Origin of the sequence: Streptomyces ziwulingensis (assembly GCF_039542605.1) — a bacterium.
Taxonomy (GTDB): Bacteria; Actinomycetota; Actinomycetes; order Streptomycetales; family Streptomycetaceae; genus Streptomyces; species Streptomyces ziwulingensis.
In genome coordinates this window covers 171363-284035 of sequence record NZ_BAABIG010000052.1, presented here as the reverse complement: position 1 = coordinate 284035, position 112673 = coordinate 171363, and the positions used below count along the sequence as shown (strand labels likewise).

The window sequence follows — 112673 nt, the reverse complement described above, 5'->3', positions numbered from 1 at the left end:
TCCGCCGGGGATGTGTGGATCTTCGCCGTGCGAGCACGCGTTCAGGAGCGGGGCCCGGGCGAGGAGACAGGAGACGGCGAGTGAGCGAGCGGCACGGTCGCGACTGGACGCGCATGACCCCTGACGACTTCGACCGGCAGGCGCCGCTGCGGCTGGACGTGTCCGGTGAGCCGGCCGCCGTACCGGCGGTGCCCGACGAGTGCGGCACGGCCCCGCTGTTCGGCGACGAGACACCACGTCCGCCGGCCGGGCGTACCGGCCGGGCGGCGGCCAGTCAGGGCGAGTTGTTCTGAGGGGCGCTCGCCGGCCGGGCGGTGGCGAGGAGTGCCGGGGGCGTCAGGTGTGGGGCCCGCGCTCCAGTTCGCGCTTGAGGTTGCGCAGCGTCTTCTCGATGTTCCGGGCCTGGAACCGGGCGAACGTACTGCCCCCGGTGGCGATCCGGTCGAAGGCGTCGGCGGCGAACGTCGGCCAGCGGCGCCGGTCGTCCGTCCAGGTCTCGGTGACCCGCGTGCCGCCGGCCGCGGGCTCGAAGCGGTACTCCCAGGTGGCGATGGGGCCGCGCAGGCGTGGCCGGGAGCGGCCGATCGCGTGCACGCGGAAGGCGAAGCGGTGTCCGGGGTCGGCCGCGGTGACCGTGCACCGCGTCACCCAGCGGAACCTGCCGCGCTTGTTGCGGCCGACGAAGGTGGTGCCCACCACCGCCGGACCGCTCTGCGGAGCCGGAGCGGTGGCCGTCCCGAGGTTCTCCGGACTCCAGCGCCCCATGTCCTCGGGACGGCTCACGGCCCGGTAGGCGTCCTCGGGGGACACGTCCACGACGACGCTGCCGCTCACGGTGAACACACGGGCCATCGGACTGCCTTCCGCCGGGACCAGGAGCTACTGTCGAGTAGCAATCATGGCACGGCTCAGGCCCGTGGATCCGGTGCGGAACCTGTGCGGATGCGCGGGGTACACGCCGAGGAGGCGGACCTCGCTGGAGAAGAACCGCAGTTCCTGGAGGGCGAGCGCGACGTGCGGCTGGTCGGGGTGGCCCTCGATCTCGACGTAGAAGCAGCTCGGGTTGAGGCCCGCGCCCATCTGGTAGCTCTCGATCTTGGTGAGGTTGACCGCGCTGCTGGCGAAGCCGCCCAGGGCCTTGTAGAGCGCGCTGGGGATGTTCCGGACGGCGAAGAACAGGCTTGTCATCGTCGGTTCGCCGGTGGCCGGCGGGACGGAGCGGTCGCGGGAGAGGACGACGAACCGGGTGGTGTTGTCCGGGTCGTCCTCGACCCCGGCCCGCAGCACCTGGAGGCCGTGGTGCCGGGCCGCGCCGGGCGGCGCGAGAGCCGCGTGCCGGGGGTCGCCCAGCTCCGCCACCTCACGGGCGGCGCCCGCGGTGTCGTCGCTCACCCGGGTGCGCCAGCCGCCCTCCCGCAGCAGCTTCCGGCACTGCCCGAGCGCGTGCACGTGGCTGCGGACGATCCGCACGTCGTCGAGGGTCGCGCCGGGGACGCCCATGAGGTCGAAGTGGATGGCGTGGAAGTGCTCCCCGGTCACGAACAGGCCCGACTCGGGCAGCAGGTGGTGCACGTCGGCGACCCGTCCGGCCGCCGAGTTGTCCACCGGGATGACCGCCACGTCGGCGGTGCCGAGCGTGACGGCGTCCAGGGCCTGCTCGAATCCGGTGCACGGCAACTGCGCGGCGGCCGGGAACAGCTCGTCGGTGGCGGCCGCCGAATTGGAACCGTGCTCGCCCTGATACGCGACGGTCGTCACGTGGTACGCCTTCCTCCGGGAGAACTGACGTGGTCGGTCAGTCGGAGGTTCACCGTAGCCCGCGGCCACCCCGGGGCCGCACGGCTGTCCACGGGGAGAGACCGCGAAGCGGGGCCGGGCGGCCCGGAGCGGGACGGGGGGCCGGGCAGGTCACGGGTGCCGGACCGTCATCGCCGGCTGCCGTCCGGTGACGGCGTCGGAGCAGATCAGGCGGTAGAGGCGGGCCTTGAGCCGGGTTCCCGCCTTGGGTGAGGCGGGCGGACGGACCGCCGGGCACCCCGTCCCGGCCCGGGCCCTCGCCTCGTCGAGCGTACGCGTCACGCGCAGGACGCTCTCCAGGCCCTCCGCCCGGAGGGTCTCGGCGAGCCGCGGCTGCCGGGCGATGACGCAGAGGAAGATGCCTCGGCGCTGCGCGAGCAGGCGTGTGCGCACCAGCATCTGCGGGGCCGCGAGCGGCACTTGAGCGGCGTGTATGTCGAGCAGCACGGCGGGCGCCTGGCAGCGCCGCAGCGCGGCGTGCAGTTGCCGTTCCACCTGGCGCAGGCCGTCCGCGCCCGGGACGTCACGTACTTCGATGACCTGGTGAGCCCGATCGGTTCGGTAGCTCTTCACATACAAGGCCCGCTCCAGGTGAGAGGTGAGGTGTCTGATCCGGCCGCCTTCTGACCGCTGCCGCGTCTACCCGCTTCTCCCTGAGTCACACCCCCCGTTCGTGAGGAACGTCACCTCGCCGGCGGCGCCGGGCCGTGGCGAGCGCGGCGAGCGCCGCCCCGACGGCTACGACGATCAGTCCGCGCAGCCATACCTCGCCCTCGATCTGCGTCGCGAGCACCACGCAGGACACGGCGCCCAGGACCGGCAGTGCGGTCGGGGCCCGGAAGTGATCGGCGCGGCCCGGGTCGCGGCGCAGGACCAGTACCGCCGTGTTGACCATCAAGAACACCACGAGGAGCAGGAGGACCAGGGTGGAGGCCAGGGTGGCGACGCTGCCGGTGAGTGCCAGGAGCATCGACAGCAGGGTGGTGACCGCGATCGCGGCCCACGGGGTACGGCGTCCGGGCAGCACGCGGGCGAGCGGGGCGGGCAGGAGTCCGTCCCGGGCCATGCCGTAGGCCAGGCGGGAGGACATGATTCCGGTGAGCAGCGCGCCGTTGGCCACGGCGACCAGCGCGATGGCGCTGAACAGGCGGGGCGGTACGCCGCCCGCCGCCTCGACGACCTCCAGCAGCGGCCCGCTCGACTCGGCGAGCCGGGCGGTGGGCACGGCCGCGGACGCGGCGAGGCCCACCAGCACGTACACCACGCCGGCGGTGGCCAGCGCGCCGAACAGGGCCCGCGGGTAGGAGCGCCGCGGGTCGCGGGTCTCCTCGGCGACGTTCACCGAGGTCTCGAACCCGACGAAGGAGTAGTACGCCAGCACGGAGCCGCTCAGTACGGCCGCGGCGACTCCCTTCTCCGGGGTGCCGAGCTGGACCAGGCGTCCCGGGTCCGCGTCGCCGCGCAGCAGGAGCCAGGCGCCGAGGACGACGATGACGGCCAGGCCGCCCACCTCGATGACGGTGGCGACGACGTTGGCGCGGGTCGACTCCTTGATGCCGCGCGCGTTCACCAGCGCGAGGAGGGCGAGGAAGACGACGGCGACCAGACCCACCGGCAGCGTCACGAAGACGGACAGGTAGTCACCGCCGAAGCCGCGGGCGAGGGCCGCCACCGAGACGATGCCGGCGGCGAGCATGCAGAATCCCGCGACGAACCCGGCGAACGGTCCGAAGGCGCGGGTGGCGTAGTGGGAGGCGCCGCCGGCCTTCGGGTACTTCGTCGCCAGCTCGGCGTAGGAGGCGGCGGTCAGCAGGGCCAGCAGCAGGGCGACAGCCAGCGGCACCCACACCGCTCCCCCGGCGTCGGCGGCCACCTGCCCCACGAGGACGTAGACCCCGGCGCCCAGGACGTCGCCCAGGATGAAGAAGTAGAGCAGCGGGGTGGTGAGCGAACGGCTGAGCGCCGGAGCCTCGTCCGGTGCCTGCGCCGAGCGTCGTGTTTCGTTTCTCGCCATGCCGTCTCAGGTCCCCCGCACATCGAAAACCACGCCAGGTCCTGCCGCGGAGGTGCCTCGGGTGCGCGACGGCGAACCCGTTCGGTCTATGCCTGTCCGCCGTGCCGGTGGTTCTCCTTGGTGTCACCGGCCGAGGTGGGCGGGCTGAAGCAGGCGAGGACCGTCTTGCCGTAGGGGCAGGGGCGGGCCTCCCAACTGTCGGCCACGGCGTCCACGAGGAACATGCCGCGCCCGCCGGTACGGTCCAGGCTCGGTGTGCGGGGAGTCGGCAGGTCCGCCGACGTGTCGTGCACGGCGACATGCAGGCAGTCGTTGTCCCAGGTCATCACGAGCTGTGCGGAGCTGTGGGCGTGCAGGTGCGCGTTGGTGACCAGTTCGGAGACGGTCAGCAGCACCGCGTCCACCGTCTCCGGAGCGCTGGTCTGCCAGCCGAGCGTCTGGAGACGTTCCCGGGTCCAGTCCCGCGCCGCTTTCACATCACTGCTCATCGGCAGGGACCGTGCCCAGCCCACTGCCCGTACCGACGACTCGCCCACGTTCGCATCCTTCCGGTCCGTCTTCGCTGCGTGCCTCCCGTCTACCCCCGGTGCGGGGGTTGACTCGGCCGCACCGGCGGAGGCCCGGAGGGGCCGGAAGGGAGCGGCGGGGGCCCGTTCGGACCCGGTCCGGCGCGCGCCCTGTGCCGGGAGGGGTCGGGCATGGTCAGATCAGTCCGGCGCGGATGGCGTACGACACCGCGTGCACCCTGTTGCGCAGTCCCCAGCGGCCCATGACGGTGGAGACGGTTTTCTTGATGGTGCGTTCGGAGTAGCTCATCTTCTGGGCTATCTCGGACACGTCCATGCCTTCCGACACGAGGCGGAGCACGTCGACCTCCCGGGCGGTGAGGCCGGAGGCGGTCAGCCCCCTGGGCCGCAGGACCTCGCGCTGGACGTGTTCGACCTGGTCGAGCAGCCGTCCCTGGATCGTGGGGGGCAGCCAGGCGTGTCCGTTCGCCACGGAGACCGCCGCGCGCACCAGTGCCGCGGGGTCGGCGTCGGCGCGCCACAGCACGGCCCGTACCCCGCTCTCGACGGCGGCCGTCGGGTCGAGGTACCAGCCGCCGCCCACCACCAGGACGAACCTGGCCCGCTCCGGGGCCGGCAGGTCGCGCAGTGTGTCGAGGGTGGCGGCGTCCGCGGTCTCGACCGCCACGACCACGGCGTCGGCCTCCTCCACCGCCGACGGCAGGAGTTGCGGCCTGCGCTCCAGACAGGCCGCCAGCCCCACCTGGGTGATCGGGTCGGCGGCGTAGACGGCTACGCGGGGCTTGCTCATTTTTTCTTCCTCAGGGGAGACGAACGCGGGGGCCGGCCCGTGGTGGGGCCGACCGCCCTGGTTCGATGCGGCCGGTGAGTGAAAAGTTCGGAAGTGATCGGAAAGTTATGTCGCGGTGGCGGCTCGCGGCTGCCCGCCGGCCTCGCCGGCCGCCCTTTGTGCTCCGAGATCCGTGCAGCTCAGTGCCGTCCGCACTGTTACGATGCGGCCGCCGCCGCGGAAGTTCACAGGCGCCGGGAAGGAGCGGACGACGCGCCCCTGTATGCGGACTCCGGTATTCCGCCAGGTCATCTGCCGGACACCACGCCTTCATCTCCTCATCGCAGGGTGATCTCATGCAGTTGCCGCACCACATCGGCCGCTACCGGCTCGAAGAACCGTTGGGCTCGGGCGCCTTCGGCGTCGTATGGAAGGCCCACGACGACTCGCTGCAGGCGCCCGTCGCCGTCAAGGTCATGGCCGACAACTGGGCCCGGCGACTGGACCTGCGGGAACGTTTCCTCTCCGAGGCCCGGCTGCTGCGGCAGGCCGCCTCGCCCCGGGTGGTCCAGGTCTACGACATCGGCGAACTCTCCGACGAGCGTCCGTACTTCGTCATGGAGTACGCGGACGGCGGCACCCTGGAGGATCTGGTGGCCGAGGGTCCGCTGCCGGTGGCGGAGGGGCTGCGGCTCGCGGCCGAGGCCGCGCGCGCGGTGGCGGTGCTGCACGAGGCGGGCATCGTGCACCGGGACGTCAAACCGTCGAACATGCTGATCCGTTCCGAGTCCGGCGGCCGGCCGGGCCGCCTGCTCGTCGCGGACCTCGGACTCGCCAAGAGCCTCGCCCACGCGTCGGGGCTCACCATGACGGCGGGCTCGGCCGGTTATATGGCGCCCGAACAGGCCGACCCGGTCGAGGGCATCGACGAGCGTGCCGACGTGTACGGGCTGGGCGCGCTCACCTACTACCTGCTGACCGGCGCCGTGCCCGCCGCGCCCGGCAAGGTCGTCCCGCCCGGCCGGGTCCGCGACGGCCTCCCGGACCGGGTCGAGCGGGTGGTGCTGCGCGCCCTGAAGCCGGACCGGGAGCGCCGCTGGCCGACGGCGGCGGCGTTCGCCGACGCGCTGGAGGACGCGGCGGGCCGGACGGCCGCCGACCCGGGCCGGCGCGGGACGCCGCGCCGGACTGCCGTGGGTGCGGCCGCCGGCCGACGGCGGGGGGCGCGCCGGAAACGGATCCTGCTGGGTTCGGCGGCGGCCGTGGTGGCGACCGGTTGTCTGGCCGGATGGTTCGCGCTCGACGACGCCGGACGCGACGTCACCACCGCGCTGCCGCCCGCCGGGCACGGGACGCGCCCGCACGCCGCGGCCACGCCGTCCGCGACCGTCTCCGCCACCGCCGCGGGACCCACGTCCGCGGCGCCGGGCACCTCACCGGCCGCCACCCCCGCGTCGTCGGCCCCCGCCGCCCCGGCGAGCACCGGGACCGGGACCGTGCGGGCGGGGACGGGCGCCGCCTCGGCCTCGCCCAGCACCGCCACGGTGTCCGCCGAGCCGGAGTGGACGACCATGTGCGTCCAGCCCAACGAACGGCTGCGGGCGGGCGGCGTCTGGAGCACCAACCGGACCCGGATGGTGATGGAGGCCGGCGGCGATCTGGTGATCTACGACGAGGACGGCCGGGCCCGCTGGTCGTCCGGCACCACGGGCAGCGGCAACGAGGCCTATCTGCAGGGCGACGGCAACCTCGTCGTCTTCGCGCCCGACGGCCGGTCCCTGTGGCACACGGGGACGCAGGACCACGACGGGGCGATCCTCTGCCTGGGCGCCGACGGCAACGTCAACCTCGTCTACCAGGACCAGGCCATCTGGTCCGCTCACACCGGGCACTGACACCGGTCCCGTTCCGGGTCCCCTTCGGCGACGACTCTAAGGTGCCCGCCCGGCCGGCGGGGTCCCGGGCGCCGGGCGGGGTACGACGGGGCAACGAATCTTCCCGTTCGTGCCTCGTCCGTACCGCACCGTAAGATCATTGTTCTGTCCACCAGTCATCGAGGAGCCGCACGTGGTGCCCCCCGCCGCCGACGCCGAGTATCTCGCCCCGCACGCGGCGGCGGGCGACCAACGGGCTCTGGACGACCTGCTCCAGGCGATCCGGCCGGAGGTGCTGCGGCGCTGCGGGCGGTTCCTGCCCTGCCGTGAGGACGCCGAGGAGGCCGCGCAGGACGTGCTCCTCCAGGTGGCCCGCCACATCACCACCTTCCAGGGGCGCAGCCGGTTCAGTACCTGGCTGCACACCGTGGTCGCCAACTGCGCCCGGCAGAAGTACCGCGAGTTGAAGCGGCGGGCCGTCGAACAGCCGCTGCCGGCCGCCGCCGACCACCGGGCCGATCCGCGGACCACGAGTGTGATCGCGGGCTCGCGCCTCGACCTGCTCGAAGCGCTCGAACGGCTGGAGCGGGAGCATCCCACGCTGGTCGAGCCGCTCGTCTACCGGGACATCTGCCAGATGGAGTACGCCGAGATCGCCGAACGCACCGGGCTGCCGCTCGGCACGGTCAAGTCCCGCCTGCACAGCGCCCGTCAGTACGTACGCCAGTGGCTGCGGCCCGCGTTCTGACCTCCGCGTCCCGACGCTCCCCTTTCGCCGGACTCAGGGCGTCAGGGAGGAGAGCCGGTCGGTGATGAGGTCGATCACGGCACGCTGGTGCTCGGCGAGGTAGAAGTGGCCGCCCTCGAAGGCGCGGAGTTCGAATCCGCCGGTGGTGTGGTCGGCCCAGGCGCCCGCCTCCTCCAGGGAGACCCTCGGGTCGCGGTCCCCGACGAGCGCGACGATCGGGCAGGTGAGCGGGGAGCCGGGCCGGTACCGGTAGGTCTCGGCGGCCGTGTAGTCGCCGCGGATCGCCGGCAGGATCATCCGCAGCATGTCCAGGTCGCCGAGGACCCGGGCGTCGGTGCCGCTCAGCTTCCTCAGCTCGGCGACCAGACCGTCGTCGTCGAGCAGATGCACCGCCTCCTCGCGGTGCCGCGAGGGCGCGCGACGGCCGGAGACGAACAGGGCGACCGGGGCGCCGGCCGACTCGCGCCGCATCCGGGCGGCGACCTCGAAGGCCACGGAGGCGCCCATGCTGTGGCCGAAGAAGGCCAGGGGACGGTCCAGCAGGGGCCGCAGCGCGGCCAGCGCCCCGTCGGCCAGCTCGTCGACCGTGGTCAACGGCCGTTCCCGCAGCCGATCCTGACGGCCCGGGTACTGCACCGCCACCACCTCCAGTTCGGAACGCAGGGCGTCGGAGACCGGGTAGAAGAAGCTCGCCGCACCACCGGCGTGGGGGAAGCAGACCAGGGTGGCGCGGCCCGGCTCGTGGTGGAACCGGCGGATCCAGGGGGTGTCGTAGGGGGGGTTGCTCATCAGGAGGTCTCTTTCGACAGGGGAAGGGGAATCAGCGGTGGTCGCGGGCTCCTCCACCACCGGGACGTGGTCTTCCGGGAGTCTCCACGGCGGTGCGCGGGAATGTCCAGGATGCCGTGGGGGGTGGAGCCGGGCGGGCGTCCCGCCTAGTCTTCCCCCGTGGATGCACCGACGCTGTTCGCGATAAGTGACCTGCACATCGCCTATGCGGAGAACCGTGAGATCGTCGAAGGACTGCGCCCCGCGCACGCCGGTGACTGGTTGATCGTCGCCGGGGACGTCGGTGAGTTCTTCGCCGACGTGGAATGGGCGCTGGGCCTGCTGGCCGAACGGTTCGCCAAGGTGATCTGGACACCCGGCAACCACGAGCTGTGGACGCCCCGGGAGGACCCGGTGCAACTGCGCGGCGAGGCACGCTACCGCCGGCTGGTGGAGCGGTGCCGGGAACTGGGCGTCGTCACCCCGGAGGACGAGTTCCCCGTGTGGACCGGGCCGGGCGGTCCGGTCACGGTCGCGCCGCTGTTCCTGCTGTACGACTACTCGTTCCGGATGCCGGGGCTGGACACCAAGGAGCAGGCGCTCGCGCACGCCTATGACGCGGGTGTGGTGTGCACCGACGAGTTCCTGCTCCATCCCGATCCGTATCCCGGCCGGGAGGACTGGTGCTGGGCCCGCGTGGCGGAGAGCGAGCGGCGGCTGGCCGAGGTGGACGCCGGTCTGCGGACGGTCCTGGTCAACCACTGGCCGCTGGTCCGCGAGCCCACGCGGATCCTGCACCATCCGGAGTTCGCCCAGTGGTGCGGCACCGACCGGACCGCAGACTGGCACGTCCGCCACCGGGCCGCGACGGTCGTCTACGGGCATCTGCACATTCCGCGGACCACCTGGTACGACGGGGTCCGCTTCGAGGAGGTGTCCGTCGGCTATCCGCGCGAGTGGCGCCGGCGCAGCACACCCCCCGGGACGCTGCGCCGGGTGGTGGGCTGAGCGGACGGCCGGGGCCGGTCGGGCGTCGTCCGCCGGGCCGGCCCGGGCTCAGGGCCCCGCGGGGGTGACGCGCCGCCGCGTCCTCGGTGGGAAGAAAAGAGGCGAGGAGAGCTGTGCGCTCCTCGCCACTTTCAACGTATAGCGCACCCCGGGACTTGCGGCAAGCCCCCCGTCATGCCGCAGAATCGCCTCCTCAAGGCCAGGACCTGCGGATACGGGAGAGACACGAAGTGCAAGCGTTGCTGTCAGTACATGGGTTTTTCTCGGGCGGCATCTCGGATCGGAGCCGCTGACATGAGCCGTCTCGGCACCAGCGCGTTCGATCTGCCCGACCGTCTCTCCCCCAAGGCCGACCCGGCACTGATCGCCGCCGACGAGCGGCACTTCGCGGCCATCGCGGAGAGCCTCGCGCGGAACATCGCCGAACTGTCCGACCTGCTCGCCGCCGAGCGCCGGGCGCCCGGCGGCGTGGGCCGCGCGGCGATGGAGCGGGACATCGAGATCCACCGGCTCACCGGGCGGCTGCGCACCATGCGCCGCTTCGGCCTGGACCTGTGCCTGGGGCACATGGTCGGCGCGGACGACCCCGAGCCCGTGTACATCGGCCGGCTCGGACTCACGGACAGCACCGGGCGCCGGCTGCTGGTGGACTGGCGCTCCCCGGCGGCCGAGCCGTTCTTCGCGGCGACCCACGCCCACCCGATGGGGCTGGCGAGCCGCCGCCGGTACCGCTGGACCCGCGGCCGGATCAGCGACTACTGGGACGAGGTGTTCACCGCGGACGGGCTGGACCGGCGCGCCGCGCTGGACGACCAGTCCGCGTTCATCGCCAGCCTGGGCAGCAACCGGTCGCCCCGGATGCGGGACGTGCTCGCCACCATCCAGTCCGACCAGGACGCGATCATCCGCGCGGGTTCGCGCGGCGCCCTCGTCGTCGACGGCGGCCCGGGCACGGGCAAGACCGTGGTCGCGCTGCACCGCGCGGCCTACCTCCTCTACTCCGACCCGCGCCTCGGCCACCGTCGGGGCGGCGTCCTGTTCGTCGGACCGCACCAGCCCTACCTGGCCTACGTCGCCGACGTCCTGCCCAGTCTCGGCGAGGAGGGCGTGCGCACCTGCACCCTGCGGGATCTCGTCGCCGAGGGAGCCGCGGCGGCGGTCGAGTCCGACCCGGAGACGGCCCGCCTGAAGTCCTCCGCCGACATGGTCGGGGCGATCGAGAAGGCCGTCGCGTTCTACGAGGCACCGCCCACCGAGGACATGACGGTCACCACGCCCTGGGGCGACGTCCGGCTGACCGCCGGTGACTGGGTCGAGGCGTTCGAAGCGCCGGAACCCGGCACCCAGCACAACGAGGCGCGCGAACGGATCTGGCAGGAGCTGATCGCGATCCTGCTGGACCGGCTCGAGGGCGACGACCTCTCCCCCGAGCTGCTCCGCAGGGCGCTGTCGCACGACCAGGAGCTGATCGGGGCCCTCGGCCACGCCTGGCCCCTGCTGGAGGCGGCCGACCTGGTCGGCGACCTCTGGTCGGTCCCCGCCTACCTGCGGATGTGCGCGCCCTGGCTCAGCCGCGACGAGGTGCGCCGGCTGCAGCGCGCGGACCCGCAGGCGTGGACCGTGTCCGACCTGCCGCTGCTGGACGCGGCGCGGCAGCGGCTCGGCGACCCGAAGTCCTCGGCGCGCAACCGCCGCCACGAGGCGACCGTCGCCGCCGAGCGCGCGCGGATGGCCGCCGTCATCGACACCGTCCTCGCCTCCGACGACGACGGTGAGGGCGCCGTGACGATGCTGCACGGCCAGGACCTGCGGGACAGCCTGGTCGACGAGAGCGCGCTGCCGGTCGCCGCGCCGGAGCCGCTGGCCGGCCCGTTCGCGCACGTCGTCGTGGACGAGGCGCAGGAGCTGACCGACGCCGAGTGGCAGATGCTGCTGCTGCGCTGTCCGTCCCGGAGCTTCACGGTGGTCGGGGACCGCGCGCAGGCCCGGCACGGGTTCACCGAGTCGTGGCGGGAGCGGCTGGAGCGGGTCGGGCTCAGCCGGATCGACGTGGCCTCGCTGAGCATCAACTACCGGACGCCCGAGGAGGTCATGGCAGAGGCGGAGCCGGTCATCCGGGCCGCGCTGCCCGACGCCAACGTACCGACCTCCATCCGGGCGGGCGGCGTCCCCGTCACCCACGGATCCGTCGCGGACCTGCGCACGGTCCTCGACACCTGGCTGGCCGAGCATGCCGAGGGGACCGCCTGTGTGATCGGCGATCCCGCGTTCCGGGCGACCTCCCGGGTCCGGTCGCTGACGCCGTCGCTGTCGAAGGGGCTGGAGTTCGACCTGGTCGTCCTGGTCGACCCGCAGGCGTTCGGCGAGGGCGTCACGGGGGCCGTGGACCGCTATGTGGCGATGACCCGGGCCACTCAGCGGCTCGTCGTCCTCACCAGCGGCTGACCTCGGCGGGGGCGGCCGGGCGCCGCCCCCGCCGAGCGGCAGGCGGGCGGGTGTCGGTGGCCGGTGTCACGCTGGAAGGGCGAGGAATCCACGGTACGGAGACGCCACCATGATCACCACGGACTTCGCTCCCGGCTCCCCCTGCCGGCTCGATCTCGGCACCCCCGACGTGCGCGCCGGCGCGGCCTTCTACGGGGCCGTACTGGGCTGGCGGTACGAGGCGATGGGCGGTGCGGGCGAGGACGCCGAGGGCGGCATGTTCCGCACGGACGGCAGGATCGTCGCCGGGATCGGCACGCTCACCGAGGACGGCGCCCGCTCCGCCTGGATGCTGTACCACAGCGTCACCGACGCGGACGCCACGACGCGGGCCGTCGAGAGCGCGGGCGGCACCGTGCGGGTCGCGCCGACGGACCTCGACGGGTGGGGCCGGATGGCGCAGGTCAGCGATCCGCAGGGCGGGCAGTTCGCCGTCTGGCAGCCGGGGAGCACGAAGGGCGTCGAGCTGGTCGACGAGCCGGGCTCGCTGTGCCGGACCGAGCTGTACACGAGCGACGCCGCGGCCGCCGAGGAGTTCTACGGCGGTGTCCTCGGCTGGCGGTTCAGCGACATGGAGCTAACGGCGGCAGCCTGGTGACGGGTCCGGCGGACGCGGAGGGCGTCGGGCGGATGGCCGTCTGCCTCGACCCGTCGGACGCGGACTTCGTGCTGCTCACTCCGGACGAGGCTCCGGCCGGCGGCTGACCGGGACCGGGACCGGGGGCGGGGCCGGGGGCGGGGCCAGGGCCGGGGGCGGGGCCGCCGGGAAGAGGCGAAAGGCGTGCCCGCCGTACGGGCGACGCGCCGTGTCCGGTGTTAACGCCGCCCCGCTGCGGGTAACCGGCGGCAGGGAGCCGGCGCGCGCCGGACCCGGTGCGGACCGCCGCCGGGTCACGGAACGGCCGCGGCACGGCCGAGCACAGGTGGCGGTGGGCGGGCGGGACCGTGACACTGAAGCGACGAGCGCTCGTAGACAGGCGGGTCATGGGCACCATCGAAGAGACCATCCAGATCGCGGTGCCCGTGCGCACCGCCTACGACCAGTGGACCCAGTTCGAACTGTTCCCGCGGTTCATGTCGGTGGTGAGGAGCGTCGAGCAGATCCGGCCCTCCCTCGTCCACTGGGCCGTCGGGGCCGGGCCGGTGCGCCACGAGTTCACGGCCGAGATCGTGGAACAGCGACCGGACGCCCTCGTGGCCTGGCGCAGTCTGGACGGCCGTCACCATGGCGAGGTGTCGTTCCTGGAGCTGTCACCGGAGCGGACGTCGGTCACCGTGCGGGTGCACACCCGGGGCAGCGGTCTCAAGGAGGCCCTCGCCGCGGGCCGGGGGCCGGTACGCCGTGCCGTGCGGTCCGGGCTGGCGCACTTCAAGGAGTTCATCGAGGGCCTCGGAGCAGCGTCCGGGGCCTGGCGAGGCACGATCCGGGGCGGACACGTCCAGCCCGACGAGACCGGCCGGCCGGCACACCCCGTCCCCCACTGGCCGCACGGCTGACCCGCCGCCGCCTTCCGGAAAGCGAGAGACCCGCCCGATGCAGAAGAAGTCGCCGCGCGAAGAGCCGCGGGAAGAGCTGACGGTCACCCCGCCGAAGACGTGGGCCACGGGTGCGCCCGCGGTGCTGCACGCGCTCGGGTACTCCCTGGAGGAGACCTCCGTCCGGCGCACCGGCACCACCTTGCTGACCATGAACCAGGTCGACGGGATCGACTGCCCCGGCTGCGCCTGGGCCGACCCCTCCCCCGGGCACCGGCACCGCAACGAGTACTGCGAGAACGGCGCCAAGCACATCAACGACGAGGCGACGACCCGCCGCCTCACCCCCGGCTTCTTCCGCGAGCACTCCGTCTCCGACCTCGCCCGGCGCTCCGACCGGTGGCTGAACCAGCAGGGCCGGCTCACCGAACCGATGGTCAAGCGCCCGGGCTCGGACCACTACGAGCCCCTCGGCTGGCAGGAGGCCATCGGGCTGCTCGCCGAGGAGCTGACCTCGCTCGACTCACCCGACGAGGCGGTCTTCTACACCTCGGGCCGGGTGAGCAACGAGGCCGCGTTCACGCTGCAGCTCTTCGCGCGGGCCTTCGGCACCAACAACCTGCCCGACTGCAGCAACATGTGCCACGAGTCCAGCGGCTTCGCCCTGCACGAGACCCTCGGCACCGGCAAGGGCACGGTCGCTCTGGAGGACTTCCAGCACGCCGACCTGATCTTCGTGGTCGGGCAGAACCCCGGCTCCAACCATCCGCGGCAGCTCTCCGCGCTGGAGGCCGCCAAACGCAACGGCGCCCGTATCGTCGCGGTCAACCCGCTGCCGGAGGCGGGACTGCTGCGGTTCAAGAACCCGCAGAAGGCGCGCGGGATCGTCGGCCGCGGGGTCGACATCGCCGACCGGTTCCTGCACATCCGTATCGGCGGCGACCTGGCCCTGTTCCAGGGACTGAACCGGCTGCTGCTGGAGGCGGAGGACGCCCGCCCGGGGACCGTCCTCGACCACGACTTCATCCGGACCAGCACGTCGGGGCTGGCGGAGTTCTCCCGGCACGCGCGCTCCGTGGCGTGGGAGGACATCCTGAGCGCCACCGGGCTCACCCGCGCGGAGATCGAAGCCGTCGCGGGCGAGGTGCTGCGCAGCGAGCGGGTGATCGTCTGCTGGGCCATGGGGGTGACGCAGCACCGGCACGGAGTCCCCACCATCAGGGAGATCGTCAACTTCCTCCTGTTGCGCGGGAACGTCGGCCGGGCCGGGACCGGCGCCTGTCCGGTGCGCGGGCACAGCAATGTCCAGGGGGACCGCACGGTGGGCATCTGGGAGCAGATGCCCGACTCCTTCCTCGACGCGCTGCGCGACGAGTTCGGCTTCGAACCGCCCCGGGAGCACGGGCTGGACTCGGTGAACTCGATCAGGGCCATGCGCGCCGGGCGGATCAAGGTGTTCCTCGGTGTGGCGGGCAACTTCGTGCGGGCCGCTCCGGACAGCGAGGTCACCGAGGACGCCATGCGCCGGTGCCGTCTCACCGCCCACATCTCCACGAAGCTCAACCGGTCGCACACCGTCTGCGGTGAGACGGCCCTGATCCTGCCGACCCTGGGGCGTACCGAACGCGACATCCAGGCCACGGGTGAGCAGTTCGTCACCGTGGAGGACTCGATGAGCGAGGTGCACACCTCGCGCGGACGGCTCCGGCCCGCCTCCCGGCTGCTCCTCAGCGAGGTGGCCATCCTGTGCCGGCTGGCCCGCCGGACGCTCGGTGACGCCACCACCGTCCCCTGGGAGCACTTCGAGAACGACTACGGGGCGATCCGGGACCGGATCTCCCGCATCGTGCCCGGACTGCACGACTACAACCGGCGGGTGATCCGCCCCGGCGGCATCAGGCTGCCGAACCCGGCCAACGACGGCGCGTTCGGCACCGAGACGGGCAAGGCCCGGTTCACCAGCAACGACTGGCAGATGCCGCGCGCGCCCGAGGGACACCTGCTGCTGCAGACCCTGCGCTCCCACGACCAGTGGAACACGGTCCCCTACACGGACGACGACCGTTACCGGGGCATTCACGGCGGCCGCCGCGTGGTCCTGGTCAATCCGGACGACATCGAGGAACTCGGCCTGTCCGGGGGCCTGCGGGTCGACCTGGTGAGCGTGTGGGAGGACGGCACGGAGCGTCGCGCGGCGGGCTTCCAGGTGGTGCCGTATCCGAGTGCGCGCGGCTGTGCCGCCGCCTACTACCCCGAGACCAATGTGCTGGTCCCGCTGGATCACGTCGCCGAGTCCAGCAACCAGCCCGCGTCGAAGGGGCTGGTGGTCCGCCTCGAACCCGCGGGGGCGGCGGGCACCCCGGATTGACGTGCCGTTTCCGCGTCAACTAGGTTTTCGGCACGGCGGCGGACGCGAGTCCTCTCCGCCGAGAGGCACGCCCAGCCGGTAGCGCGGCCCCCGCGCCGCAAGCCCGGACCGAGTCGCCAGGACCGCCGTCGTGTCCGAGGCGGGGACGTGTCCGCCAGTGGAAGCCCGTCGTTCCATGCGCAGCAGCCGTGTCCCCTCCCGCCGTTCCGCCGTGCTCGCGGTGTCGGCGGCCCTCGCCGCCGTCCTCACCACCGCCTGTTCGAGCGGCGCCCCGGACCGCGCCCCGGACCGCGCCCCGGCGTCGCACGAGGTGACGCTCCCCCCGGTGCACGCCGGGTTCGACTACCAGCTCGGCGGCGCCTACCCCCCGCCCGGCGGAGTCGGGGTGGTCGTCCGCGACCACACGGCGCCCGCCGCGCCGGACGTCTACAACATCTGTTACGTCAACGCCTTCCAGACCCAGCCGGACGCGGAAGGCGACTGGGACACCGACCTGCTGCTGCGGGACGCCGCGGGCGAGGTCGTCATGGACGAGGACTGGGGCGAGGCGCTGCTGGACATCGGCTCCGCCGCCAACCGTGAGCGGATCGCCGAGAAGGTGAACGGCTGGATCGACACCTGTGCGGCCAAGGGCTACCGGGCGGTCGAGCCGGACAACTACGACAGTTTCACCCGGGCCCCCGACGGGCTGCTGGACGCGGACGACGCGAAGGCGTTCCTCTCGCTGCTCGCCGCCCACGCCCACGCCAAGGGGTTGGCCATCGGCCAGAAGAACACCGTGGAGCTGGCCGGCGCCCGCGCGGAGGTGGGTCTCGACTTCGCCGTGGTGGAGGAGTGCGGCAGGTACCGGGAGTGCGGCGGTTATCTCAGCGCCTTCGGCGACCACGTCGTGGTGATCGAGTACAGCGCGGAGGGTCTGCGCCGGGCCTGCGCGGGCTGGGGCGACCGTCTCGGCATCGTCCGCCGCGACCTCGACGTGCTGCCCGCGGGCAGGTCCGGTCATCTGCGCCGGACCTGCGCGCACCCGTGAGCACGGCCTCGCGGGTCCGGCCGTCCCGGTGGCCCGGGGTCTGTCAGGCGGCGAGGTCGACGCGGCTGCCTGCGCCGGAGGCGGTGGCGAGGTCGATCAGGAGGCGGGCCAGGGCCAGGTCCTGCAGCCCGACGCCGACGGAGTTGAACAGGGTGATGTCGCCGGCTCCGGTCCGGCCCTCGGCGAGGCCCTCCAGGACGTGTCCCAGCTCCGTGTCGAAGTCGCCCTCGGCGAGCGCGCCCTCGGCGAGCGGGACGAGGACGTCGCCGGACTTGGCGCGGGCGGTCGGGTAGGAGTCGACGACGAGCCGGGCGCGGACCACCCCGGCGGTGTCGATCTCGCGGTGGTCCGGGCGGGGCGGTGCGCCGACCGCGTTGATGTGCTGTCCGGGCCGGAACCAGGCGCCCCGGACCACGGGTTCGCGTGAGGGGGTGAGGGTGCACAGCACGTCAGCCGCCTCGGTGACCTGGCGCGGACCGTCGAGGAGTACGGCGGGCAGGCCGAAGTCGGCGGTGACGCGGCCGGCGAAGGCCGCGGCGCGGTCGGGCGTGCGGCCCCACACGGCCACCGATGTCCAGTCCCGGACGGTGAGCAGCGCCCGGACGTGGGCGTGGGCCAGCGGGCCGGTGCCGATCAGGCCGAGGACGGTGGCGTCCGCGCGAGCCAGGGCCCGGGTGGCGACCGCCGTCGCCGCGGCCGTACGGAACCGGGTGACCTCGGCTCCGTCGAGCACCGCCTCGACGGAGCCGGTGTGCGCCGAGACGGCGAGTACGGCCGAGCGCTGGGCGGGGAGACCGTGTTCGCGGTTGCCGGGCAGGTCGGAGAGGAGTTTGACCGCGGCGAGTCCGGCGGGAGCGGACGCGGAGGCCATGGCGAGGAAGACGCCGTCCGTGCCGGGGACGCTCATCGCCGGCGGGGCCGGCAGCGCCGCGCGTCCGCGGGCGAGATCGCGGTGGGCCCGCTCCACCGCCGCCTCCACTGCGGCCGTGGCGGGTTCGAGGAGGCTGCGGATCTCGGAGCGGGTGAGGATCAGGGTCATCGTGGATCGTCTCCGGTGGTGGGTCAGGGGGACCGGCGGTCCAGGAACGCGGGCGGGCGGACAGGTGCGGGGGCCGAGCGGCAGGCCCGCTCCTCAGCCTCCGCGCACGAACGGGTCGGTGAGTGCCGACGGGGCCCGGCTCCGGCCCACCAGGCCGCTGACGGCGAGCAGGGCGAGGAGGTAGGGCAGCGTGGTCAGCAGGGGCGCGGAGAGGTGGAGGCCGAGCGCGGGCGCGGTGAACTGCAGTGCCTGGACGACACCGAAGAACAGGCAGGCGAGCACGGTCGGCCAGGCCCGCCAGCGGCCGGCGATGACCGCGACGACGGCGAGGTAGCCGATGCCGGCGGTGATGTTGTCGCTGAAGGCGTGCACCTCGGACAGGGCGAGCTGGGCACCGGCCAGACCGGAGGTGACCCCGGTGAGCAGGACGACGGCCGTGCGGACGCCCCGCACGGGCAGGCCGCAGCGGTCGGCGGTGGTCGGGTCCTCCCCCACGGCGTCGACGGCCAGGCCCCACGCGGTGCGCCGCGCGCAGGCGACGGCGAGCACGGCGGTCAGGGCGAACGCCACATAGCCGAGGGCGCTCTGCTCGAACAGGGTGGGTCCGAGGACGGGCAGTTCGTGCAGGACGGGCACCGGCAGCGGGTCGAAGCCGGGTACGGAGCCGGCCGAGCCGTCCCCGAACAGCAGCCGGGCGCCGTACGTCGTACCGCCGAGGGCGAGTGCGTTGAGGGTGATGCCGGTGACGATCTGGTCGGCGCGCAGGGTGACGCTGAGGACGGCCTGGAGCAGGGCGACGGCGAGTCCGGCGGCCAGCGCGGCCAGTACGCCCACGGTGGCGCTGCCCGAGGCGAGGGCGCCGGCCACGCCCGCGAAGGCGCCGGTGAGCATCATGCCCTCCACCGACAGGTTGAGGACGCCGGCGCGTTCGCTGAGGAGTTCACCGGCGGAGGCGAGCAGCAGGGGGACGGCCAGGCGGACGCCGCCGGCGGCGAGTTCGTCGATCACGGCGCTCATGAGCCGCTCCCGGTGCGGCGGGTGCTCCAGAGCATGGCGGCCGCGATCAGCAGGACGAGGACGCTCTGCACGATCTGCACCGAGGAGGCGGGCACCCCGGCGGCGAGCTGGAGGTTGATGCCGCCGCTGGTGAGGAAGCCGAAGAGCAGGGAGACGGCGGCCACCGCGAGGAGGGAACCGCGCGCGAGCAGGCCCACCACCAGCCCGGAGAAGCCGTATCCGGAGGAGAAGTGCTCGGCGAGGACGTAGGGGGCGGTGGCGACGAGACCGGCGCCCGCGATCCCGGCGAGACCTCCCGCGACGGCGAGGCCGGACTCCCGCAGCCGTGCCACCGGCAGTCCCAGCCGCGCCGACGCGGCGGGCGAGTGACCGACGGACTTGAGCTTGAGTCCGGCGGGCGCGTACCGCAGCACCACGGCGGTGATCACGAGGGCGAGCGCCGCGACGACGACCACGGCGGTCGCGGGCGACTCCGGCCCGGCGATCAGGGGCAGCCGGGCCCCGGCGGGCAGCGCCTCGGACTGCGGGAGGGTCTCCGAGGAGGTCACCGGCTGGCGCAGCAGTCCCTCCTCGTGCACGGCCAGCGACACCGCGCCGACGCCGACGAAGTTGAGCAGGAGGGTGGTGATGACCTCGCTGGTGCCGCGCCGGGTCCTGAGCAGCGCGGCGATCGCCGCCCAGGCGGCTCCGGCGAGGAACCCGGCCAGCAGCGTCAGCGGTACGCCGATCGCGGCGGGCACGGCCGCGGGCAGGGCCAGCCCGGTGGCGGCGGCGGCCAGTCCCCCGGCGCAGAGCTGCCCCTCGCCGCCGACGTTCACCAGGCCGGCCCGGTGGGCGACGGTGAAGCCGGTGGCGATGAGGGCGAGGACGGCGGCGGAGTCGAGGGAGCTGCCCACGGAGTAGGCGGAGCCGAACATGCCCTCGTCGAGGGCGGTCCAGGCGGTGGCGGGATCGGCGCCGGCCGCGACGACGAGCAGGGCGCCCACGCCGGCGGCGAGGATCCCGGCGCCGGCCGCGAGGGTCAGCGGGTGGCGCAGGTGGGTGAGGAGGCGCGGGGGCGCCAGGGACGGGGTCATGACGGTCCTTGCGGGAGAGGACGTGCGGGAGAGAGGTGTTCGCTCGCGTCCGCGCCGAGCATCAGCCGGCCGATCCGTTCGCGGGCGCGGGCGTGGTCGGTGGGTACGGGCTCCGAGAGCCGTCCCCGGTAGGCGACGACGACGCGGTGGCACAGGGCGAGGAGTTCGTCCAGTTCGCTGGAGACGACGAGGACGCCCGCGCCGCGGGACGCGGCCTCCCGCACCCGGGTGTGCACCGCGTCGACCGCGCCGACGTCCAGGCCGCGGGTGGGCTGGACGGCGGCGAGGCAGACCAGCGGGTCCAGGGCGAGTTCGCGGGCCAGTACCACTTTCTGCTGGTTGCCGCCGGAGAGGGCGGAGAGCGGCGTGCCGGGGCCGTCCGCGCGGATGTCGTGGGCGGCGAGGACGGTGTCGGCCGCCCGGCGCATCGCGGCCCGGTCCAGGAAGAGCCGGCCGCGGCGGAAGTCGCCCAGCCGCCCGAGGAACAGGTTCTCCGCGACCGACAACGGGCCGACGCACCCTTCGTGGTGCCGGTCCTCGGGTACGACGCCGAGTCCGGCGGCGGTGCGGCGACGGGGTGTGGCACGGGTGACGTCGGCCGCGCCGACGGTGACCGTTCCCGACCGCGGCGTGAGGGAGCCGCCGAGGACGGCCATCAGCTCGCTCTGCCCGTTGCCCTCCACGCCGGCGATGCCGAGGATCTCGCCGGGCACGACGGTGAGGGTGACGTCGTCGAGGGCGGGCGTGCCGTCGGCGCGGCGCACGCTCACGCCGCGCACGTCCAGCGCGGGAGGCGGGTTCATGTCCCCGGTGCGCGCGGGGACCGGTCGTGGCACGGTGCCGGTGCGGGCGGCGGGTGCGTCCGCGGTGAGGCCGATGGTGCCGGACAGCGCCGGGTCCAGGGAGCCGGCCGGGCGTCCGATCATCAGCGGGACGAGCCGCTCGGGAGGCAGTTCGGCCAGCGGGCCGCCACCGGCGACGGTGCCGCCGCGCAGGACGGTGGCGGTGTCTCCGGCGCCGGCCACCTCGCCGAGCTTGTGGGTGATCAGGACGACCGCGCCGCCGGCGTCGGCGATGCGCCGGCAGGTCGTCAGCAGGGCGTCGACGGCGGCCGGGTCGAGGACACCGGTCGGTTCGTCGAGCAGCAGCAGACGGGGCTCGCGCAGCAACGCCTTGACGATCTCGACACGCTGGCGCAGGCCGACGGGGAGGTCGGCGACGCGGGCGCCGAGGTCGAGGGCGAGACCGTACTCGTCCTCGACCCGGGCGAGCCGCCGGGGGAGGTCGGCCAGCCGGAGCAGCCGCAGGTTCTCGTGGACGGTGAGGGTGGGGACGAGGCTGAAGTGCTGGTGCACCATGGCGATGCCGGCGGCGAGCGCGTCGGCCGGGCGACGGGGTGCGTACGGCTCACCGTAGAGCCGCAGTGCGCCGGTGTCCGGGGTCAGCGAGCCGCCGATCAGGTGGCACAGGGTGGATTTGCCGGCGCCGTTCTCGCCGAGGACGCAGTGCACGCTGCCGGCCTGCACGACGAGGTCGATGCCGTGCAGCGCGCGCACGCCGCCGAAGGACTTGGCGAGGCCGCGGATCTCCAGGGCGGGTGCGGCGGGGGAGGTCGTCGGCGCGCTCATCGGGTGGTGACGTCCCCGGAGGTGATCCGCGCCTTGAGGGCGTCGAGCTTCTTCTGCACGGCCGCGGGCGGGTTGCCGCACAGGACGAGGTCGTTGTGCGGTTCGTCGAAGGTGAGGCCGAAGTGGACGGCCTCGGCCTTCCAGGTGTCGGCGGCGAGGTGGCCGGCGGCGTACTCGATCTCCGCGCCGATGTCCGTCTCGACGTAGCCGGCGTAGGTGCCGTCGGCCGGGCAGGGGTGGGCGAGGGGGCCGCCGATGAGGGCGCCGCCGGTCTGCGCGGCGGCCTGGGCCAGGCCCTTGTGGCCGAGGTTGAGGACCTGGCCCAGGAGGTCGGCGCCCGCCCCGAAGTCGGCGAGGGCGGACTGCTTGGCCTTGGCGGCGTCGTTGAAGTCGCCGACGTACTGGGGGGTGAGGACCCGCACGCCGGGGTCGGCGGCCTTCGCGCCGTTCTCGAACTCCTCGGCCGCGTTGACGATGGCGGGCAGTTCCGCGCCGCCGACGAAGGCGACCGTGTCCTTCTTCGACAGCAGGGCGGACGCGGCGCCGGCGAGGTAGGCGGCCTCGGCCTGCTGGGGGTCGTAGAGGGCGAGGTTGGCGGTGGGCTCGCCGTCGGCGGGGCCGCCGATCTCGGCGAACTTCACGTCGGGGAAACGGGCGGCGACCTTGCGCACGGCGGCGTCCGTCTGGCCGCCCAGGGAGATGACCAGGTCGGAGCCGGTGGCGAAGCGGACGAGGGCCTGCTCGTAGTCGGCGGTGGCGACCTGCTCGACCTTGCTGAAGGCGATCCGGCCGTCGTGGGTCCTGGCGGCCCGCTGGTAGCCGCGGTACGCCGACTCCATGAAGCCGTCGTCGGAGAGGGAGCCGGGGAAGAGCACCCCCACCTTCAGCGCGCCGTCGTCGGCGCTCGCGGCCGGGGAGCCGCCGCAGCCGGTCAGGGCCGTGAGCCCGACGAGGGCGACCGCGCAGGTCAGGGTGGTGCGCAGGGGTGTCGCGACAGGACGCGGACGTGCCATGGAGTGCCTCCGAGGGGCAGGGGCCGTGAGCCGGTTACTGGTATACCGTTAAGTGGCAATCAGTGTCGGAGCCCCTTGTTTCCGCCGTGTTAGCACCGGGTTAGCAGTCCCGGCGCCGTGTGCGGGGCGCCCTAGAGTGGTGCCGTACCGGGACCTGGAGGAACACCGTGGTGAAGAGCGCAGGACCGTCCGCCGAGCCGCGCGGTTCCCTGCGCCAGCGTGCCTACGACGTGCTGCGCCGGCGGATCGTCGAGGGCGAACTCCAGCCCGGCGAGCGGCTGGTGGAGCGGGATCTCGCCGCCGAGCTTGAGGTGTCCCGGATTCCGCTGCGGGAGGCACTGCGGCTGCTGGAGGCCGACGGGCTGGTTCTGCTGGTCCCGCACCGGGGCGCGCTGGTCGCGCCGTTCACCCCCGCCGACGTACGTGATCTGTTCGACGTCCGGGAGTCGCTGGAGTCACTCGCGGCCCGGCTCGCCGCGGCGCGTGCGGGTGCCCCGGGACTGGCGCGGCTGGCCGCGCGCCTCGACAGCGCCCGCGTCGCGACCGGGGCCGGCGACCGTGACGCCATCGCCGCGGCGAACGCCGGTTTCCACACCGACATCGTGGAACTCGCCGACAACCCTCTGCTGACCGGCATGATGCGTCCGCTGGAGGCCCGTACCCACTGGCTGTTCCGGCTCACCGCGCAGCGCGATCCGGCCCGGCAGTGCACCGAGCACGAGCGGTTGTACGAGGCGATCGCGGCCGGTGACACGGACCGCGCCGCCGCCCTCGCCCATGAGCACGTCACCGCCGGCCGGGACGTGAGCGTCGCCCTGGCCGCGCGGTGGACCCGCCCGGAGATCGACCCCGAGGCGGTGGCGGCCCGGCGCCGGCGTCGCAGGTGAAGCCGCCGGAGCCGTACGGCGCGCCTCAGACGGGCAGCCGCGGCACGCTGTCGAGGAGACGGCGGGTGTACGGGTGGGCGGGGGCGCCGAGGACCTGGGAGGTGTCGCCCTGTTCGACGATCCGGCCGCGTTCCAGGACGGCGGTGCGCTCGCACAGGGAGGCGACGACGGACAGGTCGTGGGAGACCATGACCAGGGTGAGTCCCCGTTCCCGCTGGAGTTCGGCCAGCAGGTCGACGACCTTGACGCGGGTGGTGACGTCGAGGGCGCTGACGGGTTCGTCGGCGAGCAGGACCCGGGGGTCGCAGACGGTGGCGCGGGCGATGGCGATGCGCTGGCGCTGGCCGCCGGAGAACTCGTGCGGATAGCGGCCGGCGGCGTCGGCGGGCAGCCCGACGCCTTCGAGGGCGGCGGCCACCTTCGACGCGGCGCCGGCGCGGGACTCCAGGCCCAGTGAGCGCAGTGGTTCGGCGACGACGGCACCGACCCGGCGGCGCGGGTCGAGGGAGGAGTAGGGGTCCTGGAAGACGCACTGGACGCTGCGCCTGAAGCGTCGCACCTGCTGCCGGTCGCGCGGGCTGAGGGCGTCCCCGTCGAAGCGGACCGTGCCCGCGGTGGGGCGGGCCAGGCCCAGGAGCAGGCGGAGCAGAGTGGTCTTGCCGGCGCCGGACTCGCCGACCAGGGCGAGGCTCTCGCCGGGGGTCACGGCGAGGCTGATGTCGCTGACCACGTCGGTGCGGGCGCCGCGGTAGCGGGCGGCCACGCCGGTGAGTTCCAGCACGGGGGTCACTGCGTGCTCCTCAGGTCCAGTGCGGACTCCAGCGTGCGGGCGCTGGCGACCAGGTCGCGGGTGTACTGCTCGCGCGGGGCGCCCACGATGTCCTGGACCCCGCCTTCCTCGACGGCCCGGCCGTCCTTCATGACCAGTACCCGGTCGGTCACCTTGGCGACGACGGCGAGGTCGTGGCTGACGAACAGCACGGCCATCTCCCGCTCCCGTACCAGGGTGTCGATCAGGTCGAGCATCTCGGCCTGTACGGACACGTCGAGGGCGGTGGTGGGTTCGTCGGCGATCAGCAGGGCCGGTTCGCAGGCCAGGGCGGCGGCGAGGGCGACCCGCTGGCGCTGGCCGCCGGAGATCTCGTGCGGGAAGGCCGAGGCGATGCGCTCGGGTTCGGGGAGCCGGACCTGGGCGAGGGCGTCGAAGGTGGCGCGGCGCAGCCTGCTTCCCTTCCACCCCGTGCGGCGGGCCAGCGGGCCGGCGATCTGGCGGCCGACGCGCATCAGCGGGTCGAGGGCGGTCAGCGGCTCCTGGAAGACGACGGCGGCGTCCCGGCCCCGGACGGCCGTCAGGCGCTTCTCCGGGGCGCCGACGATCTCGGTCCCGGCGAGGACGACGCTGCCCGTCACCGTCATGCCCGCGGGCAGCAGTCCCAGTACGGCGAGGGTGGTCAGGGACTTGCCGGAACCCGACTCGCCGATCACGCCGAGGCGTTCGCCGCCGGCGACGGAGAAGGACAGATCGGCGACGAGGGGCCGCCCGTCGGCGGCGCGCACCGACAGACCGGAGACGTCGAGCAGGGTCATGACCGCCTCCCGCGGGTCGCCGGGTCCAGGACGTCGCGCAGTCCGTCCGCGATCAGGTTGACGCCGATGACGAGCAGGACCAGGAGGACGCCGGGGGCGAGGGCGCCGGCCGGTGCGGTGGTGAAGGTGGCCTGCGCCTCCTGGAGCATCCGGCCCCAGGAGGCGTTGGGCGGCGGTGCGCCCAGGCCCAGGTAGGAGAGGCCGGCCTCGGCGAGGACGGCGAGGCCGAACTGCAGGGCCAGGTTGACCACCAGGGTGGGCCAGATGTTCGGCAGGACGTGGGCGGCGACCGTACGGGGCCAGGAGGTCCCGGAGGTGCGGGCGGCGGTGATGTAGTCCTGGGTGAGGACCCGTTTGACCAGGATGCGCACCAGCCGGGCGACGACCGCGCTCTGGGCCAGTCCGATGGCGAGGACCGCCGAGCCGAGGGTGGCCGACCGGGCGGCGACCACGAGCATCGCGAGGAGCAGGGTCGGGAAGGCGATGAGGATGTCGAGGAAGGCCGAGAGGGTGTCGTCGAGCCAGCCCTGCGCGAAGGCGGCGAGCACGCCCAGGGTCACGCCGATCAGCGCGGCGACGGCGACGGAGCCGAGACCGGCCCCGAAGGCGATCCGCGCGCCGGTCATGAGCTGGGTGAACAGGTCGCGGCCCAGCTTGTCGGTGCCGAGCAGGTGCCCCTCCCCCGGTCCGGCGAGCCGTCCGCCGGTGGTGTCGTCGGGGCTGAACGGCAGCCACAGGAACGACACGAGGGCGAGCAGGGCGACGAGGCCGGTGAGGACGCAGCCGACGATCAGCGTGCCGGAGGCGCGGCGGGTACGGCGGCCCGCGCCGGGGCCGGCCGGACGGGGCTCGGCCGGCCGGGCGAGGAGGTCGGTGGGGGCCGTCATCGGGCACCTCCGGAGAGGCGGCCGCGCAGCCGCGGGTCGACGATGCGCTGGACGAGGTCGGCGAGGAAGCCGATCAGCAGCACCGCGAGGGTGGAGACGAACAGGACGCCCTGGATGACCGGGTAGTCGTGCTGGCTGATGCCGGTGGCGAGCAGGGAGCCGAGGCCGGGCAGCGCGTACACCGACTCCACGACGACCGCGCCCAGCAGGGTGGAGGCGAGTTCGATGCCGAGGATGGAGATGACGGGCACGGAGGCGTTGCGCAGGCCGTGGCGCCACATGGCGGTGCCGAAGCTCTCGCCGAGGGCGCGGGCGGTGCGCAGGTAGTCGCTGCCGAGCACGTCGAGGGTGGCGGAGCGGACGTAACGGATCAGGGAGGCGCTCATCACGAGGGCGATGGTGACGACCGGCAGGACGAGGGAGCGGACCGCGTCGGCCGGGGCCGCCCAGCCGTCCTGCGGGAAGCCGCCGGAGGGCAGCCAGCCCGCGTTCAGCGCGAACACCGCGATCAGGATCATGCCGAGCCAGAACACGGGGACGGCGATGCCGAGCTGGGAGACGCCGCTGAGCAGGGCGCCGTACCAGGTGCGCCGCTTGTGGGCGGCGACGAACCCGGCCGGTACGGCGATCAGGACCGCGAGGACGAAGGCGGCCAGGGTGAGCGGCACGGTGACGTTCAGGCGGGCGGTGACCTCGGGGCCGACCGGCAGCGAGCTGACGAAGGAGGTGCCGAGGTCGCCGCCGGCCAACTGCCCGATCCAGTGGGTGAACTGCTCGGGCAGCGGGCGGTCGGAGCCGATGGAGTGCCGGGCCGCGGCGATCTGCTCCGGACTGGCGCCGACCGCGCTGAGGGCGTTGGCCGGGTCGCCGGGCAGCAGGCGCAGCAGGACGAAGAGCACCACGCTCGCCAGGGCCAGCGACACCACCAGGAAGGCGAACCGGCGCAGCAGATAGCGCGCCATCAGCCCTTCTTCTTTATGTCGTAGGCGAAGAACTGCGAGTTCAGGCCGTTGAGCGGGTAGCCGGAGAGCTTGGTGTTCGCGACGACGAGCTGCGGATACAGGTACAGCCAGTCGCTGGCCGCGTCCTCGGCGGTCTTGCGGTTGACCTTCTTCAGCAGCGCGGTCTGCTCGTCGGTGCCGGACGCCTCCTCGGCCTCCTTCACCCACCGGGTGACCTGCTTGTCGTCGTAGCCCCAGTAGAAGTCGGGGTTGCCGTACCAGACGAGGTCGCGGTCGTTGACGTGCTCCTGGAGCGTGGCCGTGAAGTCGTGGTTCTGGTAGACCTTGGTGTACCACTCGTCGGGCGTGATCGTGTTGATCTTGACGGTGATGCCGACCTTGGCGAGTTCGGACTTGATGAACGTCGCGGCGGTGGGGTGCGGGTCGTAGTTGGGGGTGTCGAGGGTGAAGGTGAAGCCCTTGGGGTAACCGGCGTCGGTGAGGAGCTTCTTGGCCTCGGCCACGTCGTGGGCGTTGACGTCGGTGAGGTCCTCGTACCAGGGGTCGGTGGGCGGGACCATCGAGCCGATGAGCTTGCCGTAGCCGCCCCAGACGGACTCCAGGAGCTTCTTGTCGTCGATGGCCGCGGAGACCGCCCGGCGGACCCTGACGTCGGTGAACGGCTTGGCCTTGTCGTTGAAGGCGAGCAGCAGCTTGGTCGTCGAGTCGCCGTCGTTGACCTTGTAGTTCCCGTTGCTCTTGAACTGCTCCAGGGCGTCCGGCGACTGTTCGCCGGTGACCACGTCGACGGCGTTGGTCAGCAGCGCGTTGTTCAGCGCGGTGGCGTCCTTGTAGTAGTGGAAGACGACCTTCTTGTTGGCGGCGGCGTCGCCCCAGTAGCCCGCGAAGCGGTCGAGGCTGAGGGCGGAGCCGCGGGTCCACTTGGCGAGGGTGTAGGGGCCGGTGCCGTCCTCGGCCGTCTTCAGGCCCTTCGCCTCGGAGTTGATGATCCAGACGTAGGAGAGGTTGTAGACGAAGGAGATCGACTTCTGCGACAGCGTGACCTTGACGGTCCTGGTGTCGGGGGTGGCGATGTCCTTGACGACCTCCAGGTTGCTCTTGCGGGCCGACTGGGAGTCGTCCGCGAGCACCTTCTCCAGGCTGTACTTGACGTCGGCGCTGGTGAGTTCCTTGCCGCTGTGGAACGTCACGCCGTCGCGGAGGGTGAAGGTGTAGGTGAGGCCGTCGTCGCTGACCCGGTAGTCCTGGGCGAGGAGCTTGTTCACCTCGCCGTCGTCGGTGAGCCGGAACAGGCCCTCGTAGACGTTGCCGTTGAGTGCCTCGGTGACGCCCTGGCCGCCGCCCGCGGTGTTGTCGAGGTTCTGCGGCTCGTAGAGCGAGCCGATGTCGACGGTGGCGTTCTTGTCCCAGGTGCCGCCGGAGGCGCCGGAGCCGGTGGAGCCGCCGCAGGCGGTGAGGGCGACGGAGAGGGCGGCCGCGGTGGTGATCGCGTACAGGGGGGTCTTGCGCAGAGACATGGTGTGGGTGCCTTCGGGCTGCGGGGAGGGGGAAGCGGGAGGGACGATCAGTGCTGCGCGGAGAAGCCGTCGCGGAAGACGGGCCGCTTCTCGCCGGCCTCGACGGCCAGGTGGAGGCGGTTCTGCCGCGGCGGCATCGGACAGTTGTACTGATCGGAGAACCCGCAGGGCGGTACGAAGGCCCGGTTGAAGTCGAGGACCACCCGGTGTGCGTCGTCCGTGCGCTCCACGAAGAGGAAGCGGCCGGCGCCGTAGGTGGTGTCACCGTTGGTGGGGTCACCGAGGACGAGCAGGAGGGTGCCGTCGTCGTCGAAGGCGCTGAGGGTGTAGTCGCGGCCGTCGATCGTCAGGGCGATGTCACCGGGGACCACCAGGTCACGGGTGCCGCCGTTGTCGCGGATGTGCTCGAAGGCGACACTGCGGGCGCCGGGGACCGGGGTGTAGGTGGCTTCCAGGACCCACGCCGGGTCGTACGGGAAGACGTCCATGTGGTCGAAGGCGGTGAGGGCGGGGGCGGCGGCGTCCCAGAAGCGCAGTCCGTGCTCGGGTTCGCCGGTGACGAGGTCCGTGCGGGACAGGGCGGTGACGGTCACGGTCTCCGGGAGGCCGGCGCGGGCCGCGTCCGGGTCAATGCGCTCGCCCGCGGGCAGCCAGCGGGTCTCCACGAGGGCGAGATTGCCGGTGGGGGCGGTGAGCGCCGTGCGGCGCGCGGCACACCAGGCGTTCCACTCCTCCACGGGGTCGGCGGAGGTCGGAGCGGTGGCGGCGGGCTCGTGCACGGCGTACTCGTCATTCGGCTAGGAGGGAGGCCATCGCTGTCGATGCCGGAGCGTGAGTCGATGGCCAAAGCAGGTTCTTTATCAGCCATAAGGGTATCTAATGTCAAACGCCCGTTTCACCTGGTGAGACGGGCGGGGGGGCCGGACGGGCGCGGACGGGCGCGGGGGAGGTGTGCGGCGGGTCAGGAGTGGAACCAGGGCCTGCCCGCAGGGTCGGGTTGCTCAGGCCGTTCGAGGTCAGCAGGAGATTCATCGGGCGAGCGAATCACGGTCGCCGCCCGCGTGCAACGCGCACCGGGCTCCTGGCAGCGGCAGGGAGCGGGGGGCCGGGAGCGGGGAGCGGAGGGCGGGCGGATCAGCGCGACACCGCCGACTCCACCGCGGCCACGGCCTCCGCCAGGCCCGGCGGGCGCGGCAGGTCCGGCACGGTCCGGCCCGCCCAGCCCGGACCGAGCGTCAGGACGACCGGCTTGCCGCGGGCGCCGCGCACGCCCCACTCCATCGCGGCGACATGCTGGGCGAGGGGGCGGCTGGCGGTGCTGCGGGACTGCGCCCACAGTCCCACCACCGCCGGGCCGGTCCTGCGGACGGCCGCGACGAGCGACTCGGCGGGCAGGGCGGCGCCGAACATCCGCACCGGGAGGCCGCGTTCGGCCAGCGCGGCGGCCAGCACCTCCAGCGGCAGGGTGTGGTTCTCGCCCGGCACACAGGCGAGCAGTGTGGTGGCGCGGGGCCGGCCGGCGGCGGCGGGGGGCGCGCCGCGCCGCAGTGCTCCGGAGACGTGCCAGGACAGGAAGTGCTCCACCTCGACGTATCTGTCCCCCGAGGTCTCCCACTTGCGGCCGACCGCTTGCAGGGTCGGCATGATCACCTCGGTCCAGGCGGCGACCAGGCCGTGCTTCTCCATCGCCGCCTGGAGCAGTGCGTCGAGGGCGGCGGCGTCCAGGCGCAGGGCGGCCCGGGCGACGCCCTTGCACTCCTGGCGGGCATCGCCGAGCCGGAGCCCGCCGGCGGGGCGGGCGGGGCGGCCCGGGCGGGCGGAGCCGGCCCGGGCCTGTGCCACGTCGCCGCGGGCCACGCGGGCGGCTTCGGCCGGGGGCAGGCCGGTCGCCGTCAGCGCGCACATCCGCTCCAGCCGCGCCACGTCCGTGACGGTCCAGCGCCGGTGCGTGCCGCCGGCGCGGTCGTCGGGGCCGAGACCGTAGCGGTGGTCCCAGGTGCGGATCGTGGTGGGCGCGACGCCGAGCCGCCTGGCCACCTCTCCGGTGGTCAGCCCGCCGCCGCGCCGCACGTCCTGGCCCATGACCCCAGCTTACGACGCACAAACGACGCACGTTGTCCGCGTCGTTCCGGCGACCAACACTGGGAGCCGACGCACGGCAGGAGGAACCAGGTCATGAGCGTGAGCACCCGGCCCGCCACCGTTCTCGCCCCGCCGGTGGAGGAAGCGCGGTACGAGGAGGAACTGGCCCATGGCCTCCGGGCCGACGACGAGGTCGTCTTCGCGGTGATCTACCGGCGTTGGGGTTCACTGGTCCACACGATGGCCGCCCGCTCGCTCGGGGACGCCCATGAGGCCGAGGACGTGACCCAGCAGGTCTTCCTCGGTGCCTGGCGCGGACGGCACACCTTCCACCCGGAGCGGGGCACGCTGGGGGCCTGGCTGGTCGGCATCACCCGCCGGAAGATCGTCGACGCGCTGGCCGCCAGGACCAGGCGCCTGCACCTCTCCGAGGCGGCGGCCCACGGCACCGGCGTGCCGCCGCGTCCCGAGGCGGCGGCACCCGACGACGTGCTGGACCGGGTACTGCTGACCGGCGAGCTGTCCCGATTGCCACACCCTCAGCAGCAGGTGCTCTGCCTGACGTTCTACGAGGACCTGACCCAGGCCCAGATCGCGGAGCGGACGGGGATGCCGCTCGGCACGGTCAAGAGCCACGCCCGGCGCGGACTGCACCGGTTGCGCCGGGTGATGGAACAGGTCCCCGCCATGTCGCCTGCCGCCCGACACCGGGCGTGACCGCCCGGGCGGACGGCGGGCCGCCCGGCGAGGGCCGGTGGTCGGCACCGGCGGGGGCCGGCCGGCGGGTCAGTCCGTCACCCGGCTCCGGTTCTGGTAGGCGAGGTCGCGGTACTCGGGGTGGCGGGCCATCCAGGCCGCGATGAACGGGCAGGTGGCCAGCACCGCGAGCCCCCGTTCGCGGGCGTCGTCGAGGACGGCGCGGGCGAGGGCGGAGCCGAGGCCCAGGCCGTTGTGGGCCGGGGCGACCTCCGTGTGGGGGTACACGACCAGCGCGTCCGTGCGCAGATAGTCGGCGAGGCCCACCCGTTCGCCGTCGAGGCGGATCTCGAACCGGGAGGCTTCGGGGACGTCGACGATCTCCACCCTGGCGGCGTCCGGCGGGTTCTGAGCGGGCATGCGTGTCTCCGGTGATCTGGTGGGGGAAAACACCGAGCATAAGGGGTGCCGGCGGGTGTATCGACACGTACGCCTCGTGCCCGTGTTCCCCCTCCCGTTGCCGTCGTTGTCCTCTACGTGCACGTCATCAGACCTATCGACCGGGCCTTCTTCGGCCTGCCCGCGGAGCACGCTCCCGTCACCGGCTTCTTCTTCGACTTCCTCGGCCCGCCGCCGCCGTTCGAGCGGTGGCGGGAACGGGTGTCGCTGCGGGCGGGCCGGCTTCCCGTACTGGCCCGTGCGCGGCCGTCCCCCGGTGCCCGGGTGTGGGCGCGGCGCGGTACGCCCCTCGACATCGACGCCCATGTCCAGCAGGCCGAGCTGCCGCGGGGGGCGGGGAGTCTCGCCGCCGCCTACGAGCGGCTTCGGTACCTGCCGCTGCCGGACGCCGGTGAGCCGCCCTGGGACTGTCAACTGCTGACCGGGCGGGACGGGCCGCCGGGGTTCCGGGTGTGCTACCGGGTCCACCACGGTCTGCAGGACGGGGTCGGCTCGGCGCACAGCGCGCTGGAACTGCTCGCCGACACGCCCGTCCACGGGCCGCGGCTGCACCCGCCCGCCGATCCTGGCCTCGGGGCGCTGCTGCGGGCCGCCTGGTACCTGGCCGCTCCCCTGCCCCGGCTGTTCTCCGCCCGCGCGGCTCCGGCGACCGCCGCCGGGGGTGACGCGAGCCGCCCGTGCCTCGGCCACCGAGACGTTCCGCTGGCGGTACTGCGCGCTCTGGCCGACGGGTACGGCGTGACGGTCAACGACGTCTGCCTGGCGGCGCTCTCCCTGGCGCTGAACGCCGGGAAGCGGGCGGCCGGGAGCGCGGCAGGACCGGCCCGGGACCCGGCCGGCCCGCGGTCGGTGCTGACCATCATGTCCACGCGCCGCCCGCACGAGCGGCACGCTCCCGGCAATCACATCGGTGCGCGGCCCCTGGTGCTGCCCGGCCGGGCGGTCACCCTCGACGCGGCGGTCGCGGCCGTGCGCCGGCAGACGCAGGCGGTCCGCGCCGAAGGGCGCGACGCGGCGCGTGTGCTGCTCGGTCTGCCGTGGCCGCTCGGCCCCGGGCCGCGACTGCTGCGGACGCTGCTCGGCCCCCGGCTGCACCCCCTGGCCACCAGCAGCATCACGTTCCCCGAGGCGTTCACCTGCTTCGGTGCGCGCCTGGAGGCGGCCTCCATGTTCATGGCGGTGGGTGAGGGCAGTCCCGTCTACCTGTCCTTCACCCGCACCCCCGGAACGGTCCGCTGCACCGTCGTCACCGATACCCGCAGACCCGGCGCCGCCGCCCTGCCCGAGGAGTGGGAGCGGGTCCTCGCCGGTTCCGCCGGCCGGTTCGACACCGCGTGACCGGCCCGGCCCGGCCTCATTCGACCCGTACCGGGTGCCGCACGACCGCGTCGAACAGATAGCCCTGGGTGTTGGCGACGGTGGCGTCCGGCTGGGTGCGGCCGGCGCTGTCCGTGGCCCTGGCGAGCAGCGTGTGCGGACCGGTGGCGGCCGGCCGCCACCGGGTGGACCAGCGGACCCAGCCGTCACGGCGGGGTGTGTCGTGCAGGTGGGCCTCGCCCCAGGTGGTGCCGCCGTCGGTGCTGACCTCGACGCGTACGACGCCGCCCGCCCCCGACCAGGACCGGCCGGTGAGCCGGTGGGTGGTGCCGGCGGTCAGGGTCGCCTCCCGGTCCAGCTCCCAGGCGCTCTTGACGGTCTGCCGGGTCAGCGGAGCGCTGCCGCCTGCGGGGTGGGCGTCGCCGAAGAGGCGGTAGAAGTCGGTGTTCCAGGGTGAGTAGAGCGGCTGTGCGGAGACCTCGATGTCGCCGACCCACTTGAGGGAGGCGATGCCGATCCAGGAGGGCACCAGGACGCGCACGGGGTGCCCGTGGTCGGGCGGCAGCGGTTCGCCGTTCATCTCGTGGACGAGCAGCACGTCGTCGAGCGCCTTGGACAGCGGCAGCGGACGGCGGACCCGGCCGAGGTCGGTGCCGTCGGCGAGGACGTAGGGGGCGTCGAGCCCGCGGGGCATGACGTCCACGGCCCGGCGGTCGAGACCCGCCCGCCGCAGCACGTCCGCGAGGCGGACGCCGCGCCAGCGGGCGGCGCCGATCGCGCCGAGGGTCCACGCGGTGCCGCTGACGGTCTGCCCCTGCTGGCTGGTGAAGAGGCTGCGTCCGTTGCCGGCGCACTCCACGAACGCGCTGTGGGAGACCGCCGGGAACTGCTTCAGGTCGTCGAGGGAGAACTCGGCCGGGCGGCCGTTCCTGAGGCCGTCGCCCCAGACGGTGAGGGACCAGTCGGCGGCGGTGAGGACGGGCGTCGTGGTGTGGTTGCGGACGAAGAAGCGGTCGTTGGGGGTGTGGTAGCCGGTGCCGGCGAGCGCGGCGAAGCGTGTCTCGGCGTTGGTGCCGCGGACGGTGAACCACTCGTCGGGCAGCGGTTTGACGATGCCGGGCGCGGTGGCCGCGGCCGCCGGTGCGGCAAGTGCCGCCGGGGCGGCGGCACCGGCGAGTCCGGCCGCCGCGAGGAGCCGGAGCATGTCACGGCGCGAGACACCGTCGGCGCGGGCCTCGCCGGCCAGCCACTGGCGCAGTCTGCGACGGTCGTAGGCGGATTCGGAGGTACGCAAGGCGGCCTGCCTTTCGCGGAGGAGCACGGTGCGTCCGTACAGCACCCGTACGGAGCAGCCGTACAGCGGGGTGAGGGGTGCGCGAGGTGGGGGCAATGTCCGTGGCCGGGGCTTCGCGCAGGTGTGGTGCACGCTTGCGCGGGACGGACGATGGGGTTATGCGGCGAGGATCAACAACAGCCGTGCGGGGCGACGAGCGCGCGGGACCGCGAGGCGGTGGGGCGGCGTCGGCTGAGGATCATGCGGCCATCGTAGGGGAAGGAACCGTGCGCGCGGGCGGGAACCGGCGCAGAGAGGCGGGCCGGGCGTTCGCGGCCCCGGGAAGCCCGGCCGCTGCCGCGCTTCCCGGGGGGAGTCGGGGGCTCGACGCCCCCTGGACCGGCTCTGCGGGCCGGTCAGAAGTCGTAGTTGTCGATGTTCTTCGCGTCGAACACCGCGGGGTCGCCGAGGGTGATGATCCCGTTCTCGCCCAGTTCGAACCAGCCCATGTCGCCGGCGAGGAACATCTGGCCCTCCCGGCCCGTGATCTGGCCGGAGACCAGGGCCACGGCGGCGCGGGCGGCCAGCTCACCGAGCTTGGCCGGGTCCCACAGCACGAACGACTCGACGGTGCCGTCCTTCACGTAGGGACGCATGTCGTTCGGGGCGCCGAGCCCGGTCAGTGCCACGGTGCCCTTGTACGAAGACTGCGACAGGAACTTGGCCGCCGCCTTCACGCCGTTCGTGGTCGGGGAGATGATTCCCTTCAGGTTCGGGTGGTCCTCCAGGAGCCGCTGGGTCTCCTGGTAGGACTTGTCGGCGTCGTCGTCGCCGTAGGCGATCTCGACGAGCGTCATCGCCTTGTACCGGGGGTCGGCCAGCTCGTCCTTCATGTAGTCGATCCAGGTGTTCTGGTTCGACGCCGTCTTCGCGGCGGACAGGATCGCGATCTCACCCTTGTATCCGGTCTGCGTGCCGATCAGTTCGAGCTGCTTCAGCGCGAGGTCCTCGGCGCCGGCCGGGGAGACGAAGGCGTCGCGGCACTCCGGCTGGGTGTCGGAGTCATAGGTGACGATCTTGATGCCGTCGGCCATGGCCTTCTTCAGGGACGTGCACAGCTTCTCGGGGTCCTGCGCGGAGACCGCCATCGCGTCGACGCCCTGCTGGGTGAGGGTGTCGATGTGGGTCACCTGGCCGGCGGTGTCGGCGCCGTCGTTGGTGCCCACCTCCTTGTAGGAGGAGCCGAGTTCGGTGAGGGCCTGCTCGCCGCCCTTGTCGGCGACCGAGAAGTAGGGGGTGTTGACCTGCTTCGGCAGGAAGGTGACGTTCAGACCCTTTTTGAGGGGTGCGTTCGGAGACGCCTCGCCCGCCTTGGCGTTGGTGGTACTGCCGCCACTGCCGGAGTCGTCGGTCGAGCCGCCGCATGCGGTGGTGAGCAGGCTGAGCGAGGAGACCGCGGCGAGCAGCACGGACGTGCGGCGTGTAGTGGTTCTGTGCATGTGCTTCTTTCGGAGAGTGAACATGAGGCGGCCGTGACCCGCCCGTCGGCCCTTCGAGTTCCTTGCCGCAGAGGCGATACGTGCGGCACTCGGACCGGCGATTCACCATCCGGTCGACGAGACACTTTGCGGGTGTTACTTTCTTCCCGCGCAAACTCGGAACTGTGAAGGGGCGTCAACGCGAGAGCGACGGCGAGGGGAGCCCCCCGATCCGTCACCGCTTACGCCACCCGCCGCTGTGCCACGGAAAGTCGGCACCGTCCGCCGTTGCGGCGCCGGAACGGGCGTGGGGCCCAGACCGGGACGGATGGAACATGACGGCTCCTCGACGACGCGGGGGCAGCCCGACGCGTCCTGAAAATTATCAAGGGTGTTGCCCGGGACGTTAGGCAAGTAACACAGCCGCGTCAATGGGTACACAGAAAGTTGTCACTCTTGAGATCAACGCCGGTGTCCGCAAGGGCGTTGGCGGATTCCTCCGGTGTCCCGCCGACCCGCCTCCGGACGCTTCGCCAGTCCTCGTCTACCTCTCGTCGGTGACCGCGTCGAGCAACTCCGGTCCGTTGTTGCGGACGTTGTTGACGGCCGGGGAGACGGGCCGGGCCTCCAGGTGGCCGTAGGCGGGCTGGCCGAGCAGGGCACGCAGGGCGTCCGGGTCCTGGTGGCGGGGGTCGAGCCAGGCGTCGTAATGGTCCGGTGTGAGGGCGAGCGGCATGCGGGGGTGGACACGGCCGGCCGCGTCGGTGGCCTCGGTGGTGATGATCGTGCAGGTCGTCAGCAGCGCGGCCGGGTCGTCCTCCTGCCGGACCCGCGGATCGCGCCAGAACTCGTACAGTCCGGCGAGGGCCATCACCTGTCCGTCCGCCGAGTGGAGGAAGTACGGCTGTTTGCGCGGCTTGCCCGTGACCGGGTCCTCGGTCCGCTGCCACTCGTAGAAACCGTCGGCGGGCAGCAGGCAGCGGCGACGGACGAACGCGCTGCGGAAGGCCGGTTTCTCGGGCACGGTCTCGACCCGGGCGTTGATCATTCTGGCGCCGATCCTGACGTCCTTGGCCCATGAGGGCACCAGGCCCCAGCGCAGCGGCCGCAGCCGGCGCTCCGCCGGCGAGGTGTCCCCGGTGTCGTGCGGGGCGCGCTCCAGGACGGCCCACACGTCGTCGGTCGGGGCGACGTTCCAGTTCGGGGCGAGCGACGTGGCCGGATGCCGGTCGGTGACCTGGAAGAGCTGTACGAGGTCTTCGGGGCCGCGGGTGGAGGCGTAACGACCGCACATACGATCACTCTGCCATCCCCTTCGTGTGAACGCGCGACCGCGCGCGGCGTCCGGGGCGGCCCCGGCGGTGCCGTCGGGCGGCCTCACCCGGTGGCCGGCGCGCCGGTAGCCGCGCTGGTCAGGGGGTGGCGCGGGCGGTGGCGGTGGGCGTGGCGGCGGTCCGTACCCGTCGCCGGGCCGGCGAAACCGGTGGTGTCCTCCGACGAGCGTCCCGGCGGGCCGCGGTGGACAGTGAGAGACATGAACCGTCATCGACGCCCGCCCCGGCGTGCCCCCTGGACAGCGGGCGGCGCCGCCGTGCTCGTCCTCGGCGGCATCGGCGCGTGGGCGTGGGTGGTGACGGACGACGGTTCGACGCCGCGCCCCACTCCGTCGGACTCGGCCGACCTGGCCCTGCCGACCCTGGCTCCCCTGCCGACCGCGACCGGCACGCGCACGCAGTCGCCCACGGCCCGGCCGACGCCGACCCGGACCTCGCAGCGCGCGCCGACGGCGTCGGGCACCACCCGGCGCCCGGAGGCCGGCGACACTCCGTCGGGCGGTGTGCGGACACCGCGGTCGCAGCGCCCGGCGACCCGCCCGGCGACCAGGGGGCCGGCACAGGAACCGTCCCGGGGTACCTCTCCGCGGCCGCCTCAGGAGCCGACGCGAGGGGCCACCCGAGGGACGGCCGGGAGGACGCCCGAGGGGGCGACCGAGGGGGCGACGCGCGAGCCGACCCGGGGAGCGACCCCGCGCCCGCGGCCGACCTGGAAACCTGATCCGGAGCCGACACCGGGCGCGTCCCGGCAACCGTCTCACCGGCCGTCTCCCCAACCGTCCCGTGGGCAGTCCCGTCAGCCTTCTCGGAACCCCGACCCGGAGCAGACGGGGAAGCCGACCCGCAAAGCGACTCCGCGGCCTACGCGGGCGCCGCGGCAGGAACCGACCCGGGAGGCGTCCCGGGAGGCGTCCGGGGAGGCGTCCGGGAAGCGCTCGGCTCCGCCCTCGGACCGTGCCGGCACCCCGAGGCCCGAGCCGTCACCGTCCCGTGCGCCGGCCGACCGGACGACGACGCCGGGCGTCGACACGGCGGGGGCCACGGCCTGGTACACGTCCCCGGCCGCGGTGGCGGCCGCCCGGCGGATGGCCGCCACTGGGGTGGTGGGCGACGCGGCGTGCTCGATGTCGGCCGTCGGCCGGCCGGATCCCGGTCTGGTGCCGCCGCTGGACCGCATCGGCATCGGGCAGAGCGACGGCTACACCTGCCTGGTCTTCTGAGGCAGGCCCGCACCCCTCCCCTCCCCCGGACTCACTCCGCGGTGATACGCAGGACGCCGGTCACCGTGCCCTGCAGGAAGGTGCCGTCGGTGGTGATCGTGCCGGCCATCTGCAAGGTGTCGAAGAGCGAGCCGACCCCGACGGTCTTGCTGCGCACGACCTTGCCGGTCGCCGGGTCGATCTGGGCGTAGCGGAACGGGTCCAGCAGGCTGGTGCCCTTGGTGCCGGGGATCAGGGGGTCGCGGAGCACGGTGTGGAGCAGGCCGTCACCGGTGGAGAGCTTGGGTACGGCCGCGGAGCGCAGGGCGTTGTCCCACACCGGCGCGCATCCGGTGCCGTCGGCGCGGACGTCGACGCGGGTCAGGCCGCCCGCGAAGTCGGCCGAGGCGGGGACGCTGTCACCGGCGCCCTCGGGCACGGCGGGATAGGGGTAGCCGTAGGTGCCGGCGACGAAGACGCTGCGGCCGATGCCCACCGGTGAGTTCTCGCTGGCCGGGCCGGCGGCGGCCCGGAGGACCGGGACCCGGCAGACGTCCGCCCCGTCGGAGGTGCGGTACACCTCCAGGTGGGCGGCGTCGTCCGCGTTGTCGACGATGGCCACGTAGTCCGTGCCCGTGCCGGGGCCGAAGAAGGTGGGGGTGGAGCCGCTGCCCCAGCTCAGCAGGCCCGGCTTGCGGGCGGTGCCCCGGTCGTACGGCTTGCGCCAGGTGATCTTCGGGGTGCCGTCGGCGCCGGCGGTGAGGAGGTAGGTGGCGTGGGTGGTGGTGACGGCGGTGCCCTGCGGTGCCGTGGAGATGCTGTTGGCCACGCGCTCGCCGGCGGGCAGGGTCAGGGTGCGGACGGTGCCGGTGGTGTCGTCCGCCGTGCCGACGACACCGTTGCCGGTGGCGAACCACACCCGGCCCTTCCAGTCGGGGGCGAGGCCGGTGACCGCGTCCCCCTCGGGTATGGCCGACGTCAGGGAGAGTCTCCGGTCGACCGTCAGCCGCCAGGAGCCGTCGGTGTCCTGGTGGTGGCCGACGCGCAGCAGGGCGCGGCTGCCGTCGGCGACGACCAGGCGGTCCTGGTGATCTGTGTAGGCGTACACCCCGCCCAGCAACGATCCCTTGGTGAGGGCGAGTTCGGCGAGGGAGGAACCGTCGTCGGGGTCGAGCAGGCGGACGGTGGGGACCTGGCCGAAGAGCGGGGTGCAGAGCGCGACGGGGTAGCCGTCGGCGCCGACCAGCACGGTGGGGCAGGCCGAGGCGAGAGCGGTCCGCTCGGAGTGCCAAGTGCCCGCGCCGGGTCCGGCCAGCGGGGTGGTGTCGGAGGAACCGGTGTCCCCGTGCATGGTGGCGGTGCCGTCGGGGCCGGCGTAGGGGTTGTGCGGAGGCGCGGGGGCGAACACGCCGGCGGTGGCGGAGGCGTCGGTGGTGGCGGTCGAGGCGGCGGCGGTGGTGGCAGTGGCGCCGCTCGTCGTGGTGGCGGCGAGCGCGAGGGCGGCGAGCAGGGACCGGGCGGTGCGCCGGTGGGTTCCGCGCCGCGTTCCAGGGGTGGGGGCCATGTCGGGTGGGTCCTTCCTTCGGGGGTGGTGTCCGGGCCGGACGGGCACGTGCGGGACTGCCACGCGGCCCGTCGGGTCGTGGTGTACGCCGGGGCCCTGGCCGGGCGTGCGGCGCTACGGGGGCGTGCGGAGGGCCAGCAGGCGGTACGGGGGCTGCTGCTCGGTCGCTATCCAGGACCTGGGGCACGGACTCGGCGCTCGACGCTGGGCACCAGGAGTCCGAAACCCGGACGCGCGTGGTGTCAGGCGTGGGGCGGCGGCCCGCTCCGGAGGGACCCGGGCGGTACGGCCGTGGACCGGGCCGGGCCGTCAGCCGGTGCGGCGACAGAGCGCGCCGGCCGTGCGCGCGAGGTCGACGTGGCGTCGGCGCGTGAAGTCCCGGGGGCGGCTCATGCGTTGATCGAACCAGGGAAGCTGACGCGCGGTCAAGAAGCACCGCGGGGCTTCCCGACTGGTGGACGTGGCGACGGGCGGGGGTGCACGCCGGGTCGGTGGACGGTGCCGGTGCCCTCGGCCACAAGGGTGTCCAGCATCCGTTCGGCCACGGCGACGACGGTCATCGACGGGGTCGCCCCCGGTCGCGTCGGCCCGCGCCGCGGGCGGGCCACCGAGGCCAGGAAGGTGCTCAGCGCCCCGAAGAGGTCCCGGACGGCACGCGGACGCAGCACCGGATGTCCACCGGGCACGTGCGGAGGGGCCGCGTCGAGGACCAAGTGTTCGACGCACCGAAGCCTCGCGGCACGCGGCACGCGGCACGCCAGACGCCGGGACCCGCGTCCGATCGGCGGGACTTCTGTCGGGTGCCGGTCACACCCCGCCCGTTTCCAGGACGACGCGCAGGGCGGACCCACCGGCACCGCCTGCCGCGCGAGGCGGCGTTCGGCACTCAACTCGCGGGCTGTAGCTGCTGTTTGAGCCTCACGACGAGGAGGTTTCGAGTCCGTACGCGGGGACATGTGTGCCGGGTCCGGCGGGTGGGTGTGCCGTCCCGTGACGCCCGCGAACCCACCCACCGACATCCCTCTTTGCAGGGGCGCACACCGTGGACACCGTGGTTGTCCGTAGTATCTCTGCACAAGGAGCTTCCACGGCAACGACGGGCGTTGGCCGGTCGTCGCGGCCGACGAGTCACATCTACTCCACCGGCTGTGCCATGACGCTCCCCTCAACACCCTCGCAAAGAAGGGAACATCCTCATGTCGGAGACACTGAATCAGGCCACGGAGGTGGCGTCGCAGTACGCCTCCCAGGTGGCCGGCGACCTCGGGCGCAACGCCAAGGAGCAGGAGCGCCTCGGCGCGGAGATCGCCGCACTGCAGGACCAGCTCGTCGCGCTCCAGCGGGACCACGGCGTACTGGTCAACCTCCAGCAGGCGCTCGGCACGACGGCGGCGGCGGCCGCGTCGCCGGACGCCGGCAGCGACACCGAGGGCACCGGCTCCGTGCCCCGGCCGCGCGGGAAGGCGGCCGCCGAGCGCACCGCCGGCAAGCGCACCCGCGCGAACACGGCGAGCACGGCGAGCACGGCGAGCACCAAGAAGCCCGCGAAGGGCCAGGAGCGTACGGCCAAGAAGTCGCCGGCGGCCAAGGCCACCGCGAAGACGGCGGCCGAACCCTCCGTCGCGCCGGAGGCGAAGGCGGACACCGAGGCCCCGGCCAAGCCGTCCAGCAAGCCGTCGACCAAGCCGGCCGCCAAGTCGGTGGCCAAGCCCGCCGCCAGGACGACGGCGGCGAAGAAGCCGGCGGTCAAGAAGGACGCGGCGCCCACCCTGGGCGCGCTGATCCACAGCCTGCTCGCCACGCAGGGCGAACCGCGCTCCGCCGCCGAGGTCGCCACCGCGCTCGGCGAGGCGCACCCTGAGCGTCCCGTCAAGACCACGGTGGTGCGCAACACGCTTGAGGGTCTGGTGGCCAAGGGCCAGGTGCAGCGCTCCAAGCAGGGCACCTCCGTCTTCTACACCGCCCCCTCCACGTCGGGAGCGGCGACGGCGGCCGAGGCCGGAACCGAGGCGGCCCCGGCCCCGGCCGAGTGAGTGGCCGGTTCCCCGGCCGCCTTACGGTCCCGGTGGGGTGACCGCCTCGACCACCCCACCCCGGGCACCCGGCCCGAGGGTGCGCACGGGGCACGGTGTCACCGGCCCGCCGCCGGCCTGGTGGAGCAGCGGAGGGCGGCCGTCCTGCCCGGAGCCCCGTACGACACGCTGTGCGGCGGGGCTCGGGCCGTGCGGACGCACCGGACGGCCGGTGGTCTCCAGCGGAGGCGATCCGGCCGGTCCGGTGCCCGTGTCAACTGACGCGCCGATCGGCCACGTTCGGGTGAGAGGTCGCGCGGGGCTGTCTGGGGGCGCGGAGGGTGGGTACTCCTGCAGTCAGGTCAGCCGAGCGAGAGGTGACTCTCATGATCTTCGCGCTGTGCACGGCGGGGCCCCTGCTGCTCGCCCTTCTCCTGGTCCGCCACGACGCGGACCAGCGCTCCGTGCCCCGGCACAAACGCCATGGTCCCAGCACCGAATGACCGTCGCCGCCCCGGTCAGACGAAGGCGCTCTGACCGGTGACGGCCTTGCCCACGATGAGGGTGTTCATCTCCCGGGTCCCCTCGAACGAGTAGATGGCCTCCGCGTCGGCGAAGAAGCGGGCGATGTCGTAGTCCAGCACGATGCCGTTGCCGCCGAAGATCTCGCGCGCCCAGGCGACCACCTCCCGCATCCTCGCGGTCACATGGGCCTTGGCCAGCGACGAGTGCTCGTCCTTGAAGACGCCGTCGTCCTGGAGCCGGGCCAGCCGCAGCAGCATGCCCCAGCAGGCGGTGATGTTGCCCAGGCACTTGACGAGCAGGTCCTGGACGAGTTGGAAACCGGCCAGCGGACGCCCGAACTGCTCACGCTCCTTGGCGTAGGCCAGGGCCAGTTCGTAGGCACCGACCATCACGCCGAGGGCCTGCCAGGCGACGCCGCTGCGGGTGGCCCGCAGTATCTCCGCCACATCGCGGAAGGAGCCGATGTTCTGGAGCCGGTCGCGCTCCGGCACCCGCACACCGGTCAGGGTGATGTCCGCGTTCTCGACGATACGCAAGGACGTCTTGTGCGCGATCCGCTCCGCGGTGAAGCCCGCGGCGCCCTTGCCGACCACGAACCCCTTGACCTGGTCGTCGGCCACGTCCCGGGCCCAGACCACCACCTGGTCGGCGAAGGTGGCGTTGCCGATCCACCGCTTGGCACCGTCGAGTGTCCAGGTGTCGCCGTCACGCCGGGCCGTGGTGCGCATCCCGGCCGCCACGTCGGAGCCGTCGAGCGGTTCGGTCAGGGCGAACGCGCCGATCGTCTCCATCGCGGCCATGCCCGGCAGCCACCTCTCGCGCTGCTCCTGGTCGCCGCCGGCCTGGACGGCGTACATGGCCAGGCCGTTGTGGACGCCGAAGAAGGTGGCGACCGAGGCGTCGACACGGCTCATCTCCATCGCCATCATGCCGCTCAGCAGGTGGCTGACGGCCGGCCGGTGAGCACCGTAACCCTCGTACGGCAGTCCGACCAGACCGCTCTCGCGGAACCGCGTGATCAGTTCCGTCGGGAACCTGCCCCGCGACCAGGCTTCGTTGACCAGGGGCGCGACCTCCTGCCGCATGAACTCCCGGGTGCGCAGGAGGATCTTGTGCTCCTCGTGGGAGAGCGCGCTCTCGAAGTCGTAGAAGTCGGCCGCGGTCCGCTCGTCCAGGTCAGTAGTCATGCCTTGCCTCCTTCCACGGTTCGCTCGCGCAATGCCCGCGGACGCGGGGCGCGATACCCCCGGGGGTGACGCGGCAGGCAGGCATGCCCTTGTCGTCGACGGGCAGATGAACCATCCGCAACGGGAGGACATCATGACCATCGCCATGGAAGCGGCCACGCGTTCGGAGCACGACGACGACCAGGACCCGCCGGAGTCGCCGCGCGAACGCGCCAATCGAAGATGGAACGAGATCATGCAGGAGACCCGGGTCGCGCAGACCGGTGTGCAGATCCTCTTCGGTTTCCTCCTCAGCGTCGCCTTCACGTCGAGGTTCCAGGACCTGGACACCTTCGATCACGTCGTCTACGTCGTCACGGTGGTCTGCGGCGCCGCGGCCACCGGGGCGCTGATCGCACCGGTCTCCCTGCACCGCTTCCTGTCCGGCCAGCGGATGAAGGACGAGATGGTGGAGGCCGCGCACCGGCTCATGATGTGCGGCATGGTGCTGCTGGCCCTGACGATCGGCTGCACGCTGCTGCTCATACTGCACGTCGTCGTCCCCGGACTCCTCGCCGAGTTCCTCGTCGGCGGCGTCATGCTGTGGTTCCTGCTGTCCTGGTACGCCCTGCCGCTGTGGCTGCGCCGCCGCGCCGCCCGACGGACGGCCACGCCGGAAGACGAGTAGGAGCGGCCCGCGGGTACGCCCACCGACTCGGGTGACGAAAGGTTCACCGCAGCGAGGGAGGTTGCCATGGACGGAAACGTGCTGGAGCTGGGAGACCTGCTCGCCGACGCGGAGGACGCCTCACCGGTGGACTCCGTCGACGTCGTCGCGAGCAACTTGCGCAAGCGGTTCGGAGCGGTCAGCGTCTCGTTCCTCTTCGTGGATCTGATCGAGGAGGAACTGGTACGGCTGACCACGGCCGACGAAGCGTGGGAGAGCCATGGGGCGGCCCCCATCGGCCTGCGCGGCAGCGTCTACGAGGACGTACTGCGCTCGCAGCGCCCGCGGGTACGGCCGGACGGTCACGGCGCACACCGGATGATCTCCCCCGTCACCAACCGCGGGGACTGCCTGGGCGTCCTGGAGGTGACGGTCCCCCACAACGACCCGTCGGTGCTGCGGCAGGTGAGCGAGGCGGCCCACGCCCTGGCCTACATCATCGTCACCGACCGGCGCTTCACCGACCTCTACCACTGCTGCCGGCGTACCACACCGACCAGTCTGGCCGCCGAGATCCAGCATCAGTTGCTGCCGTCCGCGTCCGCCTGCGAGGCGCCGCAGTTCGCCGTGGCGGGCGGTCTGGTGCCGGCCGACGACATCGGCGGCGACACCTACGACTACGCCATGGACCGGGACACCCTGCACCTGTCCATCACCGACGCGATGGGGCACGACACCGACTCGGCGCTGCTGGCCACCCTGCTGCTCGGCGCGCTGCGCGGCGCGCGGCGGGCCGGCTGCGACCTCGCCGAGCAGGCCCGTCGCGCCCACCACGCCCTCCTCGACCACCACCGCGGCCTGGCCACCGGGCAGTTGCTCCGCGTCCGCCTCGACACCGGTGCCGTGGAACTGGTCAACGCCGGACACCCGCGGCCGCTGCTGCTGCGCGACGGCACCGTACGGGAACTCGCCTTCGTGGCCAACCTCCCCTTCGGGGTCGTCTCCCCCGTCGCCCACCAGGTCCAGCACCTGGACCTGCGCCCCGGTGACCGGCTCCTCCTGCTGACCGACGGCATGCAGGAGCGGGAGGCCGCCGGTGTGGACCTGCCCGCGCTCCTGCGGGAGAGCCGCGCGCTGCACGCCCGGGAGGCCGTGCGCACCTTCGTCTCCGCCGTCCAGGACACCTGCCGGGGCCGGCTGCGGGACGACGCCACCGTCCTCTGCCTGGACTGGTACGGTCCCCGCCGCCCCGGGTGAGGCGGCGGAGCCGGTCAGGGGGTGTCGACGTGGTGGACGGTGGTCAGGTCGGCCAGTCCGGAGATGCTCAGGACCGGTTCGAGGAGCGGGGTGGCGATGAGTTCGAGCCGCTCGCTGTGGTGGAAGAGGACGCTCAGTCCGGCGCTGTCCAGGTACTCGACTCCGGTGAGGTCGATGACCAGGGGCCCGTCGGTGGTCTCGATGGCCGTGGCGAAGGCGTCGGTGTTGCTCATGTCGATCTCGCCGACGACCGTGAGGACCGGGGCGCCGTCGGGTCGTCGGCCGGGGGTGAGGGACAGCGGGGTGGTCATGAGGCGATCCTCGTGTGCATGTCGACAGTGGTGCCGGCGTCGCCGGAGGTGATGGTGACGTGCTGCATGAGCGCGCGCATCAGGGCGACGCCGCGACCACGGTGGGTGTTGAGTTCCGGCCGGGGTGTCTTCCACCGGCCGGTGTCGGCGATGGTCAGGCGCAGATCGTCGACCAGGGCTTCGGCCCGTAGCCGGACGGTGTCGCCCGGGGCGTCCCGGTGGCCGTGCTCGATGGCGTTGGCGCATGCCTCGCCCGCCGCCACCAGGACGTTCTGCACGGTGTGCGGGGGAAGTTCGCACTGGGCGAGCCAACTGCGCAGCGCCTGGCGGACCGGTGCCAACTGGGAGGACTCCGCGGGGAAGGCCATCTCCAGCGGAGCCGGGTGGCGGTAGAGCAGCAGGGCGACATCGTCGTCGTAGCCGTCGGCGGGCGCGAGCCGGGACATGACCTGGTTGGCCAGCTCGTCGACGGCCGCGGCCCGGCCGGCCTGGACGGCCGCGCTGGCCTGGTCGATACCGGCGGTCAGCGGGCGGCGCCGGCGTTCCACCAGGCCGTCGGTGTAGAGCAGCAGGGTGGCGCGGGCCGGCACGGTGCAGCAGCCTTCGGGCCGGTCCCGGCCGGGACGCACCGCCAACGGGACCGAGCGCCCCTGGTCCAGGAGGCGGGTGGTGCCGTCGGGGTGGGTGAGGATGCCCGGCGGGTGCCCGGCGCTGGAGTAGGTGAGGTCTCCGGTGGCCGGGTCGAGGACACCGCAGAAGACCGTGGTGCACATGGCGCCGTGGACGCCGGCCGCGAAGTGGTCGAGGGCCATCAGCGTCTGGGCGGGTCCGGAGTTCTGCAGCAGCAGGGCCCGGCAGGCGCTGCGCAGTTGCCCCATGACGGTCGCCGCTTCCAGGCCGCGTCCGACGCAGTCCCCGACGACGATGCCGATGCGCCCGTCGCGCAGCCGGACGGTGTCGTACCAGTCGCCGCCGACCTCCAGGGGCCGGGTGGCGGGTTCGTAGCGGACGGCGAACCCCTCGGGGAGGTCGGAGGGGCCGAGGATGGAGCGTTGCAGCGCCAGGGCGGTCTCACGCTGCTGGTCGATCTGGTGGGCCCGGGCGAGCCCCTGGGAGAGCTGGCCGGCCAGCAGGGACAGCAGGAGTTGGTCCTCCTCGGTGAACGGGCGGTGTTCACCGAGGTCTATCCAGAGCGCCATGGTCCCCTCGGGGTGGCCGAGGGTGATACCGGCACCCGCGGGGTCCTCGATCGGGGTGAGCAGGGGCCGGCCGAGCCAGGCGGTCAGCGTGGCCCGCCGTTCGGCGGGCAGGTCCCGCCAGTGTCCGACCTCCTCGGTGGCGGTCACGGACGGCTCCCGGCCGGGCGTCGCGACGACGGCCAGCGCGGACTCGGCGCGCCAGAGCTGACGCAGTTCGGCGAGCGCCCCCGACAGCGCCTCGGGGAGGCTGGTGGCCTGGGTGAGCCGCATACCGAGGGCGGCCTGCGCGCTCTTGCGCTGGATCGCGTAGTGCTCGGTGGTGACGTCGCGGAAGGTGCCGACGGTGACCCGCCGGCCGGTGTCGGGGTCGTGTGCCTGGTTGAAGCTGGCGGTGACCCACATGCGGTGGCCGTCGCGGTGGGTGAGGGGGACGGTGTAGGAGCCCTTGGGGTTGCCGAGCAACTGCGCGAAGGCCGCCTCGACCCGGCGGTGCGCCTCGGGGTCGGCGGCGGCCTCCGGCCACCAGGGGTGGACGGGCCGGTAGGGCAGTCCCTCGGGGCCGTAGCCGAGGGTGTCGGCGAAGGCGGCGTTGATCTCGACGACCGAGCCCTCCTCGTCGCAGACGAAGAACGCCTCCTGCAAGGAGTCGACGAGAGCGGTGCGCCAGCGGGCCTGATGGTTGCGCAGCCGCGCCAGCTCCACGTTGGCCCGTACCCGGGCCAGGAGTTCGGCGGCGGCGAAGGGTTTGACGAGATAGTCGTCGGCGCCGGCCTGGAGGCCCTCGATGGACGCCTCCTGCCCGGCCCGCGCGGAGAGCAGCAGTACGGGGACGAAGGCGGTGCGCGGGTCGGCGCGCAACGCCGCCACCAGGGCGAGCCCGTCGAGGCCGGGCATCATGACGTCGCTGATCACGAGGTCGGGGGCGTCGGCGCGGACGGCGTGCAGGGCCGCCTGCCCGTCGTCGACGGTGTCGGCCTCGTACCCGGCGCCGCGCAGGAGGCGGGTGAGGTACTCGCGCATGTCGGCGTTGTCGTCGGCGACGAGCACGCGCGCGGCGACCGCCGGCCGGGCGGGGAGGCCGGGCGCCTCGCCGTCGGCCGCGCCGGGGTCCCCGGCGGGCGCCTCGGGCAGCCAGCGCAGCGCTTCCTGCACATAGGGGTCGGCCCCGGCGGACAGGGTCCGGTCCGCGCCGGGGGCGAGGGCCTCGGGGGGCAGGTGGTCGGCGCCGAGCGGCAGGCGGACGGTGAAGGAGGTGCCCTCGCCCTCGCGGCTGTCGGCGGTGATCGTGCCGCCGTGCAGTGCGATCAGCTCCCTGACCAGGGCGAGTCCGATGCCGCTGCCCTCGTTGGAGCGGGCGCGGGCGTTCTCGATGCGGTGGAACCGCTCGAAGAGTCGGTCCATCTCGGCGGCGGGCACACCGATGCCCGTGTCGGCGACCACGACGACCGCGTGGGCGCCCTCGGCCCGTACCGACACCCGGATCGATCCGTCGAAGGTGAACTTCAGGGCGTTGCTGAGCAGGTTGAGGATCACCTTCTCCCACATGCCGCGGTCGATGTGGACGTCCTCGGGCAGCGGCGGACACTCGATGACGAAGTCCAGGCCCGCGCGGTCCACGGCGGACCGGAAGACGCTGGCCAGGTCGGCGGTGACGGAGGCCAGGTCGACCGGTTCGAAACGCGCCTGCATCCGGCCCGCCTCCAGCCGGGAGAAGTCCAGCAGCGAGTTGACCAGTTTGCCCAGCCGCAGCCCGTTGCGGTGGACGACGTCCAGTTCCTCGCGGATGCGGGGGTCGCCGTCCGCGAACCGGCCGCGCAGTTCCTCCACCGGGCCCATGATCAGCGTGAGGGGGGTGCGGAACTCGTGGCTGATGTTGGAGAAGAACGTCGTCTTGGCCCGGTCCAGTTCGGCGAGTTCCTCCGCGCGGCGCTGCTGGGCCTCGTAGCTGCGGGCGCTGGCGATCCCCGAGGCGAGGTGGCCGGCGACCAGTTCGACGAAGCCGCGGTAGCCCTCGTCCAGGGCCCGGTACCGGTTGAGGCCGGCCACCAGGAAACCGTAGGGCACCCCGCCCTGCCGGAGCAGCGGCAGCACCAGGGCCCGTTCGGGCGGGTGCGGCCAGTCACCGGTGGGCAGGGCGGTGAACCGGTCCCCGTCCAGCACCACCGGCACGATCTCGCCGCGCGTCAGCGCGGGCAGCGGCCACGGCCCGGCCGAGTCGCCGGCCGGCAGGACCGCGGGCGCGGCGGGGTGCCCGGCGGGCATGCCGCTGGCGCCCGAGAGCTCCGCGGAGCCGTCGGAGGTGAACAGGTAGGTGAGGGTGAAGGGCAGGTCCCGGCGGTTGCGGCTGAGCTGCTGGTCGGCGAAGGACAGCACCTCCCGCTCGGTGCGGACCACGCTGGGGTCGGAGCCGAGGTCGCGCAGGGTCGCCATCCGGCGCTCGCCGATGACCCGCTCGGTCTCCTCGCTGACCACGCAGAGCATGCCCACGACCGTGCCGTCGTCGTCGCGCAGCGGGCTGTAGGAGAAGGTGTGGTAGCTCTCCTCCGTGTACCCGGAGCGCTCCAGGAACAGCAGCAGGCCCTCGTCCCAGGTGGCCCGGCCGGTGGTCATGACGGTGTCGATGCGGGGACCGATGTCGTCCCAGATCTCCGCCCACACCTCGCGGGCCGGCCGGCCCAGCGCCCAGGGGTACTTGCGGCCCAGCGTGTCCCGCCGGTAGGCGGCGTTGCAGAAGAACGTCAGGTCCGGGCCCCACGCCATCCACATCGAGAACCGGGACGACAGCAGGATGCTCACCGCCGTGCGCAAACTCTGCGGCCAGTCGCCCGGCGGACCGAGCGGGGTCGTCTGCCAGTCCACCCGGGCCAGGTCACGGCCCACCTCTTCGTCGGCGGTGAACACGTCGGCCCCGGCCTCCGCCGCGGGCTCGTGCTCAGCCTCTTCCGACCGCGCCACTGCACACTCCTTCGTCCACACCCCGACACACCGCGTCATCGCGCCTGCCCGTCCCCGGCGGAACGGACCGCGTCGGTCCCCGGGCCAGAGCCGGAGACGACCGTCACGGACGCCGCGCGTACGCCGGCCGGAGCCGGACGATCAGGTTCCGCGACCGACGCCGTCGGGACCGCTCTTGCCCACCGAGGCGGATGACTTCGTAGGATAAGCCAGTCGACCCCGGGCATCCGCGCGGTGGCGGCCATCTCATCGGTACGGAGGAACTGGGGATCACCATGACCACGCGTCCCTCGCCGTCCTCCCCGACCCGGCCGGCGGACGAGACGGCCCGGCTGGCCGCGGTCCGCCGCTACCGGATCCTGGACACGCCGCCCGACGGGGCGTTCGACCGGATCGCCGCGCTGGCCGCCCGGATCTTCGACGCGCCCATGGCCACGGTGGCGATCGTGGACAGCGACCGGGTGTGGTTCAAGGCCACGCACGGGCTGGACGGCATCGCCGGGACCGGCCGCGACCCGGGGCTGTGCGCCTCGGCCATCCTGCACGGCGAGCCCTACGTGGTCACGGACGCCGTCGACGACGCCCGTGCCCTGGCCCACTGCCTCGTCCGGGGTGACCCGGGCGTCCGCTTCTACGCCGCCGCCCCGATCACCACCGCCGACGGGCAGCGCCTGGGCACCGTCGACGTCCTGGACACCCGGCCGCGCACGGCGACCGACGACCAGCTCGACGCCCTCCAGGACCTGGCCGCCCTGGTCATGGACGAACTCGAACTGCGTCTGTCGGCCATCCGGACGGTCGCCGCCGAACGCGAGCGGCGGGCCGAGGCCGAGCGGCTCGCCCGCGCCCTGCAGCGCACGCTGCTCCCGCCGGCCCTGCCCGCGGTGCCCGGCCTGCGGACCGCCGCCGCGTACCACACCGCCTCCGCCCACGAGGTGGGCGGCGACTTCTACGACCTGTTCCCCCTCGACGACGGCCGGTGGGCGTTCTTCCTCGGGGACGTCTGCGGCAAGGGCGCGGACGCCGCCGCGCTGACCTCGCTGACCCGCTACACGCTGCGGGCGGCCGCCATCTACGACCCCGACCCGTGCGCCGCCCTGGCCAACCTGGACACCGTCCTCAAGGGCGAGTACCAGGGCAACAGTCCGCGCTACTGCACGGCGGTCTTCGGTGTGCTGCGGCCGCTGCCGGACGGTTCCTTCGCCATCACCCTGGCCGGCGGGGGCCACCCCTCCGCCCTCGCCCTGCGCGCGGACGGGACCGTGCAGGCGATCTCCACCGCGGGCGGCCAGCTCATCGGCATGCTGCCGCACCCGCAGTTCGTCCAGACCACCACCCGCCTCTCCCCCGGCGACAGCCTGCTGATGTACACGGACGGTCTGACCGAGGCCCGCCACCCCGACGGGTCCATGCTCGGCGAGGAGGGTCTCACCGCGCACCTGGCCGCCACGGCCGCCCGGTCGGCGGAGGACCTGCTGGCCTCCGTCGAAGTCCTGCTCCAGCACCTGGGCGAGGGCGTCAGCGACGACACCGCCCTGCTCGCCCTGTCCGTACCCGCTCGTCCCCAGAACCGCACCCAGGAGTACCGGTGACCGATCCCGAACGCCTTCTGACCGTCACCCCCCGGCAGGCGCCCGAAGGGCCCTTCGTCCTGGAGGTGAGCGGGGAGCTGGACCACCACAGCGCCCGCCTGCTGACCGAGGCCGTCGAGGAGGCTCCGTTCGACAGCCGCGGCGTGGTCGTCGACCTGTCCGGTCTGACCTACTGCGACTCCACCGGCATCACCGTCCTCATCACCGCCTATCAGCGGTCGCGGACGACGGGCTCCCCCCTCAGTCTGGCCGGCGTGAACGCGGACCAGATGCGGGTCTTCGCCATCGTCGGACTCGACCAGGTCTTCACGTTCCACCCCAGCGCCGAGGAGGCGATCTCCTCGCTGCACCACTGAGGAACGGACGGTGGCGCGACCGCCCTGGCCGAGGGGCCGGCCACCGTACCCATGCGCCCCGATGCCTGGATACAGTGGCGTCGTAAGGCGGCGGGGAGGGGCGGGAGGTCGAGGTGATCACGTACGAGGGTACGGAGCGCCGGGTCGAGGACGTGGACCACGGTGATCACTTGTGTCTGCCGTTCGCCGACGACGCGGAGCAGCGCCGCGTCGCCACTGGTTACCTGGCGGCCGGACTGCGGCGCGGCGAGCGCGTCATGTACTTCGCCGACCGGAGTGCCCCGCAGGACGTCCTCGCCTGGCTGTCCGGGGCGGGCATCGATCCGCGCCCGGCCCTCGACAGCGGCCGGCTCGTGGTGACGACGGCCGCCGAGAGCTATCTGGCGTCCGGCACGTTCGACGCCGACGCCATGGTCGCCGCCCTGCGGCGGGAGGTCGGCGACTCCCTGGCGGCCGGTCACACGGGCTTCCGCGTCAGCGGCGAGATGGGCTGGGCCCTGGACCCGGTACCCGGCGCCGACCGGCTCGCCGAGTACGAGACCAAGGTCGGCGCGGTGTTCGCCGGCCACCGGGCGTCCGCCGTCTGCCAGTACGACGCCCGGCGCTTCAGCCCGGAGCAGCTCGACACTCTCGGCCGCTGCCACCTCGGGGCGGTCGAGCAGGAGCCCCTGCACAGCGACGGCACCCTGCGGCTGGTGCCGTCGTTCCCACAGGGGCGGCGCACCCTGCGGGTGGTGGGCAGCGTGGACCACCGCACCACCGACGCCCTCGCGCGGGCGCTGGCCGCGATGACGCGGTGGCCGGGCGACCTCCGCGTGGACATGCGGGAGCTGGAGTTCATCGACCTGGCCGGGGTGCGGGTGCTGGCCCGGGCCGCGGCCGCGCTGGGCGAGGGCCGGCGGCTGCACGTCGTGGAACTGGCGCCGCTGCTCTGCCAGGTGATCGGCATGGTGGGCTTCGACACGACGCCCGCGCTGATCGTCACCGCGCGGGAGGTGCCCGCGTGAGCGACACCCGCACCGCGCACCCGCCCTCGCCCCCGGGCGGCGGCCTGGTCCACCACGGTCTGATCTACGGCAGCGACCGCGAGTTCCTCGCCACGACCGTCCCGTTCTGCGCGGAGGGGCTGGAGCGCGACGACGCGGTCCTCGCCGTGACCACCCCCGCCAACATCGACCTGCTGAGCGAGGCGCTCGGGGCGGCGTCCCGGCGGGTCGAGTTCGTCGACGCCGCCGACTGGTACGAGGCGCCCGGCCGCACCCTCGGCGCCTACCACCGGTACGTCGACCGGCGCACCGGCCCGGGCGGGCACCGGCGGGTCCGCGTCATAGGGGAACCGGTCTGGCACGGCCGGGACCCGGTGGAGACCGCCGAGTGGACGCGTTACGAGTCGGCGATCAACCTGGCCTTCGCCCGGTGCCCGGCCTGGATCGTCTGCCCGTACGACACCCGGGTGCTGCCCCGGGGCGTCGTGGCCGACGCCCGTCGTACCCATCCGAGGCTCGCGGTGGCGCGGCACGGCCGGTCCAGCGCCGGTTACGCGGACCCGGCGGCCGACGACGGCTGGCGCCGGCCGCCCCTACCCCTGGCCTCCGAAGGGGAGGAGCTGGTCATGCGCTTCGGAGCCGATCTGTCGGCGGTGCGGACCCAGGTCGCGAAGGCGGCGGCCGAACTGGGCCTGTCCGGTGAGCGCGCCCAGCGCCTGGTGTTCGCGGTGAACGAGGTCGCCACCAACGCGGTCCAGCACGGGGACGGGGGCGGCCGGCTCGCCGTGCGCCGCGCCGGCCGGCGGATCGTGTGCGACGTCACCAGCGAGGGCAGCGGCGGGCCCGAGTGGTACCTGGGGTATCTCCCGCCCGATCCCGGGGCGCCGAACGGTCACGGCATGTGGGTGGTGCGCCAGCTCTGCGATCTGCTGGAGGTCCACTGCGACGAGGCGACCACGACGGTGCGGCTGCACGTCGGCCTCGCCTGAGCGGATGCCGGACCTCCCCGGTCCGGCCGCACCTGCCCCGTCCCGCCGCGGTCCGGCTCCCCTGCCGGAACGGCTGCCGTGTTTACGACAGTTCGGCCTTCAGCCAGCTCCGGATCTCCGGGGTGACCGGGTCGGCGAGGTCCGCGAACTCGGTGTGCTTGGTGAGGAACTTGGCGACGTACGGACAGACGGGCACGATCCGCTTGCCCTGCGCGCGGACGTCCGTGAGAGCCTGCTCGACCAACTGACCGGCCAGGCCGCGGCCGGCGAACGCGTCGCCTGTCTCGGTGTGGTAGAAGACGCGCTGCGCACCGTGGTCGCGGAACGCGGTCAGACCGGCCCGCTCCCCGTCGACCAGGATCTCGTAGCGGTGGCGGTCGTCCCTGCGCTCCACGGTGGGTGCGGCGGAAGCCTCGGTCATCGGATGTCCTCTTCAGTGGGTTCAGTGGGTTCAGCGGGTTCAGCGGGTCGGGTGGGACGGGTCGATCGGATCGGACACTACCCCGCGAGCTGGCGCCGTCCTCAGGCGGCGGGCTGCTCGGAGGTGCGGCGCACGCCGATCACGGCGACCAGGGCGCCGATGACGCACAGCGCGCCGGCGACGAGCACGGAGGTGTGCACGCCGTTCATGAACGCCTGGTGGCTTCCCTCGACGACGGCGGACCTGAGCTGGGCCGGCATGTCGTCGGAGACCGGGGCGACGCCCATGGCCACCGCGTCCCTCGCCTCGTTCAGTCCGGCGGCCGCGGCCGCCGGCACACCCGCGGCGGTCAGTTCGCCGGTGAGGGTGGAGCCGACCCGGCTGCTGATCAGCGACACCAGCACGGAGGTGCCCAGCGCGCCGCCGATCTGCAGCGCGGTGGCCTGCAGACCGCCCGCCACACCGCCGTCCTTGACCGGGGCGTTGCCGACGATGGCGTCCGAGGAGGAGGACATCACCATGCCCACGCCCAGGCCGAGCGCGATGAACGGGGGCCACATCGTGGCGTAGGAGGAGTCCGCGCCCCAACTGAGCATCACGAAGCAGGCGACGGCCTGCAGGGCCATGCCGAGCGGCATGGTCAGCCGCGGTCCGAACCGGCCGGTGAGGGCGGCGCCGAGCGGGGAGGCCACGACCGAGGCGAGGCTCAGCGGGAGGGTGCGTACACCGGCTTCGACGGGGGTGAAGCCGCGCACGCTCTGCAGGTAGAGCATGACGAAGAAGATCACGCCGAGCAGCACGAAGAAGTTCAGCGCGGTGACGAACGTGCCGATGGTCAGCGCCCGGTTGCGGAACAGCCGCATGGGCAGCAGCGGGGACGCGACGCGGGTCTCGTACCAGCCGAAGACGAGCACGATCACCACACCGGCCGCGATGGCGCCCAGCGTGCCGCCCGAGGTCCAGCCCCAGGACTCGCCCTTGACGACACCGAAGACGACGGCGAGCAGTCCCACGGCCAGCAGTACGACGCCGACGATGTCGAACTTCTCGTCGGCGGCGGCCCGGTTCCTGGTCTGCGGCAGCACCAGCACGCTGAAGACCAGCGCGAGGACGCCGATGGGCGCGTTGATGTAGAAGACGGACTCCCAGTCGACGTGCTGGACGAGCAGGCCGCCGACGATGGGGCCGAGGGCGGTGGAGACCGAGGAGACCATGGCCCAGATGCCGACCGCCATACCGAACTTCCTGGGCGGGAAGACGGCGCGCAGCATGCCCAGGGTGTTGGGCATCAGCAGGGCGCCGAAGAAGCCCTGTACCGCGCGGAAGGCGATGACGCCCTCGATGGATCCGGTGAGCCCGATGGCGACGGACGCCGCGGTGAAGCCCGCGACCCCGATCAGGTAGAAGGTGCGGCGCCCGAAGCGGTCGCCCAGCTTGCCGCCCAGGATCAGCGCGGCGGCGAGGGCCAGCAGGTAGGAGTTGGTGACCCACTGCAGGTCGGAGGTGGAGGCCCCCAGGTCGCGGCCGATCTCGGGGTTGGCGATGGAGACGACCGAACCGTCCAGGCCGACCATGAAGAGGCCGAAGGCGACGGCGATCAGCGTCAGCCACGGGTTGGCCCGCGCGCCGCGGGGTGGTGCCGCGGCCGGGTCACGGGTCGGTGGAGCGGAACGGTCGGTGGTGGCGGAGGGCATGACTGAGCGTGTCCTTCGATGGTTCGGAGAGGTGGTTTTCCGGGGACGGCACCGGTGGGACCGGCCCGTTGCGCGGGAAGGCGACGGCACCGGCCGACGCGCCGGACCGCGGGGGCCCGGGACGCGGGCGGCCCGCCACGAGGGCGCCGGGCCGCGGGGGCCCGGGTCCGGTCAGTGGCGGGGGCGCAGGTGCCCGTCGAGGGCGGCGAGCGCGGTCAGAGCCGCGCCGAGGGCGCCCAGCTCGCCTTCCGTCATGGCCCTGAGCGCGGTGCCGAGGTGCGCGCTCATCAGGCGTTCGACGGCGGCGAGCTGCTCCCGGGCGGTCCCGGTCAGATGCAGGTGCGCGACCCGTTTGTCCGCCGGGTCCGACCGGCGTTCCAGCAGTCCCTGCTCGGTGAGCTGGGTGACCAGCGCGCTGACGTTGTTCGGCTTCATCAGCAGGGCGTCGGCCGCCGCGCGCACCGTGACACCGTCGTGGTCCTCGACGTGCCGCAGCAGTGCGAGCTGCGCCTCGGGCGGCTTGGGGTGCGCGTAGTCCCGCGCGACCTGACGGTCGAGGGCCCGAGCGAGCCCCGGCAGACACGCCACGAGCCGTGCGGCCACGTGGTCGATGTCCTGCGAGGACGCGTTGATCTCGGGCACCCCACCAGGATGGCTATGTAGTCATACCTATGTCAAGTCGGGCTCCGCGCTCGCTCCCCGGCAGAACCGTCCTCAGGTCACCCGGACCGGCGCAGCAGGTACTTGTGCTGACCGGACAGCACCAGTTCACCGCGCTGGTTGTGGATGGTGGCCGCGGTGACCACGACGCCGTTCTCGTCCCGGGGTTCCAGGGCGGTGACGGTGAGCGCCGGGTACAGGGTGTCCCCGGAGTGGACCTCCTTCAGGAAGGTGCAGGAGAGCTCCAGGAAGGCGATGAACACCTCGCCGATGAAGTGCGGGAACAAGGTGGCGCCCGGGGCGGTGAAGGCGAGTACCTGCAGACCGTGGACGACCGGTGCGGGGTGCCCGTGCCGGCGCGCGTACTCCGCGTCGTAGTGCACCGGGTGGTTGTCCGCGGAGACCGTCTGGAAAGCGGCGGCGTGGGCGTCGGTCAGGGTACGGCTGGGGGCGCGGAAGACCTCGCCGACCCGGAGGTCCTCGAAGGTCCTGGCGGGGACGACCTGGAAGGCGTCGGGATCGAACGCCTCCGGTGCCGCCGACCCGGTGCCGGGCTGTGCCATCAGGCTGTCCTCTCGTGCGCTGCGCGGTGGGTGACGTGGAGCGGCCTGCTCGCGGGCGCGATGCGCGCGGCGAGCAGGTTGGGGTCGCTGTCGGTGAAGTACGCGCCGCTGGCGATGTAGGCGGTGGTGCCGCGTACCGCGAGCGAGGTCGGGTTCTCCAGGCCGTCCGCGCCCGTCAGCACCGTGGTGTGGGTGCCGTTCGGCTCGACCCGGGCGATCTCGTTGTCCGCGTTGATCGCGGCGAGGAGGGTGTCGCCGCGGCCGGTGAAGGCGAAGTCGTCGATGTTCGTCAGTCCGCCGGCCCGGGTCCGGACCGGGCCGGCGGTGCCGCGCGCGGTGACCGGGATGCGGAGCACGGTGCCCTTGTCGAGGTTGGAGACCCAGACCGCGCCGTCGTGGAACTTGAGGCCGTTGGCGCCGAGGAAGCCGTCGGCGGCCAGCTCGGGCGCGGTGCTCCACCGGGTGGGCGTGGAGCCGGTCACAGGGACCCGCCAGACGGTGCCGAGGACGGAGTCGGCCACGTACAGGCTCCGTCCGCCCCCGTCGAGGGCGAGTCCGTTGGGCAGGCCCTCGGCGGGCAGGGCGGCGATGCGGTGCGGGGTGCCGCCGGGGCGCAGCCGCCACACGCCGGTCAGGTCGGCGCTGCCGGTGGCGTAGAGGAAGTACAGGGTTCCGTCGTGGGCGCGGACGATGCCGCCGAGGAACGGATTCGACAGGGCGGGCGTGGTGGAGCCGGCCGGGGGTTCGGGCAGTGTGGCGAGGACGGTCACCTTGCCGGCGCGGGAGATCCGGGCGATCTGCCGGCTGTAGGCGAAGGTGACGACGGCGCCGCCGCCGGGCTCCAGGGTGATGTTCTCCGGCCGCTGCCCGCCGGCCATGTCGAGGTGGGCCACGAAGCGCACGCTCTGCCGCGGCGCGGCGGTGGCCGTGGACATGGGACCCGCCGCGGTGACGGCGAGGGCCGCGGCCAGCGCCGAGGCGAGCAGACCGGTGCGCGTTCTGATCAGGAACTTGGACATGGCCCGAACCTATGAGGGCTCGGGCGTCCCGATTGCCTCTGCGCGCACCGGCCGGAGATCGACAGCGCACCCGCCGGGCGACGCGGTGGCGCGTACGGTGCCGTGCCGCCCGCGCCCGCCGCCGTCCTCGGCGCCGGCACCGGTCAGTGCCGGTTCAGCCGGTCAGTGCCGGTTCAGCTCCGGCCGGCGGCCTCGTCGTGGGGTGCCAGGAGGACGGCCGTGCGGCCGATGTGCGCCACGGTGTCGCTGACGCGCGGGTTGACCAGGGTCTCCAGCCATCCGTGCCGGTGGGGGCTGAGGACCAGGAGATCGGCCTCGAACTCCTCGGCCGCGGCGGCGATGGTGGTGGCTGTCTGCGTCGTCAGGGCGTCGGCGATGCGGCCCTCGGCGTCCACGCCGGCCGCCCGCAGCACGGCGACGGCCTCGTCGAGAACGGTCGTCGCCTCGCTGTCGTCCTCCAGCGGGACCACGGCGGCGAGCGTGGCCGCGGAAGCGACGACGTGCAGCACACTGACCTTGCCGCCGGTCAGCCGGGCCATCTCACCCGCCATCCGCACGGCGGAGTGGCGGGCGGGGCTGGCGTCGACGGCGACGAGGATGCGCTGGAACATGAGCTTCCGTCTCTCTGGGCACTGGCAGGGGTGGAACTTGTTCGATCACCAGCATGAACCACACCCGGGGGTCGATCTGTTCCGGCTGTGCTCCCTGCGCGCACATCTGTCGACCGGCAGCGCACGATGTGCCGTGCGGTGGTCGTGGCCGGTGGACACCGCACGGATACTTGTGCCTCGTCGCCGTTGCCGAACGGGCATCGGCGAGGGCAAGGACCCGGTCGTGGGCGGCAGCCGCCGCCCGCCCCGGGACGATGTGGGAGCGCAGTTGACTGACGAGACGATGGGCGACGAGGTCTACCAGCCGGACGGGTCGGAGGTGCGGGACGACGCCGGTCTGCTGGACGCGTCGGACACCCTGGACGACCGGGCGGGCGACGAGGCCCTGGACGAGGGCTACTCGCCCCCGGAGCGGCCCTGGGGCGTGGAGCACACCGGGGTCACCGCGTCGGAGCGGCTGCACGGGGAGACGCTGGACGAGCGTCTCTCCGAGGAGCTGCCCGAGGTCGGGGTCCCGGAGGGCGACGGTGTCGGCGACACCTGGGACACCGACGGTGAGCCGATCGACCTGGAGGTCGGTGACGCGCGGGCCGGACGGCTCCTCGCGCCGGACGAGGGCAGTCACGAGAACACCGAGTCGGACCTGTTCGCCGCCGACGTGGGCCTGGACGGTGCGGCGGCTTCCGCGGAGGAGGCCGCGATGCACGTGATCCCTGACGCCGACACCTACTGACCCGGAAGGCGGCGGCCGCAGTCGCGCCGCCGCCGCCTTCGGTCCGCCCGCCCGCTCTCAGCCGTTCCAGCCGTCGAGGAACGCCAGCACCTCCGCGTTGACGATCTCGGGCCGCTCCTCCTGACAGAGGTGTCCGCACCGCGGGATGGCGACGCCGCGGACGTCGCGGGCCAGGCCCTTCCAGACGTCCAGCACGTCGTACGCCTTGCCGACGGCGCTGAAGTCCTCGCCCCACATGGTCAGGACGGGGCAGTCGATGAGCTGGTCCTCGTCCTCACGGTCCTGGGCGACGTCCTGGGGGGCCGCGCGGTAGTCCATGCAGGAGCCGCGGACGGCCCCGGGCTGCCGGTAGGCGCGGACGTAGACGTCGATCTCCTCGGCCGTCAGCATGTCCGGGTTGTACGACCAACTGCGGTAGAAGTGCGTCAGCCACACCTCCTCGTTGCCGGCGATCAGCGCTTCGGGCAGGTCGGGGACCTGGAGGAAGGTGAAGAACCAGTAGCCCTGCCGTGCCATGGCCACGTCGTAGGTGTCGGCGATGACCCGGGTCGGGATGTTGTCCATGGCGACGAAGCGGTCGATGCGCCCGCGGTGGTCCTTCGCGAAGCGCGTGCCCACCCGGGCGCCGCGGTCGTGGCCGATCAGCGCGATCCGCTCGTGGCCGAGGTGGTCCATCAGGGCGAGGGTGTCCTGGGCCATCGTGCGCTTGTCGTAACCGGACGCGGGCTTCTCGGTGTCCCCGTACCCGCGCAGATCCGGCGCGATGACCGTGTACTTCTCCGCCAGGGCCGGGATCTGCTTGCGCCAGCCGTACCAGGTCTCGGGGAACCCGTGCAGCAGGTACACCGGCGGGCCCTGGCCGGCGCTGACCCAGTGCTGGTTGATTCCGTTGAGCACCGCTGTGTGGTGCGTGATCTCCGTCGGAACGGTCATTGGCGACTCACAGATCTCGGAGGAACAGGGGAACGGACCGGGCGGCCCGGGCGGAAGTCACGGGCCAGGTCCCAGTCTGGACGCGTTCGGGAGGCCCGGCTTGTCCGGGGACGCATGTGCTCGGTTCCCTGCGCGCCCTCGTGCCGGAGGCGGGCCCGGCCGCGGCTCAGGTCCCGGCCTCCAGTTCGGCGAGCCGCGCGTGCGCGTCCGGGACCCGCCACGGCTCGGTGCCGGGGCCGAGGGTGACGCAGGTGCGGAAGGCCTCCCGTGCCTCGGCCTTCCGGCCGGCGGAGACGAGCGCCTCCCCGAGGATGTGGAGCTGGGTGCTGCGCAACGAGGGGTTGTCGAGACCATCGCAGAGGCGCACCGCGGCGTGCATGCAGGCGATGGCCTCGTCCCATCTCGCCAGCAGGGCGAGACTCCGGCCGATCCCCGAGGTGAGGCCGATGCGGGCCACCCGGGCGATGTGCGGCTCGATGAGCGCCCCCGCTTCGTCCAGGAACGCCAGGGTCCGCCGGTACGCGTCCAGTGCGGCCGCGCCCTCGCCCTGCGACAGGAGGTTGAGGGCGCGGCCGTGCTGGGCCTGCAGGCTGCCGTGCGGATCGCCCGCCGCCGCGAACAGGTCGGCCGCGCGGCCGTAGCAGTGGGTGGCGTCCGCGAAGCGCTCCAGGTGCCGGTAGGCCCAGCTCTGGTAGAAGTGGGCCCACGCCTGTTGCGCCGCGTCGCCCGCGCGCACCGCCGCCGCGAGCGCCTGAGCGGCGACGGGCAGACCGTCGTCGGGACGGCTCTCGCAGACGATGAGGGTCCAGGCGTAGTAGTTGAGGTGGGTGGCTCGCAGGACCTCGTCGCCCAGCGCCTCGGCACTGCGGGCGGCCGTGCGGAACACCTCGGTCCAGTGCCCCCAGAAGATCCACTGGTCGGAGAACCAGTGCAGGGCCTCGGCCACCTCCACCACCATGGCGTGGTCCCCGGCCGCCGCGGCGGCGCGCAGCGCGGCCAGCCAGTTGATGCCCTGGCTGCGCAGCCACTGCCGGGCCAGTTCGGCGGTGGACAGATCCACCAGCCCCGACCAGCCTCCCTCGGGCCCGCCGCGGCCGGGTTCGAACCACCGGCCGGCGACGACGGTGGTCTCCAGCAGCCAGCGGTACAGGCCGGCCCGTACCCGCTCGGCCGCCTCGGGCCCCTCGTCGGCTTCGAGGCGGCCGTGCGCGTACAGGCGCAGCAGGTCGTGCAGCCGGAACCGGTCGCCGTGGGTGCCGAGCAGCCCCGCCTCGACCAGTTCGTCGAGGACGTCCTGCGCCGCCGGCAGGTCCCGCCCCAGCAGGTGTGCGGCGCAGGCCACCCCCGCGTCCGGGCCGGGCACCACCGAGAGGCGCCTGAACAGCCGGGCGGCGTCGGGGGTGAGCCGGCGGTAGGAGAGGTCGAAGGCGGCCGACACCTTTCGGTCGCCGGCCACCAGGGCGTCCAGGCGGCGCTCCTCCACGGCGAGCCGGCCGGCCAGGCGGCGGACGGTCCAGCCGGTCCGGGTCGCCAGCCAGCTCCCGGCCATCCGCAGCGCCAGCGGAAGATAGCCGCAGTGCCGGGCCACGTCGCTGAGCGCGAGCGGATCGGTGGCGGCGCGTTCCTCCCCGATCATCCGGGCGAGGAACGCGAGAGCCTCCTGGTGGGCGAGTTCACCCAGCGCGAGCCGGTGCACGTCGCGCAGTCCGGTGAGCACCCTTCGGCTGGTGACCACCACCATGGTCCGGCCGCGGTCCGGCAGCAGCGGCCGCACCTGGGCCTCGTCGTGGGCGTCGTCGAGGACCAGCAGGCAGCGCCGGTCCGCGAGCAGGGCCTGGTAGAGCGCGGCGTGCCCGTGCGGGCCCGCGCCGACCAGTTCGGAGTCCGCGACGTGGAACGCCTTGAGGACGCTCAGCATGATCTCGGCCGCGGCGGGCGGGTTCCGGTCCGTGCCGCGCAGCTCCAGCACCATCTGACCGTCGGGGAACCGGTCCACCAGTTGCTGCGCGGCGTGCAGGGCGAGGGCGGTCTTGCCCATGCCGGGCGGCCCCGACACGGCCACCACGACGGGCCGGGCCCCGTCGCCCTCGGCGTGGGCCCCGGTTCCGGGGTCGGTTCCGGGGTCGGTTCCGGCTCCGGCGGGCGCTGCGGGCAGTTCCTTCCCGGCGGCCAGCATCGCCAGGGAGACCAGTTCGTCCTCGCGTCCGACGAAGTCGGCTATGCCGCGGGGAAACGTGCGGACGGCCATGGGCACCTGGTCGCCGCCGCGGCCGGCCCGGGCCGCCGCGAGGAGGCGCTCCCGCCGGTGGTCGTCCAGGCCGAGGCCGTCGGCGAGGGCGGCCACGGTGCGTCGCTGCGGGGCCGCGCGCCGCCCCCGCTCCAGGTCGCCGATCCCCCGGACGCTCACTCCCGAGCGTTCGGCGAGACCCTCGATGGTCAGCAGCGCGTCCAGCCTGAGCTGCCGCAGCAGCGCCCCGAACACCTGTCCCCCGCCGCTCACCCGCTGTCCGTCCCTTGCTTCGGCTGCTTCTCTCGACTCGTGAGGAAACGGTACGCCGAAGTCCTGGCGTCCAGCGTGACCGGTGCCTCACCCGGCCCGCCCGGTGCGCTCCGGGACGAGGAGCTGTGCACTCTGGGTCGACCGGGCCCCGGCCTGTCCGGCTCAGTCGCCGCGGCCCGTGAGCTGCGCCAGTCCGCTCTCGATGTCGACGTACCGGCTCTCGCTCCCCGTCGGCACCAGGGCGCGGGTGCTCGCCAGGAAACCGGTGACCTCCTGCACCGCGATCTCGATCAGCGCGGCGTCGGCGTCGGACCGCAGGACGATCCGCATGGTGCCGGGGAGGCAGCCGTGCCGGGGGAAGACCAGCACGTCCCCGGTACCCGCCGGGCGGCGCAGTCCCTCGGTGAGCAGGTCGCGGGCGAAAACCCAGGTGACCGGTCCCGCCGCGGGTGCGCCGAGGGAGAGGCGGACGGCGTAGGGGTCGTTCTTGTCGTAGTGCCATTGCGCGGGCAGCGGCACCCGGCGCTCCCCCGGAACGCTGACGAACACCATGACGGCGCGCATGACCGAGGTGGTTCGTTGGTGCATGGAGTCCCCCAGAGGAAAAGGTCACGACGGAGTGGGTTTCGTTACGTGACGTGACCTTAGGAATGCCTGGACCCCACGCGTTGTCGCGCAGTGCATGCACCGTTGCTTGTGGAAGAACGGTTCCCGGCCAGCCGGTGTCCGCCGGGCCGGCGGGAGTATTGCCCGCCTTTCTGCCTGATGAGTGCCTGGAGTCCGAAACGGCCGGCTGCTTGGCTGGTCGGGGTGGGGAGCCCGAGGTGCTGCGGACTTCCGCTCCCCGCCGGCCCCACGTGGATGGATGGAGAGGACGACCCGGATGAGCCCGGTGCTGATGACTTCGCTGGCCCCGGCCGAGCAGGCACTCGCCTACTGGCGCGACGCGGTGGACAGGACACTGCTGCCCATGACCGTCGTCCCGCGGTGGGAGGGCCCGTTCACCGGGCGGCTGGTCACCGGACGCGTCGGGGCCCTGCGGGTCGCCTCCGTCGAGGCCGACGCGCAGCGCGTGCGGCGCAGGGCGGCCCACATCGCGGCGTCGCCGGAGCCGTTCGTGGCCGTCGGCGTCCAACTGACGGGCCGGACCGTGCTCGTGCAGAACGACCGCGAGGCAACGGCGCAGGAGGGCGGCCTCTTCGTCTACGACACCGCGCGCCCGTACTTCCTCGACCACCCGGAACGGTTCTCGCTGCGGGTGGTGCGCATCCCCCGCCGCCTGCTGGCCCTGTCGGACGAGGACGTCGAAGGCGTCGCGGGCAGCGTGTTCGACACGGACCGGGGGTGCGCGGCGGTGCTGAGGCCCTTCATCACCACGATGGTCGCCGCCGCCCACCGGTACTCGCCGTCCGCGGCGGAGGGGCTGGCGGACGGCCTGATCAATCTCTTCGCGACCCTGGTGGCCGAACGGAACGAGGAGACGGCGGCGGGAACCGGACCCGCCCGGAACCAGCTCGTGCAGCGCGTGCGGGAGCACATCGACCGGAATCTGGGCGACCCGGCGCTCTCCCCGGAGACCGTGGCCAGGGCCCACCACATATCGGTGCGCTATCTGCACCGGCTCTTCGAGGACGAGGGCGTCACGGTCGGCCGGCTGATCCAGCGGCGCCGGCTCGAGGAGTGCGCGCACGAACTGGCCCGCCGCGGCCGGACGACGCCGACGGTGTCGGCCGTCGCCCAGCGGTGGGGGTTCGTCAATCCGACCCACTTCAGCCGGGTGTTCCGGAGCACCTACGGCCTCTCGCCCCGCGAATGGCGTACCGCGCGGCTCGACGCGGGGCGTGCGGAGGCGGGCGAGCGGCCCGGTGCGCAGGCGTGGTGGTGACGGATCGGCCGACCGGGTGCCGCCGCCGCGGGGCGACGGCGAAGAGCCCGGCACCGTGAACGCGGTGCCGGGCGGGCCGTCAGCCCTGGCGGGCCTTGAAGCGGGGGTCCTTCTTGTTCAGCACGAAGGTCACACCCCGCCGGCGCACCACCTGGGCACCGGGCTTCGCCTTCAACGAACGCAACGACTTGCGCACCTTCATCTCGGTCTCCTCCCAGAGGAATCGGAACGGGTTCTGCTCGCGGTCCGCGGCGGACTCGCGGTCCCTGGCGGACTCGCGGTCCCTGGCGGACTCGCCGTCAGGGGCGGACGGGAGCGGTACGGCCGTAGCGCCGCTCGAAGCGCTCCACCCGGCCCGCGGTGTCCATGACCCGCGAGGTGCCGGTGTAGAACGGGTGGCTCGCCGACGAGACCTCGACGTCGACGACCGGATACGTGCTGCCGTCCGCCCGCTCCACCGTGCGCGCCGCGTCGAGGGTGGACCGGGTGAGCAGCTCGAACCCGGACGCGCGGTCGCGGAAGACGACGGGACGGGAGACGGGGTGGATGCCGGGCCTCATGGAAGGTGCCTCCTCGGTGGTGCCGTCGAGCGGACTGCTTGGCTCGAACATGTCAGTTGCCCCCTACAACAAGAGGGTGGGGCACCGCATTCCCCGGTCCCGCCCCCCGCCTGCGGCACCTTCGTGCGCCCTGCCGGCCGTCGCCCGTCCGGTCCGGGGCGGCAGGTCAGCCGGGGCGTTCGGTCAGCCGGGGCGGTCGGTCAGCCCAGGCGGTCGGCCCAGTCGGCCGGGACCCGTTCCGCGGGGCCGGGGACGGGCTGGTCGTCGGGGTGGCTGTGCGGCGGGGCCAGTTCCGGCCCCTTCTCGAACAGGGTGGACGTGCCGTAGTCCCAGAACCAGCTCTCGCCGGGTTCGAAACTCTGGACGAAGGGATGGCCGCTCGTCCCGGCGTGCGCGGTGGCGTGCCGGCCGAGCGAGTCGTCGCAGCATCCGACGTGGCCGCAGGCGGCGCAGCGCCGCAGGTGGAACCACCAACTGCCGGTGGCCTCGCACTCGACGCAGCCGGGACCGCTCGGCGCGACGGCCGTGTCGATTCCCTCGGGTGTGCTCATCGGATCTCCCTGCTCGTCGCCTGATGCGCTTCGGAGACCTCAGGTGAACCCAGGACGGGCCGCGCGCGTTGCCCGCTCGCGCATCGGGTGCTGCCCTTGCGCGCACGACGGCCGGCGGGGCGCCGCCCGCCGGCCCCTCAGGTGTGCGCCTGCGGGCCGGCCGTCAGCTCGGCGAAGTCGGCGAACATGTGCGAGGTGTGCGGCGGCAGGCCGGTGACCAGCCGGAAGGCGTCGGCCGCCTCGTTCACGAGGACGCCGCCGCCGTGCAGGACCCGGCACCCCAGGGCGTGGCCCGCGCGCAGCAGCGGGGTCGGGACCGGGCGGTACCGCAGGTCGAAGATCCACAGGTCGCGGTGGAGGGCTCCGGTCAGCGCCGTGTCCCCCCGCGCGTCGCTTCCGGAGGGCAGACAGTGGACGAGGCCGTCCGCCCGCCTCAGGCGCGCGGCGAGGGAGGCGAGGGGGAACGCCTGCGCCCATCCGTCGCCGGCGCCCTTGTTGACCCTCGCCACCAGTGCCTCGGCCCGTTCGAGGTCGGAGTCCAGCACGGCGAGGTGTTCCGCGCCCCGGTCGCGCAGGGCGAGCGCGGCGGCGAGGCCGGTGCCGCCCGCCCCGAGCTGCACCACGCGGCCCGGCGGGACCCCGGGCAGTCCTCTGGCGAAGGCCGCCGTGCAGCCGGCGACGTCCGTGCTGTGCCCGGCCGTCCGGCCGTCCCGGGTGAAGACGACGACGTCGACCGAGTCCGCGCGGGCGGCCGCCTCGGACAGTTCGTCGACGTGGGGGACGACGAGGCGGCGGTGGGAAGGGGCGATGCCGAGGCCGGAGAAGCCGAAGTCCCGGCAGGTCCTCAGCAGGGCGCCGAGGTCCCGCCGGGGCGAGGAGTACGTGTCGGTGTTCACCCGCCGGCAGAGGTAGCGCACCCCGTGCCGGTCCGCCTCCCGCTCGTGCAGTTCGAAGCCCAGGAAGCGGCCGGTGCCCGGTCCGACGAGCCCTACGAGGTACGAGTACTGGGTCACGGCGGCTCCACGCGTCAATGTACGAACCGGTTCGTTATGAATACCAGGCAGGTGTGCGCCCCGGGAAGGGCGTGGCGAGATCCGGAGCGGGGGCCGCGGCCGCTCACCGGTCGGCGACGGCCGCGCACACCGCGTCGGCGGTGCGCGCGGCCGAGGCGAGGCTCTGCCGCAGGGTGCCGCCGCGGCCGTCGGCTCCACCGGTGGTGAAGACCCCCGCGCGCGGTGCGCGCCGCCGGCTCGCGGCGAGCAGCCGGGTGTCCGGCGAGACGCCCTGGGAGACGAGCAGCGGGCCCGGCGCGTCGAGCCACCGCTCCCCCGCCCCCGTACCCACCCGCACCCGGTGCTCGTCCACCGCGAGCAGCGCGGCGTCGAGGACGATCCGGACGTCCGGGTCGTTCATCAGCCGCGGGACGGTGAGGATCTTGGCCCGGCGGCCGACCTCCGGGGCCAGCCGGTCCTGGGCGCCGACGAGCACGAGCCGGGTACCGGACGCGGCCAGGTGGTCGGCCGCCGCCACCCCGTCCCGGTCCGCACCCCAGATGACGCACTGCTCCGCCGCCCGGTCCCCGGCCAGCCAGTCACGGACGTCCACCACCTCGCGCCGGCCGGCTCCGGACCGGACCGGTGCCGCGATCGGCCGGCCGCGCGCACCGGTCGCCAGGACGAAGACGTCCTCGTCCCGGTCCGCGAGCAGGGCCTCGCCGACCGGCACCCCGGTCCGCAGGCGCACGCCCAGCCGTTCCAGCTCCGTGCGCGTCCAGTGGAGGAACCGGGCGTACTCGGGGTGCTGGCGGAGTCCCGCGGCCAGCCGGAAGGCGCCGCCGACCCGGTCCGCCGCCTCCCGCACCTCCACGTCGTGACCCCGTTCGGCGAGCAGCCGTGCCGTCTCCAGGCCGGCCGGCCCGGCGCCGACGACCAGCACCCGCGCGCCCGCCCCCGGCCTCTTCGGCGGGCGTTCCGTGAGCGTCACGGGTACCGGCACCGCCGGGTTGACGCTGCATCCGACGGGACGGCCCCGGTGGAGTTCGTCGACGCACGCGTTGCAGGCGATGCAGGGGCGGTAGGGGGTGCCGGCCAGGACCCGGCGGGGGAAGTCGGGGTCGGCGTGGAGCGTCCTGGCCAGGGAGACGAAGTCGGCCCGGCCCGACCGGAGCACCTCCGCCGCGGCCGCTCCGGTGTTCAGCCGCCCGGCCACGCCCACCGGCAGACCGTACGCCCGCCGGTAGCGCGCGGCGTAGGGCGCCAGTACGCCCGGCCGCCACTCGCCGGGCTGCACGATCCACTCGCCCGCCTCGTACGAACCGGCGGAGACGTCGAGGAAGTGCAGGCGCTCCAGCGGGACGGACCTCATGAGGGCGAAGGTGGCGTCCTCGGTGAGCCCCCCGGCGTACCCCTCGTGGGCGGAGATGCGCAGGCCCACGGCCTGGCCGGGGCCCGCCTCGGCCAGTACGGCGTCGAGGACCTGGCGCAGGAACAGGGTGGGGTCGGCGTACTCGTCGGTGCGGTGGTTGGTCGCCCCCGACAGGAACTGGTGGATGAGGTAGCCGTGTCCGCCGTGGACGGTCAGGGCGTCGACGCCCGCTTCCCGGCAGCGGCGGGCGGCGTCGCCGTAGGCCCGGACGAGGGCCCGGACGCCGGCCGCGTCCGGTGCGTGCGGCACCTCTCCGCCGGTCACCGCGCAGGGGACCGGGGAGGGGGCGACGGGACGGTGTCCGCTGACGGCGCTGCGCGCGGTCCGGCCTCCGTGGTTCAGTTCCGCGCCGAGGTGCGCGCCGTGCGCGTGGACGGCGTCGGCGAGGGCGCGCAGGCCGGGGAGGTGCCGGTCGTGGTCCAGGGCCAACTGCCGGGGCCGGCCCCGGCCGTCGGCCCGGACGTATCCGGCCTCGGTGTGGACCAGGGCCGCGCCGCCCGCCGCCCGCGCCGTGAGGTACCCGCGGTACGCCTCGGTGACGGAGCCGTCCTCGGTGCAGTAGTTGCGTTCCATCGGCGCGGCCACGAAACGGTTGCGCAGGCGCAGCGGGCCCAGATTCAAGGGAGTGCCCAGCAGACGCCGGGCGCTGTCGTCACCGGTGGTCACAGCCCCAGATACACCTCTCTGACCCGGGGGTCGTGGCTGAGCTGAGCGGAGGTGCCGCTCATGGCGATCTCGCCGTTCTCCATGACGATGCAGTGGCTCGTCACGCCGAAGGTCAGGGTGGCGTTCTGTTCCACGAGGAGCAGGCTGAGGCCCTCCTCGCGCAGCTTGCGCAGGACGTCGAGGATGCTGCCCACCAGTTTCGGGGAGAGACCCATCGACGGTTCGTCCAGGACCAGCAGGCGAGGCCGGGTCATCAGGGCGCGGCCGATCGCGAGCATCTGCTGCTGCCCGCCGGACAGCGCCCCGGCGAGGCGCTCGCGCATCTCCCGCAGGACGGGGAACAGGGCATAGACCTCTTCGAGCTGCCGGTGGGTGTCCTTGTCCCAGGGCCGGGAGTAGGCGCCGAGGAGCAGGTTCTTCTCCACCGGGAGTCCGGGGAAGACGTGCCTGCCTTCCGGCACGTAGCCGATGCCGTGGCGGACCATGTCGCGGGCCTTGACCCGGGTCAGGTCGTGCTCGCCCAGGCGGATGCGGCCGGCGCTGCGCGGGACCAGGCCCATGAGCGCCTTGAGGGTGGAGGTCTTGCCGGCTCCGTTGGCGCCGATGATGCCGACGGACTCGCCGGGTTCGACGGTGAAGCCGACGGAACCGACCGCGCGGACACCGCCGTAGTGCACGCTCAGGTCCTCGACGCTCAGCCGCTGGACGGTGTCGGCTCCGGTGACCTTCATGAGGTCGCCTCCTTCGCGCGGTCGGGCCGCTCGGCGTCGGGTCCGTCCGGGGCGAGGTCGGCCAGGTCGGAGTCGCCGAGGTAGGCCTCGATGACCTCCGGAGCGGACACCACCTCCCGGGGGGTGCCCTCCGCGATGACCTTGCCGCTGGAGAGCACGGTGACCTTCTCGCACAGGGACATGACCAGACCCATGTTGTGTTCGATGAGGACGACGGTGGTTCCGCTGTCGCGGATGGAACGGACGATCCCGATGAGCTGGCGCACCTCTTCGCCGTTGAGGCCGGCGGCCGGCTCGTCGAGCAGGAGCAGCCGCGGCCGGGCCGCCATGGCCCGCGCGATCTCGATCCGGCGCTGGATGCCGTAGGGCAGGGAGGAGGGGTCGGCTTCGGCGAAGTCGGTGAGGCCGTAGCGGGCGAGGACCTCGTCCGCGCGGGCGCGCAGCCGGCGTTCGCGGGCGAGGACGCCCGGCTGCCAGAGGGCGTACTGCCACAGTGAGCGGGTGCGGGAGCGGTCGAGGGCGACGAGGATGTTCTCGGCGACGGTGAGCTGCCCGAACAGGCGGAGGTTCTGGAAGGTGCGGGCCAGGCCGGCCAGGGAGAGTGTGTAGGGGCGGGCGGTGGTGGTGTCGGCGCCGGCGAAGCTCACCGCGCCCGCGGTCGCCCGGTAGAAGCCGCTGATGACGTTGAACAGGGTGGTCTTGCCGGAGCCGTTGGGGCCCACGATGCCGCGGATCTCCCCGGAGTCCACGGCGAGCGTCACCTCGTCCAGGGCCCGCAGACCGCGGAACTGCTTGGTGACGCCCGCCACGGAGAGCAGCACGCCCTCCCGCGCGGCCGCGGGCTGCTCGGCGGCCGGGTACGGGGTGAACGGGCGGAGTTCGGCGCGGGCGGTGCGCTCCCCCCGGCGCCGTGTGGCGAGGGCGCGCAGCCGGGCGGGGACGCCGGCCAGGCCGGTCGGCGCGAAGACGACCATGAGGACGACGACGACGCCGTAACCGAGCTGGGCGTAGGTGGAGAAGTCGGAGAGCCACTCCCGTACCAGGGTGAGGCCGACGGCGCCGACCACGCAGCCGACCAGTGAGCGGCGGCCGCCGATGATGACCATGGCGAGCAGGATGAACATGTTGCCGATGGAGAAGGTCTCGGGGGCCACGTAGCGGATGAGACCGGCGTAGAGGACGCCGGCCAGTCCGCCGTAGAGGCTGGCCAGGAGGAAGGCCGTCATGCGCAGGAGCGGGATCTCGGCGCCCATGGCCCCCGCCGCCAGGGCGTCGTCCCGCATGGCGCGCAGCCGGCGGCCGAGCGAGGTGTGGACGACGAAGAGGCCGAAGAGCAGCGCGAGGCCGAAGACGACGGCTTCCAGGTAGTAGTAGAGGTACTCGCTGGAGAGGTCCACGCCGGGCAGGGTGGGCACCGGGATGCCGGAGATGCCGTCGGCGCCGCCGGTGAGGTCGGCGTTGGTGATCCAGTTGATGAAGCCCAGGGCGAGGCCGAGGGTGACGATGCCCAGGTAGTGGGACTGCATGCGCAGGGCGGGGATGCCGACGAGCAGGCCGGTGACGACGGTGGCGAGGACGGCGAGCAGCGCGGACGTCCAGAAGCCGTGGCCGTAGTGGGTGGTGAGGATGGCGACGGTGTAGGCGCCCACCCCGAAGAAGGCGACCTGGGCGAGGTTGATCTGCCCGGAGACCCCCATGGCCAGGCCCATTCCGATGGCGAGCAGGGCGTAGATGAGGGCGATGTTGACGACGTGGACGGTGTAGCCGCCCAGGCCGTACGGGAGCGCCCAGGCGGCGAGGACGACGACGCCGGCGGCGGTGAGGCGGGACTTCATGCGCGGCTGACCGTCCTTTCACCGAAGATGCCCATGGGCCGGATCATGATCGCCGCGGTGAAGACGAGGAAGGTGACCAGTACCGAGTAGCCCTGGAAGTGCCCCGCGGCGTAGGAGTCGAGGACCCCGATGGCGATGCCGCCGACCACGGCGCCGGGGATGGAGCCGAAGCCGCCGAGCATCGCGGCGGCGAAGCCCTTGATGCCCAGGGCGCCGCCGAGTGAGGCGTCGACGTACAGCATGGGGCCGACCAGGCCGCCGGCGAGGGCGGCGAGTCCCGCGCCGATGGCGAAGGCCAGGGCGTTGCTGCGGCCGACGTCGATGCCGACCGCGGTGGCCGCCTCGTGGTCCATGGCGACGGCCTGCATGGCGGCGCCCCGTTTGGTACGGGAGAGGAAGAAGGCGAGTCCGACGACGGCGAGCGCGGCGACGGCCATGACCAGGAGGTCGTAGGTGCGCACGCGGATGCCGAGGAGGTCCAGCGGCGCGGCGTCCAGCGGGGAGGGGACGGCCCGCCCCGTGGTGCCCCAGATGAGGACGGCGAGGGCCTGCAGCACGATGCCGAAGCCGATCGTGCCGATCAGCATCAGGTCGAAGTCCTTGTTCTCCAGGGGGCGCAGGACGCGTTCGATGACGAGGCCGATGGCGCCGGTGATGACGATGGCCAGCACCATGGCGACGGCGAAGGGCAGGTGGGAGGTGAGGTAGAAGGTGGAGGCGGCGTAGGCGCCGATCATGGCGATGTCGGCGTGGGCGAAGTTGACCAGGCCCATGGTGCGGTAGACGAGGGAGAAGCCCATGGCGACCAGGGCGTAGACCGCGCCCAGGCTGAGGCCGCCGACGAGGGTCTGAAGGGTGTCCTGCACGTCGGTCTCACTTCTGCTCGACGAGCTTGCCGTCCTGGATGACGCCGATGGCCGTCCGGGTGATGCCGACGCCGTCGGGACCGTAACGGAACGTGCCGAGCAGTCCGTCGTAGCGGGTCGCGCGGATGGCGTCGGCGAGCTTCTCACCGGTGGCGGCGTCGCTGTTCTTCAGCGCGGTGAGGAGGATGTTGGTGCCGTCGTAGGCCTTCGCCCCGTGCAGTTCGGCCTCCTCGCCGTAGGCGTTCCGGTAGGCGTCGGCGAACTTCCGGGCCGCGGGGCTGATGTCGTTGCCGAGGTAGGGGGAGCTGACGATGGTGCCCTCGGCGGCCTTCTCGCCGGCGGTGTCGATGAAGACGGGGGTGCCCTGGGGGGCGGCGCCGGCGAAGGGCACGGTGATGCCGAGGTCGCGGGCCTGCTTGACGATGAGGCCCGCCTCGACCTCCTCGGAGCCGATGAAGACGACCTCGGGCTTCTTGGCGCGGATCGCGGTGAGCGCGGCGCTGAAGTCCTTCTGGTCGGTGGTGACGACCTGGTCGGTGACGGCGCTGACACCGAGGTCCTTCGCCGCCTCGGCGAAGGCGTCGTGCTCGCCCTTGCCGAAGGAACCGTTGTTGGTGATCATGGCGATCTTCTGGTAGCCCTTGTCCTCGATGAGGTACTTGGCCAGCGTGGTGTCGTAGGTGGTGCTGGTGGGGCCGTTGAGGAAGAGGAAGGGGCTCTTGAGGTCGACGAGGCCGTCGGCCTGGCCGGAGGTGATGTTCGGTATGCCGGCCTGCCGCAGGACGGGGGCCATGGCGATGGTGACCGCGCTCTCCGCGGTGCCGATCATCGCGACGTAGTTCTCGCTGTCGATCTTGCGCGCGAGGTTGGTCCCGGTGGTCGGGTCGCCTTGGTCGTCGAAGGACTTCACCTGGATCTCGCGGCCGTCGACTCCGCCCTTCTCGTTCCACTCGTCGATGGCGAGCTTGGCGCCCTTGTACTCCCACTCGCCCAGCGAGGAGAGCTGGCCGCTGCGGGCGTTGACGACTGCGATCTTGATGGGTCCGGAGTCGGATCCGGTGTCGTTGTCGGACTCGCCGGGGGCGCTGCAGGCGGTCAGCGCGGCGGCGAGCGCGACGGCTCCGGCCAGTGCGGTGCGCGGCAGGCGGGTGCGCGGGGAACGGGGCATGAGGGTCACCTCGTGGCAGACGATGGGTGGGCGGTGACGGGGCGTGGGGGGCCGGGCGGTGGGTCGGGCGGGGCGGGTGGATCGGGCCGGCCGGTCAGGTGTCGGCCGGGAAGCGGCCGGCGTAGATGTCCTTGATGTTCCAGTGGCCGGGGGTGGGGACCGGTTCGTTGACCATGGGGACGTCCAGGACAGCGGGGCGGCGGCGGGCCAGGGCGTCCGTCAGTGCCTTGCGCAGGTCGCCGGGGGCGCTCACGGTGTAGCCGTCGGCGCCGCAGGACTCGCCGTAGCGGGCGAAGTCGGGGCTGTAGGGGCGGCCCGACGCGTCGGTGAACTCGCAGCCGTAGGATCGTCCGAAGGAGGATTCCTGGAGGTCGGCGATGGTGCCGTGGGCGCGGTTGTTCATGACCACGAAGAGGACGGGCGCGCCCTGTTCCACGGCCATCGGCACCGCGGGGAGCTGGGCGCTCATGCCGCCGTCCCCGATGAGCGCGACCACCACGGCCTCGGGCCGGGCGAGTTGGACGCCCACCGCGGCGGCCGGGCCGAAGCCCATCGTCGAGGCGCCTCCGGGGGTGATGAACCGGCCCTGTTCGGGCAGGTCGTAGCACTGGGCGACGCCGTTCTTGTTCCAGCCGACGTCGGTGACGAGGACGGCGTCGTCGGGGAGGGCGTCGCGCAGGTCGGCCAGGATGCGCTGGGGCCGCAGCGGGAAGGCGTCGCTGCGGCCGGCCTCGCGGGCCGTGTCGAAGACGGCGCCGCGGGCGGCGGCGATGCCCTCGCGCAGTCCGGGGCGGGTCAGAGAGGTGCTCCGCCGGGCGCGGACGGCGGCGCCGATCTCGCGGAGCGCGAGTTCCACGTCGGCGACGGCGCCGATGTGGACGGGGTAGTTGCGGCCGATCTCGGCGGGGTCGATGTCGATCTGGAGGAGTCGGCTCGGGGGGAAGTTCCAGGTGTACGTGGCGTCCCAGGAACTGGCGTCGGTCTCGGCGAACCGGGTGGCGAGGGCGAGGACGACGTCGGCGCCCAGGGTGTGCTCGTGGGTCTTGGCCAGCCCCCAGAAGCCGGGCATGCCCAGCAGCAGGGGGTGCCGGTCGGGGACGGTGCCCTTGGCCATCAGGGAGTGGGCGAGGGGGATGTCGAGGTGTTCGGCGAGAGCGAGCAGTTCGGCGCGGGCGCGGGGGCCGCGCAGGCCGCCGCCGAAGTAGATCAGCGGGCGCTCCGCCGCCAGCAGGGCGTCGGCGATCCGCCCGGCGGTGGGCTCGTCCAGGCCCGGCCGGCCGAGGTGGCCGGGGAGGGGGTGGTCGCCGGCGTAGGGCGGCACGGGCCGGTTGAGCAGGTCCATGGGGATGTTGACCAGGACGGCGCCGGGGCGCCCGCCGGTGGCGGTGAAGAAGGCCCGTTCGGTGACGCGGGGCAGGTCGGCCGCCCGCTGGACCTGCCAGGTGCGCTTGCAGAACGGGCGGTAGACGGCCGTCTGGTCGGCGTCGCTGTGGAGGTTGACCTCCTGGTGCGGGTGGCGGCCGTAGTAGTAGGAGGGGACGTCGCCGGTGAGGACGATCAGGGGGACGGAGTCGAGTGCGGCGGTGGCGACGCCGGTGACGGCGTTCATCATGCCGGGGCCGACGTGGGTGAGCAGGACGCCGGGGCGGCCGGTGGCGCGGGCGTAGCCGTCGGCGGCGTGGGCGGCGGCCTGTTCGTGGCGGGCGATGACGAACTCGACCGGGCTCGGGCCCAGGGCGTCGAGGAGGGCGATGTTGGTGTGTCCACAGGTGCCGAAGACGTACTCGACACCGTAGGACTCCAGTTGGGCGACGAGGGCCTCGGCGGCGGTCACGGTGGTCACGGGTTCTCCTTGGGCAGCTCTCGGCTGTCGCCCCAGACGGACAGCCCGCGCAGCATGAGGGTCTTGACGACCGTGTAGTCGTCGATGAGCCAGCGGGGGGACTCCCGGCCGAAGCCGGAGTCCTTCACCCCGCCGAAGGGCACGTGGTCGAGGCGGAAGTTGGACGAGCCGTTCACGATGAGTCCGCCGACCTCCAGCTTGCGCCAGGCGGTGACGATCCGGGTCAGGTCGTGGGTGAAGAGGCCGGCCTGGAGTCCGTAGCGGCTGGTGTTGCACTGGTCGAGCACGGTGTCGAAGTCGTCGTAGGGCAGGACGGCCACCAGCGCGCCGAACACCTCGTGCAGCACGACCGAGGCGTGGGCCGGCGGGTCGGCGACGATGGTCGGGGCGGCGGTGGCTCCGTCGCGGGTACCGCCGCGGAGCACGCTCGCGCCCAGCCGCCGGGCCTCCTCGGCCCAGGTCACCACGCGTTCGGCGGCGTTCTCGTCGACCATGGCGCCGATGTCGGTGGTCTCCCGCAGCGGGTCGCCCACGACCAGGGCGTCGACCGCCGCGGTGAAGGCGTCGAGGAACTCGGCGTAGCGGCTGCGGTGGACGTAGACGCGCTGGACGGAGATGCAGCTCTGGCCGGAGTTGCTGTAGCCGGTGCGCGCGCAGACCGCGGCCGCGGCGGCGGGGTCGGCGTCCTCGCAGACGAGGGTGGCGGCGTTCCCGCCCAGTTCCAGCGCGAGCCGTTTGGCACCGGCCGCGCGGGCCACCGCCGCACCGGTGGTGGCGCTGCCGGTGAAGCTGATGACGCTCACCTCCTCGGCCCCGCACAGGGCGGCACCCACCTCGCCGCCGCCGTGCAGGAGCTGGACCGCCTGGTGGGGCATGCCGCTGTCCAGGAGCAGGGCGACGACGGCGGCGGAGGTGGCGGGGGCCTGGGGCGGCGCCTTGACCAGGGTGGTGTTGCCCGCGGCGAAGGAGGCGCCCAGTTTGTGGGCGAGGAGGTTGGCGGGGGCGTTGAAGGGGGTGATGGCGAGGGCGACGCCGGCCGGCGCCCGGTAGGTGAAGGCGGTGTTGCCGATGCCGGTGTCCCAGCCGGCGACGGGCAGCGTCTCGCCGCCGACGCGGCGGGCCTCGGCCGCGCAGACGGCGAAGGTGGCGGCCACCCGGTCGATCTCGGTGCGGCTGTCCCTGAGCGGTTTGCCCAGTTCGAGGGCGAGGAGGCGGGCGAGCCGGTCCCGGTGGACGGCGGCGGCTCGCGCGGCGGCCTCCAGGACGTCTGCGCGGACGGCGGGGGCCAGCTCGGCGGTCCGCTTCGCGTAGCGGGCCGCCCGCGACACGGCGGCGCCGATCTCCCCGGTCGTCGCGGTGGGTGCGCGGCTGACGGTGCGTCGCAGGTAGGGACCGGTGCGGTCCTGGGGCGGGCCGTCGCCGCCCCAGGAGCCGGAGAGGAAGGCGGGGGCCTCGACGACCTCGTTCTCGTCGGCGGCCTTGAGCAGGTCTTGCAGCATCACGTCTCCAGAAAAAACCATCTAGTGGTTTCCGTGGACTGCTCTGTGGACTGGCGTGTAACGTACGGGCGCCGGAAGGCCGTGGCAATAGGTCGGCGCGAGGAAGTTGCGGCCGCCGATTTTCCGAACGGAGCCGCACTGGTGGAAGCTGACGCCCCGGATGCCGCACCCGCCGGGCGGGCGGTGTCCGCCCCTCACGAACCCTCACGAAGGAGAAGGCGTGGACGCGGAGCAAGGACCGGGCGGCGGGGTACGCAGTGTGCGCCGGGCTCTGGACATCCTGTCGCTGCTGACCGAGGATCAGCCCACCGTCCCCCTGAAGGACATGGTCGACGCCACCGGGCTGCCCAAGACGACCGTGGTGCGCCTGGTGCAGACGCTGGAGCAGTACGGACTGCTGTGGGCGACGCCGGGCGGCTACACGGCCGGGCCCGGACTGTGGCGGTGGGCCCATCTGGCGCACACGAGCTGGGAGTTGCCGCCCGACACGCAAAAGCTCCTGCGCGAACTGGTCGACCGGCGCGGTGAGACGGCGAATCTGATGATCCGCCGGGACGTCCACCGCGTCTGCGTCGCCCAGCAGGAGAGCCCGCAGCCGCTGCGGCACGTGGTCCGGGTGGGCGACGAACTGCCGCTGTGGGCGGGGGCCTCCTCCAAAGTGCTGCTCATCGGCGCCACGGACGGGCTGCTGCGGCGGGTCGCCGCCGAGTCGCCGCACGGTGGGGCGCACGTCCAGCAACTGCGCCTGTGGGCGGACGAGGCCACCGCCCGCGGTTACGCCGTCAGTCACGGCGAACGCGATGTGGGGCTCACAGCCGTGGCGGTGCCCATCCGCACCCAGTCGGGTGTGGTCGTCGCCTCGCTCTCGCTCAGCGGTCCGAGCGCGCGCATCCAGGAGCCGGCCACCGAGGAGTTCGCGGGCGACCTGCTGGAGACGGCCGCCCGCATCGCGTCGCACGGCTTCCAGCACCCCTTGGGGCCGCGCACCCAATGAATACGGCAGCGGCGCCGGTCCGCGGCGCCGCTGGAAGGAGACCCGTATGCACGTCCGCCCACTCGACGCAGTACGCGTTCTGGATCTCACGAACGTGCTCGCCGGACCCTACTGCAGCTATCAGCTCATGCTCATGGGCGCCGAGGTGGTCAAGGTCGAGCGTCCCGGGCAGGGGGACCTCGCCCGCAGCCTGGGCCCCGACGCCGCGCTGAACCGGGACGGCGCGGGGGCGTCGTTCCTCGCCCAGAACGCGGGCAAGAAGTCACTCGAACTCGACCTCGGGGACACCGCCGACCGGGCCGTCTTCGAGGAACTCCTGACCGGCGCCGACGTCCTGCTGGAGAACTTCCGGGCGGGGGTCCTGGAACGGATGGGTTACGGCGCCGACCGCCTGGAGCGGCTCAACGAACGCCTCGTCTACTGCTCCATCTCCGGCTTCGGGCACACCGGCCCGATGAGCGAGGCACCCGCCTACGACCAGATCGTCCAAGGCCTGGCCGGGATGATGAGCGTCACCGGCACCCCGGAGACGGCGCCGCAGCGGATCGGCTTCCCGGTCTGCGACACCACCGGCGGGCTGATGGCGGCGTTCGCCATCAGCGCGGCGCTGCTGCGCCGGGAGCGGACCGGCAGGGGTTGCCGGCTCGACGTCTCGATGCTGGAGGCGTCCCTGTCCACCATGGGCTGGGCGGTCTCCAACTACCTGGTGAGCGGTGTCCCGCCGGAGCCTCTGGGCGACCAGAACCCCACCGCCGCCCCGTCCGGCACCTTCCACGCCTCGGACGGTCCGCTGAACATCGCCGCCAACCAGCAGCGGCAGTTCGAGACCCTGTGCCGGCTGGCGCGGGTGCCCGAGCTGATCACCGACCCGCGCTTCGGGGAGCGGGAGCAGCGCAAGGCTCACCGCGCCGAGCTGAACGCCGCTCTGGACCGGGCCCTGGCCGCCCGCCCGGCCGCCGACTGGGAGCGTGAGCTGAACGCCGCCGGGGTGCCCGCGGCCCGCGTGCTGACGGTGCCTCAGGCGCTGGAGCAGCCGCAGTTGGCGCACCGCCGCTTCGTCACCGAGCTGGACCACCCGGTACGCGCCGGGCGTCCGCTGCGCGTGGTGGGCAACGGGGTGCTGGTGGACGGGGAGGCGTTCGGGCCGCCGTCCGCCCCGCCGCTGCTGGGCGAGCACAACACCGAGCGCCGGGCCCTCGCGCGGCGCTGGTCGGCGGCGCGGGCCGGGGAGTCCGCCGCCGTGGCCGGCGAGGCCACCGCGTCATGACCGGCGCCGAGGACGAGGCGGCCCGCTGGTGGGCGACCGCGGTCAGTCACATCGAGCCCGGCAGCATCGAACTGCGGGACCGGCCGGTCCAGGACCTGATCGGCAGTGCGAGCCTGGTGGACGTCATCTGGCTGCTGCTGCGCGGTTCCCTGCCCGCGCCGCGCCACGCCGCGCTCCTGGAGGCCGCGCTGGTCGCGGGCGTCGACCACGGCCCGCAGGCTCCCTCCATCGCGGCCGCGCGGATGGCGGCGACCTGCGGGGTCGGCCTCAACAACGCCGTCGCCACCGGCGTCAACATGCTGGGGGACGCCCACGGCGGAGCGGGTCAGCAGTGCGTGGAGATGCTCACCGACGTGACCGCGCTGCACGCGGCCGGCCACGACTGGGACCGGGCGGCGCGCGAGGTGATGGCCGACTGGCAGAGCCGCTCGCGCTATCTGCCGGGGTTCGGGCACCGCTTCCACCCCGTGGACCCCCGGCGCGGCCCGCTGCTGGACCTGGTGCGGCGGGCGGTGGCCGACGGCGAGGTCGGCGGCGACTTCCTGCACGCCGCCCTGGCCGTCGAGGAGGTCCTGCGCCGCCGCCGGGAGGGCCGCCGGCCGGTCCCGATGAACATCGACGGAGCCACCGCCGTCATCTACGCGGAACTGGGCTTCTCCGCGCCGCTCGCCCGCGGCCTGTTCGTGCTCAGCCGTTCCGTGGGCATCCTCGCCCACGCCTGGGAGGAGACCGGACAGGGCCGGCGCAACAAGGGCCCCCTCCCCCGCGGCGTCCTGCCGGCCCGGCTCCCCCAGCCGGAAGACGCGTGACCAATCCGCGTCGCACCCCTTGCCACACCCCGACCGCCTCCCTAACGTAGCTTTCCGCCGATCGGCACCCACGGTACGGACCTCACGAACCGTACAGCGGACCTTGATCCGCCCCGCTCCTCCCCTCTCGTCTCGCCTGCCGGGACCCTCCTCCCCCGGCGCCGCACCCTCCGTCACTCCCGCACCCCGTCACCCCCGTCACCCCCGCCCCCCGTGACCCTCGTCACCTCCCGTCACCTCCCGTCACCTCCCGTCACCTCCCGTCCTGGACGCATCCGTCAGGAACCGTCACGAAAGAGGGACCATGGACAGACGCAGCTTCCTCACCTCGACCGCCGCCGGGACGGCCACCACCGTCGCGCTGCTGAACGGCACCGCGGCCGAGGCCGCCCCGGCCGACGGCCTGGCGCGGCCGGTTCCCGCTCAGGCGCACGCCGCCACCGGCAAGGACTTCCCCAAGGCCGGCGGCAACCTCGGCAACCAGAACCACTCCTCGCTCAAGCGGATCACCGCCGCCAACGTCGGTCGGCTCGGCGGCGCCTGGCACCTCAACCTGGAGGACGGTTCCACCGCCGCCCACCAGCAGTGCGCCGTCATCGCCCAGGACGGCGTCCTCTACCTCGCCACCACCCAGCAGAACGTCTTCGCCGTCGACGGCCGCACCGGCCGGGTCAAGTGGAAGACGAACATCGGCACCGAGACCACCAACATGCGCGGGCTGGCCCTCGGCGGGGGCCTGGCGTTCACCATCGCCGGTGACAACAAGGTCCACGCCCTGGACCAGCGGACCGGTGCCGTCGTCTGGACCCGCGAGCTGCTGGTCGAGGACCAGGGCGACCCGGACTGCGACCCCGCCTCCGGTCAGTGCGGCGGCAGCCGGGGCGGTCTGGCGGGCGCCGTCGTCCACTGGGACGGGCTGGTCTACATCGGCACCCAGGGCAGCACCGCCGGTGCCCGGGGCCGCGCCTACGCGCTCGACGCCGCCACCGGTGAGGTCTCCTGGGTCTTCTGGGGCACGCCGGGCCCCGGCGAGTACGGCCATGACACCTGGGAGGGTGACACCTGGAAGACCGGTGGCGCCGTCTGCTGGATCCACCCCGCGGTCGATCCCGAACTCGGGCTGGTCTACTGGACGTTCGGCAACCCCTATCCGCGCACCGACGGCTCGTCGCGCGGCGGCGACAACCTCTTCGCCAACTGCCTGGTCGCCCTGGACGCCAAGACCGGCGAGCGGCGCTGGCACTTCCAGTCCGTCCACCACGACATCTGGGACTACGACGGCGTCATGTCCCCGGTCCTCGCCGACCTGCTGATCGAGGGAAGGAAGCACCGGGTCGTCGTCTACGGCAGCAAGACCGGCATGTACTACATCCTCGACCGCCGCACCGGCGATCCGGTGCACGGCATGGAGGAGCGGCCGGTGCCGCAGCACGCGGCGCAGAAGACCTCTCCCACCCAGCCCTTCCCCGGCGGCGAGCCCTTCGTGGAGACCGAGCCGCGCCTGGACAAGGCCACCCGGCCGGTGCCGTTCTACCCCACCGGCGGCCTCTTCGAGGTCCACTGGGACCGCGCCACGATCCTCTACCCGGGGGCGGGCGGCGGCGCCGACTGGTCCTTCCCCTCCTTCAGCCACCGCACCGGCCTGGTCTACGTCGGCTACGGCCTGATCAACTCGGCCTACTCCAACACCCACGGCGGCCGGGTCAACACCGCCCGCCCGCTGGGCGAGTACTTCGCCGGGGGGCTCGCCGCGGTCGACCCGCGCACCAACACCGTCGCCTGGCGGCAGGAGGGCGACTGGTCGCTCGCCCACGGCAACGGCATCCTCAGCACGGCCGGGGGTGTGCTCTTCCAGGGCCGTCCCGACGGGGTGCTCACCGCCCTGGACGACCGGGACGGCACCGAGCTGTGGACGTGGCAGTGCGGCGCGGGCGTCAACACCAGCCCGCTGACGTACGAGGTCGACGGCGAGCAGTACGTGGCGGTCCTGGCCGGCGGGAACGGCCTGCCCTACCCGGACATCCCCAAGGGCGACCACCTGTGGGCCTTCAAGCTGGGCGGCCGGGTGCGGCCGGCCGCGGCGCCCACTCCGCCGTCCCGGCGCAACCAGATCCGCGCCGCGGCGGTGACCGGGGCCACCGCGAAGAACACCGTCACCCTCGGCCGGATCTGGGACACCGGCCGCGGCGTCCCGGGGGCCACCGAGAACCTGGTGGCGCAGAACGCCATGGCACCGCAGCACCTGCGCATCGCCAAGGGCACCACCCTCACCTTCGTCAACCCGGCGGACAACAGCTCCGCGCACGGCGCGGTCTCCTTCTTCGAGGCGGAGTTCGACTCCGGTCTGCTCATGCCGGGCCAGTCCTTCTCCCACACCTTCGACACCGCCGGCGAGTTCTTCTACAACGACCCGGTCGCCCCGCAGAGCACCGGCAAGATCGTCGTCGAGTAGCGGACCACCGGACGCCTCACCACCCCGCACCTCCCGCGTGTCCCCCGTACTCCCCCGCCGCACCGCGCACCCCTCCGGAGGCCCGCTCCATGACGACCGAACCCGGACCACGCCCCACGACGAGCACACCCGAACCCGGGGCCGGACCCGTACCCCGGCCGAGGAGCCGCGTCCGCCCGCTCACCGCGGCGCTGACCGGTGCCGCCGGCACCCTCGGCATCGCCGTCGCCCTGCTGGCGACCGGCACCCTGAGCGTGGCCCAGGGCCGGGCCGGCGCCGGGGCCCAGCAGCTCGGCGATCCCGACTACGGGGTGTGCCGCGGCGTGGACGCCCGCTGCTACCACGACTGGGGCAACTTCGATCCGTCCGAGGGCTTCAAGGTCCTGCTGTACACCCGCACCCCGGGCCCGCGTCACGCCAACCTCGGCCCCGCCCTGCCGGCCGGTCTGAACCCGCCGCTCACCGACGCCAACGTCGTGCAGAACGGCGTACGCAAGCTGGGCGCCGAGCACGGCTTCCAGGTCGACCACACCGAGGACGTCGCACAACTCGCCTCGCCGGCGAACCTGTTCAGGTACAACGCGGTCATCTTCTACTCGACCAGCCGGGACACCCTCGACGACGCCGCGCAGACCTCGCTGCGCCAGTACATCCGCGGCGGCGGTGGTTTCGTCGGTGTCCACAACGCCTTCGGCACCGAGTACAACTGGCCCTGGTACGAGGGCCTGCTCGGCAACGCCAACTTCTACGACCACGGCCCGGCCCAGCCCGGCACGGTCCGCACCGTGAACCGCAAGGACATCTCCACCAAGTCCCTGCCGCCGCGGTGGACGATCTCCGACGAGTGGTACAACCTCGTCCCCGGACCGACCCGGGTCCGGGTCCTCGCCGAGGTCGACGAGACCACCCTCGCCAGGGGCGTGACGGGCAACTACCACCACCCCGGGCACGGCGAGGACCACCCGGTCGCCTGGTGCCAGTACTACGACGGCGGACGTGCCTGGCTGACCACCCTCGGGCACGACGCGAAGGACTTCGCCACCGACGGTTCGTTCCCGGGCGCCGCCGAGTTCCAGCGGCTCCTCCTCGGCGGCATCGAGTCGGCGATGGGCAAGAAGCCGTTCTGCGGGTGAAGCCGTATTCGCCAGTGACGTCCGGCTCCGGCCGGCCGGGGCCGCGGGACTCCTCGCGGCCGCTCCCCACCCACCACGAAAGGCAAGGTCACCATGTACGACGAGGTCACCACGTACGCCGACACCAGGTACGACGACACCGGGTACGCCGAACCGCGCGTCCAGTGCCGCCCCGAGCCGTCCGAGCGGCGGACGGCGGCCGGCTGGCAGACCCCCGACTTCACGGTGGTCGACACCGCCCTTGAGGTCACCGCCTACTCGCTGCGCGGGAAGTAGGCGCCCGCCGTGCTGCTGCGCATCCTCGGGACAGCAGCCGGTGGTGGCCTCCCCCAGTGGAACTGCGCGTGCCCCGGCTGTGCCGGGGCACGTCTCCACCCCGCCCGCCGCCGCCTCCACGACGGTCTGGCCGTCCACGGAGGCGGCGCGGGCGGCTGGTTCCTCGCCAACGCCACCCCGGACGTCGCCGAACAACTGGAGAGCCACCCCGGTCTGCGGCCGGGCACGGGAGAGGACCGCACCCCCGTCGTACGGGTCGTCCTCACCGACGCGGAACTCGACCACACCCTCGGTCTGCTGCGGCTGCGCGAGGCCGCCAGGATCGACATCTGGTGCACCGAACCCGTGCGCGGGGCTCTCGGCGCCCGCCTGCCCCTCACCGACATCCTCACCCCGTACACCACCTTGACCTGGCACGATCTTCCCCTGGCCGGCTCGGGGCGGTACGCCGAGGTGGCCGGCCTGGAGGTGAGCGCGCTGCCGCTGTCGGACAAGCGGCCCCGCTACGCGGCGGACGAACCCTCGCACCCCGCCTGGAGCGTGGCGCTGAAGGTGCGCGATCCGGGTCCCGGCACCCGCGCCCTGTACGCGCCGGCGGTCGCCGCGTGGAGCGACCGGCTCGGTACGGAGATCGCGGAGGCCGACCGCGTCCTGCTCGACGGCACCTTCCTCGACGAGGAGGAACCCCGCCGCACCGGCATCTCCCGGCGCACCGCCTCCGGCATGGGACACCTGCCGATCGAGGGCCCCGAGGGCACGGCGCGGCGCCTGGGCGGTGCGGGCGCACGCGTCCTCTACACCCATCTCAACAACACCAACCCGCTGACCGACCCCGGCGACCGGGCACACGAACGGCTCGCCGGCCTCGGCCCGCGCGTGGCCGAGGACAGGATGGTGGTGTCACTGTGACCCCTGTGACCGCCGAAACCGTCAAAGCAGCCGAACCCGCCGAAACCGACGGGAGCACCGGGGCCACCGGGGCCGCCGCCACCGGGGCCCTCTCGTCGGACCCCGGCGGGCCGGAGTCCGTCCCGTGGAGCGAACAGGAACTGGAGACCCGGCTGCGCGAGCTGGCCACCGCCCGCTACCACGACCGGCACCCGTTCAACCGGCGCATGCACGAGGGCGCTCTGAGCCCCGCCGAACTGCGCACCTGGGTGGCGAACCGCTTCTACTACCAGTGCAACATCCCCCTCAAGGACGCCCACATCCTGGCCAAGCTGCACCAGCCGGCCCAGCGCCGCGCCTGGCTCCGGCGCATCCAGGACCACGACGGCCGCACCGACCGGGAGGGCGGCATCGAGAGGTGGCTGCGGCTGGGCGAGGCGGTGGGACTCGACCGCGGGGAACTGCTCGCGCACCGGAGGCTGCTGCCCGGTGTCCGCCTTGCGGTGGACGGCTACGTCAACTTCTGCCGCAACGGCAGCGCACTCGAAGCGGTGGCCTCCTCCCTGACCGAGCTGTGCGCCCCCTCGATCATGCTGACCCGGCTGGAGACGTTCCCGGTCCACTACCCCTGGATCGACCCCGACGGCCTGTCGTACTTCCGTGCCCGGGTCCCCGAGGGGCGCCGGGACGGTGGTGAGGCGCTGGCCTGGGTCAGGGCCTGGGCCGTCACCCGTGACCAGCAGGACCGGGCCCTGGCGGCCCTCTCCTTCAAGTGCGACGTCCTGTGGAGCCTGCTGGACAGCGTGGAACTCGCCGGCGCGCGAGAGCCGGCCCGGCGGGAGACCCACCGGTGAGCGGCGACCCCGTCTGGTGCCCCCGCGTCCCCGTCGGGGCGCTGCTCCGCCACGACCGGACGCGGGGGGCCGATGTCCTGCTGCTCCCCGAGCGCGTCGTCGTCCTGCACGGCTCGGGACGCGCCGTGCTGGACCTGTGCGACGGCCACCGCGGCGTCGAGGAGATCGCCGGCCTGCTCGCGCCGGACGACGGTCCGGAGGGCCGCGTACGCCGCGAGGTCACCTCGTTCCTGCACCGGCTGCGCACGGAAGGCGCTCTGCGATGACGGCTCCCCCCTGGGCCCTGCTCTCCGAACTCACCCACGCCTGTCCCCTGCACTGCGGTTACTGTTCCAACCCGCTGGAGCTGACGCGGCGCGCGGCGGAACTCAGCGCGGCGCGCTGGACCGACGTCTTCCGTCAGGCGGCGGACCTCGGCGTGCTCCACACCCATCTCTCCGGCGGCGAACCCCTGCTCCGCCGCGACCTCGCGGACATCACCCGGGGGGCGGCGGAGGCCGGGCTGTACACCCAGTTGGTCACCAGCGGGGTGGGGCTGTCGGAGAGGCGGCTGGACGCGCTGGTGGCGGCCGGGCTGCACAGTGTGCAGCTCTCCGTGCAGCACGCCGATCCCGGCCGGTCCGACGAGATCGCCGGCCGCCGGTCCTTCGACGCCAAACGCCGGGCGGCCCGGCTCGTGAAGCGACGAGGACTTCCGCTCGGCGTCAACGTCGTCCTGCACCGGCACAACCTGGACGCCGTCGACGGCCTGCTGCGCCTGGCGGTCGAGTGGGGAGCGGACCGCGTCGAGCTGGCCAACGCGCAGTTCTACGGCTGGGGGCTGCTGAACCGCGCGGCGCTCATGCCCGACCGGGCGCAGCTCGCGGCCGCCACCGAGGTGGTGGAGCGGTGGCGAGCGCGCCTGGCCGGCACGGTGGACATCACCTGGGTGGTGCCCGACTACTTCTCCGGCACGCCCAAACCCTGCATGGGCGGCTGGGGGGCGGTGTCGCTGACCGTCGCCCCCGACGGTACGGTCCTGCCCTGTCCCGCGGCGGCGGCCCTGCCCGGTCTCGACCCGCCGCGGGTCACCGAGCGGTCGCTGCGCTGGATCTGGGAGGAGTCGCCGGCGTTCAACGCCTACCGCGGCACCGACTGGATGCCCGCTCCGTGCCGGACCTGCGAGCGCCGCACCGAGGACTTCGGCGGCTGCCGCTGTCAGGCGCACGCGCTCACGGGGGACGCGGCCCGAACGGACCCGGCGTGTTCCCGCTCCCCCGATCACGCCGCGCTGCTCGCCCTCACCCGCGGCGGCACCCGCCCCGAACCGGTACCCCGGCGCCCGGCCGGGCCCCGCTGATCGGCCCAGGCGTACGGTGGGCCGCGTGACCACGCAAGAGCCGCTGCGGCCGCAGTCCTTGATGCTGACGTTCCTCGGCGATACGGCGGAACGCCTGCTCGACCGGTGCCGGGCGGCGGGCGTCGGTATCGGCGCGTTCACCGGGGACGCCCTGGACCGACGACGTCCTCGGCGCCGCGCACGTCAACGGCTTGGTCGCCGCAGCTCCCGGGAGCGGACGCCGAGCAGCACCACGGCGAGCGAGACGACGCCCACGGCCGCCGCTCCCCAGATGCCCGCCCGGACACCGAGCGGGAGCAGTACCGCGGCGGCGAGCGCGGCGCCGAGTTCCCGGCCTCCGGCGGTGACACCCGAGGCGACGCCCTCCTTCCCGCTGCGGGCGCGGGCCAGGCCGGCCGCGGACGTCGTCGGCACCAGCAGGCCCCAGCCCGCGCCCAGCAGGACCAGTGGAACGACCAGCGCGCGGTAGGTGTCGAACAGCAGCGGCAGTACGGCCAGGACGCCCGCCACCAGGACGGAACCGAGGATCATCGCTCCCCGCACGCCGAGGCGGCCGATGATCCGGCCGGCCGCGAGCGCCGAGACGATGTTGCCGCCGGCCAGGGGGAGCAGCGCCACCCCCGCCACGAACGCCGACATGCCCAGTCGGTCCTGGAAGCCCATGCTGACGATGTAGAGGGCGCCGAAGAACGCGGCGGTGCCGACGACCGTGACCACGGCGTTGGCGCTGAAGGGGACGTCCCGCAACTGGCTCAGTGGCAGCATCGGCGACGGTGCGCGCCGCTCCACCCGGGCGAACACCAGGACGGCCGCGGCGACGGCCACCACGCCGCCCGCGAGGACGCCCGCCGACAGCTCCCGCCAGTCGTGCGCCAGGAAGGCGACGAGGCCGAGCAGGACGACCATGACGAGCAGCCCGGGGAGGTCGAGCCGTGCCCCGCCGCCGCGCAGCAGCGGCAGTACGGGCCTGCCGATCAGGGCGAAGACGACGGCGAGCACGGCCACCGCCACGAACATGGCGCGCCAGGAGGAGACCGAGACCAGCGCCCCGCAGAGCACCGGTCCGAGAGCGGCGCCCAGCGCGTTCGCGCCGGCCCAGATGCCGATGGCCCAGGACAGTCGCCCCGGCACGTCCTGGTACACGAACTGGATCAGGGCGAGGGCGGACGGCAGGACGAGGGCCGCTCCCACGCCTTCACCGAAGGTGCCGACGACCACGAGGGACACGGTGGGCGCGGCCGCCGCCACGAGGCTGAACACGGTGAAGACGGCCAGGCCCAGCAGGAAGATCCGGCGCGCCCCGAATCTGTCGGTCAGCGCCCCGCCGGTGAGCGACAGCATCGCGAAGGCCAGGGTGTAGCCGGAGAGCACCCAGCCGATGGCCGTGTCACCGGCGCCGAAGGTGGAGCGGATCGCGGGGGACGCGATGTTGAGTCCGGAGGTCAGGAGGATCACCAGCAGGGTGCCGAGGCTGGTGGCGGCCAGGACCAGGCCGGGTGACCGGCGCCGGGGCGCCACCGCGGCGCGGGCCGCGGCCCCGGCGTCCGACGGCGTTTCCGCTGCCATGGTTGAGGGAGTGTCGCTGCGCATGCTTCCACGATAAAAGTAGTTCGCGAACGAAGCAAATCTACGAGTGACGAGAGACGAATCCCTTTCCTGTCCCTTGCTAACGTGGAGACAGAGCACAGAAGAAAGGGAACGAACTACATGTCTGGAGCAGACGCCATCGATGTCGCGGCGGAGCAGTGGGCCGCGGCCTGCCCACGCCTGGACGTCGCGCCCGGGGACGTCCTGGCGCGGATCCAACGCCTCGCCCAGCTCATCGAAGAGGCGCAGAACCGTCGGCTCCGCCGCCGCACCGGCATGGTCGTGAACAACCTGGGCGACTTCGACGTGCTGCGGGCCCTGCGCCGCGTCGGCCCCCCGTACGCCCTCACCCCCACCCGCCTGCGACAGGCGATGCTGGTGTCGGGGGCCGGGCTCAGCGGGCGGCTGAACCGGCTGCAGAAGGAGGGGTGGATCACCCGTGAGACCTCCCCGGACGACGGCCGGTCCTCCATCGTCCGGCTCACCCCGGAGGGCGTCGCCGACCTGGACCGGGACCTGGAGGACCACTACGCGTTCGAGTCGGACCTGCTGCGCGCCCTGGACCTCGACCGGCGCCGCCGGCTGGCCGGCGATCTGCGACCGCTCATCCTCGACCTGGAGGAGCGCCTGTGACCTCCCCGTCGGCCGCCGTGCAGCGGCGGGCGAACTCGACCGTGCGGGTGTAGCACTCCGCCACGTCCGCGTCGGAGAGTCCCACCCACAGGTGGTTGCCGCCGCTGAGCAGGCGCAGGTCGGGGTGGTGGCCGGCCGCGCGCAGGGCTTCAGCGAGGCGGACGGACTGCCGGGCCGGGATCAGCACGTCGTCGGTGCCGTGCAGGAGGAGGAAGGGCGGGGAATCGGCGCCGGCATGGGCGACCGGGCTGGCGTCGCGGGCCGCCTCGGGCAGGTCGGCCGGGGCACCGCCGAGCAGCAGCGCCTCGAAGCCGGTCGCATCCCGGGGGTCGTACGTGCCCTCGGGGCGGTCCTCGGCGAGTGCGGGCAGATCGGTGGGGGCGTACCAGGTGACGCAGCCGGAGATCGTGCCGGTGGGCTGGGTGAGGGCGGTCAGGGCGGCGAGGTGTCCGCCGGCGGACTCGCCCCACAGGACGGTCCGTCCGGTGTCCAGGCCGAGGTCGGCGGCGCGGGTACGCAGCCAGTCCAGCAGGGCGGCCAGGTCGTCGCGCTGGGCGGGGTGCGGAGCTTCACCACTGAGGCGGTAGTCCGGGCAGGCCACGGCGAACCCGGCCTGGGCGAGGCGGGCGAACGGGCCGGGCCGCCAGTCGCGGAAGCGGGGGCCGAGGTCGTCACGCAGGCCGGTGCGCCAGCCACCGCCGTGGACGAAGACGACGACCGGCACCGGGCCGGTGGCGTCCTCGGGCAGCCACACGTCGACGGCCAGCGGGCGGCTGCCGTCGGGGACGGCGTAGACGGCGCCGCGCAGGAGTGTCACGCCGTCGGCCGGCCGGGCCGGGCGCGGCAGGGGCAGGGTCGCCGGATCCGGCGGGGCCAGCAGGTGGAACGGGAAGGTCACGGTGTGGGCCCTTTACATCAGCGGGCGGTTACGTCGCGGGCGGTTACGTCAGCGGGCGGTGCGGGGCAGGACGCGGTGGGCGTTGGCGGTGGTGAGCGCCCGCCAGCTCCCCGTACCGTCCGGGGCGGCAGCGGCGTCCAGACCCGCGACGTGGGCCTCGACACCGGCGGCCGGGGTCCAGCAGTGGTCGCTGCCGTACAGGAGGCGGTCGGCACCGACAAGGCTCAGCAGGGCGGGGAGCTGGCGGGGCAGCGCCGGGCCCGCGAGGTCGTAATACAGCCGGCCGAGCTGTTCGACGGCGCCGGGCACCTCGGTGCCCGCGGGCATGAACATCTTCATGAAGCCGTCGATGCGGTCCGCGAGAACCGGCAGCGCGCCGCCGCAGTGCGGCACGATCACCGTCAGGTTCCGGTACCGGTCCAGCGTGCCGGACATCAGCAGGTCGGTGACGGTACGGGCGGTGTCGAAGATGAACTCGACCATCGGACGCGGGCGGCCGAGCGCGGACTGCTCCCAGCACACGGGCGAGGTGGGATGCAGGAAGACGACCGCGGCGCGCCGGTCCAGCTCGGCCCAGACCGGCTCCAGATCCGGGTTGCCGAGGTAGGTGCCGTGGGTGTTGGTCTCCAGGACCACACCGTCGGCGTCCAGGTGGTCGTAGGCGTGGGCGATCTCCGCGAGGGCGCCGTCCACGTCCGGGAGGGGCAGGGAGGCGAAGAGACCGAAGCGGCCCGGGTGCGCGCGGACGGTGTCGGCGCCGTCCTCGTTGACCTCGCGGGCCAGCCGGCGGGCGGCGGTGTCGTCGCCGAAGTGGATGCCCGGCGAGGAGATCGACAGCATCGACGTCTCGATGGAACAGCGGTCCATCAGCTCCAGATGGGCCTCGGCCGACCACGACGGCCAGGCGGGCACCCCGTCCGGCAGCTCGTGCCCGGCCGCTCGGGCCTGACGGACATAGGAGTCGGTCACGAAATGGGCGTGGACGTCGAGATAACCGGGAGCGTCGATGGGCACGGGGTGTTGTCCTTGTCTGTGGCGGGCGACGGGCGGGGAACCGCTCAGCTTTCGGTGCGCCACTTGTGGTCGGGCAGGAAGTTCACGTCGTACTCCTGCGGTACGGTCCCGAACTTCCGCGGCTCGGGGATGTACGGGCGCCGCGGCATGGTGAGTTCGTCGGTGGGGGTGCCGAGGTTCTCGAAGAACCGCTCGAAGGTGCCGCCGGGGCCGGCCGCGACGCCGACGATCCGGCTGTGGTGCCGCTCGATGCGGTAGGCGTGCGGGCAGTTCTTCGGCACGAAGCCGAAGTCACCCACCGTCAGCAGCTTCTCGTGCTGTTCACCCTCCAGGTCCTCCACGAACAGGCGCACCGCGCCGTCGGTGATGAAGAAGACCTCGTAGGTGTCCGGGTGGGAGTGGGCGGGGATGATGTCGCCCTTGGGCCCCTCGCAGGTGAAGAAGTTGAACGTGTTCTCGGTCTGCTCACCGCCGGCGTAGATGGTGAACATGTCCGTGAAGAGGTGGGCGCGGTCGCCCTGGCCCTTCTCGATGAAGTAGGGCTTGCCCGGCTCCGGCGGAATGTGGGAACGCTCGCGGTAGCGGGTGGCGAACTCGATGGTCATCGGTAACCCTCTCGGTCTGTCTGCGTCCGACTGCCAGTCCGGCTGGCTCTGTCCGACTGGCTCTGTCTGTCTGCCGGTCCCACCAACCTAGAACCGGTCCGCGCGGGGGGTCGGAGTACACTCGGGCACGCGATGAAGGGAAACGGACAGATTTCCGCCGACCACCGCGGGCCCGGTATCCCGGCCGTCAGCTACCGTCCGACGCCCGGGAGACAGCCGGGCCTGGAGATTCTCGACCTGGTCGGTCTCGCCGCCCGCGCCGAGGAGCGTGCCCGTCCCCTCTCGGCGCCCGCGCGGCCCGCCTTCCACCTGATCGTCGCGTTGCGCGGCGGGCGGCTGACGTGCTCCGTGGACTTCACCTCGTACACGCTCGCCGCCGGCGACTGGCTGTGGGTGTGGCCCGGGCAGGTGCTCCAGTTCCCCGACGGGCACGCGGAGGGGGAGGGCACCGTGCTGGTCTTCCCCTCGGGTTTCCCCAGCGCCGCCACCGACGCCCTGATCCGGGACGGCGAGCACGTCCCGCACCGTCTCGTCACCCCGGACGCCGCACGTCAGACGGCCTTGCTCCGTGTTCTCGACGCCCTCGCCGAAGAGCACGCCTGCATGACCGACCTGTCGCTGGAGGCGTACACCGAGACCCTGCGCAACCTGCTCTCGGTGATCCTCGTCAGGCTCGTCCACCTCGCCGACCCGCGCCGCCGGTCCTCGTCCTCCTCGTCCTCCTCGTCTTCCTCCGCCTCCGCCGCCTCCTCCTCCTCCTCCGACAACGAGACGTTCCACCGCTTCCGCAGAGCCGTCGAGGAGGACTTCCACCGGACGCACCGGGTCGAGGACTACGCCGCCCGGCTCGGCTACAACCCGCGTACGCTCACCCGCGCCACGCAGGCCGCCCTCGGCTGCGGGGCCAAGCGGTTCGTCGACGACCGGGTGCTGCTGGAGGCCAAACGGCTGCTCATCCACACCTCGCTGCCGCCAGCCGCCATCGGCGAACGCATCGGCTTCGCCTACGCCACCGTCTTCAGCGCCTTCTTCCGCCACCACACGGGCATGACCCCGACCGAGTTCCGGTCCCTCACCAAGTCGTGACGGTCCCGGCGCCGGCCGCACCCTGGCGACCGCGTCAAGATGTCGCCGGCCGACGCGCCTCGTTGGAGACGACGGTGTTGCGCAGCCGGCCGAGGCGTTCCACCTCCACCTCGACGGTGTCGCCGGGCCGCAGCAGCCACGGCGGGGTGCGGGCGTAGCCGACGCCGGACGGCGTGCCGGTCGCCAGCAGGTCGCCGGGGTGCAGGGTGAAGGTGCGCGAGATGTGCGCGAGCGTGTCGCCGACGCCGTAGACCATGTCGGCGGTGCTGCCGTCCTGGACCACCTCGCCGTTGACGTAGGTGCGCACCCGCAGTCCGGCCCGCAGGTCGCCGACCTCTGCGGCGGGGACCAGCGGGCCGAGCGGACCGGACCGGTCGCCGTTCTTGCCGAGGATCCACTGCGAGGTGAGCTTCTGTGCCCTGCGGGAGGTGAGGTCGTTGAAGGCCGAGTAGCCGACGACCGCGGCCGTCGCCTCCTCCGGGGTGGCGTCCACCAGGGGCGCGCCGACCCAGGCGACGATCTCGCCCTCCCAGTCGAGGCCGTCCTCGTCCGAGGGGACGGGCACCTGAGCGCCGTCCACGGTGAGCGACCGCGTCCAGCGGGCGAACAGCGTCGGGTGCGCGGGGAGTTCCCGGTCGCGGAACGAGCCCTCGGCGACGTGGTCCAGATAGTTCAGGCCGACGCAGATCACCCGGGCGTCGGGCAGCACGGGCGGAACCAGTTCCACCGACGCCACCGCGAGGACCGGCCCGTCCCGGTGGCCTGCCAGGTGACCGGCCGCGTCGGCCCAGAAGTCCGCCAGCGCCGCCACCACCGTGACCTCCCGTCCGTCGGGTGAGAGGGCTCCGACCTCGACCCCGCCACCCTGCCCTCGGATGCCGACCACGCGCATGTGCCGTCCCCTTCCGGAGAAAACCCTTTAAAGGTTCGGAGGTTTATGCTTCGATGGCGACTATGCCTCAGATCAGCGGTGACGGACAAGGCGCTGGGCCGCCGGACGGTTCTCCCGGTGCCGGGCGCCCGGCCGACGGGCTGCGCGCCGGTGGTGCGCGGACCCGGGCGGAGCTGCTGGCCGAGGCGCTGGACGCCCGCATCCGCTCCGGTGGTCTGGCGGCCGGGGATCCGGTCGGCACGCTGGAGTCGCTGCGCGCGGAGACCGGTTACGCCTACTCGACGGTCAGCGAGGCGGTCCGGCTGCTCAGGGACCGCGGGGTGGTGCAGATCCGGCCGGGGCGCGGCGGCGGGCTGTTCGTCGCCGACCGGGGACCGGTGGTGCGGCTGCGCCACACCCTGCTGGAGGTCCAGGACGAGCCGGCCACCGTGGCGGACGCCATCGAGTTGCGCGATCACCTGGAGGTCCTCGTCGACGTCGGCGCCGCGCGCTGCCGTACCGCAGACGACGTCGCCGAGTTGCGGGCCCACCTGGGAACCATGGGCTCGGCCGCGGACTGGGACGGATTCATGCGGGCCAACTGGGCGTTGCACGAGCGGATCGCGCGGATAGGTCCGAACCGCATGGCCGCGGCCGTCTACGCCGGGACGCTCGGGCACCTCAGCGGTGCCACGTCCCGGTTCGCCGACGGTGATCCGGGGTTCGCCGCCTACCGGGCCGAGCGTCATCGCGTCCACCGCGAGCTGGTCGAGGCGATCGCCGCCGGGGACGAGGCCGCCGTGCGCGCCGCGGTCGCCCGGCACAACACCACTGCCTGAAAGCACCACTGCCTGAAGACGGGGAGAGCCGCCCATGTCCGCAGCCGAGTTCCGCCAGTACCTCTTCCCTCCCGGCCACCCGCGCATCGCCGGACTGAAAGGCATGGACCCCTACGCCTACCGGGAGTTCGCCCGGCGCGCGGGAACCTTCACCGGCGGCCTGATCGAGGGGTGGCGCCCGCTCCACCTGAACGAGTTCCGGGGCGTGACCGAGGACGGCACCCTGCGGGCGGACGCGCACCCCTTCGCCCCCGCCCGTCCCGGCGAGGAGGCGCCGGTCACCGCCATGGCCGGGGCGGCCCGGGAGCTGCTGGACGCGCTCGACGAGGACGGCCGGCACCGCATCCGTCACGCGGTCGACGCAGCCGAGTGGCAGACCTGGGCCAATCCGGAGTTCATGCAGTTCGACACCGGTCTGCGCCTGGAGTTCCAGTCCCCCGAGGTACGGGCGCGGGCGCTCGCCCTGATGGCGGCCTCGCTCAGCCCGCAGGGGTACGAGCTGGCGCACGGCATGATGCTGGTCAACGGCTTCCTCGGAGAGGTCGTCGGCCTGGAGACACTGCTCAACGAGTTCAGCTACCACTTCGCCCTGTACGGCGAGCCGGACCTCACCGCGCCCTGGGGCTGGCAACTGTTCGGTCATCACTGCGCGGTGAGCTGTCTGGTCGTCGAGGGCCGCATGGTGCTCAGTCCGCTGTTCCTCGGGGCCGAGCCCAACGAGATCGACACGGGCCCGCACGCCGGGCTGCGCGCCTTCACCGAGCGGATCTCCCTCGGCACGGCGCTCATGGCCGCGCTCACCCCCGACCAGCGGCGGACGGCCACCGTGTACCGGGAGATGGTGGACGACGCGATGCCGCCCGGCCGTGTCCACCCAGGTGACGAGCGGCACCTCGCCGGTGCCTTCCAGGACAACCGCGTCATCCCCTTCGAGGGAGTGTGTGCCGGCGAACTCTCGTCAGAGGCACGGGAGGCGGTCATGGCGGTCGTCGAACAGTTCGTCCTGCCGCTGCCCGCGGGGCCGCGGGCGGCGCGGCTGCGGGAGGTCCGCGAGCACCTCGACGAGACCTGGTTCTCCTGGATCGGCGGCCACCGGCCCGGTGACGTGTTCTACTACCGCGTCCAGTCCCCGGTGCTCATCGCGGAACTCGACCACCACTGCGGCGTCTTCCTCGACCACGACACCCCGCGGCCCTTCCACGTCCACACGGTCCTGCGCACCCCGCACGGCAACGACTACGGGCGCGCCTACGTACGCCAGTGGCGGCGGGACCGGTCCCGGTGAGCGGCACCGGCACGCCGGGAGCGACGGCCCGGCACGAGATCGCCAACGTCCTGCACACCTATACGGACATCGCGGACCGCAAGGACGTCGCCGCCGCCGTGGGCCTCTTGGCCCGGGCCCGGGTACGGTTCCCCGCCGACGGGTTCGACGAGCCCGCGGCGGCGGCGCCGTTCTTCACCCGGCTGTGGGCCTCTCCCGTGCCGCACCGCCATGACGTCTCCAACCTGATCGTCGAGCCGGGCACCCGGGCGGGCCGCTGGGTCGCGCGGGCCCATTACACGAGGTGGCTCCTCGCTCCCGTGCCCCGCCCGCACACGCTGGGCGAGTACGAACTGACGGTGGCGGAGCCCGCGGCGGCGGAACCGGAGTGGAGGATCGCGGCCCTGACGGTCACCCGGACCTGGACGGAAGGCGGAGGATGACGGGCCACGGCCCGGCCACCACCGTGCCGGACCCGCTCACCGGGAGCCGCCGGCACCGACACCACGGAGAACGCCCCACAGAACGGAGCCCGCAGTGCACGTAGTCAACGACGACACGTTCCCCGGTACGGCCGACGTCACCCTGGTGGGACACGGCCCGGTCGGGAAGCTGCTCGCCCTCATGCTCGGCCGGCGCGGGCACTCCGTCCTCGTCATCGACCGCAACCGGGCGGCCTATCCCCTGCCCCGCGCGGTGACCCACTGCTCGGACTTCGCGCGCATCCTGCAGTCCGTCGGACTGGCCCCGGACCGCATCCCGCTCATCACCCAGCCGTACGACGACATGTACGTGTGGCGCGACGGCACCGGGCGGACCCTCGTCGAGGTGGACTGGAGCGGACTGGGCGAATCGGGCTGGTACAACACCTACTTCTTCCACCAGCCGGCCCTGGAGGACGCCCTCGACGGCCTCCTGGCCGAACTGCCCTCGGTGTGCGTCCGACGAGGCTGGGAGGCCGTCCGCCTGGACCAGGACGCGCGCACGGCGACCGTCACCGTACGGCACACCGGCACCGGTGAGCGGGCCGCGGTCACCTCGTCCTGGGTGATCGGCGCGGACGGCGCCCACAGCGCGGTCCGCGAGTGGGCCGGCATCGAGTGGCACGACGAGGGTTACTTCTACGACTGGCTCGTCGTCGACGTGAAACCGGATCCGGGGCTGGACTTCCCCCACGTGGCGACCCAGAGCTGCGACGTGCGACGCCCGTCGACCATGGTGCCGGGCGGGCCGGGGCGGCGGCGCTGGGAGTTCATGCGCCTGCCCGGGGAGAGCAGGGAGTCCCTGGACAGCGCCGAGACGGCCTGGAGGCTGCTGGAGCCGTACGGGCTGACCCCGCGAAACGCCGTCCTGGAGCGGCACTCCGTGTACACGTTCCAGGCTTGCTGGGCGACCCGCTGGCGGGCGGGCCGGGTACTGCTGGCCGGGGACGCCGCCCACCTCATGCCGCCGTTCGCCGGACAGGGCCTGGGAGCCGGTGCCCGCGACGCCATGAACCTCGGCTGGAAACTCGACGCGGTCCTCGGCGGGCTCGCCGGTGACGGCCTGCTGGACACCTACGGGGAGGAGCGGCTGCGGCACGCGGTGGCGTTCGTCCGGTTCTCCACCGAACTGGGCCGGATCATCTGCCTCACCGACCCCGAGGAGGCCGCGCGGCGCGACACCCGGATGCTGGCCGACCGGAACGCCGGGATGAAGCCGCCCGCCCCGCCGCGGCCCGGCCTCGGCTCCGGCGTCCACACCGGGCCCGCGGGCGGGTCGCTCGCCCGGCAGGGCCGGGTGTCGGTGGGCGGCGCTCCCCCGGCCCGCTTCGACGACGTCTTCCACGGCCCCGCGGCACTGATCGCGCGGTCCGGCGCGGCGCAGGCCGCGCTCTGCGCGGACACGGTCCGGGCGCTGGACCGCCTCGGCGTCAGCCGGGTCGCCCTGACCGGCACGGCGGTGCCCGGCGTGGTGGTCGTCGACGACGTCGACGGCACGTACACCGCCTGGCTGGACGAACTGGGCGCGCACGCGGTCCTGGTCCGGCCGGACTTCTTCGTCTACGGCACCGCGGACGCGGACCACGTCGCGCGACTCGCCGACGGGTTCCTGACCGCCCTGGGCGCGGGGTCCGCGCTGCTCACGGCAGGCTGACGCCGGTGTCACCCACGGCCCGTGCCGTAGAAGCGGACGTAGTCGACCGTCATCGTCGCGGGGGACGGTGTCGAGGTGTCGGGAGGGCCGGGCCAGTCGCCCCCGACGGCGACGTTGAGGAGCAGGTGCATGTCCTGTTCGAAGACCCAGTCGCGGGGTGCGGGCAGCTCCGCCGGAGTCAGCGTGAAGTACGGCTTCCCGTCGACGGACCAGGTGACGCGGCGCGGCTCCTTGTCGACGGCGTAGGTGTGAAAGGCCGCTGAGGCGTCGGCGGGAAGGGTGGCGGAGCCGCCGAGTCCGTTCTCGTTGAAGTAGGTCGGGCCGTGTGCGGTGCCGTACACCGTCCGGGGTTCCGCGCCGACCACCTCGCAGATGTCGATCTCGCCCTGTCCGGGCCATTCGACCCCGTTGTCGCCCAGCATCCAGATGGCCGGCAGCAGTCCCGTGCCGGTGGGCAGCTTCGCGCGGATCTCCGCGCGTCCGTGGGTGAGCGCGACCTTGCCCTCGGTGGTCAGACGGGCCGACGTCCAGGGGCAGAACTCCTGCGTGTAGCAGGGAAGTTCGGCTCCGGCGGGCGCCGGTCGGGCCGATATCCGGAGATGGCCCGCGCCGTCGAGAGCGGAGTTGGCCGCGTCGTCCGTGTAGTACTGCAGTTCGTTGTTGCCCCATCCCTCGGCGTCCCGGTTCCCGGTTTCGGTGTTCCAGGACTTCTCCGACGGGCGGGTGGCCTCCGGTCCGTCGAACTCGGCCTGCCAGAAGGGTGTCTCCCCGGCCGGGGAGGAGCCGGTCCGCGCCGGGGACGAGCGGGTGTCCGCCGGGGACGAGCCGCATCCGCACAGCAGTCCGCCCAGGGCCAGCACGAGTGCGGCGAGGCGGGTACGTCGGTTCATCGAGCTGCTCCTGAGGGGTCGTGCGTCGTGCGCAGAACGGTGTCGCCCCAGCCGTGCCGGGACCGAGGGGCGCCCCGGAGAACCGTACGCTCCCCCACCGGGGCGACCACGTACGGATCAGCCGGGCCGCCGGGCCGGCCGGTGCGACAGTGGTGGGGTGACGAATGTCGAACGACAGTGGGACCGGCGCCTGGAGCGAGCCATCCTGGAGCTGCTGGAGCGGCGGGCCCCGGCCGCGACGATCTGCCCGTCCGACGCCGCGCGGGCGGTGTACGCGGGGGACGACGACGGCTGGCGGGCGCTCATGGAACCGGCCCGCCGTGCGGCCCGGCGGCTGGTCGCCGCCGGAGAGGTGGAGATCACCCAGGGTGGCCGCCCCGTCGATCCGGAGCGGGCCCGCGGCCCGATCCGGATCCGCCGCGCCGGCTGACCCCGCGCGCCGCCACCCGCCGCCGGTCTCGGCGCGTCGCCGCCGCGGGGTTCTCTCGCCTCAGCGTGGCGTGGGCAGTTCGGCCGCCGCCGAGTCGGCCAGCCGGGTGGCCAGGGTGCGGAGCCGGTCGACGGGCTGGTCCCCGTCCCCTCTGACGGTCACGTCCAGGGTCTCGGCCAGGGAGCGCTGCGGGCCCGCGGAGTACGTCCGCTGCACCACCCGCACCCGCACCGTGTTCTCGCCGTCCGCCTCCGGCTGGACGAACGCCTGGCGGCCCCGGATGCGGGTGGGCGTGCCGTCGGCGGCCGTGGGCGACGGGCCGCGGTCGAAGCGCAGGTCGACCTGGAGGTGGCTGGTGGTGCTCCAGAACTTGCAGTTCCAGTTGCCGAAGTCCGGCGTCGGCGCGCTCGCGTCGACTCCGGGCACCGCTTCCAGGGCTTCCGCGTCGAGCAGCGCGCACGCGTCGCTGTGGAACGTCGAGTCCTCGGGGAACGCGGTCGTACGCCGGGGCAGCTTTCCCTTGTTGAGGACGGCGACCGCATGGTCGGCCGCGGCGTCGGCGATCTCGCACAACGGCGCCGACTCGTCGTCCTCCGTCTTCGACACGACCGCCACGGTGACGTCATCGTCGTCGGCCGGCAGCAGCAGCCGTACGCAGGCGTCGCTCTCCGCGGGTTTCTCCACCACCTTGACCCGGCCCTCGGTTCTCGCGGCGGCCGTCACCGGCTCCTGACCGCTGTCGAGGTCGACCAGCACGTCGACCTCGTCGCCTCCCGGCCGCCGCACGAGGACGTCGCACCGGTCGAAGTTGCCGTAGGCGGCGTCCTGCTCGGCGGGTCCGAACCGTTCCAGGGCGGCCGGCGAGGTCAGGGCGCAGGGGTCGGCGTCGCGGTGGTCCCCGAAACGGGACCCGGTGTCCGGTGTGTGCTCCAGCCATACGGAGGTCATGGCGGCCGCCGGTACGACGACGGCGACGAGGGCCGCCCACCGCCACCGGGTTCCGCGTCGCGGCAGCCGCCACGGACCGAGGGGACCGCGCGGGCTCCGCATCCGGTGGCCGTGCCGCCTGTCGGACACCGGCGGTCCGGGCGGGGCGGGCCGCGCCGGGGCGGCGGCGCGGACGCCGGCCGGCGTCGGGCCGGCCGCGCGGTTGCGCAGGAGGGCGATCTCGTGCCCGAGGCCGGTGGCCCGGTCCTGCGGGTCCGGCCGGTTCTTGGCGCGCAGGGCCTCCCGCACCGGGGCGAACACGTCCGCCATGGGCATCGGGTCCGGGGCACCCGGGACGCCGCGTTCCAGGGTCCTGATCAGTTCGCCGGTGAACGCGGGATAGCTCTCGTCGGGCGGGGCGTAGGAGGACTCGTACTTCGTGCACGCCGTCATCAGATACGTGCGGTCGATCACCGTACGATCCGCCAGCTCCGCCATGGAGCCGGGGCCCATGTACCCGGTGACGACGGCTCCCGAGTGGCAGCAGTCGAGGACCATCACCTGGTTCCGCGCCCGGCGGTCGCTCAGCAGGATCTCTCTGAGGTCGCGGTACCGCACCACGCCGTAGAGCCCGTCCGCGGGGGCTTTCGGCAGCATGAGACACAGGTCGCCGTCGGCGGCCAGCGTGCCGTGGCCGGCGAAGTAGACGACGAGCGTGTCGGTCGCGGCCCGCGCGGCCGCCCGCACCGCCTTCAGGACCTGATCCGACGAGACCGGGTCGGACAGGACGACGCAGTGTTTGTCGGGCAGTCCCCAGAGCGCGGGATCGGTGAGCAGCCGTTTCAGTCTGCGTGCTCCCGGGCCCACCGTCGGCAGCCGGGACAACTCCTGGTACCCGCCCACGCCGATGAGCACGGCGCGGGAGGCGCGGGGATCGGCCTGGTGCACTACGCGGGCTCCATGTCGTCCGTCGAGCCGCTCTCCGGCCGGGCGGTCCCGTCCGGCCCGGTGCCGAGCAGCTCCACGATCCGGCGGACCGCCGCGTCGTCGCAGCGGCCGCTCACCGTGACCGACCTCCCGTCCACGGTGAGGGTCACGGCGGGGGCGGCGGGACGGGTCGCGCGCCAGGCGGCGTAGGAGAGCGCGAGGTTCAGTGCGGCGATCCCCTGACCGAGGACGACGTCGACCACGTCCCAGGAGCCCATGGTGGGGAGGTCGGGGCGCGAGGAGCGCAGACTCACCTCCGCGTGCTGCCGCATCCGGGGGTCCTGGCGCAGCCAGCGGTGCAGGTCCGCCGCCGCGAGGCCGGATCCGTCGCCCATACGCATCTCGACAAGCATGGCTCTCTCCCGCTGTTCCGATTCTCCGGGACACCACACCGTAGGCGGCATGGGCCGCTCGCGTGGCGGGAGTTGCCGCTCGTCACTCCATCGTGCTAGGGCCTGTCTGACAAATCCGCGTCGTCCGCCCGGAGGGCGGGCCGCGCGGCGTCTGGTGCGTGCGATCGCAAGGCGCCGGAGCGCCCGCGATGGGGGTCCCCCCGCCCGAGCGGAGCCGAGAGTGGGGGCGGACAGGCTCCAGGGCGTGAGCGGGATCGAGGCGGTGGGGCGCCTGTTCCCGGCGGGCGTCCTCTCCGGTTTGCGGCCCGGTGTCAGCGGGCCGCGGTCAGGTGGTCCCCGGCGATGCCGGACTTGTCGGGCCGGTAGTAGTCACGGATGCCGTCCGCCCAGACGGCCGCGGAGACGCGGTCGCCCTCCACCGGGCCGAAGGCGTCGAACAGGGCCTCGATGTTGCGCGGCTCGAAGCCGATGGCGGTCATCAGGGCGAGGAAGTCGGGGCGGGTGACGTAACCGTCGTCGTCCGGGTCGCCCATCGCGGAGAGGGCCTGCGCGAACTCGTCCACGGCGGCACCGAACCGCTCGGGGTCGAGCACGACGGAGGTGAACTCCTCGGGGCTCACCCTCCCGTCCCCGTCGGTGTCCAGTTCGGAGACGAGCGTGTCCCCGTACCGGCGGAAGGCGTCGAGGAGCCGGTCCCGCACCGCGCTCTCGGCCGCCGGTACCGCCGCCACGACCCGGCTGCCCATCAGGGTGAAGTCGTCGGGGTCGAGGTAGCCGTTCCCGTCGGCGTCGAAGAGGGAGAAGACGAGCTGGACACGGTCGGTCGCCTCGGTGGTCGGCATGGTGGTGCACCTCCGCTTTCGGTCTGGGCGCGCCGGGCCCGAGCACCGGCGGCCCGACCACTGTCCGCCCGTTTCCGCGGCCCGGGCGGGAAGAAGCGGGTCCATGCACACGAAGGAAGGGAATCCCCCGTTCGGCGCATACCCGGCCCGATCCTGGACAGTGCGGCCGCTTCGCCCGGATACGCGCGATATGCGCACTTCGGCAAGGCGTCCTAGCCTGACGGGTATGGCTCGGCGGGCGAGGGCCGAGGCGAACGGCGGAGGACGACTTCCATGGCTGAGCGGCGCACGGCGCGGGAGCTGACCGGCGAGCTGTCGGCCGAGTTCGTCGGCACGATGATCGTCATCCTCTTCGGCTGCGCTGTCGTCGCGCAGGTGTCCGCGGCCGGCGCGCTCACCGATCCGGCGGGCGGTCTCGGCGACCACGACAGCATCGCGTGGGCGTGGGGTCTCGGTGTCACCCTGGGCGTCTACGTCGCGGCCCGGCTCAGCGGCGCCCATCTGAACCCGGCGGTGACCGTCGCCCTGGCCGCGTTCAAGGGGTTCCCCTGGCGCAAGGTGGCACCGTACGTCCTGGCCCAGACGGCCGGCGCGTTCGTCGCCGCCCTCCTGGTGCGCTGGAACTACAGCGAGGCACTGGCGCGGGCGGACCCCGGCCACACCGTCAAGACCCAGGGCGTCTTCTCCACCCTCCCCGCCAACGGCAACACCGCCCTGCCCGTCCACGAATGGGGCGCGCTGCGCGACCAGGTCATCGGCACCGCGATCCTGCTGCTGCTGATCATGGCCATCACGGACCTGCTGAACACTCCGCCGGGCGGCAATCTGGCGCCCTTCGTCATCGGCCTGGTCGTGGTCGCGATCGGCATGGCGTGGGGCAGCAACGCGGGATACGCGATCAACCCGGCCCGCGACTTCGGTCCGCGGCTGGCGAGTTACCTCACCGGGTACGGCGGAGCCTGGCGGGATCAGTACGGCAATCTGTACTTCTGGGTGCCGATCGTCGGGCCGCTGGTCGGCGGCCTGCTCGGAGCCGGTCTGTACAAGGGTCTCATCGGACGGTTCCTGCCCTCCGCCGAGCCCGAGCCGACGGGACGTGTCCCGACGCCCGAGGACTGACAGCACCGGCCTGAGAGGCAGCCCATCATGACGGATTTCGTCGGCGCGGTGGACCAGGGGACCACCAGCACCCGCTTCATGGTCTTCGACCACGACGGCAACGAGGTGGCCAAGCACCAGCTCGAACACGAGCAGATCATGCCGCGCTCCGGATGGGTGGAGCACGACCCGGTCGAGATCTGGGAGCGCACCAACTCGGTGATGCAGACCGCCCTGCGCTACGGGGGGCTGTCCGCGACCGATCTGGCGGCCATCGGCATCACCAACCAGCGGGAGACCACGGTGGTCTGGGACCCGCGCACCGGGCGCCCGTACTACAACGCCATCGTCTGGCAGGACACCCGTACCGACGGCATCGCGGCGGAGCTGGAGCGTTCGGGACGCGGCGAGGTCATCCGCCGCAAGGCCGGGCTGCCGCCGGCGACGTACTTCTCCGGGGGCAAGATCCAGTGGATCCTGGAGAACGTCGACGGGGTCCGCGAGGCGGCGGAGAAGGGACATGCCGTCTTCGGCAACACCGACGCCTGGGTCCTGTGGAACCTCACCGGCGGTCCGGACGGCGGCATCCACGCCACCGACGTGACCAACGCCGCCCGCACGATGCTGATGGACCTGGAGACCCTCGACTGGGACGACGAGCTGCTGGGCTTCTTCGGCATCCCCCGCGCGATGCTGCCCACCGTCAACCCCTCCTCGCACCCCGACGCGTACGGGGTGACCCGCACCACCCGGCCGCTGCGCGCCCCCATCCCGATCGGCGGGGTCCTCGGCGACCAGCAGGCGGCGACCGTGGGCCAGGTCTGCTTCGCGCCCGGCGAGGCGAAGAACACCTACGGCACGGGCAACTTCCTGCTGCTCAACACCGGTACGGAACTGGTCCGTTCGCAAGCCGGGCTGCTCACCACCGTCGCCTACCGGTTCGGTGAGGAGCCGCCGGTCTACGCGCTGGAGGGCTCCATCGCCGTGACGGGCTCCGCGGTGCAGTGGCTGCGCGACCAGCTCAAGATCATCAGCAGCGCGGCCGAGAGCGAGGACCTCGCCCGGACCGTCGCCGACAACGGCGGCATCTACTTCGTGCCCGCCTTCTCGGGGCTGTTCGCGCCCTACTGGCGCTCCGACGCCCGGGGAGCCATCGTCGGCCTGGCCCGCTACAACGACAACGCCCATCTCGCGCGGGCCACCCTGGAAGCCATCTGCCACCAGAGCCGGGACGTCGTCGAGGCCATGGAACAGGACTCCGGCGTCCACCTCGACGTGCTCAAGGTCGACGGCGGCGTCACCGCCAACGACCTGTGCATGCAGATCCAGGCCGACATCCTCGGGGTCCCGGTCAGCCGTCCCGTGGTCGCCGAGACGACCGCGCTCGGCGCCGCCTACGCGGCGGGACTCGCCACCGGCTTCTGGCGGGACACCGACGAACTGCGCACCCACTGGCACGAGTCCAAGCGGTGGTCGCCGCAGTGGTCCGACGAGCAGCGCGCCGAGGGCCGCGCGGGCTGGAAGAAGGCCGTGGAACGCACCCTCGACTGGGTGAAGGTGCCCTGACCGCGGCGGCGATGCCGGTGCCGCGGCGGTGCTGGTGCGGCTCGCGCCAGGCCAACTCCCCCGGGAGTGCTGGTGCATACCGCCCGCGTGTGGTTACCCTGGGTTCATGACCGTGCTCGTGACCCGCCGCCACGTCGACTACGTGCGTGTCACCACCACGGGCTGTTCCGTCGTGAGCTGAGTCCGCGCCGCGATCGGCCTCTCCTCTCTGCCCCGCCGCATGCCCACCGCTGCCCTGGTCCGGGTGCGGCATGCGGTTCCGCGGCTGATTCCCACGCTCCGCTCCGCTCCTCTCCGCCTGGCCACACCGCGCCCGCCCGCACCGGCAGTCGCACTCGCACTCGCACGAGGGAGAACCATGTCGCAGCCCATCGACTCCGTCACCGCCGGCCACACCCCCGAGGACGAGCCCGCCGGACCCGACACCTCCGCCTGGTCCTTCGAGACCAAGCAGATCCACGCGGGTGCCGTACCCGACCCGACGACGGGAGCCCGGGCGACCCCGATCTACCAGACGACGTCGTTCGTGTTCCGGGACACCCAGCACGCCGCCGACCTGTTCTCGCTGGCCGAACCCGGCAACATCTACACCCGCCTGCACAACCCGACCCAGGACGTCTTCGAACAGCGCGTCGCCGCCCTGGAGGGCGGCGTCGCGGCCGTGGCGCTGGCCTCCGGACAGGCGGCGGAGACACTGGCCCTCCTCACCCTGGCGGGCAGCGGCGACCACATCGTCTCCAGCGCCTCGCTGTACGGCGGCACGTACAACCTGTTCCGGCACACGCTGCCGAGGCTGGGCATCGAGGTGTCCTTCGTCGAGGACCCGGACGACCTCGCGGCCTGGCGAGCGGCGATCCGGCCGAACACCAAGGCGCTCTTCGCGGAGACGCTGGGCAATCCGCGCGGCAACGTTCTCGACGTGCGGGCGGTCGCGGACGTCGCCCACGCGGCGGGCGTACCGCTGATCGTGGACAACACGGTGCCGACGCCCTATCTGCTGCGGCCGATCGAGCACGGGGCCGACATCGTCGTGCACTCGGCGACCAAGTTCCTGGGCGGGCACGGCACGGTCATCGCGGGTGTGGTCGTGGACGGCGGCACGTTCGACTTCGGGGCGCACGCCGAGCGGTTCCCCGACTTCACCGAGCCCGACCCCAGCTACCACGGCCTGCGGTTCTGGCCGGCGCTCGGCCCGGGCGCGTTCGCCGCCAAGCTGCGCGTGCAGTTGCTGCGCGACCTCGGGCCCGCCCTCGCGCCGCACTCCGCGTTCCTGCTGCTGCAGGGCGTGGAGACGCTCAGCCTGCGGATCGAGCGGCACTCGGCGAACGCGCTGACGCTCGCCGAGTGGCTGGAGCGGCGCGACGAGGTCGCCGCCGTCCACTATCCGGGACTCCGGTCCAGCCAGTGGTACGAGGCGGGGCAGCGGTATCTGCCGCGCGGCGCGGGCGCGATCGTCTCCTTCGAGCTGCGGGACGGCGTCGAGGCGGGCAAACGGTTCGTGGACGCCGTCGAGCTGTTCAGCCATCTCGCCAACATCGGCGACGTCCGCAGTCTGATCATCCACCCGGCCTCCACCACCCACAGTCAGCTCGACGAGGAGCAACTGGCGGCCACCGGCGCCTCCCCCGGCCTGGTGCGCCTGTCGGTGGGGCTGGAGAGCCTCGCCGATCTCAAGGCGGATCTGGAGGCCGGTTTCCGGGCGGCGAAGGGCGCGTCCTGAGCCCCGTGCCGCCGCCCTCCGGGGCCTTCCTCCCGCCGGCCACCGGTGCCTGGCGGGAGGGTGACCCGCCCGGGCGCCGCCGGTGGCACGACCTCGGGGAGCCGCTGCCGCTGGAGGCGGGCGGGGAGCTGCGGGGCGCGCGGATCGCGTACGAGACGTGGGGGTCGCTCGCGCCGGACCGGTCCAACGCCGTGCTGGTCCTGCACGCCCTGACCGGCGACAGCCATGTCGCCGGCCCGGCCGGGCCGGGTCACCCCACCCCCGGCTGGTGGGACGGGCTCGTGGGGCCCGGCCTCGCGCTCGACACGGACCGCTTCTTCGTCGTCGCCCCGAACGTACTGGGCGGCTGCCAGGGCAGCACCGGGCCGTCCTCCCCGCGGCCCGGCGGACGACGCTGGGGCGGCGACTTCCCGTTCCTGACCCAGCGCGACCAGGTCGCCGCCGAGGCCGGTCTCGCCGACGCGCTGGGGATCGCACGCTGGGCCCTGGTGGCGGGCGGCTCCATGGGCGGGATGCGGGCGCTGGAATGGGCCGTGTCGTATCCGGAGCGGACGGGTGCGCTGCTGCTGCTCGCCACGACCGCCGCGGCGAGTGCCGAGCAGATCGCCTGGGCCGACATTCAGGTGCGTGCCGTCCGCTGCGACCCGCACTGGCACGGCGGGCACTACCACGACACGGGCCGGGGGCCGCACGCCGGGCTCGGTCTGGCCCGGCGGCTGGCCCACGTCACCTACCGCAGCGAGCCGGAGCTCCAGACCCGCTTCGGCCGCGCGCCCCAGGGCACGGAGAAGCCGTTGACCGGCGGCAGGTACCAGGTCGAGTCCTATCTCGACCACCACGCCGCCAAGCTGGTACGCCGTTTCGACGCGGGCAGTTACGTGGTGCTGACCGAGGCGATGAACGCCCACGACGTCGGCCGCGGCCGCGGCGGGGTGGCCGCCGCCCTGCGCCGGGTCCGCGCCCCCGCCCTGGTGGCCGGCGTCGACTCCGACCGTCTCTACCCGCCCTCCCAGCAGGCCGAGCTGGCGTCGGGCATCACCACCGCCGACCGCCTCCGGCTGATCGAGTCCCCACACGGCCACGACGGCTTCCTCATCGAGGTGGAGCAGGTCGCCGCCCTGGTCGCCGAACTCGCCCCGGGACCACGGCAGCCCCTGACACCTGCCCACCGGTCGGAACGGGAACCGTCGCGGGAATAGGGCGTGTTTCGAACCTGCCCGCCGCGGCATGCCTCCCGGCGGCCCCGACTTTGAACACATCGATGACAAAGTATGGACATGTCAAGCAGAAGTCTCCTACCTTGACGGCGGAACTGCAGCCACTCCGCTCACGACCGGAGCGATTTTCCGGCACGGTCCGGTCCCCACCCCCCGGAGGACCAATGCACCCACGCCAACGACAACGCCTGCTGCCGCGTCTGCGCAGACGCGTCGTCCTCCTGCTGACGTCGAGCATCCTCGCCACCGGGGTGTCCGCCGCCCCGGCCGCCCTCGCCGCGCCCGCGGCCGTCCCGCCCCAGGAACCCGGCGTCACCCTGCGGGTGTTCGACGTGCAGACGCCGCTGGACGAACTGTGCACCCTCAAACCGGGGCAGACCCCCAACCACGACAAGCTGATGCCGACGGTCGACTGGACCACGGACGCCGACTTCGGCGGATTCGCGGACAACTTCGTGACCGAGGTGTCCGGTTACCTGGTCGCTCCGCGCGAGGGGAGTTACGTCTTCCGCCTGACCAGCGACGACGGCTCGAAGCTCACCCTCGACGACGCGACGGTGATCGACCACGACGGCCTGCACGGCGCCGAACCGAAGGACGGCACGGTCCACCTCACCGCCGGACCGCACCCGCTGCGCGTCGACCACTTCGAACGCGACGGCGGGCAGCGCCTCCAGCTCTCCTGGAAGCCGCCGGGCGCGGACGGCTTCAGCGTCGTACCCCAGGAGGCGCTGAGCACCGACGCCGGCGTCGTCCGGGTGACGGCGCCGGGCCGCAAGGAGTGCGAGGCGAGCGGCGACACCCCCGGCGACGGCCTGCCCCTGACCTCCGTACGTCCCGACCTGACCCTCACCGACCTGCGCCCCGACGGTTTCGAGCCGCAGGTCAGCGGCATGGACTGGCTGCCCGACGGACGCCTCGCGATCAGCACCTGGGGCGGCACCGACAACGTGGCCGGCGAGGTGTACCTGCTGGACAACGTCACCGGAGCGACCAGCGGCGCCGAGGTCACCGTGAAGAAGGTGGCGAGCGGCCTGCGCGAGCCGATGGGCGTCAAGTACGTCGACGGCGCCCTGTACGTCTCGCAGAAGCACGAGCTGACCCGGCTCGTCGACGAGGACGGCGACGAGGTGACGGACGAGTACCGCACGGTCGCCACCTGGCCGTACGGCGGCAACTTCCACGAGTTCGCCTTCGGCCTGCTCTACCGCGACGGCTACTTCTACGTGAACCTCTCCGTCGCCATCGACCTCGGCGGCGCCACCACCGTCCCGCAGCCCGCGCCCGACCGCGGGGTCACCTACAAGGTGAGCAGGAAGACCGGCCGGATCAGTCCGGTCGCCGGCGGGCTGCGCACCCCCAACGGCATCGGCTGGGGACCGGACAACGGCCTGTTCGCCACGGACAACCAGGGCGGCTGGCTCCCGGCCTCGAAACTCGTGCAGATCAAACAGGACCGCTTCTTCAACCACTACACCGAGCCCGCCGGCCCCTTCGAGGACTCTCCCGTCACCGACCCGGTGCTGTGGTTCCCGCAGAACGAGATCGGCAACTCGCCGTCCACGCCGCTGTACTTGAGGAAGGGCCGGTACGCGGGGCAGATGCTGATCGGTGACGTCACCTACGGCGGTCTGCAGCGCGCCTACCTGGAGAAGGTGAAGGGCCAGTACCAGGGCGCCGTCTTCCGCTACACGCAGGGCCTGGAGGCCGGGGTCAACCGGATCACCCTCGGCCCCGACGGCGCGATCTACGCGGGCGGTCTGGGGGCCGACGGCAACTGGGGCCAGGAGGGCAAGCTCAAGTTCGGGCTGCAGAAGCTGACACCCAACGGCGGCAACACCTTCGACATCAAGACCATGCGTGCCGTACCGGGCGGCTTCGACCTCACGTACACCCAGCCGGTGTCGGCCGAGACCGCCGGGCGGCTCGCGGAGAGCTACCGGGCCGAGCAGTGGCGCTACACCCCGACCGCCGACTACGGCGGCCCGAAGATCGCCGAGGAGCAGCTCTCCGTCAGCTCGGCGACGCTCTCGCGGGACGGGCGTACCGTACGGCTGCGGCTGGACGGCCTGAAGCCGGACCGGGTGGTGCACGTGCGCTCCCCGCGCCCCTTCTCCGCCGCCTCCGGCGAGTCGCTGTGGAGCACGGAGGCCTGGTACACGCTCAACGAGATGCCCGGCAAGCAGCCCGCTCCCCCGGCCCGGTACGAGGCCGAGGAGGCCACGCTGACCGGTACGGCCGGGGTGAACACCGATCACACCGGCTACTCCGGCAGCGGTTTCGTCGACCGCTACGCCACCGAGGGCAAGGTCGGGACGGCCTTCGACGTGACGGTCCCGAAGGCGGGCGCCTACGACGTGGGCCTGCGCTACTCCAACGGCCCCGACCCGTTCGACGGGCCCAAGTCCCTCTCCCTGTACGCGAACGGCCAGAAGGTGCGGCAGACGGCGCTCCCCTCCACCGGTGACTGGGACACCTGGTCCACCCGCACCGAGCGGCTGTCCCTGCGGGCCGGGCACAACACGATCTCGTACCGGTACGATCCCGGCGACACCGGACATGTCAACCTCGACCTGATCACCGTGCGCCCGCCCGGCAGCCGCGTCGCGCTCTTCGACGGCACCGCCGCCTCGCAGACCCAGTGGCAGCACACCGACGGGCGGCCGGTGGCCTGGCCGCTGGCCGAGGAGCGCTCCATGGAGGTGTGCTGCGGTGACCTGCGCACCAAGGACGCCTACCAGGACTTCGCGCTGCATGTGGAGTTCCGGGTGCCGCTGCTGCCGCCGGAGGTGACCGGGCAGGACCGCGGCAACAGCGGGATCTTCCTCCAGGACCGCTACGAGCTGCAGATACTCGACTCCTACGGTGACACCTCGCCGGACTCGAACGAGGCCGGGGCGCTCTACCTCAAGAAGGCGCCCGACGTGAACGCGGCCACCGCGCCGCAGACCTGGCAGACGTACGACATCGTCTTCCGGGCGGCCCGGTTCGACGCCGACGGGAGCAAGACCGCCGACGCCCGGGTGACGGTGGTGTGGAACGGCGAGAAGGTCCACGACGACGTGGCCCTCGACGGTCCCACGGCCTCCGGGAGGTCCGAGACCCCGGCCGCGGGAGCCATCCGGTTGCAGGACCACGGCAACACCGTCCGGTTCCGCGACATCCGGGTGCGGGCACTGGACTGACGCGGCGTACCGCGGCGCCCCCGGGTTGTCCGGGGGCGCACGGTGCGAGTCTCTCCGTGTCCTTTTCCCGCCGCCGGGCCGTGCCGTGCCGTCCGGGCGGGTTCCCGGGGCGGATGATGGCCGTCGGGGCCGGCTGTCGGCCTCCGGCTTGGGACGACGGGAGTATGCCAGTGACTGACGAGCCGATCCTTGTGCTCGCGGCGACCGGCGGGCAGGGCGGGGCCGTGACGGAGGCACTGCTCGGGCGCGGCGCCCCGGTCCGCGCCCTGGTCCGCGACCCGGCCCGCGAGAGCGCGCGGGAGCTGGCCGAGCGGGGCGTCGACGTGGTGGCGGGTTCGCTGAGCGACCCCGACTCGCTCGCCGGGGCCATGCGCGGGGTGCGGAGCGTCTTCGCCTTCACCACGCCCTTCGAGGCGGGCGTGGAGGCGGAGGTCGGCCAGGGACGGGCCATCCTCGCCGCCGCCACCCGGCAGCGCGTCCCGCATCTCGTGTTCAGCTCCGTGGCCGGCGCCGACCAGGACAGCGGCGTGCCGCACTTCGAGAGCAAGGCCCGCGTCGAGGCCGAGCTGACCGCCGGTGACGTGCCGTACACGATCCTCGGGCCCACCTACTTCTTCGACAACGCGCTGGGCGGAGCGGACCGCGTCCTCGGCGGCGTCCTCGACCTGCCGCTGCCCGCCGATCGGCCGCTGCAGCAGTTGGCCCGCACCGATCTCGGCGCGTTCGCGGCGCGGGTGCTGCTCGACGGGGCGTCCTACGTCGGCCGGCGCATCGAGCTGGCGAGCGATGATCCCACCCCCGTGCGGATGGCCGCCGCGCTCGGCAGCGCGCTGGGGCGGGAGGTCCGTCATCGGCAGGTGCCGCTGACGGTGATCGGCAACCCCGACATGCACGCGATGTGGACCTTCCTGAACGGTCCCGGTTACCGCGTGGACATCCCGGCCCTGCACGCCGCGCACCCGGACCTCCCCTGGACCGGCTTCGCCGACTGGGCCCGCCACACCTGGGCGCCATCCCGCTGACCGGTCCGGGCAGCGTGCGGCCGGCCCCGGCTCACCGGCCCACTGCCCGGGTGGCCTCCTGCCTGCCGCGCGGCTCGGGGCGCGGCACGGGCCGCACGGTGTCCTCGAAGCGGCTCGGGAAGGGGAACCTGCGGTCCAGGAAGGTGTGGATGGCCGCCCGGGTGGCCGCGCGGTCCGCCGGGGCGGTGTCCACGTCGTTGAGGCAGAAGAAGTCGACGTCGTCACCGGCCGCGAGGCGGGCCAGGCGCCTTCGCATGTCCGGCGTGCCCAACTGCACGTAGCGGAAGCGGTACTCGGCGGGGACCGCCCGGCCGGTCGCCATGGCCCAGTGGTGGTGGAGCGTGGACGTCGGGGCGACGTCGGCGGTGGAGCGGAAGCGGGAGTAGGTGGTCCGCTCCAGCTCCGCGATGCCGAGGCGCTCCAGCTCGCGCATGAC

Annotated in this window: 102 protein-coding genes and 1 pseudogene (1 of these 103 only partly in view); 45 read left to right on the top strand and 58 right to left on the bottom strand. The window is 73.2% G+C overall.

What is annotated here, in order from left to right:
* The first annotated feature begins 80 nt into the window (after nt 1-80).
* Complete coding sequence (locus tag ABEB00_RS24500) at nt 81-293, top strand: hypothetical protein (RefSeq protein ID WP_345622294.1); 213 nt, start codon at nt 81-83, stop codon at nt 291-293.
* 43 nt (nt 294-336) lie between these two features.
* On the opposite strand, the gene ABEB00_RS24495 is transcribed toward ABEB00_RS24500, so the two are convergent.
* The 6 genes from ABEB00_RS24495 to ABEB00_RS24470 all read right to left on the bottom strand — a co-directional run bounded on the left by ABEB00_RS24495 (nt 337) and on the right by ABEB00_RS24470 (nt 5128).
* Nucleotides 337-852 carry an SRPBCC family protein gene (locus ABEB00_RS24495; RefSeq protein WP_345622293.1) on the bottom strand — a complete coding sequence of 172 codons (516 nt, stop codon included), beginning with the start codon at nt 850-852 and terminating at the stop codon, nt 337-339.
* A 27-nt stretch (nt 853-879) separates the two neighbouring features.
* Nucleotides 880-1758, bottom strand: a complete 879-nt coding sequence (locus ABEB00_RS24490) for a prephenate dehydratase (RefSeq protein ID WP_345622291.1) — start codon at nt 1756-1758, stop codon at nt 880-882.
* A 150-nt stretch (nt 1759-1908) separates the two neighbouring features.
* Nucleotides 1909-2370: an STAS domain-containing protein gene (locus tag ABEB00_RS24485; protein ID WP_345622290.1), complete on the bottom strand. Its 462-nt coding sequence runs from the start codon at nt 2368-2370 to the stop codon at nt 1909-1911.
* Between the two features lie 85 nt (nt 2371-2455).
* Complete coding sequence (locus ABEB00_RS24480) at nt 2456-3811, bottom strand: APC family permease (RefSeq protein WP_345622289.1); 1356 nt, start codon at nt 3809-3811, stop codon at nt 2456-2458.
* Between the two features lie 86 nt (nt 3812-3897).
* A complete protein-coding gene (locus ABEB00_RS24475; RefSeq protein ID WP_345622288.1) occupies nt 3898-4347 on the bottom strand; it encodes an ATP-binding protein in 450 nt (149 codons plus the stop codon).
* 166 nt (nt 4348-4513) lie between these two features.
* Nucleotides 4514-5128, bottom strand: coding sequence for a helix-turn-helix transcriptional regulator (locus tag ABEB00_RS24470; RefSeq protein ID WP_345622287.1), 615 nt, complete (start codon nt 5126-5128; stop codon nt 4514-4516).
* 335 nt (nt 5129-5463) lie between these two features.
* Between ABEB00_RS24470 and ABEB00_RS24465 the strand changes: the two genes are divergently transcribed.
* Entirely contained in the window at nt 5464-7002 is a 1539-nt protein-coding gene (locus ABEB00_RS24465) for a protein kinase domain-containing protein (RefSeq protein WP_345622286.1), read from the top strand.
* Between the two features lie 175 nt (nt 7003-7177).
* Nucleotides 7178-7729: an RNA polymerase sigma factor gene (locus ABEB00_RS24460; RefSeq protein ID WP_345622329.1), complete on the top strand. Its 552-nt coding sequence runs from the start codon at nt 7178-7180 to the stop codon at nt 7727-7729.
* 33 nt (nt 7730-7762) lie between these two features.
* Here ABEB00_RS24460 and ABEB00_RS24455 read toward each other — a convergent pair whose 3' ends face one another.
* On the bottom strand, nt 7763-8518 hold the full coding sequence (locus ABEB00_RS24455; RefSeq protein ID WP_345622285.1) for a thioesterase II family protein: 756 nt from the start codon (nt 8516-8518) through the stop codon (nt 7763-7765).
* 159 nt (nt 8519-8677) lie between these two features.
* On the opposite strand from ABEB00_RS24455, the gene ABEB00_RS24450 reads away from it, so the two are divergent.
* The 6 genes and pseudogenes from ABEB00_RS24450 (at nt 8678) to ABEB00_RS24425 (ending at nt 16863) form a co-directional block, all read left to right on the top strand.
* Nucleotides 8678-9505 carry a metallophosphoesterase family protein gene (locus ABEB00_RS24450; RefSeq protein WP_345622283.1) on the top strand — a complete coding sequence of 276 codons (828 nt, stop codon included), beginning with the start codon at nt 8678-8680 and terminating at the stop codon, nt 9503-9505.
* 294 nt (nt 9506-9799) lie between these two features.
* Nucleotides 9800-11950, top strand: coding sequence for an RNA polymerase recycling motor ATPase HelR (gene helR / locus ABEB00_RS24445; protein WP_345622282.1), 2151 nt, complete (start codon nt 9800-9802; stop codon nt 11948-11950).
* A gap of 109 nt (nt 11951-12059) precedes the next feature.
* A pseudogene (locus tag ABEB00_RS24440) lies at nt 12060-12694 on the top strand (VOC family protein).
* 279 nt (nt 12695-12973) lie between these two features.
* A complete protein-coding gene (locus tag ABEB00_RS24435; RefSeq protein WP_345622281.1) occupies nt 12974-13486 on the top strand; it encodes an SRPBCC family protein in 513 nt (170 codons plus the stop codon).
* Between the two features lie 37 nt (nt 13487-13523).
* Nucleotides 13524-15833, top strand: coding sequence for an FdhF/YdeP family oxidoreductase (locus ABEB00_RS24430; protein ID WP_345622280.1), 2310 nt, complete (start codon nt 13524-13526; stop codon nt 15831-15833).
* 175 nt (nt 15834-16008) lie between these two features.
* A complete protein-coding gene (locus ABEB00_RS24425; protein WP_345622278.1) occupies nt 16009-16863 on the top strand; it encodes an endo alpha-1,4 polygalactosaminidase in 855 nt (284 codons plus the stop codon).
* Nucleotides 16864-16906: 43 nt separating this feature from the next.
* On the opposite strand, the gene ABEB00_RS24420 is transcribed toward ABEB00_RS24425, so the two are convergent.
* The 5 genes from ABEB00_RS24420 to ABEB00_RS24400 all read right to left on the bottom strand — a co-directional run bounded on the left by ABEB00_RS24420 (nt 16907) and on the right by ABEB00_RS24400 (nt 22636).
* Nucleotides 16907-17902 (bottom strand): ornithine cyclodeaminase family protein, encoded by a 996-nt coding sequence (locus ABEB00_RS24420; RefSeq protein ID WP_345622277.1) that lies wholly within the window; start codon nt 17900-17902, stop codon nt 16907-16909.
* A gap of 93 nt (nt 17903-17995) precedes the next feature.
* Nucleotides 17996-18919, bottom strand: coding sequence for an ABC transporter permease (locus tag ABEB00_RS24415; RefSeq protein WP_345622275.1), 924 nt, complete (start codon nt 18917-18919; stop codon nt 17996-17998).
* Entirely contained in the window at nt 18916-19995 is a 1080-nt protein-coding gene (locus tag ABEB00_RS24410; protein ID WP_345622274.1) for an ABC transporter permease, read from the bottom strand. Before ABEB00_RS24410 ends, ABEB00_RS24415 begins: the two co-directional genes overlap by 4 nt.
* A complete protein-coding gene (locus tag ABEB00_RS24405) occupies nt 19992-21623 on the bottom strand; it encodes an ABC transporter ATP-binding protein (RefSeq protein ID WP_345622272.1) in 1632 nt (543 codons plus the stop codon). Before ABEB00_RS24405 ends, ABEB00_RS24410 begins: the two co-directional genes overlap by 4 nt.
* On the bottom strand, nt 21620-22636 hold the full coding sequence (locus tag ABEB00_RS24400; RefSeq protein ID WP_345622270.1) for a BMP family ABC transporter substrate-binding protein: 1017 nt from the start codon (nt 22634-22636) through the stop codon (nt 21620-21622). The genes ABEB00_RS24405 and ABEB00_RS24400 overlap by 4 nt, the downstream gene beginning before the upstream one ends.
* 170 nt (nt 22637-22806) lie before the next feature.
* Between ABEB00_RS24400 and ABEB00_RS24395 the strand changes: the two genes are divergently transcribed.
* Nucleotides 22807-23523 (top strand): GntR family transcriptional regulator, encoded by a 717-nt coding sequence (locus tag ABEB00_RS24395; protein WP_345622269.1) that lies wholly within the window; start codon nt 22807-22809, stop codon nt 23521-23523.
* A 25-nt stretch (nt 23524-23548) separates the two neighbouring features.
* Here the strand turns inward: ABEB00_RS24395 and ABEB00_RS24390 are convergent, their stop codons facing one another.
* The 7 genes from ABEB00_RS24390 to ABEB00_RS24360 all read right to left on the bottom strand — a co-directional run bounded on the left by ABEB00_RS24390 (nt 23549) and on the right by ABEB00_RS24360 (nt 30558).
* Nucleotides 23549-24313 carry an ABC transporter ATP-binding protein gene (locus ABEB00_RS24390; protein ID WP_345622268.1) on the bottom strand — a complete coding sequence of 255 codons (765 nt, stop codon included), beginning with the start codon at nt 24311-24313 and terminating at the stop codon, nt 23549-23551.
* On the bottom strand, nt 24310-25110 hold the full coding sequence (locus ABEB00_RS24385; protein WP_345622267.1) for an ATP-binding cassette domain-containing protein: 801 nt from the start codon (nt 25108-25110) through the stop codon (nt 24310-24312). Before ABEB00_RS24385 ends, ABEB00_RS24390 begins: the two co-directional genes overlap by 4 nt.
* A complete protein-coding gene (locus ABEB00_RS24380) occupies nt 25107-25997 on the bottom strand; it encodes an ABC transporter permease (RefSeq protein WP_345622266.1) in 891 nt (296 codons plus the stop codon). Before ABEB00_RS24380 ends, ABEB00_RS24385 begins: the two co-directional genes overlap by 4 nt.
* Nucleotides 25994-26959, bottom strand: a complete 966-nt coding sequence (locus ABEB00_RS24375; protein WP_345622264.1) for an ABC transporter permease — start codon at nt 26957-26959, stop codon at nt 25994-25996. The genes ABEB00_RS24380 and ABEB00_RS24375 overlap by 4 nt, the downstream gene beginning before the upstream one ends.
* Complete coding sequence (locus ABEB00_RS24370) at nt 26959-28476, bottom strand: ABC transporter substrate-binding protein (protein WP_345622262.1); 1518 nt, start codon at nt 28474-28476, stop codon at nt 26959-26961. The genes ABEB00_RS24375 and ABEB00_RS24370 overlap by 1 nt, the downstream gene beginning before the upstream one ends.
* Nucleotides 28477-28523: 47 nt before the next feature.
* Nucleotides 28524-29255 carry a DUF1684 domain-containing protein gene (locus ABEB00_RS24365; RefSeq protein ID WP_425586561.1) on the bottom strand — a complete coding sequence of 244 codons (732 nt, stop codon included), beginning with the start codon at nt 29253-29255 and terminating at the stop codon, nt 28524-28526.
* A 355-nt stretch (nt 29256-29610) separates the two neighbouring features.
* A complete protein-coding gene (locus ABEB00_RS24360; protein ID WP_345622261.1) occupies nt 29611-30558 on the bottom strand; it encodes a MerR family transcriptional regulator in 948 nt (315 codons plus the stop codon).
* A 93-nt stretch (nt 30559-30651) separates the two neighbouring features.
* Between ABEB00_RS24360 and ABEB00_RS24355 the strand changes: the two genes are divergently transcribed.
* Nucleotides 30652-31275 (top strand): sigma-70 family RNA polymerase sigma factor, encoded by a 624-nt coding sequence (locus ABEB00_RS24355; protein WP_345622260.1) that lies wholly within the window; start codon nt 30652-30654, stop codon nt 31273-31275.
* Between the two features lie 69 nt (nt 31276-31344).
* On the opposite strand, the gene ABEB00_RS24350 is transcribed toward ABEB00_RS24355, so the two are convergent.
* Nucleotides 31345-31674, bottom strand: coding sequence for a GNAT family N-acetyltransferase (locus ABEB00_RS24350; protein WP_345622258.1), 330 nt, complete (start codon nt 31672-31674; stop codon nt 31345-31347).
* A gap of 117 nt (nt 31675-31791) precedes the next feature.
* Here ABEB00_RS24350 and ABEB00_RS24345 point away from each other — a divergent pair, with 117 nt between their 5' ends.
* The gene (locus ABEB00_RS24345) at nt 31792-33051 is read left to right on the top strand and encodes a wax ester/triacylglycerol synthase domain-containing protein (RefSeq protein WP_345622257.1); all 1260 of its coding nucleotides are present in this window, start codon (nt 31792-31794) and stop codon (nt 33049-33051) included.
* Nucleotides 33052-33067: 16 nt separating this feature from the next.
* Here the strand turns inward: ABEB00_RS24345 and ABEB00_RS24340 are convergent, their stop codons facing one another.
* The 3 genes from ABEB00_RS24340 to ABEB00_RS24330 all read right to left on the bottom strand — a co-directional run bounded on the left by ABEB00_RS24340 (nt 33068) and on the right by ABEB00_RS24330 (nt 37075).
* A complete protein-coding gene (locus ABEB00_RS24340; RefSeq protein WP_345622256.1) occupies nt 33068-34324 on the bottom strand; it encodes a sulfite oxidase in 1257 nt (418 codons plus the stop codon).
* Nucleotides 34325-34719: 395 nt separating this feature from the next.
* Nucleotides 34720-35802, bottom strand: a complete 1083-nt coding sequence (rhaS, locus tag ABEB00_RS24335) for a rhamnose ABC transporter substrate-binding protein (protein ID WP_345622255.1) — start codon at nt 35800-35802, stop codon at nt 34720-34722.
* Nucleotides 35803-36325: 523 nt separating this feature from the next.
* Entirely contained in the window at nt 36326-37075 is a 750-nt protein-coding gene (locus ABEB00_RS24330) for an SOS response-associated peptidase (RefSeq protein ID WP_345622254.1), read from the bottom strand.
* A 1125-nt stretch (nt 37076-38200) separates the two neighbouring features.
* On the opposite strand from ABEB00_RS24330, the gene ABEB00_RS24325 reads away from it, so the two are divergent.
* Nucleotides 38201-38335 (top strand): hypothetical protein, encoded by a 135-nt coding sequence (locus tag ABEB00_RS24325; RefSeq protein WP_345622253.1) that lies wholly within the window; start codon nt 38201-38203, stop codon nt 38333-38335.
* Nucleotides 38336-38366: 31 nt separating this feature from the next.
* Here the strand turns inward: ABEB00_RS24325 and ABEB00_RS24320 are convergent, their stop codons facing one another.
* Together ABEB00_RS24320 and ABEB00_RS36115 are read right to left on the bottom strand one after the other, a co-directional pair.
* Complete coding sequence (locus ABEB00_RS24320; protein ID WP_345622252.1) at nt 38367-39878, bottom strand: NHL repeat-containing protein; 1512 nt, start codon at nt 39876-39878, stop codon at nt 38367-38369.
* A 309-nt stretch (nt 39879-40187) separates the two neighbouring features.
* Nucleotides 40188-40271 carry a putative leader peptide gene (locus ABEB00_RS36115; RefSeq protein ID WP_425586563.1) on the bottom strand — a complete coding sequence of 28 codons (84 nt, stop codon included), beginning with the start codon at nt 40269-40271 and terminating at the stop codon, nt 40188-40190.
* An 803-nt stretch (nt 40272-41074) separates the two neighbouring features.
* On the opposite strand from ABEB00_RS36115, the gene ABEB00_RS24315 reads away from it, so the two are divergent.
* Entirely contained in the window at nt 41075-41911 is an 837-nt protein-coding gene (locus tag ABEB00_RS24315) for a hypothetical protein (protein ID WP_345622251.1), read from the top strand.
* 497 nt (nt 41912-42408) lie between these two features.
* Here ABEB00_RS24315 and ABEB00_RS24310 read toward each other — a convergent pair whose 3' ends face one another.
* Entirely contained in the window at nt 42409-43602 is a 1194-nt protein-coding gene (locus tag ABEB00_RS24310) for an acyl-CoA dehydrogenase family protein (RefSeq protein WP_345622250.1), read from the bottom strand.
* Between the two features lie 133 nt (nt 43603-43735).
* Between ABEB00_RS24310 and ABEB00_RS24305 the strand changes: the two genes are divergently transcribed.
* Together ABEB00_RS24305 and ABEB00_RS24300 are read left to right on the top strand one after the other, a co-directional pair.
* Nucleotides 43736-44269: a DUF6328 family protein gene (locus ABEB00_RS24305; protein ID WP_345622249.1), complete on the top strand. Its 534-nt coding sequence runs from the start codon at nt 43736-43738 to the stop codon at nt 44267-44269.
* Between the two features lie 66 nt (nt 44270-44335).
* Nucleotides 44336-45505 (top strand): PP2C family protein-serine/threonine phosphatase, encoded by a 1170-nt coding sequence (locus ABEB00_RS24300; protein WP_345622248.1) that lies wholly within the window; start codon nt 44336-44338, stop codon nt 45503-45505.
* A 14-nt stretch (nt 45506-45519) separates the two neighbouring features.
* On the opposite strand, the gene ABEB00_RS24295 is transcribed toward ABEB00_RS24300, so the two are convergent.
* Nucleotides 45520-45816, bottom strand: coding sequence for an STAS domain-containing protein (locus ABEB00_RS24295; protein ID WP_345622247.1), 297 nt, complete (start codon nt 45814-45816; stop codon nt 45520-45522).
* Nucleotides 45813-49970: a SpoIIE family protein phosphatase gene (locus ABEB00_RS24290; protein ID WP_345622246.1), complete on the bottom strand. Its 4158-nt coding sequence runs from the start codon at nt 49968-49970 to the stop codon at nt 45813-45815. The genes ABEB00_RS24295 and ABEB00_RS24290 overlap by 4 nt, the downstream gene beginning before the upstream one ends.
* A gap of 275 nt (nt 49971-50245) precedes the next feature.
* Between ABEB00_RS24290 and ABEB00_RS24285 the strand changes: the two genes are divergently transcribed.
* The 4 genes from ABEB00_RS24285 (at nt 50246) to ABEB00_RS24270 (ending at nt 53893) form a co-directional block, all read left to right on the top strand.
* Nucleotides 50246-51562, top strand: a complete 1317-nt coding sequence (locus tag ABEB00_RS24285) for a PP2C family protein-serine/threonine phosphatase (protein WP_345622245.1) — start codon at nt 50246-50248, stop codon at nt 51560-51562.
* On the top strand, nt 51559-51918 hold the full coding sequence (locus tag ABEB00_RS24280) for an STAS domain-containing protein (RefSeq protein WP_345622244.1): 360 nt from the start codon (nt 51559-51561) through the stop codon (nt 51916-51918). The genes ABEB00_RS24285 and ABEB00_RS24280 overlap by 4 nt, the downstream gene beginning before the upstream one ends.
* Nucleotides 51919-52031: 113 nt before the next feature.
* Nucleotides 52032-52925, top strand: coding sequence for an MEDS domain-containing protein (locus ABEB00_RS24275; protein ID WP_345622243.1), 894 nt, complete (start codon nt 52032-52034; stop codon nt 52923-52925).
* Nucleotides 52922-53893, top strand: coding sequence for an anti-sigma factor RsbA family regulatory protein (locus tag ABEB00_RS24270; protein WP_345622242.1), 972 nt, complete (start codon nt 52922-52924; stop codon nt 53891-53893). Before ABEB00_RS24275 ends, ABEB00_RS24270 begins: the two co-directional genes overlap by 4 nt.
* 82 nt (nt 53894-53975) lie before the next feature.
* Here the strand turns inward: ABEB00_RS24270 and ABEB00_RS24265 are convergent, their stop codons facing one another.
* From ABEB00_RS24265 to ABEB00_RS24240, 6 genes are all read right to left on the bottom strand, one after another.
* A complete protein-coding gene (locus tag ABEB00_RS24265) occupies nt 53976-54314 on the bottom strand; it encodes a GNAT family N-acetyltransferase (protein WP_345622241.1) in 339 nt (112 codons plus the stop codon).
* Nucleotides 54315-54415: 101 nt separating this feature from the next.
* Nucleotides 54416-56008, bottom strand: a complete 1593-nt coding sequence (locus ABEB00_RS24260) for an MFS transporter (RefSeq protein ID WP_345622240.1) — start codon at nt 56006-56008, stop codon at nt 54416-54418.
* A 171-nt stretch (nt 56009-56179) separates the two neighbouring features.
* Complete coding sequence (locus ABEB00_RS24255; RefSeq protein ID WP_345622238.1) at nt 56180-56650, bottom strand: MarR family winged helix-turn-helix transcriptional regulator; 471 nt, start codon at nt 56648-56650, stop codon at nt 56180-56182.
* Between the two features lie 77 nt (nt 56651-56727).
* The gene (locus ABEB00_RS24250; protein WP_345622236.1) at nt 56728-57231 is read right to left on the bottom strand and encodes a MaoC family dehydratase; all 504 of its coding nucleotides are present in this window, start codon (nt 57229-57231) and stop codon (nt 56728-56730) included.
* The gene (locus ABEB00_RS24245; RefSeq protein WP_345622235.1) at nt 57231-58250 is read right to left on the bottom strand and encodes a hypothetical protein; all 1020 of its coding nucleotides are present in this window, start codon (nt 58248-58250) and stop codon (nt 57231-57233) included. The genes ABEB00_RS24250 and ABEB00_RS24245 overlap by 1 nt, the downstream gene beginning before the upstream one ends.
* 173 nt (nt 58251-58423) lie before the next feature.
* Complete coding sequence (locus ABEB00_RS24240; RefSeq protein WP_345622233.1) at nt 58424-58861, bottom strand: universal stress protein; 438 nt, start codon at nt 58859-58861, stop codon at nt 58424-58426.
* Between the two features lie 283 nt (nt 58862-59144).
* On the opposite strand from ABEB00_RS24240, the gene ABEB00_RS24235 reads away from it, so the two are divergent.
* On the top strand, nt 59145-59594 hold the full coding sequence (locus ABEB00_RS24235) for a DUF5709 domain-containing protein (protein WP_345622327.1): 450 nt from the start codon (nt 59145-59147) through the stop codon (nt 59592-59594).
* 57 nt (nt 59595-59651) lie between these two features.
* Here ABEB00_RS24235 and ABEB00_RS24230 read toward each other — a convergent pair whose 3' ends face one another.
* From ABEB00_RS24230 to ABEB00_RS24220, 3 genes are all read right to left on the bottom strand, one after another.
* On the bottom strand, nt 59652-60527 hold the full coding sequence (locus tag ABEB00_RS24230) for an alpha/beta fold hydrolase (protein ID WP_345622232.1): 876 nt from the start codon (nt 60525-60527) through the stop codon (nt 59652-59654).
* Nucleotides 60528-60693: 166 nt separating this feature from the next.
* Complete coding sequence (locus ABEB00_RS24225; protein WP_345622231.1) at nt 60694-63027, bottom strand: ATP-binding protein; 2334 nt, start codon at nt 63025-63027, stop codon at nt 60694-60696.
* A gap of 162 nt (nt 63028-63189) precedes the next feature.
* Nucleotides 63190-63615: an SsgA family sporulation/cell division regulator gene (locus ABEB00_RS24220; RefSeq protein WP_345622230.1), complete on the bottom strand. Its 426-nt coding sequence runs from the start codon at nt 63613-63615 to the stop codon at nt 63190-63192.
* Between the two features lie 295 nt (nt 63616-63910).
* Here ABEB00_RS24220 and ABEB00_RS24215 point away from each other — a divergent pair, with 295 nt between their 5' ends.
* Entirely contained in the window at nt 63911-64912 is a 1002-nt protein-coding gene (locus ABEB00_RS24215) for an AraC-like ligand-binding domain-containing protein (RefSeq protein ID WP_345622229.1), read from the top strand.
* A 79-nt stretch (nt 64913-64991) separates the two neighbouring features.
* Here the strand turns inward: ABEB00_RS24215 and ykgO are convergent, their stop codons facing one another.
* The 11 genes from ykgO to ABEB00_RS24160 all read right to left on the bottom strand — a co-directional run bounded on the left by ykgO (nt 64992) and on the right by ABEB00_RS24160 (nt 77055).
* Nucleotides 64992-65114, bottom strand: coding sequence for a type B 50S ribosomal protein L36 (ykgO, locus tag ABEB00_RS24210; RefSeq protein WP_046258531.1), 123 nt, complete (start codon nt 65112-65114; stop codon nt 64992-64994).
* A 97-nt stretch (nt 65115-65211) separates the two neighbouring features.
* Nucleotides 65212-65472 (bottom strand): type B 50S ribosomal protein L31, encoded by a 261-nt coding sequence (locus tag ABEB00_RS24205; RefSeq protein WP_345622326.1) that lies wholly within the window; start codon nt 65470-65472, stop codon nt 65212-65214.
* A 200-nt stretch (nt 65473-65672) separates the two neighbouring features.
* Entirely contained in the window at nt 65673-66023 is a 351-nt protein-coding gene (locus ABEB00_RS24200; protein ID WP_345622227.1) for a UBP-type zinc finger domain-containing protein, read from the bottom strand.
* Nucleotides 66024-66160: 137 nt separating this feature from the next.
* Complete coding sequence (locus ABEB00_RS24195; protein WP_345622226.1) at nt 66161-67036, bottom strand: shikimate dehydrogenase; 876 nt, start codon at nt 67034-67036, stop codon at nt 66161-66163.
* A 103-nt stretch (nt 67037-67139) separates the two neighbouring features.
* Nucleotides 67140-69113 (bottom strand): oxidoreductase, encoded by a 1974-nt coding sequence (locus tag ABEB00_RS24190; RefSeq protein WP_345622225.1) that lies wholly within the window; start codon nt 69111-69113, stop codon nt 67140-67142.
* Nucleotides 69110-69844 carry an ABC transporter ATP-binding protein gene (locus tag ABEB00_RS24185; RefSeq protein ID WP_345622224.1) on the bottom strand — a complete coding sequence of 245 codons (735 nt, stop codon included), beginning with the start codon at nt 69842-69844 and terminating at the stop codon, nt 69110-69112. The genes ABEB00_RS24190 and ABEB00_RS24185 overlap by 4 nt, the downstream gene beginning before the upstream one ends.
* Nucleotides 69841-71679, bottom strand: coding sequence for a branched-chain amino acid ABC transporter ATP-binding protein/permease (locus ABEB00_RS24180; RefSeq protein WP_345622223.1), 1839 nt, complete (start codon nt 71677-71679; stop codon nt 69841-69843). The genes ABEB00_RS24185 and ABEB00_RS24180 overlap by 4 nt, the downstream gene beginning before the upstream one ends.
* Nucleotides 71676-72545 (bottom strand): branched-chain amino acid ABC transporter permease, encoded by an 870-nt coding sequence (locus ABEB00_RS24175; protein WP_345622222.1) that lies wholly within the window; start codon nt 72543-72545, stop codon nt 71676-71678. Before ABEB00_RS24175 ends, ABEB00_RS24180 begins: the two co-directional genes overlap by 4 nt.
* 7 nt (nt 72546-72552) lie before the next feature.
* Entirely contained in the window at nt 72553-73713 is a 1161-nt protein-coding gene (locus ABEB00_RS24170; protein WP_345622220.1) for an ABC transporter substrate-binding protein, read from the bottom strand.
* Between the two features lie 94 nt (nt 73714-73807).
* Entirely contained in the window at nt 73808-75556 is a 1749-nt protein-coding gene (locus ABEB00_RS24165) for a thiamine pyrophosphate-binding protein (protein ID WP_345622219.1), read from the bottom strand.
* Nucleotides 75553-77055, bottom strand: coding sequence for an aldehyde dehydrogenase family protein (locus ABEB00_RS24160; RefSeq protein ID WP_345622218.1), 1503 nt, complete (start codon nt 77053-77055; stop codon nt 75553-75555). The genes ABEB00_RS24165 and ABEB00_RS24160 overlap by 4 nt, the downstream gene beginning before the upstream one ends.
* 220 nt (nt 77056-77275) lie before the next feature.
* Here ABEB00_RS24160 and ABEB00_RS24155 point away from each other — a divergent pair, with 220 nt between their 5' ends.
* From ABEB00_RS24155 to pqqE, 10 genes are all read left to right on the top strand, one after another.
* The gene (locus ABEB00_RS24155) at nt 77276-78049 is read left to right on the top strand and encodes an IclR family transcriptional regulator (RefSeq protein WP_345622217.1); all 774 of its coding nucleotides are present in this window, start codon (nt 77276-77278) and stop codon (nt 78047-78049) included.
* Nucleotides 78050-78095: 46 nt separating this feature from the next.
* Nucleotides 78096-79316 (top strand): CaiB/BaiF CoA transferase family protein, encoded by a 1221-nt coding sequence (locus ABEB00_RS24150; RefSeq protein ID WP_345622216.1) that lies wholly within the window; start codon nt 78096-78098, stop codon nt 79314-79316.
* A complete protein-coding gene (locus tag ABEB00_RS24145) occupies nt 79313-80125 on the top strand; it encodes a citryl-CoA lyase (RefSeq protein WP_345622214.1) in 813 nt (270 codons plus the stop codon). The genes ABEB00_RS24150 and ABEB00_RS24145 overlap by 4 nt, the downstream gene beginning before the upstream one ends.
* A gap of 304 nt (nt 80126-80429) precedes the next feature.
* Complete coding sequence (locus tag ABEB00_RS24140) at nt 80430-82577, top strand: outer membrane protein assembly factor BamB family protein (RefSeq protein WP_345622212.1); 2148 nt, start codon at nt 80430-80432, stop codon at nt 82575-82577.
* Nucleotides 82578-82666: 89 nt separating this feature from the next.
* A complete protein-coding gene (locus ABEB00_RS24135) occupies nt 82667-83710 on the top strand; it encodes a ThuA domain-containing protein (RefSeq protein ID WP_345622211.1) in 1044 nt (347 codons plus the stop codon).
* 93 nt (nt 83711-83803) lie between these two features.
* Nucleotides 83804-83986, top strand: a complete 183-nt coding sequence (pqqA, locus tag ABEB00_RS24130; protein WP_345622210.1) for a pyrroloquinoline quinone precursor peptide PqqA — start codon at nt 83804-83806, stop codon at nt 83984-83986.
* Nucleotides 83987-83995: 9 nt separating this feature from the next.
* On the top strand, nt 83996-84895 hold the full coding sequence (gene pqqB, locus ABEB00_RS24125; protein WP_345622209.1) for a pyrroloquinoline quinone biosynthesis protein PqqB: 900 nt from the start codon (nt 83996-83998) through the stop codon (nt 84893-84895).
* A 5-nt stretch (nt 84896-84900) separates the two neighbouring features.
* A complete protein-coding gene (gene pqqC / locus ABEB00_RS24120; protein ID WP_425586560.1) occupies nt 84901-85728 on the top strand; it encodes a pyrroloquinoline-quinone synthase PqqC in 828 nt (275 codons plus the stop codon).
* A complete protein-coding gene (pqqD, locus tag ABEB00_RS24115; protein ID WP_345622208.1) occupies nt 85725-85994 on the top strand; it encodes a pyrroloquinoline quinone biosynthesis peptide chaperone PqqD in 270 nt (89 codons plus the stop codon). Before pqqC ends, pqqD begins: the two co-directional genes overlap by 4 nt.
* Nucleotides 85991-87067 carry a pyrroloquinoline quinone biosynthesis protein PqqE gene (gene pqqE, locus ABEB00_RS24110; protein WP_345622207.1) on the top strand — a complete coding sequence of 359 codons (1077 nt, stop codon included), beginning with the start codon at nt 85991-85993 and terminating at the stop codon, nt 87065-87067. The genes pqqD and pqqE overlap by 4 nt, the downstream gene beginning before the upstream one ends.
* Before the next feature lie 183 nt (nt 87068-87250).
* Here pqqE and ABEB00_RS24105 read toward each other — a convergent pair whose 3' ends face one another.
* Nucleotides 87251-88633, bottom strand: coding sequence for an MFS transporter (locus tag ABEB00_RS24105; RefSeq protein WP_345622206.1), 1383 nt, complete (start codon nt 88631-88633; stop codon nt 87251-87253).
* 141 nt (nt 88634-88774) lie between these two features.
* Here ABEB00_RS24105 and ABEB00_RS24100 point away from each other — a divergent pair, with 141 nt between their 5' ends.
* Complete coding sequence (locus ABEB00_RS24100) at nt 88775-89287, top strand: MarR family winged helix-turn-helix transcriptional regulator (protein ID WP_345622205.1); 513 nt, start codon at nt 88775-88777, stop codon at nt 89285-89287.
* On the opposite strand, the gene ABEB00_RS24095 is transcribed toward ABEB00_RS24100, so the two are convergent.
* Genes ABEB00_RS24095 through ABEB00_RS24085 form a run of 3 tightly spaced genes read right to left on the bottom strand, consistent with a single transcriptional unit; the run spans nt 89259 to nt 91804 of the window.
* Nucleotides 89259-90185 carry an alpha/beta fold hydrolase gene (locus ABEB00_RS24095; protein WP_345622204.1) on the bottom strand — a complete coding sequence of 309 codons (927 nt, stop codon included), beginning with the start codon at nt 90183-90185 and terminating at the stop codon, nt 89259-89261. The genes ABEB00_RS24100 and ABEB00_RS24095 overlap by 29 nt on opposite strands.
* A gap of 48 nt (nt 90186-90233) precedes the next feature.
* Nucleotides 90234-91193: an amidohydrolase family protein gene (locus ABEB00_RS24090; protein ID WP_345622323.1), complete on the bottom strand. Its 960-nt coding sequence runs from the start codon at nt 91191-91193 to the stop codon at nt 90234-90236.
* A 50-nt stretch (nt 91194-91243) separates the two neighbouring features.
* On the bottom strand, nt 91244-91804 hold the full coding sequence (locus tag ABEB00_RS24085; RefSeq protein WP_345622203.1) for a quercetin 2,3-dioxygenase: 561 nt from the start codon (nt 91802-91804) through the stop codon (nt 91244-91246).
* Between the two features lie 132 nt (nt 91805-91936).
* On the opposite strand from ABEB00_RS24085, the gene ABEB00_RS24080 reads away from it, so the two are divergent.
* Nucleotides 91937-92890: a helix-turn-helix domain-containing protein gene (locus ABEB00_RS24080; protein ID WP_345622201.1), complete on the top strand. Its 954-nt coding sequence runs from the start codon at nt 91937-91939 to the stop codon at nt 92888-92890.
* A 34-nt stretch (nt 92891-92924) separates the two neighbouring features.
* On the opposite strand, the gene ABEB00_RS24075 is transcribed toward ABEB00_RS24080, so the two are convergent.
* Nucleotides 92925-93782 (bottom strand): fumarylacetoacetate hydrolase family protein, encoded by an 858-nt coding sequence (locus ABEB00_RS24075; protein ID WP_345622200.1) that lies wholly within the window; start codon nt 93780-93782, stop codon nt 92925-92927.
* A gap of 62 nt (nt 93783-93844) precedes the next feature.
* Between ABEB00_RS24075 and ABEB00_RS24070 the strand changes: the two genes are divergently transcribed.
* The 4 genes from ABEB00_RS24070 (at nt 93845) to mhpA (ending at nt 98000) form a co-directional block, all read left to right on the top strand.
* Nucleotides 93845-94600, top strand: a complete 756-nt coding sequence (locus tag ABEB00_RS24070) for a FadR/GntR family transcriptional regulator (protein ID WP_345622198.1) — start codon at nt 93845-93847, stop codon at nt 94598-94600.
* 34 nt (nt 94601-94634) lie between these two features.
* The gene (locus tag ABEB00_RS24065) at nt 94635-95885 is read left to right on the top strand and encodes a DUF3500 domain-containing protein (RefSeq protein WP_345622197.1); all 1251 of its coding nucleotides are present in this window, start codon (nt 94635-94637) and stop codon (nt 95883-95885) included.
* Nucleotides 95882-96307: a nuclear transport factor 2 family protein gene (locus tag ABEB00_RS24060; protein WP_345622195.1), complete on the top strand. Its 426-nt coding sequence runs from the start codon at nt 95882-95884 to the stop codon at nt 96305-96307. Before ABEB00_RS24065 ends, ABEB00_RS24060 begins: the two co-directional genes overlap by 4 nt.
* A 94-nt stretch (nt 96308-96401) precedes the next feature.
* Nucleotides 96402-98000, top strand: coding sequence for a bifunctional 3-(3-hydroxy-phenyl)propionate/3-hydroxycinnamic acid hydroxylase MhpA (mhpA, locus tag ABEB00_RS24055; RefSeq protein ID WP_345622194.1), 1599 nt, complete (start codon nt 96402-96404; stop codon nt 97998-98000).
* An 8-nt stretch (nt 98001-98008) separates the two neighbouring features.
* Here mhpA and ABEB00_RS24050 read toward each other — a convergent pair whose 3' ends face one another.
* Nucleotides 98009-98890 carry a glycoside hydrolase family 16 protein gene (locus tag ABEB00_RS24050; RefSeq protein ID WP_345622193.1) on the bottom strand — a complete coding sequence of 294 codons (882 nt, stop codon included), beginning with the start codon at nt 98888-98890 and terminating at the stop codon, nt 98009-98011.
* Between the two features lie 157 nt (nt 98891-99047).
* Between ABEB00_RS24050 and ABEB00_RS24045 the strand changes: the two genes are divergently transcribed.
* On the top strand, nt 99048-99320 hold the full coding sequence (locus tag ABEB00_RS24045) for a DUF3253 domain-containing protein (protein WP_345622192.1): 273 nt from the start codon (nt 99048-99050) through the stop codon (nt 99318-99320).
* A gap of 60 nt (nt 99321-99380) precedes the next feature.
* Here the strand turns inward: ABEB00_RS24045 and ABEB00_RS24040 are convergent, their stop codons facing one another.
* The 3 genes from ABEB00_RS24040 to ABEB00_RS24030 all read right to left on the bottom strand — a co-directional run bounded on the left by ABEB00_RS24040 (nt 99381) and on the right by ABEB00_RS24030 (nt 102429).
* Entirely contained in the window at nt 99381-101195 is a 1815-nt protein-coding gene (locus ABEB00_RS24040; RefSeq protein ID WP_345622191.1) for a caspase family protein, read from the bottom strand.
* The gene (locus ABEB00_RS24035) at nt 101195-101587 is read right to left on the bottom strand and encodes an effector-associated constant component EACC1 (RefSeq protein WP_345622190.1); all 393 of its coding nucleotides are present in this window, start codon (nt 101585-101587) and stop codon (nt 101195-101197) included. Before ABEB00_RS24035 ends, ABEB00_RS24040 begins: the two co-directional genes overlap by 1 nt.
* A gap of 311 nt (nt 101588-101898) precedes the next feature.
* Entirely contained in the window at nt 101899-102429 is a 531-nt protein-coding gene (locus ABEB00_RS24030; protein WP_345622189.1) for an EF-hand domain-containing protein, read from the bottom strand.
* A gap of 273 nt (nt 102430-102702) precedes the next feature.
* Between ABEB00_RS24030 and ABEB00_RS24025 the strand changes: the two genes are divergently transcribed.
* From ABEB00_RS24025 to ABEB00_RS24000, 6 genes are all read left to right on the top strand, one after another.
* A complete protein-coding gene (locus ABEB00_RS24025; protein WP_345622188.1) occupies nt 102703-103548 on the top strand; it encodes an MIP/aquaporin family protein in 846 nt (281 codons plus the stop codon).
* A 27-nt stretch (nt 103549-103575) separates the two neighbouring features.
* Nucleotides 103576-105093 carry a glycerol kinase GlpK gene (gene glpK / locus ABEB00_RS24020; protein ID WP_345622187.1) on the top strand — a complete coding sequence of 506 codons (1518 nt, stop codon included), beginning with the start codon at nt 103576-103578 and terminating at the stop codon, nt 105091-105093.
* A 358-nt stretch (nt 105094-105451) separates the two neighbouring features.
* On the top strand, nt 105452-106813 hold the full coding sequence (locus ABEB00_RS24015; RefSeq protein WP_345622186.1) for a bifunctional o-acetylhomoserine/o-acetylserine sulfhydrylase: 1362 nt from the start codon (nt 105452-105454) through the stop codon (nt 106811-106813).
* Nucleotides 106814-106818: 5 nt separating this feature from the next.
* Nucleotides 106819-108012, top strand: coding sequence for a homoserine O-acetyltransferase MetX (gene metX, locus ABEB00_RS24010; RefSeq protein WP_345622185.1), 1194 nt, complete (start codon nt 106819-106821; stop codon nt 108010-108012).
* A 182-nt stretch (nt 108013-108194) separates the two neighbouring features.
* Nucleotides 108195-111215, top strand: a complete 3021-nt coding sequence (locus ABEB00_RS24005; RefSeq protein WP_345622184.1) for a 3-keto-alpha-glucoside-1,2-lyase-like domain-containing protein — start codon at nt 108195-108197, stop codon at nt 111213-111215.
* 170 nt (nt 111216-111385) lie between these two features.
* Nucleotides 111386-112237 (top strand): NmrA/HSCARG family protein, encoded by an 852-nt coding sequence (locus ABEB00_RS24000; RefSeq protein WP_345622182.1) that lies wholly within the window; start codon nt 111386-111388, stop codon nt 112235-112237.
* A gap of 31 nt (nt 112238-112268) precedes the next feature.
* On the opposite strand, the gene ABEB00_RS23995 is transcribed toward ABEB00_RS24000, so the two are convergent.
* Nucleotides 112269-112673: the 3' end of a stealth family protein gene (locus ABEB00_RS23995; RefSeq protein ID WP_345622181.1), read on the bottom strand. Its footprint extends 1392 nt past the window's final position; the window shows 405 of its 1797 coding nt (coding positions 1393-1797); the start codon falls outside the window, past its right edge — the gene reads right to left on this strand; the stop codon is at nt 112269-112271.

Excerpts from the sequence above, each read along its gene's own strand:
- ABEB00_RS24065 (WP_345622197.1), top strand. The coding sequence starts at position 94,635 with ATGTCCGCAGCCGAGTTCCGCCAGTACCTCTTCCCTCCCGGCCACCCG.
- ABEB00_RS24035 (WP_345622190.1), bottom strand. The coding sequence starts at position 101,587 with ATGCTTGTCGAGATGCGTATGGGCGACGGATCCGGCCTCGCGGCGGCG.
- ABEB00_RS24135 (WP_345622211.1), top strand. The coding sequence starts at position 82,667 with ATGACGACCGAACCCGGACCACGCCCCACGACGAGCACACCCGAACCC.
- ABEB00_RS24360 (WP_345622261.1), bottom strand. The coding sequence starts at position 30,558 with ATGGGCCAGGACGTGCGGCGCGGCGGCGGGCTGACCACCGGAGAGGTG.
- ABEB00_RS24085 (WP_345622203.1), bottom strand. The coding sequence starts at position 91,804 with ATGACCATCGAGTTCGCCACCCGCTACCGCGAGCGTTCCCACATTCCG.
- ABEB00_RS24400 (WP_345622270.1), bottom strand. The coding sequence starts at position 22,636 with ATGGCACGTCCGCGTCCTGTCGCGACACCCCTGCGCACCACCCTGACC.
- ABEB00_RS24310 (WP_345622250.1), bottom strand. The coding sequence starts at position 43,602 with ATGACTACTGACCTGGACGAGCGGACCGCGGCCGACTTCTACGACTTC.
- pqqA (WP_345622210.1), top strand. The coding sequence starts at position 83,804 with ATGTACGACGAGGTCACCACGTACGCCGACACCAGGTACGACGACACC.
- ABEB00_RS24355 (WP_345622260.1), top strand. The coding sequence starts at position 30,652 with ATGAGCGTGAGCACCCGGCCCGCCACCGTTCTCGCCCCGCCGGTGGAG.
- helR (WP_345622282.1), top strand. The coding sequence starts at position 9,800 with ATGAGCCGTCTCGGCACCAGCGCGTTCGATCTGCCCGACCGTCTCTCC.
- ABEB00_RS24005 (WP_345622184.1), top strand. The coding sequence starts at position 108,195 with ATGCACCCACGCCAACGACAACGCCTGCTGCCGCGTCTGCGCAGACGC.
- ABEB00_RS24240 (WP_345622233.1), bottom strand. The coding sequence starts at position 58,861 with ATGTTCCAGCGCATCCTCGTCGCCGTCGACGCCAGCCCCGCCCGCCAC.
- ABEB00_RS36115 (WP_425586563.1), bottom strand. The coding sequence starts at position 40,271 with ATGAGCCGCCCCCGGGACTTCACGCGCCGACGCCACGTCGACCTCGCG.
- ABEB00_RS24350 (WP_345622258.1), bottom strand. The coding sequence starts at position 31,674 with ATGCCCGCTCAGAACCCGCCGGACGCCGCCAGGGTGGAGATCGTCGAC.
- ABEB00_RS24330 (WP_345622254.1), bottom strand. The coding sequence starts at position 37,075 with ATGTGCGGTCGTTACGCCTCCACCCGCGGCCCCGAAGACCTCGTACAG.
- ABEB00_RS24145 (WP_345622214.1), top strand. The coding sequence starts at position 79,313 with ATGACCGGCGCCGAGGACGAGGCGGCCCGCTGGTGGGCGACCGCGGTC.
- ABEB00_RS24220 (WP_345622230.1), bottom strand. The coding sequence starts at position 63,615 with ATGCACCAACGAACCACCTCGGTCATGCGCGCCGTCATGGTGTTCGTC.
- ABEB00_RS24050 (WP_345622193.1), bottom strand. The coding sequence starts at position 98,890 with ATGAACCGACGTACCCGCCTCGCCGCACTCGTGCTGGCCCTGGGCGGA.
- ABEB00_RS24025 (WP_345622188.1), top strand. The coding sequence starts at position 102,703 with ATGGCTGAGCGGCGCACGGCGCGGGAGCTGACCGGCGAGCTGTCGGCC.
- ABEB00_RS24480 (WP_345622289.1), bottom strand. The coding sequence starts at position 3,811 with ATGGCGAGAAACGAAACACGACGCTCGGCGCAGGCACCGGACGAGGCT.
- ABEB00_RS24420 (WP_345622277.1), bottom strand. The coding sequence starts at position 17,902 with ATGACCCTGATCCTCACCCGCTCCGAGATCCGCAGCCTCCTCGAACCC.
- ABEB00_RS24230 (WP_345622232.1), bottom strand. The coding sequence starts at position 60,527 with ATGACCGTTCCGACGGAGATCACGCACCACACAGCGGTGCTCAACGGA.
- ABEB00_RS24380 (WP_345622266.1), bottom strand. The coding sequence starts at position 25,997 with ATGACGGCCCCCACCGACCTCCTCGCCCGGCCGGCCGAGCCCCGTCCG.
- ABEB00_RS24410 (WP_345622274.1), bottom strand. The coding sequence starts at position 19,995 with ATGACCCCGTCCCTGGCGCCCCCGCGCCTCCTCACCCACCTGCGCCAC.
- glpK (WP_345622187.1), top strand. The coding sequence starts at position 103,576 with ATGACGGATTTCGTCGGCGCGGTGGACCAGGGGACCACCAGCACCCGC.
- ABEB00_RS24205 (WP_345622326.1), bottom strand. The coding sequence starts at position 65,472 with ATGAGGCCCGGCATCCACCCCGTCTCCCGTCCCGTCGTCTTCCGCGAC.
- ABEB00_RS24285 (WP_345622245.1), top strand. The coding sequence starts at position 50,246 with ATGACCACGCGTCCCTCGCCGTCCTCCCCGACCCGGCCGGCGGACGAG.
- ABEB00_RS24430 (WP_345622280.1), top strand. The coding sequence starts at position 13,524 with ATGCAGAAGAAGTCGCCGCGCGAAGAGCCGCGGGAAGAGCTGACGGTC.
- ABEB00_RS24425 (WP_345622278.1), top strand. The coding sequence starts at position 16,009 with ATGCGCAGCAGCCGTGTCCCCTCCCGCCGTTCCGCCGTGCTCGCGGTG.
- ABEB00_RS24295 (WP_345622247.1), bottom strand. The coding sequence starts at position 45,816 with ATGACCACCCCGCTGTCCCTCACCCCCGGCCGACGACCCGACGGCGCC.
- ABEB00_RS24105 (WP_345622206.1), bottom strand. The coding sequence starts at position 88,633 with ATGGCAGCGGAAACGCCGTCGGACGCCGGGGCCGCGGCCCGCGCCGCG.
- ABEB00_RS24245 (WP_345622235.1), bottom strand. The coding sequence starts at position 58,250 with ATGTCCAAGTTCCTGATCAGAACGCGCACCGGTCTGCTCGCCTCGGCG.
- ABEB00_RS24495 (WP_345622293.1), bottom strand. The coding sequence starts at position 852 with ATGGCCCGTGTGTTCACCGTGAGCGGCAGCGTCGTCGTGGACGTGTCC.
- ABEB00_RS24470 (WP_345622287.1), bottom strand. The coding sequence starts at position 5,128 with ATGAGCAAGCCCCGCGTAGCCGTCTACGCCGCCGACCCGATCACCCAG.
- ABEB00_RS24300 (WP_345622248.1), top strand. The coding sequence starts at position 44,336 with ATGGACGGAAACGTGCTGGAGCTGGGAGACCTGCTCGCCGACGCGGAG.
- ABEB00_RS24180 (WP_345622223.1), bottom strand. The coding sequence starts at position 71,679 with ATGAAGTCCCGCCTCACCGCCGCCGGCGTCGTCGTCCTCGCCGCCTGG.
- ABEB00_RS24375 (WP_345622264.1), bottom strand. The coding sequence starts at position 26,959 with ATGGCGCGCTATCTGCTGCGCCGGTTCGCCTTCCTGGTGGTGTCGCTG.
- ABEB00_RS24405 (WP_345622272.1), bottom strand. The coding sequence starts at position 21,623 with ATGAGCGCGCCGACGACCTCCCCCGCCGCACCCGCCCTGGAGATCCGC.
- ABEB00_RS24305 (WP_345622249.1), top strand. The coding sequence starts at position 43,736 with ATGACCATCGCCATGGAAGCGGCCACGCGTTCGGAGCACGACGACGAC.
- ABEB00_RS24200 (WP_345622227.1), bottom strand. The coding sequence starts at position 66,023 with ATGAGCACACCCGAGGGAATCGACACGGCCGTCGCGCCGAGCGGTCCC.
- ABEB00_RS24325 (WP_345622253.1), top strand. The coding sequence starts at position 38,201 with ATGGCCGCCACTGGGGTGGTGGGCGACGCGGCGTGCTCGATGTCGGCC.
- ABEB00_RS24415 (WP_345622275.1), bottom strand. The coding sequence starts at position 18,919 with ATGAGCGCCGTGATCGACGAACTCGCCGCCGGCGGCGTCCGCCTGGCC.
- ABEB00_RS24370 (WP_345622262.1), bottom strand. The coding sequence starts at position 28,476 with ATGTCTCTGCGCAAGACCCCCCTGTACGCGATCACCACCGCGGCCGCC.
- ABEB00_RS24435 (WP_345622281.1), top strand. The coding sequence starts at position 12,974 with ATGGGCACCATCGAAGAGACCATCCAGATCGCGGTGCCCGTGCGCACC.
- ABEB00_RS24315 (WP_345622251.1), top strand. The coding sequence starts at position 41,075 with ATGTCGGAGACACTGAATCAGGCCACGGAGGTGGCGTCGCAGTACGCC.
- ABEB00_RS24465 (WP_345622286.1), top strand. The coding sequence starts at position 5,464 with ATGCAGTTGCCGCACCACATCGGCCGCTACCGGCTCGAAGAACCGTTG.
- ABEB00_RS24260 (WP_345622240.1), bottom strand. The coding sequence starts at position 56,008 with ATGCCCTCCGCCACCACCGACCGTTCCGCTCCACCGACCCGTGACCCG.
- ABEB00_RS24150 (WP_345622216.1), top strand. The coding sequence starts at position 78,096 with ATGCACGTCCGCCCACTCGACGCAGTACGCGTTCTGGATCTCACGAAC.
- ABEB00_RS24235 (WP_345622327.1), top strand. The coding sequence starts at position 59,145 with ATGGGCGACGAGGTCTACCAGCCGGACGGGTCGGAGGTGCGGGACGAC.
- ABEB00_RS24030 (WP_345622189.1), bottom strand. The coding sequence starts at position 102,429 with ATGCCGACCACCGAGGCGACCGACCGTGTCCAGCTCGTCTTCTCCCTC.
- ABEB00_RS24080 (WP_345622201.1), top strand. The coding sequence starts at position 91,937 with ATGAAGGGAAACGGACAGATTTCCGCCGACCACCGCGGGCCCGGTATC.
- ABEB00_RS24075 (WP_345622200.1), bottom strand. The coding sequence starts at position 93,782 with ATGCGCGTGGTCGGCATCCGAGGGCAGGGTGGCGGGGTCGAGGTCGGA.
- rhaS (WP_345622255.1), bottom strand. The coding sequence starts at position 35,802 with ATGCACAGAACCACTACACGCCGCACGTCCGTGCTGCTCGCCGCGGTC.
- pqqE (WP_345622207.1), top strand. The coding sequence starts at position 85,991 with ATGACGGCTCCCCCCTGGGCCCTGCTCTCCGAACTCACCCACGCCTGT.
- ABEB00_RS24385 (WP_345622267.1), bottom strand. The coding sequence starts at position 25,110 with ATGACCCTGCTCGACGTCTCCGGTCTGTCGGTGCGCGCCGCCGACGGG.
- ABEB00_RS24100 (WP_345622205.1), top strand. The coding sequence starts at position 88,775 with ATGTCTGGAGCAGACGCCATCGATGTCGCGGCGGAGCAGTGGGCCGCG.
- ABEB00_RS24185 (WP_345622224.1), bottom strand. The coding sequence starts at position 69,844 with ATGAAGGTCACCGGAGCCGACACCGTCCAGCGGCTGAGCGTCGAGGAC.
- ABEB00_RS24215 (WP_345622229.1), top strand. The coding sequence starts at position 63,911 with ATGAGCCCGGTGCTGATGACTTCGCTGGCCCCGGCCGAGCAGGCACTC.
- ABEB00_RS24170 (WP_345622220.1), bottom strand. The coding sequence starts at position 73,713 with ATGCCCCGTTCCCCGCGCACCCGCCTGCCGCGCACCGCACTGGCCGGA.
- ABEB00_RS24265 (WP_345622241.1), bottom strand. The coding sequence starts at position 54,314 with ATGACCGAGGCTTCCGCCGCACCCACCGTGGAGCGCAGGGACGACCGC.
- ABEB00_RS24250 (WP_345622236.1), bottom strand. The coding sequence starts at position 57,231 with ATGGCACAGCCCGGCACCGGGTCGGCGGCACCGGAGGCGTTCGATCCC.
- ABEB00_RS24140 (WP_345622212.1), top strand. The coding sequence starts at position 80,430 with ATGGACAGACGCAGCTTCCTCACCTCGACCGCCGCCGGGACGGCCACC.
- ABEB00_RS24015 (WP_345622186.1), top strand. The coding sequence starts at position 105,452 with ATGTCGCAGCCCATCGACTCCGTCACCGCCGGCCACACCCCCGAGGAC.
- ABEB00_RS24070 (WP_345622198.1), top strand. The coding sequence starts at position 93,845 with ATGCCTCAGATCAGCGGTGACGGACAAGGCGCTGGGCCGCCGGACGGT.
- ykgO (WP_046258531.1), bottom strand. The coding sequence starts at position 65,114 with ATGAAGGTGCGCAAGTCGTTGCGTTCGTTGAAGGCGAAGCCCGGTGCC.
- ABEB00_RS24455 (WP_345622285.1), bottom strand. The coding sequence starts at position 8,518 with ATGAGCAACCCCCCCTACGACACCCCCTGGATCCGCCGGTTCCACCAC.
- ABEB00_RS24320 (WP_345622252.1), bottom strand. The coding sequence starts at position 39,878 with ATGGCCCCCACCCCTGGAACGCGGCGCGGAACCCACCGGCGCACCGCC.
- ABEB00_RS24160 (WP_345622218.1), bottom strand. The coding sequence starts at position 77,055 with ATGCTGCAAGACCTGCTCAAGGCCGCCGACGAGAACGAGGTCGTCGAG.